Consider the following 110289-nt stretch of genomic DNA (forward strand, 5'->3'; position numbering starts at 1 on the left):
CGGCATCTCGCTGGCGATGGTCGCGCGCCAGCGCGGATATCAACTGATCTGCGTCATGCCCGAGAACACCTCGATCGAGCGGCGCCAGCTGCTGACGATGTTCGGTGCCGAGATCATCAGCTCGCCGGCCGCGGGCGGCTCCAACGAGGCCGTCCGGGTCGCCAAGGGCCTGGCGGCCGAGCACTCCGACTGGGTGATGCTCTACCAGTACGGGAACCCGGCCAACGCCGACGCGCACTACAACGGCACCGCACCCGAGCTGCTCGAGGACCTGCCCACCATCACGCATTTCGTCGGCGGGCTCGGCACCACCGGCACGCTGATGGGCGTCGGCCGGTTCTTCCGCGACCACAAGCCCGACGTGCGCATCGTCGCGGCCGAGCCCCGCTACGGCGAGCTCGTCTACGGGCTGCGCAACCTCGACGAGGGCTTCGTGCCCGAGCTGTACGACGCCTCGCTGATCGACGGACGGTTCTCGGTGGGCCCGCGCGACGCGGTACGTCGCGTGCGCCAGCTCATCGACGAGGAGGGCATCTTCGCGGGCATCTCGTCCGGCGCGATCCTGCACGCCGCGCTGGCCCAGGCCGCGAAGGCGGTCAAGGCGGGCGAGCGCGCCGACATCGCCTTCGTGATCGCCGACGCCGGGTGGAAGTACCTGTCCACCGGGGCGTACGAGGGCACGATCGACGAGGCGGAGGACCGCCTCGAAGGACAGCTGTGGGCCTGACCTGTTCACCGCGCCCCACCACCCGTTAGCCTTCGAGCCGTGAGCGACATCGTCGTGTTCTCGGGCAGTGCGCACCAGAAGCTTGCGGAGGAGATCTGCAGCAACCTGGGTGTCGCGCTGAGCCCTTCGGACAGTCAGCGGTTCAGCAACGACTGCCTCCAGGTCCAGCTGCTGGACAACTGCCGCCAGCGCGACGTCTACATCGTGCAGCCGCTCGTGCCGCCGACGCAGGACCACCTGATGGAGCTGCTGCTGATGGTCGATGCGGCGCGCGGCGCCTCGGCGGCCTCGGTCACCGCGGTGATCCCGCACTACGCCTACGCCCGGTCGGACAAGAAGGACGCCTCGCGCATCTCGATCGGCGGCAAGCTCGTCGCCGACATGCTCGCCACGGCGGGCGTCAACCGGGTGGTCACGATGACCCTGCACGCACCGCAGGTGCACGGGTTCTTCTCGATGCCCGTCGACCACCTCACCGCGCTGGGCGAGCTCGCCGAGCACTACCGCGCCCAGGACCTCAGCAACGCCATCGTCGTGTCGCCCGACTTCGGCAACGCCAAGACCGCCTCGCAGTTCGCGCGGCTGCTGGGCCTGCCGGTCGCCGCCGGCAGCAAGCAGCGCAAGGCCGACGACAAGGTCGTCATCGACACGATCGTCGGCGACGTCGCGGGCAAGCGCGCGATCGTGCTCGACGACGAGATCGCCACCGGCGGCTCGATCATCGAGCTGATGGACAAGTTGGCCGAGACCGGCGTCACCGAGGCCTCCGTCGCCTGCACGCACGGGCTCTTCGCGGGCAAGGCCGTCGAGCGGCTGCGGTCGCACCCGGCGATCACCGAGGTCGTCACCACCGACACCGTGCCGGCGCCCGCCGACTGGCCCGAGCTCAAGGTCCGCTCCGTGGCGCCGCTGTTCGCCGAGGCGATCGCGCGCATCCACGCGGGCGAGTCCGTCTCCAGCCTCTTCGACGGCGTCGACCCGGCGCACGCGCCGCCGCAGCCCAAGCTGCCGCTCTGACCCTCAGTCCTCGAGCTCGCCGATGAGCCGGTCGAGCAGGCCGCGCAGCGCGCGGGCGTCGGACCCGCTCATCCCCATGCCCTCCACGAGCCGTGCGGGCACATCGGCCACGCGGTCGCGCAGCGTCCACCCCCGGTCGGTCACCGAGACGAGGACGCGGCGCTCGTCCTCGTGGTCGCGGGCGCGTGTCACCAGGCCCGCGGTCTCCATGCGCTTGAGCAGGGGAGTGAGGGTGCCGGAGTCCAGGTGCAGGCGCGTGCCGAGCTCGCTCACGCCGAGTGGCCCGTCGGCCTCCCACAGCGCCAGCAGGCACAGGTACTGCGGATAGGTCAGGCCGGCATCGGCCAGCAGGTCGGTGTAGCGCCGCGTCACGGCGCGCGAGGCCGCGTACAGCGGCAGGCAGAGCTGCTGGTCGAGCGCGAGCTGGGGGTAGTCCTCCACGGGACAAGACTACGCCTTGCGGCATTCAATTGTGCGCAATAGAGTTGTGCACATGAACCCCATCTACACTGCCTCCGCCGTCGCAACGGGTGACGGCCGCAACGGCCACGTCGAGTCCACCGACGGCATCCTCGCCGCCGACGTCCGCAGCCCGAAGGAGATGGGCGGCCCGGGCGGCGCCACGAACCCCGAGCAGCTCTTCGCCGCCGGCTACGCCGCCTGCTTCCACTCCGCGCTGCGCCTGGTCGGCAAGAAGGCCGGCGCCGACGTGTCCGACTCCGAGGTCGTCGCCGACGTCTCGATCGGCGACAACGGCAACGGCGGCTTCGGCCTGGCCGTCGCCCTCGAGGTGACGCTGCCGAACGTCAGCGCCGAGGACGCCCAGAAGCTCGTCGAGCAGGCGCACCAGGTGTGCCCGTACTCCAACGCCACGCGCGGCAACGTCGAGGTCGACCTCAGCGTCGCCTGACCGCGCGCCGGCTGCCACCCCGGCCCACTTTTGGAACAGGATGCACGTAGTTCGAGCGTTCCGACGTGCGTCTCGTTCCAAAAGTCGGCTGGGGTCGGGCGGCAGGGCGGAGCGCGAGACGGTCAGCGCACGCCGCGGATCCGTACGACGGCCAGCGCGCCGGCCAGTCCGATCACGCCCGCGGTGACGTAGAGCGTCGTGTAGCCGCCGAGCACCGTCACGATCGGCGCGGCGATCACCGGCGCGAGCACCTGCGGCAGGGCGTTGGCGATGTTGATGACGCCGAGGTCCTTCGCGAAGCCCGCCTCGTCGGGCAGCACCTCGGTGACGATTGCGAGGTCCACGGCGATGAACGCCCCGAACCCGACGCCCAGCACGACCGCGGCCACCAGGACGCCCGGCCAGGTCTGCCAGAACGCCAGCAGCAGCGCCGCGACGGCCATGACGACTCCGGCCCAGATGACGAACACCTTCCGCCGCTTCACGCGGTCGGACCAGCGTCCGGCCACGACCGCCGAGATCGCCACCACGACCGAGTTCACCGCGATGACGATGAACACACCGCCGTCGGGGTCGGCCAGCCCGACCGCGTCGGTGAGGAAGTACAGCAGGTAGAGCGTCGCGATCGCGTTGCCGAGGTTGACCAGGAACCGCGTGAGCCAGGCCCACGCGAAGTCGGGATGCTCCGACGGCGAGACCCAGAACGAGTGGACGAAGCCCCGGGCCGACCAAGGCACGCGCTCGGTGACCGGCTCGTCCTGGCTGCGGGCGAGGTACGGCAGCGCGCTGAGCAGCAGGAACACCGCGCACGCGAGGTAGCCCGCGCGGGTGCCGCCGAACGCGATCGCGAGTCCCGCACCCACGAGGATGCCGAGGGTCTGCCCGAGCCCGACGAGCCCGCTGGCCCACGCCCGCTGGGCGACGGGCACCCGGTCGGGCAGGGTGGCGGTGATCGACGCGAGCGACGCGTTGACTGAGGCCTGCACGAGGCACCAGCCGACGACGACCTGCCAGAACTCGCTCGCATCGGCCAGGATGGTGAGGCCGAGCGCGCCCACCACCGAGCCGCCGGTGATCCACGGCACGCGGCGGCCGAACCGCGAGCGGGTGCGGTCGGACAGTGCGCCGAACAGGGGATTGGCGACCATCGAGATCGCCGCGCCGATGCCCGTGACGACCGCCAGCGCCGTCTCCTTGCCGTCGCCGACGATCGCCTCGGTCTGCTGCGGCAGGAGCACCGCGAGCGGGCCGAAGAACGCGACGTAGGTGCCCAGGTTGACGACCGCGACCGACAGCAGCCACGGCAGCCGGACCGGGGCCAGTCGCTCGACCGGCGTGGTCACCCGGCCCGCTGGGCGTCGATCACCGAGCGGTACCAGGCGAACGAGTCCTTGGGGATGCGCTGCTGCGTCGCGTAGTCCACCCACGTCAGGCCGAACCGCTGCGAGTAGCCCTCGGCCCACTCGAAGTTGTCCATGAACGACCAGTGGAAGTAGCCCCGCACGTCCACGCCGGCGTCCATCGCCTCGCGCAGAGCCGCGAGGTGCGCGGCCGTGTAGTCGATGCGGCGCTGGTCGCGGATCCTGCCGTCCTGCCCGGGCGCCTCGTTGAACGCGCCCCCGTTCTCGGTGATGAGGATCGGCGGCAGCACGTCGCCGTAGGTCTCCTTCAGCCCGGTCAGCATCTGCGTGAACCCGTCGGGGATGATCGGCCAGCCGAAGTCGTTGTACTCCAGTCCCTCGGGCGTGACCATCTCGAACGGGACGGCGGCACCCGGCTCGGCCGCGCCGATGTACTGCGGGTTGTACGAGTTGATCCCGAGGAAGTCGATGGGCTGGGCGATGACGTCGAGGTCGCCGTCCTGCGCCACCGGGTCGACGATCCCGGCCAGCGGCCAGGTCTTCAGCAGGATCGGGTCCAGGAACGCGCGGTTGTAGATGAGGTCGAACAGCCCGGCCGCGTCGCGCGCGGCGTCCGAGTCGTCGATCGGGCGCACCTGGGTGTGGTTGTTGGCCGGGCCGACCTGCTTCGCCCCGGCCGCGCGCAGCGCCTCGACCGACCGGCCGTGCGCGAGCAGCTGGTGCCACGCCACCTGCAGGGCCCCGAAGCCCAGCTCCTTGCCGGGGGCGTGGATGCCGGTGCCGTGGCCGAGCAGCGTGAAGATGACCGTCTCGTTGAGTGTGAACCAGCGGGTCACGCGGTCGGAGAGGCGCTCGCCCACGATCCGCGCGTACTCGGCGAACCGCTCGGCGATGTCGCGGTTCTCCCAGCCGCCGTCGGCCTCGAGGGCCAGGGGGGAGTCCCAGTGGAACAGCGTGGCGCTCGGCTCGATGCCGTGCTCGAGGAGGCTGTCGACGAGCCGGTCGTAGAAGTCCAGGCCGCGCGGCTCGACGCGCACGCCGTCGGGCTGGATGCGCGGCCACGAGATCGAGAACCGGTAGGCGTCCACCCCGAGCTCGGCCATGAGGGCCGCGTCCTCGCGGTAGCGGTGGTAGTGGTCGCACGCGACGTCGCCCGTGTCGCCGTCCTTGACGCGACCGGGCGTGTGGGCGAAGTCGTCCCAGATCGAGCGGCCGCGGCCGTCCTCGTCGACCGCCCCCTCGATCTGGTAGGAGGCGGTCGAGACGCCCCATGTGAACTCGGGACCGAAGTGAGGCAGATCACTCATGGCCCCATCCTGCACCGAACGAGGGTCCGGAAGCGGCGTGATGACGGACCTCACGCCCCTTCGATTGCCCGCCGGGGCCGGGAGGTGTCTACCCTCTGGGGTGTGAGTGACGCACCCATCGGCATCTTCGACTCGGGCTTCGGTGGTCTCACCGTGGCGCGGGCCGTGCTCGACCAGCTGCCGCACGAGCCGATCGTCTACCTCGGCGACACGGCCCGGCAGCCGTACGGACCGAAGCCGATCTCCGCCGTGCGCGAGTACGCGCTCGAGTGCCTCGACCACCTCGTCGAGCAGGGCGTGAAGACCCTCGTGATCGCGTGCAACTCCGCCAGTGCCGCCGTCCTGCGCGATGCCCGCGAGCGCTACGACGTCCCTGTCGTCGAGGTGATCCTCCCCGCGACGCGCCGCGCCGTGAACGCCACGCGCAACGGCCGGGTGGGCGTCATCTGCACGGCGGCGACCGCCACCTCCGGCGCCTACGACGACGCGTTCGCCGCCAATCCGGGGATCGAGCTGCACACCAGCACGTGCCCCCGCTTCGTCGAGTTCGTCGAGGCCGGGATCACCGGCGGGCCCGAGCTGATCGCCGTGGCGCAGGAGTACCTCGCGCCGTTGCAGGACGCCGGGGTCGACACGCTCGTGCTCGGCTGCACGCACTACCCGCTGCTGACGGGCGTCCTCGCGTACGTCATGGGCGATAGCGTGACCCTCGTGTCGAGCGCGGAGGAGACGGCCAAGGACGTGTACCGCCTGCTGGCGTCGCGCGACCTCGAGCGCGACCCGGCCCTGCCCGCCCCGACGCACCGCTTCCTCACGACCGGTCATCCCGCCGAGTTCGCCGACCTCGGGCGCCGCTTCCTCGGTCCCGAGGTGGAGTCGGTCGACCAGTTCGCGTGGGTGACGACGTGAGGCTCACGATCGTCGGCTGCTCCGGCTCGTTCCCGGGCCCCGAGTCCGCCGCCAGCTGCTACCTCCTCGAAGCGCCCTTCGAGGGCCGCACCTTCCGCCTGGTGCTCGACCTCGGATCGGGAGCGCTGGGTCCGCTGCAGGAGTACATCGACCTGCGCGACATCGACGCGATCAGCCTGTCGCACCTGCACGCCGACCACTGCTTCGACATGAGCGGGCTCTACGTCGTGCGCAAGTACCACCCCGCGGGCGCGCCGCCGAAGATCCCCGTCTACGCGCCGCCGGGCAGCGACTGGCAGCTCTCGAACGCCTACGGGACCACCGCGCCCAACGGGATGACGCTGCCGTTCGAGTTCCACGACCTCGTCGACGGCCTCGAGACCACCGTCGGACCGTTCACCGTGACGGCGCGTCGCACCCCGCACCCCGTGGAGGCGTACGCCGTCCGCATCGAGCACGAGGGGCGCGTCCTGGTGTACTCCGGCGACACCGGACCCGACGACGGGCTGGCCGAGTTCGCCGCGGGAGCCGACGTCTTCCTGTGCGAGGCGTCGTTCGTCGAGTCCGCCGAGAACCCGCCCGACCTGCACCTCACGGGGGCCGACGCGGGCCGCATCGCCGGGAAGGCCCGGGTGGGCCGGTTGCTGCTCACGCACATCCCGCCGTGGACCGATCGCGACGAGGTCGAGGCTGACCTCGCGACCACCTGGTCGGGGGAGCGGGCGCTCGTCCGACCCGGCGACGTAGTCGAGTTGTAACCCTTCACCGCGTTGCCGGGTGGGTCCGGAGGTAGTTAAGTGACTCTCGGTGCCCAAAGCACCGTGCCACCAGGGTGCGGCGTGTGTGTCCGGGGGGACGGGTGCCAAGAGAGGTAGATCGTGACGATCTCATGGAAGCCACTCGCCCTGGCCGCCGCACTCGCGGCCTCGGCACTGACGGGGCCGGCGATCGCCGGCAGCACGGCCTCGGCCGCACCCGCCACCGCGAAGGCCGCCGAGCCGCAGCCGTTCCACCCCGACCAGGACCTGAAGGACATCACCTTCCAGGGCAAGAAGGTCGACACATCGCTGGAGTACCAGGGCAAGCAGAGCTCCGCCCGTAGTCGCAGTGCCGCGCCGACCGCCGAGACGCCGCCCGTGGGCACGGTCCGCCCGTGGCTCGCGCTCGACGACGTCGAGGGCGGCATCTACCGCAAGGACTACACGCTGCGCGGCGCCGGCGACCACATCGAGGTGTGGGTGGCCAACGACATCGCGTTCCCCGAGGGCGACTGCCGTGGCGACGACGCCACCGTCGTCACCGACGCGCAGGTGGACAGCCTCGTGAACGAGTTCGACACGAACATCTACCCGAAGGAGTCCGAGGCGTTCAGCACGCCGCCGGCCCGCGACGGGTCGAACGCCCTCATCGAGGGAGACTTCAGCGGCGGCGGCGACAAGATCGTGACGCTCGTCGACAACGTCCGCGACGACAACTACTACGACTTCCCCGCGGCCCCGACGTACATCGCCGGCTTCTTCTGGTCGACGTTCAACGAGTACATGGACCGCAACGTCATGACGATCGACGCGTTCGACTGGGAGCACCGCACCGGCGCCGACCCGGTCGACGAGCCGACCGACGACCTCTGCACGAGCCGTCCGTCCCGTCCGCACCTCTACGAGGGCACGTTCGCCCACGAGTACCAGCACCTGCTGCAGTACTACACCGACGCGGGCGAGACGATCGCGGTCAACGAGGGCCTGTCCGACTTCGCGCAGACCCTCGTGGGCTACGTCGACGGCACCAAGACCGTCGAGGACAAGGGCGGCGACAGCCACCTCTACTGCTTCCAGGGCTTCGGCACGGTCCAGACGCCGTACAACACCAACCCCCGCGACTGCGGTGGCCCGGAGAACTCGTTCAACCTGTGGGACGAGGGCAACACCTCGTCCGGCGTGCTGGCCGACTACGGCCACGCGTACCAGCTGATGCTCTACCTGTACGACCGGTTCGGCCAGGACGTCATCTCCGCGCTGCACCGCGACGGTGAGGAGCAGGGCATCGCGGCCATCGAGAAGCAGCTCGAGGCCGAGGGCACCACGTTCCGCAAGGTCTTCCACGACTTCCAGTCGATGACCCTGCTGGACCAGATCGTGGGCGATGCGAGGAAGTCGCTGCTCGTGGGCGCCTCGAAGTCCAAGGTCACGACGCCGAGCCTGCGCTCGACGGTCAACCTCGACAACCCGGCCTCGTACGCCACGCCGGGTGTGGCCCCGAACGGTGCGGACTACGTGCCGGTCAAGGTCAAGGGCAAGGCGCTCACGGGCGCCCAGCTGCGCAACGCCACGTTCGAGGGTGCCAAGACGCTTCCCGCGCAGCCGCTGCGCTGGACGTCGGTCACGGACGACCCGGATCGCCTCGGCGACGCGGTGCTCTTCTCGGGCAACGCCAACAGCCTCGACGTCGCGGCGGTCACCTCGGTGAACGTCCCGGCGGGCTCGCCCACGCTCACCCTCGACGCCAAGTACGGCGCCGAGGAGGGCTACGACTACGGCTACGTCCAGGTCTCCACCGACGGCGGCGCCACATACACGTCGATCTCCGGCGACCAGACGGTCGAGGGCCCGCAGGGTCCGGCGCTCGCCGGCACCACCGACGGCTTCGAGCAGCACACGTTCGACCTGTCGGCCTACGCCGGCCAGGAGATCCTGCTGTCGTTCCGGTACATCTCGGACGGTGGCGTCAACGAGGGCGGCCTGAAGATCGACAACGTGGTGGTCGGCGGCACGACCATCAGCGACGGCTCCAACATCGGTGACTTCTCGTCGCCGACGCAGGTCCGCCCGACGCCGGTCGAGAACTGGCACGTCAAGCTCGTCGGCATCCGTCCGGGCAAGGTGCCCTACGTGGCCCAGGTGGCCTCGGACGGCAAGAGCACCGTCAAGCTCGACAAGCTGTCGCTGCTCAAGCTCAAGCCGGCCAAGCAGATCGTGGCCATCGTCAGCTACGACGACTCCACCGAGATGGTCCAGCAGTACGCGCCGTACAAGCTGACCGTCAACGGGGAGCTGCAGCCCGGCGGCAGCTGATGGTCTGACGGTTTTCCCGGTGGCGTGGGACACGAAACCCACGTCACCGGGGAAACCTCCGTCCGGCTACCGTGGGCGGGGTGACCCGAGAAGACGGCAGGACCCCCGACGAGCTGCGCCCGATCACCATCACCCGAGGCTGGCTCGACCACGCCGCGGGCTCGTGCCTGGTGGAGTTCGGCAAGACCCGCGTGCTGTGCGCCGTGGCCGCCACCGAGGGAGTGCCGCGCTGGCGCAAGGGCTCGGGCATGGGCTGGCTCACCGCCGAGTACGCGATGCTGCCCCAGGCCACGCACGACCGCTCGGCCCGTGAGTCGGTCAAGGGTAAGGTCGGTGGCCGCACCCACGAGATCAGCCGCCTCGTCGGCCGCTCGCTGCGTGCCGCGGTCGACCTGTCCCAGCTCGGCGAGAACACGATCGCGATCGACTGCGACGTGCTGCAGGCCGACGGCGGCACCCGAACGGCCGCGATCACCGGCGCCTACGTCGCGCTGGTCGACGCCGTGAACCACCTCAAGCAGCAGGGCGCCGTCAAGGGTGACCCGCTCGTCGACTCGATCGCCGCGGTCAGCGTCGGCATCATCGACGGCACCCCGATGCTGGACCTGCCCTACGTCGAGGACGTGCGCGCCGAGACCGACATGAACGTCGTGATGACCGGCTCCGGGAAGTTCATCGAGGTCCAGGGCACCGCCGAGAACGCGCCGTTCGACCGCTCCGAGCTCGATGCGCTGCTCGCGCTGGCCGAGAAGGGCTGCGCCGACCTCACCCGCCTGCAGCGCGAGGCCCTGGACGCGTGACCCGGGTCGTCCTGGCGTCGGGCAACGCGAAGAAGCTCGACGAGCTCCGGCGCATCCTCGAGCCGCTCGTGCCGGGCGTCGAGGTGCTCGGCCTGGCCGACGTGGCCTCCTACGACGAGCCCGCCGAGACCGAGCCCACGTTCGAGGGCAACGCGCTGATCAAGGCGCGGGTCGCCGCGGCCGAGACCGGCCTGCCGGCGCTGGCCGACGACTCCGGTCTGTGCGTCGACGCGCTCAACGGCATGCCCGGCGTGCTGTCCGCGCGCTGGTCGGGCGTCCCGAAGGACCAGGGAGGCGACGCGGCCAACAACCGGCTGCTGCTGGCCCAGCTGACCGACGTCCCCGACGAGCGCCGTGGCGCCGTGTTCCGCTGCGCGATGGCCCTCGTCCTCCCCGACGGCACGGAGATCGTCGAGGTGGGGGAGATGCCGGGCCGCGTCCTGCGCGGTGAGCAGGGCGAGGGTGGCTTCGGCTACGACCCGCTGTTCGCCGCCGACGGTTACGACGTCTCCACCGCGGAGCTCTCGCGGGACGAGAAGGACGCCATCAGCCACCGCGGACGCGCCTTGCGTGCGATCGCCCCGCGCGTCGCCGACGCGCTCCGCGCCTGATCCTCCCGGGGTGACGCCGGGGCGCTCCGCCCCTACCGTGGGCCCATGGCACTCGTGGAGTTCAAGGACCTGGTGATCGACGTCGAGGACCCGGCCGCGGCGGCCGAGCGCTGGGGCCGCTGGCTGCACCTCGACGGCGAGACCGACGAGGTCGGCGCCGTCCTGCGTGGCGGGCACCCGGGGCAGACGATCTGGATCAACCCGGCACCGCCGAAGACGGTCAAGGACCGGGTCCACCTCGACCTCGTGGCGCGCGACCTGACGCCCTTCGAAGGCCTCGAGCGCGTCACCGAGCCCGGGGAGTTCAGCTGGACGACGTTCCGCGATCCGGAGGGCCACGAGTTCTGCGTCTTCGAGGGCGACAAGCGGCCGGAGGGGCTCAAGGACGTCGTCGTGGACGCGGTCGACCACGCCGCGATCGGCACCTGGTGGGCCGACGTCTTCGGGGCCACCCTGGACACCGACGGCGACTACACGTGGGTGGACGACATCCCGGGCGCCCCGACGGAGTCCTTCGACTTCGTCACGGTCCCCGAGCCCAAGACCGTCAAGAACCGGATCCACTGGGACGTGACGCTCGTCGGCGACGCCACGGTGGACGATCTCGTCGCGCGGGGAGCCACCGTGCTGCGGCCGCCGGGCGACGACCGGGGCTGGACCGTCATGGCCGATCCCGAGGGCAACGAGTTCTGCGTCTTCGAGGCGGCCTGACCGCGGGTCAGAACCGGATCGCGTCGACGATCCGCACCCGCACCGCCACGATCGCGGGCAGCACCCCGGCCAGGGCCCCGACCAGCAACGACACCCCCATGCCGAGCACGGCGGCCGACAGCGGGAACGGCGGCACGTCGTCGATGCCCTCGAGGAGGTACTTCGCGGTCCACGGGCCGTTGACCAGCGCGATGGCGATCATCACGCCGACGAGGCCCGCGACGAAGGTGGCGACGATGCTCTCCATCACGACCGAGAAGAACACCCGGCCCGAGGTCGCACCGAAGCTGCGCCGGATGCCGATCTCGCGCACGCGCTGCTGGATCGTGATGACCGAGACGTTCAGCAGGCTCAGGGCGCCGAGCAGCAGGATGACCGAGCTGATGCCCACGACGACCCACTTCACGACGTCGAGGTCGTCGGCACCGCCCCAGGCGAGGTAGTCGCTGCGGTCGGCGGTGACCTCCAGTCCGGGCAGCTCGGCGTCCATGGACCGGGTGACGGCCTCGGCCAGCTCCTCGGCGCCCTCGGTGGGCACCCACAGCTTCCAGGACGCGTCGGTGACCGGCAGGCTCGCACCGAACCAGTGGTCGTAGGCACTGGCGAGCACGTAGGCCCGCGGGTGCTCGGCGAAGCGGGTGGACGAGGACGTGACGCCGACGATCGTGGCACTCACCGAGGTCTGGCCTCCCTGCAGGTCGACCGTGACCGGCAGGCGGGTGCCGACGAGTCCCAGCTCCTTCAGGAACCGCGGGTCGACCACCAAGGAGGGGGAGAGGTTCCGCGCGTCCGAGTCCACCAGCCACCGTCCCTGCGCGGTGACGACCCGGTGCATCGGGGCGTACGCGGGATCGACGACGATCGCCTCCACCGGGCTGGACCTCGCGCTGCGGGTCGCCGTCAGCTGGGCACCCCCCACCATCGACGCGTGGCTGATCCGGTACTGCTCCACCACCTTGTCGAACGCCGGCCGGATCGCGGAGGCCCTCGGGCCCATGCCGTCGCCCTGCTCCTGGTAGGCGTAGACGCTGAGCATCGCCGGACGGCCCTCCTTCTCGTACTGCTCGACGAGCGCCTGCTGCCCGATGTCGGCCACCGCCACGGTGCCGCTGAGCGCCGCCACGGCCACGCCGACGCCCACCAGCGACAGCAGGACCCGCAGCTTGTGGATGCGCAGCTCGTGCCACGCCTCGATGACCGCGGCGGCGAACCCGGTCAGCGCACGGCCGATCACGCGACCGCGTCCAGGGGGTGCAGGGCACCGTGCTCGAGGCGGTAGCGACGGCGCGCGATCGCCGCCACGCCCGGGTCGTGCGTGATGGTGATCAGCGCGGCTCCCGAGTCGCGGGAGACGTCGTCGAGCAGGGTCATCCCCTGGCCGCCGGCCTCGACGTCGAGGGCCCCGGTGGGCTCGTCGGCCAGCACCACGCGCGGTGAGCGCACCAGGGCGCGGGCGATCGCGACGCGCTGCTGCTCGCCGCCGGACAAATGCTGGGGCCGGCTGTCGAGCCGGTCGGCCAGGCCGACGCGCTCGAGCATCTCGGCCGCGATCCGCCGCCGCGACCAGAACTCCCGGCCCGTGGCGTACATCAGCGGCGCGACGACGTTCTCCAGCGCCGACAGCCCCGGCAGGAGGTTGAACTGCTGGAACACGAACCCGATGTCGCGGCCCCGGATCCGGGCGGCGGCACCACCGGAGAGGGTGCGGACGTCGTGGCCCCGCCACTCCAGCGTGCCGTGCGTCGGCCGGTCGAGGAGCCCGAGCATGTTCAGCAGCGTCGACTTGCCGGTGCCCGAGCGCCCGACGATGCCGATGTGGTCACCGCCGTGCACCACGAGGTCGACGCCCGACAGGATCGTCAGGTCCTCGTCGTCGGGCAGGACCACGGTGCGGCCCACGCCCGTGAGGCGGACGAGCTCGACCGCCCCCGAGGCGCTCATCAGTAGCCCTCGTCGAACTCGGCGCCCTCGCCGGAGGAGGGCGCGCCCGGGACGTACTGCAGGATCTCCGTGCCCTCCTTCAGGCCCTTGAGGACCTCGACGCTCTTGCCGTCGTTGACGCCGAGCCGAATCGTGCGCTCGGTCGGCTCGCCACCGTCCTCGACGACCCAGACCGTGCCGCGCTCCAGCAGGCCCCGCACCGCCGTGACCGGGACGACGAGAGCGTCCTTCGTCGATCCCGCGTCGATGCGCATCGTCATGGACAGGCCGTCGAACACCGTGACGTCCTCGGGCACCACGCAGGTGACCTTCGTCCCCGCGGCCGACTCGCCACCCTCTTCCTCCGAGGGCTCCTGCGCCGCGTCCTCACTGACCTGGTCGGCGATCCGCAGGTCGGCGCAGGTGAACGGCTCGGGCCCGCCGTCGATCGTCACCGTGGCCTCGTCGGGTGCGTCGAGCAGGCGGTACCGGTCGACCACGGCGACGGAGCCCTGGGCGGTGAACGTGGACCGCCTGATTCGTGCCACCGGCGCGTCCTCGCCGACCTCGTCGCCGACCTTCGCGGTGAAGGAGGCCACCCGGCCCTCCGCGGGCGCCGTGACCGTCACGTACCTGACCGCGGGAGGAGCGGGCTCGTCCTCGTCGTCGCTGCCGGACTCGGTCGGCTCGACGGTCGTGCGCACCTCGAACAGCGGGTCGCCCTTGCTGACCTTCGCCCCGTTCGGGACGTGGGCGTGGGTCAGGACGCCCGCGGCCGAGGACTTCACCGGCACGGCCGGGTCGATGACGATCGTGCCGTCGAGGTCGAGCGAGTTCTCGATCTCGCCGCGCTCGACGGTCAGGCTCGGCGAGAGGGACACGGCCGTGGGCGAGTCGCCGCCCTCGGACCCGGACGCGTCACCGCCGAACGCCAGGACGGCGAGGCTGACGGCGATGGTCGCGCCGACGAGCAGCCAGGCGGTCGGGAGGACGAACCGGCGGAAGGTGCGGGTGAAGGTCACCGCCGGAAGGTACCACGCAATGCGCAGTAGTGGGAGTCGATCCCGTTAGGGTTCCCGTCATGGAGACTCTCGACCTGACCGCCGACATCGTGACGCTGACCCGATCCGTCGTGGACGTGCCGTCCGAGAGCCTGGACGAGGCCGCACTGGCCGACGCGGTGGAGTCGGCGCTGCGGGCCCAGGCGCACCTCGAGGTGGTCCGCGACGGGCACACGATCATCGCCCGCACCGATCTCGGGCGCACCGAGCGCGTCGTGATCGCCGGTCACATCGACACGGTGCCGGTGAACGGCAACATGCCGTCGCGCCTCGAGGGCGACACCCTCTGGGGCCTCGGCACGTGCGACATGAAGGGTGGCGTCGCCATCGCGCTGAGCCTGGCCGCCGCGGTCGCCGAGCCGGTCCGCGACGTCACGTGGGTGTTCTACGAGGCGGAGGAGATCGCCGCGGTCCACAACGGACTGGGACGCGTCGCCCGGGAGCACCCCGACTGGCTCGCCGGTGACTTCGCGATCCTGATGGAGCCGTCGAAGGCCGGCGTCGAGGCGGGCTGCCAGGGCACGATGCGCGTCGAGATCCGCACGACCGGCGAGCGTGCCCACTCGGCGCGCTCCTGGATGGGCCACAACGCGATCCACGATCTCGGGGCGGTGCTGGCCACCCTGGCCGAGTACACCCCGCGCACGGTCGAGATCGACGGGCTGACGTACCGCGAGGGACTGAACGCCGTGGGCATCTCCGGCGGCGTGAGCGGCAACGTCATCCCCGACGCCGCCGTGCTCACCATGAACTACCGCTTCGCGCCCGACCGCGACGAGGACGCCGCGCTGGCCCACCTGCGCGAGGTGTTCACCGGCTACGACCTCACGGTCACCGACTCGGCTCCCGGCGCCCTCCCGGGTCTCGAGCGGCCCGCGGCGGCGGCCTTCGTGGAGGCCGTCGGTGGTGAGGTCGGGCCGAAGTTCGGCTGGACCGACGTCGCCAAGTTCACCCAGCTCGGCGTCCCGGCGGTGAACTACGGTCCCGGTGACCCGATCTACGCGCACAAGGCCGACGAGCAGGTCCCGGTCGAGCACCTGCACCGGGTGCACGCGCGCCTGCGCCGCTGGCTCACGGGCGACGCGGACTGACTCAGCGGTCGAGCGCCTCCTGGGCGATCCGCGCGATCTCGGTGTGCCCTGCGCTCGTCGGGTGCGGGTCGCCGAGCGTGCAGTAGTAGGTCCAGCGGCAGACGTCCTCGGCGCGACCCGGGATCGTCCCGAACGCGGCGGTCTCCACCGTGCGGTCGGCCGACTCGTAGGCGCCGAACGCCCGCGTCACGTCCACGAAGGTGGCGTCGTGCTTCGCGTAGACCGCGCGCAGTGCGGGGTTGAAGGTCGTCCGGAACATCTCCACCGTGGCGTCGGCGATCGCCGGCGCCGACTCCGCCTCGGGGTGCAGCACCGGCTCGCCGGTCCAGAAGTCGGGGTACGTCAGCCCCAGGATCGGCACGTCCGCTCCGACGCGGTCGCGGATCAGCGTGAGCAGCTCGTCGATGGCCTCGGTGGCGGCCGGCATGGTCTTGCGGGCGCAGGCCTGAAGGTTCGAGTCCAGGGAGCAGCCCCGCAGGTCGTTGAGGCCCAGCACGACGGTGACGAGCTCGATCTCGTCGCCGTACCGGTCGAGGTGGCGGGTCATCTCGTCGGCCTCGGAGCCGCCGGTGACCGGCGGCGCGGCGGACCCGCGCCGCTCCTCGTCGCACGCCTCGCCCTCGAGGAAGGCCACTGCCGTGATGCCCGCGCAGCTGACGTTCGCCAGCTCGAGCCCGCGGTCCTCGGCGATCTTCCAGGCGAAGCCCGACGTGGTGTTCTGGGCGGGCTCGCCGTTCAGTGCCGGCCGGTACCCGGCGGCGTAGGAGTCGCCGATCGCGAGGTACTGGGGGCCCGTGTCCGAGGCGGGCGGGACCGGGGCCGTGGAGCAGGCGGCGAGCGCCGTCGTCGCCAGAACGAGGGCGGCGGCGAGGCGGCCGAGGGGGACGAAGTGCACCCGCACCACCGTAGTGACGATCGCCCGGGCGGCCACTCGGGGCGAACACTCAGGTGTGACCTGAAACTTACTGGCGGCCGCGTCGGCGTGCCGTCGGCGGTAGGCCGGGCGTCGCGCCTAATCTGGGCCGCATGTCCAGCCGCACACTTCCCCGCTCGCTGCGCGTGACATCCGCAGCGATCGTGCTTGCTCTGGCCGCCGTCGTCGTCATCGCCGCTGTGGCGATGCAGACGATTCCGGCCCTCATCATGGCCTCTTGCGTGGCCCTCTCGGCCGGTATCACATCGACCGTTCTCATGTCCGAGGAGATTCGCGAGGTCCGCCAGAAGTTCGCGAAGGACCGCGTGCGCGATGCTCGTGTCATCGCCCAGCGCGAGCGTGAGCACCTCGACGTCGACGCGACGTTCCGTCGCGCCGTCAGCGAGCGCCTGCGCGCGAGCGAGGCCGAGATCTCCCGACTGCGCGCCGACCTGGCCGCCGGCAGCGCGCAGATCGACGAGCTCGAGGAGCGCCTCGCCACCGAGCAGGAGCTCGTCGCGATGCTCGGCGTGCGCCCCGAGATCGATCCGCGGATCGTCACGCCGGAGACCGAGGCCGGCGCCGCCGACCGGGCCGACGGCTCGGGCGAACTTCGCTCCGCCTGACGGCTTCTCGACCCTTGGCGTGATTCCGTCGTCGCGATGGGCGATAATGGATCTCGGCCCGAAATATCGGGCGACCAACGAGAGGGGTACAGATGGCCGCCATGAAGCCTCGGACCGGCGACGGACCGATGGAGGTCACCAAGGAGGGACGCTGCATCGTCATGCGCGTGCCGCTCGAAGGTGGCGGACGTCTGGTGGTCGAGCTCAACAACGATGAGGCCGCCACCCTCGGTGACGCCCTCAAGGCCGTCTGAGCTCGCTGGATGTACGGACTCTCCGTGCGTTGGTCCCTGACCGACGCGCCTGACGGCGTGCTCGAGCGTCTGCACGAGTACGTCGAGTCCGAGTCCCACGCGAAGTTCGCGGGCCTGCCCGGCCTGCGCTTCAAGACGTGGCGGGCTCGCGAGGGCGAGTGGTTCGAGGGCACCTACGTCTTCGTCAGCGACGAGGCGCGTGCGGCGTTCCAGGCCGACTTCGAGAAGCGTGCGGCCGACGCCCCCGGCACGGCCCTGGTGGGCGTCACGCCCACGATCGAGCCCTTCCAGGTCGTCGCCGTCGTGCGCGGCCCGGCGGGCTTCCGCTCCGCCGCCCGCTTCGAGGACTGACCGGCGCCGAGTGCGCGCCCCGCGGTCAGTGGGGCTTCTGCAGCACCAGCAGGCCGTCGCCCAGCGGCAGCAGGAGGGCCGAGAGGTCCTCGTCGGCCCGCACGCGCTCCACCAGCTCGCGGATCGCCACGGTCTCGGGATCGCGCTGCGACGGGTCGGCCACGCGGTCGTGCCACAGGGCGTTGTCGAACACCACGAAGCCGCCCGCGCGCGTCAGGCGCAGCGCCTCGTCGAGGTACTCGCCGTACTCCACCTTGTCGCCGTCGCAGAAGACCAGGTCGTAGCCGCCGTCGTTGAGGCGCGGCAGCACGTCGAGGGCCGAGCCCGTGATGAGGCGGAAGCGCGTGGGGGAGATGCCGGCGCCCAGGAACACCTGGCGGGCCAGCCGCTGGTTCTCGGCCTCGAGGTCCACCGAGGTGAGCACGCCGTCGGGCAGCATGCCGCGCAGCAGGGCCAGACCCGAGACTCCCGTCCCCGTGCCGATCTCGGCCACGCTTTTTGCCCCGGCGGCGCCGGCCAGGAACGACAGGGCCGCGCGGGCTCCGGGCAGGACCGGGACCACGCCGACGGTCTCGGCGTGCTGGCGCGCGGTGCGCAGGTGGTCGTCCTCGGACTGGAACTGCTCGACGTAGGCCAGGCTGGCTTCGGTGGTCATCGTCCCCTCGCAATCGTTCGGCGGGTCGCCCCAGCCTATCGACGTGAGGTGCTGCGGACGCGTGGGACTCGCGGGGTCACGGCCACGGGACTTCGCCAACGCCCAGCCGGTTCTTCGGCTGCTCTCAGGTTGGCGGTCGAAGATCGAGGCATGCCCGACCGGAAGCCGTCCCTGCAGGACCAGGCCGAGATCTACGCCCAGCACGGGACGCAGGTCCGTCGCCTCGCCACGCGGCTCACCGGGAACCGTCAGGACGCCGAGGACCTCACGCAGGACGTGTTCGAGCGCGTCTTCACCTCGCTCGACCGCTACGAGGCCCGCAACCTGGCCGGCTGGATCCACCGGATCACCACGAACCTCTTCCTCGACCGCGCCCGTCGCGCGGGCCGCCAGCCCACCGCGGCGCTGACGGCGGCGCACGAGGCCCGCCTCGTCGACGACGGCTCGCTGCCGCACGACCTCGTGCACGACGCCGGGTTCGACCCCGACATCGAGGCCGCCCTGGCGACCCTGCCCAGCCACCTGCGGGTCGCGGTGGTGCTCTCCGACGTGGAGCAGCTCGAGCACGCCGAGATCGCCCTGCTGCTCGGCATCAAGGTCGGGACCGTCCGCACCCGGGTTCACCGGGGCCGCGCCGCGCTGCGTCGCGAGCTCGCGCACCGCGAGCCCCGCGCCGGCCGCACCCGCGTGCTCGGCGCGCTCGGCATCTGAGCGCCTCGCCAGGAGCGAACGTCAGGTGGCTTCCGCGTCGAACGGAGGCACCTCGCCGGGCCGCAAGATGCGGACGCTCGGCACGGGCGGGGGAGTGGTGGTGTCCGACAGGATCACGTCACGGACCGCCGCGCGCGGGTCGAGGTCGCGCAGGTTGAGGTCCTTGAAGTCGTCGCCGAGCTCCTTGCCCAGCTCGGTCTTGGCGTTCTCGGCCATCTGACGCAGGGTGCGGACGAACTGCGCCGCCTGCCGCGCCAGCCCGGGGAGTCGGTCGGGGCCGAACACGATGATCGCCACGACGAGGATCGCACCGATCTCCATCCAGCCCAGGCCCACGGGCGCGATCCTACAGTCGGCCGGCGGGGGCCAGACCCAGCTGCATGCCGGCCAGGCCGCGCGAGCGGCCACTGAGCTGGTCGGCGACCTGCTGCAGGACCTTGGCGCTCTCGGCGTCAGGCTCCGAGGCCACGATCGGGGCGCCGGAGTCGCCGGTCTCGCGCATGCGCTCCTCGAGCGGGACCTGGCCCAGCACCGAGATCTCGTAGCCGAGGCGCGCGCTCAGGGTGGAGGACACCTGGGCGGCGCCACCGGACCCGAAGACCTCCATCTTCTCGCCCGACGGCAGCAGCAGCCACGACATGTTCTCGACGACGCCCACGACACGCTGGTGCATCATCGAGGCCATCGTGCCGGCGCGCTCGGCCACCTGCGCCGCGGCCTGCTGCGGCGTGGTGACGACGATGAACTCCGCGCCGGGCAGGTGCTGGCCCATGCTGATGGCCATGTCGCCCGTGCCCGGGGGCAGGTCGAGGAAGAGGGCGTCGAGGTCGCCCCAGTAGACGTCGGCCAGCATCTGCACGAGCGCACGGTCGAGCATCGGGCCGCGCCATGCGACGACCTGGTCCCGGCGCGGCTTCAGCATGCCGATGCTGATGACCTTGATCTCGATGTCGCCGATCCGCGCGGGGACAGGCATGATCATGTCCTCGACCTGGGTGGGGCGCTGGTCGCCCACGCCGAGCATGTCGGGGATTGAGTGGCCGTAGATGTCGGCGTCGAGGACGCCCACCTTCAGGCCACGCTTGGCCATCGCGACGGCGAGGTTGACGGTGACGGACGACTTGCCGACGCCGCCCTTGCCGGAGGCGACCGCGTAGACCTTGGTCAGCGAGCCGGGCTGCGCGAAGGGGATCTCGCGCTCGGCGCGGCCGCCACGGAGCTGCTCCTGCATGGCCTTGCGCTGCTCGTCGGTCATGACGCCCATGTCGACGCGCACGGTGTGCGCGGGGGCGACCTTGACCACGGCGGCGGTGACGTCGCGGGTCAGGGTGTCCTTGAGCGGGCAGCCGGCCACGGTCAGCAGCAGTCGCACGACGATCTCGGTCTCGCCGATCGTGACGGTGTCGACCATCCCCAGCTCGGTGATCGGGCGCTTGATCTCGGGGTCGTTGACGGTCGAGAGTGCCTCGGTGATCAGTTCCTGGGTGACGTCAGCCATGCCCTGAAGTCTACGGGTCCCTATCGAATGTCCCGGGGCCGCGTCAAGGTCTGGACGGCACACCGCGACGCGGCGGCTCAGTCCTGGTCGGTGGAGGCGTCCTCGCGGTCCAGCTCGGCGAGGAACCCCCGCAGCTCGCTGCGCAGGAAGTCGCGGGTCGCGACCTCGCCCAGGCCGATGCGCAGGCTCGCGACCTCGCGGGCCAGGAACTCCATGTCGGCGTGCGAGCGGCTGGCCGCCTCGCGGTCCTGCTCGGCGGCGATCCGGTCGCGCGCCTCCTGGCGGTTCTGGGCCAGCAGGATCAGCGGCGCGGCGTAGGAGGCCTGCAGCGACAGGATCAGCGTGAGGAAGATGAAGGGGTACTCGTCCCACCGCGGACGGTCGGGACCGTACGGCACGTTCCAGACGATCCACACGAAGATGAACAGTGTCATCCACGCGATGAAGGTGGCCGTGCCGAGGAAGCGCGCGGCGGACTCGGCGAACCGGCCGAACCGCTCGGGATCGGGGTCCTTGCGTGCGCCGAGGTTGCGTCCCAGTCCGCGGCGCAGGTCGCGCGGCTGGTCGAGGCGTTCGCGGTCAGCCATGCTCGCGCCATCCCTTCGGCAGCAGGTGGTCGAGCACGTCGTCGATCGTCACGACGCCCAGCAGGTGCTGGTTCTCGTCGACGACCGGGACGGCCACGAGGTTGTACGCCGCCAGCAGGCCGGCGACCTCGGCCAGCGAGGCCTCGGGGCGCGGCCAGTCGATGTCGTTGACGATGATCTGGCTGACGAGCGTGGAGGGCGGCTCGCGCAGGAGCGCCTGGAAGTGGGCGGCGCCCAGGAAGCGGCCCGTGGGCGTTTCCAGCGGCGGTCGGCACACGTAGACCATCGAGGCCAGCGCGACGCTCAGCTCGGGCTCGCGCACGAGGGCGAGGGCGTCGGCGATGGTGGCGCTCGGGTCGAGCACGACCGGCTCGGTCGTCATCATGCCGCCGGCGGTGCGCTCCTCGTAGGACAGCAGGCGCCGCACGTCCTCGGCGTCGTCGGGCTCCATGAGCCCCAGCAGCTCCTCGGCCGTCTGCGCGGGCAGCTCGCCGAGCAGGTCGGCCGCGTCGTCGGGGTCCATCTCGCCCAGGACGTCGGCACCGCGGCTCGGGTCGAGGATCCCGAGGACCTCCACCTGCAGGGCCTCGGGCATCTCCTCGAGGACGTCGGCCAGCTGCTCGTCGCCGAACTCGCGGACGATCTCCATGCGGCGCTTGGGCGGCAGGTCGCGCAGGGCGTTGGCGATGTCGGCCGGGCGCATCTCGTCCATCATCGCCAGCAGCGTGGTGGCACCCTGGGCGGCGGTCTCGCTGGCCAGCCCGTGGACCTCGTCCCACTCCAGGACGTGGCTCGTGCCGCGGCGGCCGAACCGCTTGTGGTGCTCGGCCACGGCGACCGTCGAGACGTACCAGTCGCGGCGGGGGTCCTGCTCGATCGCGATGTCGTAGAGCGTGGCGGCCGTGCCGTCGGCGAGCGTGACCTGGCGGTCGAAGAGCTCGTGGGCGGCCAGCGTCTCGGTGGAGCGCTGCTGGAACCGGCGCAGGTTCAGCACGCCCGTGGTGATGACCTGACCCGAGTCCATCGAGGTCACCCGGGTGATCGGCAGGAACACGCGACGCCGGCCGAGGACCTCCACCACCAGGCCGAGGACTCGAGGGCGCTGGGTGGCGCTGCGGACCGCCACCACGATGTCGCGCAGCTTGCCCACCTGGTCGCCGACGGGATCGAAGACGGACTGCCCGACGAGACGGGACACGAAGATCCGGGTCGGCTGGCTGCTCACGGTCCGAGGCTACCGGCCGGCGGGCGCCGAGGCGGGTGTGGCGGGTGGGAGACTGGCGCGGTGAATCTCGTGCTGGCGATCGTCGCCGTGGTCGGGGTGTCGATGTCGGGCCCGCTGATGGCGGCCACGGCCGCGCCCGCGCTCGCGATCGCCTTCTGGCGCAACGCCATGGCCACCGGCCTGCTGGCGCCGATCGCGCTGACCCGGCACCGCAGGGCGATCACCGGTCAGGACCGCCACGGCTGGCTGCTCGCGTTCGTCGCCGGAGCGGCGCTGGCAGCGCACTTCGCGTGCTGGGTGGCCTCCCTCAAGCTGACCTCGGTGGCCGCGGCCACGGCGCTGGTCTCGATGCAGGTGCTCTTCGTCATCGGGATCGACGCCCTCCGGGGCCGCCGGGCCGCCTCCGGCGTGGTGGTCGGCGCGCTGCTGGCCGTCCTGGGCGTGGCAGCGATCTCCGGAGTCGACCTGTCGCTGTCGGCCGAGGCGCTCTGGGGCGACGGGCTGGCCCTCGCCGGAGGCCTGTTCGCCGCGATCTACGTCATCGTCGGGGCCCGCGTGCGCGAGACGCTGTCGACCACGGCCTACACCTTCACCTGCTACGGCATCTGCTCGGCGATCCTGCTCGTCGCGTGCCTCGTCGCGGGCGTCCCGCTCGGTGGCTGGTCGGCACAGGCCTGGCTGATGATCGTCGCCGTCATGGTCTGCGCCCAGCTGCTCGGGCACTCCGTCATCAACCACCTGCTGGCCGTGATGTCGCCCGTCGTCGTCTCGCTGATGCTGTTGCTGGAGGTGCCCGGAGCGGCGCTGCTGGCCGCGGCGTTCCTGGGGGAGTCGCTGCCGTGGCTGACCTACGGCGGGATCGTGCTGATCCTCGCCGGGCTCGCCGTGGTCACCGCGTCGAGCGGCCGGGCACGCCGCGCCGAGACGCTCGTCGCGGACTGAATCGTCCCGTCCCCGCCCGGTGCCCGGCGGCACGCCACTGTAGGCTCACCCCGATTCCCACCGAGATTCGAGGAGCACCGTCATGGGGCGTCTTGTCAGTACTGAGGGCCTGACCGAAGAGCAGGTCGAGATCCTCAAGGTCGTCCGTCAGTTCGTCGAGAAGGAGATCATTCCGGTCGCGACGGACCTGGAGCACAAGGACGAGTACCCGACCGAGATCGTGGAGGGCCTGAAGGAGCTGGGCATCTTCGGTCTGATGATCCCCGAGGAGTACGGCGGACTCGGCGAGTCGCTGCTGACCTACGCGCTCGTGGTCGAGGAGATCGCCCGCGGCTGGATGAGCGTCTCCGGTGTGATCAACACGCACTTCATCGTGGCCTACATGCTGATCCAGCACGGCACCGAGGAGCAGAAGCAGAAGTACCTGCCGAAGATGGCCACCGGCGAGGTCCGTGGCGCCTTCTCGATGTCGGAGCCGTCGCTGGGCTCGGACGTGTCGGCGATCAGCACGAAGGCGACGAAGCTGGACGACGGCTCGTACGAGATCTCCGGCCAGAAGATGTGGCTGACCAACGGCGGCAGCTCGACGCTGGTGGCGGTCCTGGTCAAGACCGACGAGGGCGCCGACAGCGTCTACAAGAACATGACCACCTTCCTGGTCGAGAAGGAGCCGGGCTTCGGCGAGACGGCCCAGGGCGTCACCGTCCCGGGCAAGATCGAGAAGATGGGCTACAAGGGCATCGACACGACCGAGATGATCCTGGAGAAGCACAAGATCGGTGCCGACCAGATCCTCGGCGGCACGCCCGGCCAGGGCTTCTACCAGATGATGGACGGCGTCGAGGTCGGCCGCGTCAACGTCGGCGCCCGCGCCGTGGGCATCGCGAACCGCGCGTTCGAGCTCGGCATCGCCTACGCGCAGCAGCGCGAGACGTTCGGCAAGCCGATCGCCCAGCACCAGGCGATCCTGTTCCGCCTGGCCGAGATGGCCACCAAGGTCGAGGCCGCCCACACCATGGTCGTGCGCGCCGCGCGGCTGAAGGACTCGGGCAAGCGGATGGACGTCGAGGCCGGCATGGCCAAGATGCTCGCCAGCGAGTACTGCAACGAGGTCGTCGAGGCCTCGTTCCGGATCCACGGCGGCTACGGCTACTCCAAGGAGTACGAGATCGAGCGTCTCTACCGCGAGTCCGCCTTCATGCTCATCGGCGAAGGCACGTCCGACATCCAGAAGATGATCATCGGCCGCAACCTGCTCAAGGACTACAAGCTCTGACCCAGGTCACCGCTGCGACGACGGCCCCGCATCCACTCCGTGGACGCGGGGCCGTCGTCCGTCCGCGCGGCTACGCTGGCCGCATGGCCCAGATCTTCTCGTTGGAGTACCCGCAGTCCCTCGGCGTCTTCGATGACTACGACGCCGCCCAGAAGGCCGTCGACCACCTGTCCGATCACGACTTCCCGGTGGAGAACGTGCTGATCGTCGGCACCGACCTCAAGCAGCTCGAGCGGGTCACCGGCCGGCTCACGTGGGGGCGCGTGATCCTCAGCGGCGTGCTCGGCGGTGCCTGGTTCGGCCTGCTGATCGGCCTGCTCCTGGGCATCTTCGCCGCCGAGGGCGACTGGCTCGCCGCGGTGCTCACCGGCATCCTGCTCGGCGTGGTGTGGGGCGCGATCATCGCCGCGGTGGGCTACGCCGGCTCGCGCGGCCGACGCGACTTCTCCAGCGTCAAGACGATCCTCCCGAGCAAGTACGAGCTGCTCGTCGAGCACAAGCACCTCGCGCGTGGCCAGGAGCTGCTGGCGGGGCTGCCGGGCTCCACCACCGTCTGAGCTCGCGCGCCTGCGTCGGATGTGACGCAATTTTGTTGGAGTGGCAGAAGAGAACGTAGAATCGGAGACTGTGCGGCCGCCCGCGTCGCCCCGCTTCTGGAGGTTCCCCGTGCGTTCCCGCCTTGCTGCCGCGTCCCTCGCGCTCGCCGTCGCAACCGGTCTGCTCACCGTCCCGCTGACCGCCGCTCCCGCCTCGGCCGCCCCGGCGCGGTGCGCGGCGTACGGCGACGTGGTCCGCGAGACCTCTCCGGGTGGGGTGCTGGCCGGCCGGACGCCGCTGCTCATCGGCTCCTACAACGTCGCCGGCTACAACGCGTCCCGCGGCACGATGAAGCCGTGGGAGTCCCGCGCGGACCGCGTCGTCGCCAAGATCATGCACTGCGCCCCTGACGTGATCGGGCTGCAGGAGGCCTCGGAGGCGTGGATGCAGCGTCGCCCCGCGGGTGCGCGCAACCACGCGCAGTACGAGCACGTGGTCGACCTGATGAACGCGCGCACGTCGGGAGCGCCGTACCGGGTCACGAACACCCACCGGAAGCAGTGCCCCACCACGGGCCCGAACCCCGCGGTGTGGAACGGCACCTGGAAGGGCCAGCGTGCGCCGTGGCGCGCGTGCACGACGTCGCCCAGCAGGAGCTCCTCGGACAACCGCACGATCTACGACTCCCGCGTGCTGGCCGTGGTGCGCCAGGGCGTGCGCCGGCTGTCGAGCGCGACCTCGACCCCGCGCACCCTCGACTGGACCGTCTTCCGCGTCCTCGCGACGGGCCGTGAGTTCGTCTTCGCCAACACCCACCTCGACGCCCGCTACCGCGGCAAGGCGACCACGACCTCGACGTCGAACACGTTCCGCCGCAAGCAGGCCGGCCAGGTGCTCTCGACCATGAAGCAGGTGCGCGCGCTGCGGGGCGGTGTCCTGCCCGCCGTGCTGGTCGGCGACCTCAACAGCGGGGGCCGCACGCGCAGCACCACGGCGGCCGACGACTTCACGCGGGCCGGCCTGGTCGACCTGCTGGGCACCGACCGCCGCAAGTACAGGTCGAAGTCGGCGCGCTGGCGCGGCTCGTGCAAGTCGGTGGGCGTCACCTCCTCGCTCGTGAACACGCGCAACTGGCGCGTCCCGCTGCACGTCAAGCGGCGGATCAACGTCGCCTACAACTCCTCCAACGCCGTCTCGGGCAAGGGACCGGGCAGCGCGAAGAACACGTGCATGTACAACGACAAGAAGCTGAAGCGGCCCCGCGGTGCCACCCCCGCCGCGTACTACCGGTACCAGGGCACGCGGATCGACTACGTCCTCGCGGCGGGCCTCCGCGGCCGCGGCTGGGAGACCGTGGTGGACGCGAACCTGCGCAAGGCGCGCTACCGCGTGACCCCGCCCTCGGACCACAACATGGTCGCGGCGACGCTGGCGTTCTGACGATCCGCCATGATGGTCCCGCACCATCGGCGACAGTGAGGACGACATGAGCAAGACGAACCCGGGCAACTTCTTCGAGGACTTCACGCTCGGACAGGTGATCGAGCACGCGACGCCCCGCACGATCACCGAGGGCGACCGGGCGGTCTACGGCTCGATCTACCCCACGCGCTTCGCGGTGCCCTCGTCCGCGGTGTTCGCCGCCTCGGTCGGCCTCACGGGATCGAACGGCGAGGGGCACCCGGTCGAGGACCTCATCGGCTTCCACGTCGCGTTCGGCAAGACCGTCCCTGACGTCTCGCTCAACGCGGTGGCCAACCTCGGGTACGCCGAGTGCCGCTTCCACGCGCCGATCGTCCCGGGCGACACGATCTCGACGTCGTCCGAGGTCATCGGGCTGAAGCAGAACTCGAACGGCAAGACGGGGGTGGTCTACGTCCGCTCCACCGCCGTGAACCAGCGCGACGAGGTCGTCCTGGACTGGGCGCGCTGGGTCATGGTGCACAAGCGGAACACCGAGGCGCCCGCGCCGGAGACGGTGGTTCCGGAGCTCGCTCCGTTCGTCGCCGCCGAGGATCTCGTGATCCCCGCCGGCCTGGACTTCACCGACTACGACTTCGTCGCCGCCGGCGAGCCGCACCGCTTCGACGACTACGAGGTCGGCGAGAAGATCGACCACGTCGACGGCGTCACGCTCACCGAGTCCGAGCACCAGCAGGCCACCCGCCTGTGGCAGAACACCGCGAAGGTGCACTTCAACGTCGAGGCCCGCCCCGACGGCAACCGCCTCGTGTACGGCGGCCACGTCATCTCGCTGGCCCGCGCGCTGGCGTTCAACGGCCTGGCCAACGCCCAGCTGATCGCCGCGATCAACGCCGGGGCACACACGTCGCCCGCGTTCGCCGGCGACACGATCTACGCGTGGAGCGAGGTGCTCGACAAGGCCGAGACGTCCGCGCCGGGCGTCGGGGCGCTGCGGCTGCGGCTCGTGGCCACCAAGGGCCGCGACGAGTCGATGACGCTCAAGGGCGACGACGGGAAGTACGCGCCCGGCGTGCTGCTCGACCTCGACCACTGGGTCCTCGTGCCACGCTGAGTTCATGAACGCCTACGAGTCCGACACCGAGCTCTGGCTCGTCCGCCACGGCGAGACCGAGTGGAGCCGGGCCTGGAAGCACACCTCGGTGACCGACCTGGAGCTGACCGACCTCGGCCGCGACCAGGCCAAGGCGCTGCGTCCCCTGCTCTCCGGTGTGGCGTTCGACCGCATCTGGAGCAGTCCGCGGCGCCGTGCCCTCGCCACCGCCGAGCTGGCCGGCTGCGAGCTCGGCGAGGTCGAGGTGGTCGAGGACGTCGTCGAGTGGGACTACGGGCAGTACGAGGGCGTCACCACCGAGGAGATCCGCCAGAGCGTGCCGGACTGGACGGTGTGGTCCCACCCGTCGCCCGGCGGCGAGACGGCCGAGCAGGTCGGCGCCCGCCTCGACCGCGTGGTGGACCGCGCGCGATCGCTCGGCGGACGCACCCTGGTCTTCGCGCACGGGCACTCGCTGCGGGTCCTCGCGGCGCGCTGGCTGGGCCTGGACGTGGCCGACGGCCGCGTGTTCGCGCTGGACACCGCGACGTACTCGGTACTCGGCGACGACCGCGGGCAGCCCGTGGTCCTGCAGTGGAACGTCCCGGACAGCACGCGCGCGCACAGGCTCTAGTCTTCGTAACGTGCGCATCGACCTCCACACCCACTCGACGCGATCCGACGGCACCGATACGCCGGGCGACCTCGTGCGCAAGGCGAAGGCCGAGGGACTCGACGCGATCGCCCTCACCGACCACGACGCGACCGAGGGGTGGGCCGAGGCCCAGGAGGCGGCCGACGAGGTGGGCCTGCGGCTGATCCGCGGCATCGAGATCTCGACGCAGTACGAGGGCCTCAGCGTGCACCTGCTGGGCTACGAGTTCGACCCCGGGTACGCCCCGCTCGTCGAGGAGTTGGAGCGCGTCCTGGGTGGGCGGAACCAGCGCCTGCCGCGGATCCTGGAGAAGCTCGCCGCGCTGGGCATGCCGCTCACCGAGGCCGAGGTGTTCGCCGTCGCCGGCGACGCCGCGGCTTGGGGTCGCCCGCACGTCGCCGACGCGATGATCGCGAAGGGCTACATCAAGGACCGCGACGAGGCCTTCCGCGACTGGCTCGTGCCCGGCAAGCCCGGCTACGTCGGGCGCTACTCCGCGGGCCTGTTCGACGCGGTGCGGCTGGTCCGCGAGGCGGGCGGCCGTCCGGTGGTGGCACACGCCTGGGCCCGCGACAGCCGCGGCAAGATGACCGCCGAGCTGCTGGCCGAGCTCACGGAGGCAGGTCTGGCCGGTCTCGAGGTCGACCACCCCGACCACGACGAGCGGGCGCGTGCCGAGCTCCGGGCGATCGCCGACGACCTCGGTCTCGCGCGTACCGGGTCGAGCGACCACCACGGAGCGGGCAAGGGGCCGGCGTTCCACCTCGGCGCCAACCTCACCGATCCCGAGCAGCTCGAGCGTCTCCTGGGCTGAGCGTCGGTTTCCGCCATGGCTTGCCACGGTGGAAAGTCACGAGTTAGACTTTCCATGTTGGCAAGCCGCAGCGGAAAGACGCGGTGGCACGTCGAGACGTGGAGGAACCATGACCGAACGGGACGAGGCGCGCGAAGCGCTCGAGCAGATCGCCGCCACGCGTCGGGAGACGGCGCACCGGGCCGCGAGCCCGAAGGGCTACTACGCCGTCGCCGGCGTGGGGATGGGCCTGGTGATCCTCGGGCTCGGTCTCGACGGGCCGGTGCGCTGGGTCCTCTACGTCGTCGGCCTCGCCACCGCCCTCGGCGCGATGAGCTGGTACACGAAGCACACGGGCATCGTCACGTTCGCCACGCTGCGCGAGCCCGGCGCCTGGCGGGCATGGCTGATGATCGGGGTGTCGCTGGTCGCTCTCGCGGTCGCCTGGACCGGGCCGGTGGTGGCCGCGGTGGGCGCCGTGGTCACGGCACTGACCTGGGCCGTGCTGGGCCCGGCGTGGGACGTGGCATGGGTGCGCAGCATCGAGGAGCAGCCGTGAGTGTCGGCCTCTTCGATCCGCTGATCCACGCGCCGCACCGTCTGCAGATCTGCGCCATCCTCGACACGGTCGACAAGACGGAGTTCGCCCTCCTGCGCGAACGGCTCGACGTGAGCGAGTCGGTCCTCAGCAAGCAGGTCAAGGCGCTGGAGGACGCCGGGTGCGTCAAGGTCACCAAGGCGACCCGCGCCGGCCGCGTGCGCTCGTGGGCCGCGTTCACGAAGGCCGGCCGCGCCGCCTACCGCGACCACGTCGCCGCCCTCCGCGCCATCGTCGGCTGACCGCGCCGCCGTCACCCGCCCGAACGGCGAGTGGCGCAAAATCGCCCGCCACTCGCCGAGTGGCGGGCTTTTCTGCGCCACTCGCGATCCGGGGCGCTCAGGTCTGCTAATCTCGTTCTTGAGCGGTTGCTCAAAAATGGGAGGCGGTAGCCATGAGGCCGATGGTCGTGTTCGGGGTGGGAGTCCTCGCCTCCGCTGTCGCGGGGGCCGTCTGTTCGCTCGGCTTCCTGCTCGTGGGTGCGTTCGGTGCAGGAACGACCTCGGAGCGCCTCGGGCTTCCCTCGCTGCTCCTGATCTGGGTCGGGATGGCGCTCTGGTACGGACTCGGGGCCGGGATCGCCCTGGGGATCGTGCCGGCGGGCATCGCCGCGGGTGCGTGGCCGCAGCTCGTGCAATCGGTGGGTGAGGACCGCGCCGTCCGTCGCCTGACCGTCCTGGTCACGGCGATCGTGCTCATCGAGCTGGTCGTCGCGGCGATCAGCCTCTGGGGAGTCAACCTGATCGCCGCTGTCCCGTGGGTGCTCGCAGCGACCGCGGTGTGCGCGGTGATCGCGTGGCTCCACCTGCGGGCCGCGCAGCGCTTCGCCCAGCAGCACTCGCAACGCCTCGCCGAGGGAGGACGCTCATGACGCGGCTCCAGTTCGCTGAGCGGGCGGCCGTCGCCGCACCGCTCTCCGGAGCGCTGTGCTCCCTCGGCTTCATGCTGATCTACTTCGCGGTCGAGGTGTGGAACCGAGGACCAGGCGCTGGTCCCTGGGGGTTCTTGGGATCGATCTTCTACTGGATGTTCCCCGGTGCGCCGATCGGCATGGCGGCCGGCATCGCCCTGGGAGCGGTGCCTGGCATCGTCAGCATCGTGGCGTGGCCCGCGCTCGAACGCCAGCTTGGCGCCCGCCGCGCCATCGAGGTGAGCGTCCTCGTCGTCGGGCTGATCGGCTTCCTCGAGACCCTGTCCGTGGCGTGGGCCTTCAGAGCCGCGTCGCTCGAAGCGGTCGGGTGGGCGCTCGGCGTCGCCGTCGTGAGCGCGCTGACCCTGCGCTGGCTGCTGCGTCATGGCCTGCGAGCCGCCGAGCGCCGCGCCGCACGGGCCGTCGCGCCATACTGAACCCCGTGCCGCCGAAGTCCGCCGAGGAGTCCAAGCGCCGCCTGGTCGAGGCCGCGATCGAGGTGATGACCTCCGACGGCATCGCCGCCGTCTCCGCCCGCGCGGTGTCGCAGCGGGCCGGCGTCGCCCAGGGCCTGGTCTTCTACCACTACGGATCCGTCACCGACCTCGTCGCGCAGGCCTGCGTCACCGCGACGCGTGACCGGGTCGAGCTGCATCGCGCGCGGTTCGACGCGGCCTCCAGCTTCGGCGACCTCGTCCAGCTCGCCCGCGACGTGCAGGAGGCCGAGCGCGGCGCCGGGCACGTGTCGGTGCTGGGGCAGTCGCTCGTCCTGGCGCAGTCCGATCCCGGGATCGGCGCGGCCGCCCGCGACGCGCTCGCCCTGTGGCGCGCGCCGCTGCGCAGCGTCGCGGACCGGCTGCTCACGCCGGGCTCCCCGTTCGCGGGCGTGGTCGACGCCGAGGCGTTCACCGATCTGCTGATGGCGGCGTTCATCGGCTTCGAGCTCACCGACCCGGTGCGTACCGAGGCCGACTCCGATCGCTCGTTCGACGCGGTCACGGCGATGGCTGCCGCCCTCGACGGCCTCGGACCCGTGGCGCGCCGTGCCGTCGCCGCCACGCTGCGCCGCCGCCGCTGACTCACGCCGAGTGGCGCCAACCGGGGTCGCGAGTGGCGCAGAAACGCCCGCCACTCGCGGTCAGGGGGCGCGGAAGGCCGCTGGGCGCGGGCTCAGTGCGAGAGCAGGAAGTCGCGCCAGTCGTCGACGAACTCGTCGGGCGCCTCGACCGCGGGGGAGTGGGCCGCGGAGGGCAGGATCACGATCTGGGTGCCGAGCCGCTCGGCCATCTCGGCCTGGGCGTCGTGGGGCCACGCGTCGTCGGCCTCCCCGCGGGCGACCCAGACCGGCACGCCGGTGGCCGCGACCTCGTCGACCCGGTCGGGGGCGTCGAGCAGGTGCTGCGTCATCGCCTTGAGCGAGGCCGGCGCATTGGCCGAGAAGCGCTTCCCGAGGAAGGCGGTGATCTGGGCGGGCCGCTTGATGCCCTGCTCGCGCAGCTGGTGGATGTCCAGCAGCGGCACCTTGCCGATGGCCGCCGCGATGCGCTTCAGCGGCCGCGTCGGGGAGTCGCCGAGGGCGCCCGGCCCCGAGCAGAGCAGGGTCAGGGTGCGTACCCGCTGGGGGTGGGCGATGGTCAGGTTCTGCGCCACGAGGCCACCGAACGAGTGCCCGAGCAGGTGGAAGCGCTCGTCCTCCAGCAGTTCGTCGGCCACCGCGAGCGCATCGGCCGCGAGGGCCTCCAGCGAGTAGTCGTCCAGCGGATCGCCGGGGGACTCGTACTGTCCGCGCTGGTCGAACGTCACGACGTCGAACCCGAGTCCGGCGAGCAGCGGCAGGACGGGGGTGAAGTCCTCCTTGCTGCCCGTCCAGCCGGGCACGAGCAGGATCGAGCCCCGGCGCTCGCCGGCGGCGCGCGCCCGGTGGACGGCGTGCTCGCTGCGGCTCGTCTCGGCGCGGAGGACCTCGACGCCCTCGGGGATCTCGAGGGTCTTGGGGACGCTCACCGGATCATCGACCCCGCTGGGCGATCTTCGCGACGACGGTGGCGGGGGCGTACCGCGCCACCGCCATGAGCACCTTGTAGCGCAGCGAGGGGACGGAGATCGCCTTGCCGCGCTCGAGGTCGCGCAGCGAGTCCTTCACCACGGCGTCGGCCTTGAGCCACATCCACCTCGGCACGTTGCTGATCTCCGCGCCCATCCGCTGGTGGAACTCGGTGCGCGTGAAGCCGGGGCACAGGGCCTGCACGGTGATGCCGACGTCGGCGTAGTGCCAGTTGGCCCACTGCGAGATGTTCACCAGCCACGCCTTGTGGGCGGAGTACGCGCCCCGCGGGGTGAACGCTGCGACGCTGGCGACGTTGATGATCCCGCCGCGGCCGCGGCCCGACATGGACTTGATGGCGGCGTCCATCAGGTGCATCGGCGCTCGCACCAGCAGGTCGAGCTGGCGGTCCTCGTCGGCGATGGCGGTGGAGCCGAACCAGCCGGCGAGGGAGGCACCCGCGTTGTTGACCAGCAGGTCGATCGGGCGCCCCGACTCCGACAGGCGGTCCGCGACCCGGTCCATCCCCTGAAGGGTGGCCAGGTCGGCGGTGATGACCTCGACCTCGACCTGGTGCGCGTCGGTCAGCTCGGCGGCGACCTGCTCCAGCCGGACGGTGTCGCGGGCGACGAGGACGAGGTGGGTTCCACGCCGCGCCAGCTGCCGCGCGAACGCGTTTCCGATGCCGGCGGTGGCGCCGGTGATCAGGGCCGTTCGGGTCATGGATCCAGCATGCCAGTGAACCGATGTCCCGCCTGCGGGAGGCCCACCCCCGTCGATGGCACAATGTCGGCGTGACCACCACCTTGGCCCTCGCCAACCAGAAGGGCGGCGTCGCCAAGACCACCAGCGTCGCGTCGCTCGGCGCGGCCCTGCTGGAGGAGCGTCAGCGCGTGCTGCTGGTCGACCTCGACCCGCAGGGCAGCCTGACGTTCTCCCTCGGCATCGATCCCGAGGAGCTCGAGGTCACCGTCGCCGAGGTCCTGCTCGGCAAGGTCCCGGCCCGCGACGCGCTCGTCACCACCGAGGAGGGCCTCGACCTGCTGCCGGCCAACGTCGCGCTCGCCGAGGCCGAGGAGAACCTCGTCACGCGCACCGGCCGCGAGCAGCGGCTGCGGGTGGCGCTGGCGAAGATCGCCGACGACTACGACTGGATCATCCTCGACTGCCCGCCGGCCCTGGGCGTGCTGACGATCGGCGCGCTCTCCGCCGCCGACCAGGTGCTGATCCCGCTCCAGGCCGAGACGCTCTCGCACCGCGGCGTCGGCCAGCTGCTCGACACCATCCACGACGTCCGCCAGTTCATCAATCCCGACCTCGTCATCCGCGGCGTGCTCGCGACGATGTACGACGGGCGCACGGCGCACGCGCGCAACGTGCTGGCGGCCATCACCGAGACGTACGACCTCGAGGTGCTCGAGCCGCCGATCCCCAAGACCATCCGCTTCGCCGAGGCGCCCGCGATCGGCCGCTCGATCCTCAGCACCGCGCGCACCCACAAGGGCGCCGACGCCTACCGGGCCGTGGCGCGGCTGCTGGTCAAGGGCCGATGAGTCCAGCCACGCCCGGCGAGGGTGGTTCCGCCACGCGCACCCCACGCGAAGTCGGCCATCGGCGCAAGGTGGCGCCTACCGTGGGAGACATGGCTTCCCCGCCCCGTGTCCACCTCGGTCGCATCGCGATGCTCGTCGGCGCCGTCGCGCTGACCGCGACGGTGTCGGCCGTCTCCCTCGTCCAGGCCGATCCAGCCGCGTCCGCAGGCTCGTCGCGCTCCGGCGCCGCCGTCTCCGAGACGGTGACACCGGTCGTGACGGCCGCCACCGCGCGTGCCGACGCGGCCACCGCGAAGCAGGCGACCGCGAAGCAGGCCGCGCCCCGGGCAGCGGCCACCGCGAAGGGCCAGAGCGCCGCGAAGGAGCAGCCGGCGTCGAAGGACCAGCCGGTCGCGAAGCAGGCGGCCGCGGGACCCCCGCCGCCCCAGGGCTCGGGGGAGGGCCGGCGCATCGTCTTCGACCAGTCCGACCAGCGCGTGTGGCTCATCGAGGCCGACGAGAAGGTCGACCGCACCTACCTGGTGTCCGGCAGCCGCTTCGACAACCTCCAGCCGGGCTCGTACTCGGTCACCTCCCGGCAGCGCCACGCCACGAGCTTCGACTACACCGGCTCGATGGAGTACTTCGTGCGCTTCGCCACGGGCTGGAGCGCGCCGATCGGCTTCCACTCCATCCCGGTCTACAACAACGGCAAGCCCGAGCAGACCGAGGAGCAGTTGGGCGAGCCGCTGTCCGCCGGCTGCGTGCGCCAGAAGAAGTCCGACGCGAAGTACCTCTGGGACTGGGCGCCCGACGGCACCCCGGTCATCGTCACGGCCTGAGACGACGAATCCCCCGCCCACCGGCAAGCAGCCGGTCGGCGGGGGATCTCGTCAGGACGTGGTGCGTCAGGAGGCGGAGGCGGGCGCCGGACCCGACGCCTGACCACCCGAGGGACGGCGACGACGACGGCGACGACGCGCCTGGCCCTCGCCCGCAGGCTGCTCCTCGCCGGACGCCGCGGGGGCGGTCTCGGCGGGACGGGCCTCGCCCTCGACGGGCTTGCCGCCACGGGTGCGCTGACGGCTGCGGTCGCCGCCGTCGCGCGACTGGCCGTCGCGACGCTGGCCATCGCGACGCTGACCGTCACGGCGGCCGTCGCGGCCACCCTCGGAGCGGGGCTCCTTGGGCGCCGGGGGCTTCAGCCGGCCCTTGACGTTGCGATCGATGCCGAGGTCCTGGAACAGGTGGTCCGACGTGGAGTACGTCTCCAGCGGCTCGTCGTAGGGCAGGTCGAGCGCCTTGTTGATGAGCTTCCAGCGCTGCAGGTCGGCCCAGTCCACGAACGTCACCGCGATGCCCGAGGCGCCGGCGCGACCCGTGCGACCGATGCGGTGGACGTAGGTCTTGTCGTCCTCCGGGCACGTGTAGTTGATGACGTGGCTGATGTTGGCCACGTCGATGCCGCGGGCGGCGACGTCGGTGGCCACCAGGATGCTGACCTTGCCCTCGCGGAAGCCGTCGAGCGCCTTCTCACGTGCCTTCTGGGCCATGTCGCCGTGCAGCGGCGAGGCCGGGAAGCCGCGGTCGGCCAGGTCGTCGGCGACGCGCTGCGCCTGTCGCTTCGTGCGGGTGAACACCACGACGCGCTCGACGTCGTCGGCCTGCAGGATGCGGGCGACGACCTCGGGCTTGTCCATGTCGTGGGCCTGCCAGACGAACTGGCTCGTGGCGGGCACCATCTGCCCGGACTCGGCCGACTCGGCACGGATGTTCATCGGGTGGTGCATGTGCTTGCGCGCCAGCGTGACGATCGACGACGGCATCGTCGCGCTGAACAGCATCGTCTGGCGCGTCTCGGGGGTGCGGGCCAGGATCGACTCGACGTCGGGCAGGAAGCCCAGGTCGAGCATCTCGTCGGCCTCGTCGAGGACGAGCGACTTCACGTGGCTGATGTCCAGGGCCCGACGGTTCACCAGGTCCAGGATGCGGCCGGGGGTGCCGACGACGATGTCGACGCCGGTCTCGAGGGCCTCGAGCTGCGGCTCGTACGGCACGCCGCCGTAGATCGTCAGCATGCGGGTGCCGCGGTTCTTCGACGCCGTCTTGACGTCGTTCGCGACCTGGATCGCCAGCTCACGCGTGGGAGCGACGATGAGCGCCTGCGGCTTGCCGGGCGCGGCCAGCTGGTCGTAGTCGGGGTCGTGCGGGGCCACGGTGCGCTGGATGACGGGGATGGAGAACGCCAGCGTCTTGCCGGTGCCCGTGCGGGCCTGGCCGATGAGGTCGGTTCCCATGAGGGCGACCGAGAGGGTCATCTCCTGGATGGGGAAGGCCTCGATGATGCCCTTGTCGGCGAGGGCGTCGGCGATCTCGGGCATGACGCCCAGTTCGGTGAAGGTAGTCAGGGGTCTGCTCTGTTTTCTGTGTGCGATCTACTGTCAGCGGATCTCGAATGGCTTGGATCCTGAGGGGACAGGATCGGCGAATACCCCTTCAGTCTAACGTTCCGCGCCGCGATGCGGGCCGGCGCCGCGCTACAGTCCCGATCATGACCTCCGATCAGGTGCCCGGCGGACCCTTCGACGATCCCGACTACCGGGCCGGCGTGGTCGAGCTGCTGGCGCTGCTCAGCTATGGCGAGCTCAGTGCGGTGGAGCAGCTGAACCAGGACTCCCAGGACGCGCCCGACCTGCGCACGAAGGTCGCGATCCAGACGATGGCCGCCTCGGAGTGGAGTCACTTCGTGCAGCTGCGCGACCGGCTCGTCGAGCTCGGTGAGGACCCGTACGCGGCGATGGAGTCGTTCCGGACGACGTTCGCCCGCTTCCACGGCAAGACCGAGCCGTCCGACTGGCTCGAGGGGCTGCTGAAGGCGTTCGTCGGCGACGGGCTCGCGGCCGACTTCTACCGTGAGATCGCGGCGTTCCTCGACGCCGACACGCGCCAGCTGGTGCTGGAGACGATGAGTCAGACCGGCAACAGCGAGTTCGTGGTCGATCAGGTGCGCGAGGCGATCGCCGCCGACCCGCGGGTGGCGGGCCGGCTCGCCCTGTGGGGACGTCGTCTGATGGGCGAGGCGCTGAGCCAGGCGCAGATGGTGGTGGCCGAGCGCGACGTGCTGACCGCGGTGGTGGTCGGCGCCGCCGACCGGCCCGGAGGCTTCGACCTGGCCTCGATCGGCCGCATGTTCACCCGGATCACCGAGGCCCACGCCCAGCGCATGGCCCGCCTGGGGCTCGACGCCTGAGCGGGGCCCGCTCCGTCAGGAGCTGGTGAGACCGAAGCCGACCTTGCGACCGGTGTCGGCGTTGAAGTACAGGTAGGCGACCTTGTCGGCCGGGACCGCCACGGTGTGACCCTTGCTGTCGGTGAGCGTGAACAGCGAGTCGTCCTTGAGCGCGCCGTTCAGCGTGGCCAGCACGGTGTCGGGCTCGACATCGGTGTCGACGGACAGTTCACGGGCGGCGTTCTGGACGCCGATCTTGACCTCCACGGTCACTCATCTCCTTGATTGGTGGGCTTGGGGAACCCGCCGATCCCGCGCCAGGCGAGAGTCGAGGCGAGCGTGACGGCGTCGTCGCGCGAGAGGCCCGACGCGCCGGAGAGCCAGGCGCGAGCGCCGACGTGACCCATCCCGACGAGGCCGGCCGCGAGCAGCTCGGCGGCTCCGCGCGACAGGCCGGTGTCCTCGACGATCACCTCGGCGATCGCGGCGGCGGACTCGGACGTGACCCGGTCGACCAGCTCGCGCACCTCGGGGTCGCTGGTCAGGTCGGACTCGAAGACGAGGCGGAAGGCCTTCTCGCGGTCGGCGACGCTGTCGTACCAGAGCTGCATGCTGGCCTGGACGCGCTCGCGGTTGTCCTGCGTGGACGCGAGCGACTCGCGCACGCCCTCGATCACGGTGTCGACCGCCGTGGAGACCAGAGCGGTGTAGAGGTCGAGCTTGCCGGGGAAGTGCTGGTAGAGCACCGGCTTGGACACGCCCGCGCGCTCGGCGATCTCGTCCATCGAGGCCGAGTGGTAGCCCTGCTCCACGAAGACGTCGAGGGCGACGTCCAGCAGCTGGGCACGCCGTGCGGTGCGGGGCAGCCGCCCTGCGCGGGGGCGAGCCTCTGGGGTCTGGGTCACGTCCCCAACCCTAGCGGTCGGTTACCCGCCGGTCGTTTCCGACGCGGTGTCCACGGACCGGACCTCGCGCCACATGCTGGGACGGGCGAGGAACAATGGACGTCGGCGCCGGGTTGAGCCCGGTGAGCCCAGCAACCGAAGGAGAAGCCCGTGGTCGCGCCCCTGGTCGAACCCGCCGACGAACTGACCATCGACGAAGTGCGTCGGTACAGCCGCCACCTGATCATCCCCGACGTGGGCATGACGGGACAGAAGCGGCTGAAGAACGCGAAGGTGCTGGTCATCGGCGCCGGTGGACTCGGCAGCCCCGCCCTGCTCTACCTCGCGGCGGCCGGCGTCGGCACCCTCGGCATCATCGACGACGACGTCGTCGACGAGTCGAACCTGCAGCGCCAGGTGATCCACGGCCAGTCCGACATCGACAAGCCCAAGGTGCAGAGCGCCGCGGAGTCGGTGGCCGAGACGAACCCGTACGTCAACGTCATCACGCACAACGTGCGCCTGGACAACGACAACGTGCTGGACATCTTCAGCCAGTACGACCTGATCCTCGACGGCACCGACAACTTCGCCACGCGCTACCTGGTGAACGACGCGGCCGTCATCCTGAACAAGCCGTACGTGTGGGGCTCGATCTACCGCTTCGAGGGCCAGGTCTCGGTCTTCTGGGCGCAGGAGGGACCGCAGTACCGCGACCTCTACCCCGAGCCGCCGCCGCCGGGCATGGTCCCGTCGTGCGCCGAGGGCGGCGTGCTGGGCGTCCTGTGCGCCTCGATCGGGTCGATCATGGTCACCGAGGCGATCAAGCTGCTCACCGGCATCGGTGACCCGCTCATCGGCCGCCTCATGGTCTACGACGCGCTCGAGATGCGGTACACGACGCTGAAGGTCCGCCGTGACCCCAATGGCGTGCTGCCCACCGAGCTGATGGGCGACTACGAGGCGTTCTGCGGTGCGATCAGCGACGAGGCCGCCGACGCGGCCGCCGACTCCACGATCTCGGTCGCGACGCTCGACGGCTGGCTCAAGGAGCGCAATGACGGGGGCCGCGACTTCGTCCTGGTCGACGTGCGCGAGCCCAACGAGTACGAGATCAACCAGATCCCCGGGTCGGTGCTGATCCCCAAGGGCGAGATCCTCGCCGGCAAGGCGTTCGACCGGCTGCCGCAGGACAAGCAGGTCGTCCTGCACTGCAAGTCGGGCGTCCGCTCGGCCGAGGCGCTCGCGGTGCTCAAGGGCGCCGGCTACTCCGACGCCGTGCACGTCGGCGGCGGCGTCGTGGCGTGGGTCAACCAGATCGACCCGAGCCAGCCCAACTACTGAGGCTCGTCCAGCCCCGGTCCTGCTGACAGGATCGGGGCCATGGACGAGGACTTCACCGAGGCCGTGCTCGAGGTCGTCGAGCAGATCCCGCCGGGATGCGTCGCGACGTACGGCCTCATCGCGGAGCGGCTGGGCCGCGGCGGCGCGCGCCAGGTCGGGCGGGTCATGTCGCTCGAGGGTCACGGCGTGCCGTGGTGGCGCGTCGTCCGCGCCGACGGCTCCCTGCCGGCGCACCTGGTCGTCGACGCCCAGCAGCACTGGCGCGACGAAGGCACCCCGGTCCGCAGCGGCCGCGTGGTCGTGAAGGACGCGCTGGCTCCCGACTTCTGAGGACTGTCGGGGCCGTCTGGTTGCATGGTCCTGTGCCCGAACTCGTCCTCCGGCGGCCCGATGCCGTGCGTGCCGCAGCGCCCTCGCTCGACGAGGCCCAGCGCTCGGTCGTGGACCACCGTGGCGGGCCGCTGCTCGTCCTGGCCGGACCCGGAACGGGCAAGACCACCACGCTCGTCGAGGTCGTCGTCGACCGCATCGAGTCCGGCGAGCTCACCCCCGACCAGATCCTCGTCCTGACCTTCAGCCGCAAGGCCGCGGGCGAGCTGCGCGACCGGATCGGGCGGCGCCTGTCGGGCACCGCCGCCACCGTGCCGGCGATGACCTTCCACGCGTTCTGCTACGCCCTCGTGCGCGAGTTCAGCGATCCCGAGGCGTTCGCCGCCCCGCCCGAGCTGATGACCGCCCCGGCCCGCGACGCCGTGGTCGCCGACCTGCTCGGCGGGCACGACCCCGCCACCTGGCCCGAGTCCCTGCGCGAGGCGCTCGGCACCCGCGGCCTGGCGGCCGAGCTCCAGTCGTTCATGGCCGCGGCGGTCACGCGCGGCCTCGGCCCCGACGACCTGCGCGCGCTGGCGATCACCCGCGAGCGGCCCGAGTGGGCCCGCGTCGCCGACGCGATCGAGGAGTACCACCAGGTCATCGACTTCCAGAACCGCACGGACTACACCGACCTCGTCACGCGCGCCGCGGCGATCGCCGGCGACCGCGACCACCGCCGGGCGCTGCGCGACCGCTACCGACTCGTCGTGGTCGACGAGTACCAGGACACCGACCCGCTGCAGGTCCGGCTGCTGCACGACCTGGCCGGCGACGGTCGCGACCTCGTCGTGGTGGGCGACCACGACCAGGCGATCTACGGCTTCCGCGGCGCCGATCCGGCGGCGATCACGCGCTTCCCCCAGCAGTTCGCGTCGGCCGGCCGGCCGGCGCCCACCGTTGCCCTCACCACCACCCGTCGCTTCGGGCCGCGGATCCTGACCGCCGCGCGCGTGGCGCTGGGGAACCCGCCGGTTCCGCCGGGACTCGACGCCCGCGCCGCCGACCAGCACCGCAATCTGAAGTCGGCCGCCTCTGAGGAGGGACGGGTGGAGGTCGCCACGTACGCGTCCGCCACCGCCGAGGCCGAGCACATCGCCGGCCTCCTGCGCCGGGCCCATCTCGACGACGGCCTCTCCTGGTCCGACATGGCGGTCCTGGTGCGCACCGGCGCCGACCTCACCCGGCTCCAGCGCGTGCTCGGCCCCGCCGGTGTGCCGGTGGAGGTGGCGGGCGACGAGGTGCCGCCCGTGGCCCAGCCCGCGGTCCGGACGCTGCTGCTGGCCCTCGAGGCCGCCGACCGGATCGCGCGCGAGGAGGCGCTCGACACCGAGACGGCCGAGGCCCTGCTCACCGGTCCGCTCGCCGGGCTCGACGGGCCGGCGATGCGCCGGCTCGGCCGTGCCCTCCGTCAGCGCGATCCGGAGACCCCGTCGGGCGACCTCGTGGCCGCGGCGCTCCTGGATCCCGCGGCGCTGGGCCTCACCACCACCGATCGCTCCACCGCCGACGCCGTCGGCGCGGCCCGCGACCTCGCCGCACTCCTCGGTCGGGCGGCGACCGTGCTGCGACGCGGCGAGCCGCCCGAGCAGGCGCTCTGGCTGCTGTGGGACGGCACCGGCTGGCCGGCCCGTCTGCGCGAGCAGTGGGCCGGCGTCGAGGGCCGCGTGCACGCCGACCGCGACCTCGACGCGGTGTGCGCGCTCTTCCGCCACGCGGCCAGGGCGGAGGAGGGCGGCCGCCGCCGCGACGCCGTGAACTTCGTGGCCGAGCTGCGCGCCCAGCAGATCCCCGCCGACCAGCTCGAGACCAGCGCCACGCGCCCCGATGCCGTCCGGCTGATGACGGCCCACCGGTCGAAGGGGCTGGAGTGGCCGCTCGTGGTGGTCGCCGGCGTGCAGGCCCAACGGTGGCCCGACCTGCGCACGCGCGGCAGCCTGCTGCGCTCGGAGCACCTCGACGGCCCGGCCGAGCCCGGTGCGCGCGGCGAGCAGCTGCGCGAGGAGCGCCGATTGTTCTACGTCGCCTGCACCCGTGCCACCAGCCGCCTGGTGGTCACCGCGGTCCAGACGCCCACCGACGACGGGGATCAGCCGTCGCGCTTCGTCGCCGAGCTGCTCGGCGCCGGGTTCGGCACCGACGCCGACCTCCCGCTGGGCCGGCCGGCGCGTCCCGTGTCGCTGCGTGGCGTGGTCGCCGAGCTGCGACGCGTCGGCGAGCAGGCCGAGGACCCGGCGGTGCGCGACGAGGCCGCCGCGATGCTGGCCGAGATCGTCCGTGCCGACCTGCCGCCCACCCGGGCGGCCGACCCCGACCGCTGGTGGGGGCTGTCCGGTCCCACCCTGTCCGACGCTCCGTGGCGACCACAGGACCACCCGCTGGCCCTGTCCGGGTCGGCGGTCGAGGGGATCACCGCGTGCTCGCTGCGCTGGTTCCTCGGCCGCGAGGCGCACGGCGAGTCCGCCTCCACGTCGGCGCAGGGCTTCGGCTCGATCGTGCACGCCCTCGCAGCCGACGTGGTCCAGCGCGGGGTCGAGCCCGACGAGGTGGCCATGGCCGCCCGGCTCGACGAGGTCTGGCACCGGCTCGACCACCAGGCGGCCTGGCTGGGTGAGCGCGAGCGGCAGGCCGCCCACGAGACGCTCGTCCGGTTCGCGCGGTGGCACCGGGCCAACCCGCGCACGCCGCTGGCGGCCGAGCACGCATTCACCACCACGCTCGTGGTCGGCGGTGAGGAGGTCCTGCTTCGCGGCTCCATGGACCGCGTCGAGATCGACGCCGAGGGGCGGGTCCACGTCGTCGCCTTCAAGACCAGCCGCAACGCGCCCGGCCCGCGCAAGATCGCCGAGCACGCCCAGCTCGGCATCTACCAGGTCGCCGTCGAGCACGGGGCCGTCGCGTCGCTCGGGGTCGACCAGGCCCGCTCCGGTGGTGCCGAGCTCGTCCAGCTCCGCACGCCCGCCGGCGCCAAGGACCCGGACTCCCCGAAGGTCCAGCCGCAGGCCGCACCCGCGCCCGAGGAGGCGTTCTTCGCCCTCGAGCTGCTGGCCGAGTCGGCCCGCGTCGTGCGCGACGAGAGCCTCGTGGCGCGCCCCAACGAGCACTGCGGCTTCTGCGACTTCCAGACCCTGTGCCCCGTGATCACCGGCCCCACGGTCGGGGGTCTCGAATGATCGGAGCACCGCAGTGACCCCCCTCGTCCGCGACACCGACCACCTGCGCGAGGTGCTGGGCATCCCCTTCAGCGATCCGCAGCTGGCCGCGATCACCGCCGACCCGGCGCAGCCCCAGGCGATCATCGCCGGCGCCGGTGCGGGCAAGACCGCGGTCATGGCGGCGCGCGTCGTGTGGCTCGTGGGCCACCTCGGCTACGCACCCGACCGCCTGCTCGGGCTCACGTTCACGTCGAAGGCCGCCGCCGAGCTGGCCGGCCGGGTGCGCGAGTCGCTCGACCTCGTCGGCGACTTCTCCGAGTTCGGCGAGCCCACGGTCTCGACCTACCACGCCTTCGCCGGCACGCTGATCGCGGAGCACGGGCTGCGGATGGGGATCGAGCCCGACCTGCGCGTGCTGGCCGACGCGACCCGGTTCCAGATCGCGGCGCGCACCGCCCGAGGCCACGACGGTCCGCTGCGGCACGTCTCGGCCTGGCTGCCCACCGTGATCGGCGACGTGCTCGAGCTCGACGGCCAGCTGTCCGAGCACCTCGTCACCACCGACGAGCTCCGCGCGTTCGACCGAACCACGATCGAGGCGGCCGAGCGGGCCGAGAAGCCGCTCAAGTGGCACGAGGAGATCGTCGCCGCGTGCCTCAAGCGCGACGAGCTGGCCGACCTCGTCGACGAGTACCGCGCGGCCAAGGCCGACGCCGGCGTCATGGACTTCTCCGACCAGATGGCCTGGGGTGCCCAGCTCGCCACCGTGCCCGAGGTCCAGCAGGTGCTGCGGGAGCGCTACGACGTGGTGCTGCTCGACGAGTACCAGGACACGTCGGTGGCCCAGCGCGACCTGTTGCAGGCCCTGTTCGCCGGCCGTCCGATCAGTGCGGTCGGCGACCCGGCCCAGGGCATCTACGGCTGGCGCGGCGCCGCCTCGGGCAACCTCACCGCGTTCCTCGACGACTTCCCGGGCGCGGGCGGCGAGAAGGGACGGCTGTTCAGCCTCGACGTCACGCGTCGGTGCGCGCCGGAGATCATCGACCTCGCCGGCTACGTCGCCCGCGACTACTACGGCTCGCCCGGGATCGCCGAGATCGTGACGCCGCTGCGGGCGGCCCCCGAGAACCCGTCGGGCGAGGTCTCGGTCGCCCTGCACGAGGGGGTGGCCCAGGAGATCGAGGCGCTGGTCGACCTCGTCGTGCAGTCGGTCGAGAGCGGCGTGTCGCGACGCGACATCGCGATCCTGGTGCGCACCACCAACGAGAACCCGGAGATCGTCCGTGCCCTGCGCTCGCGGGGGCTCCCCGTCGAGATCGTCGGCCTCACCGGCCTGCTCCAGCAGCCCGAGGTCGTCGACGTCCTCTCCGTGCTGGCCGTGCTGGACGACGTCACCGCCAACCCGGCGATGCTCCGCCTGCTCACCGGGGTGCGCTGGCGGATCGGCGAGCGCGACCTCGCGCTGCTCGGCCAGCGAGCGGCCGAGCTCGGGCGCCAGTGGCGCAGTGGGGGAGAGCCGGACGGCTCCGATCCCGACGCGGTCCTGCAGGCGGCCCTCGACGAGGCCACGGCCGGCGTCGATCCCACCGAGATCGTCTCGCTCGCCGAGGCCGTGGAGGATCCGGGCCCGGGGCAGTACTCCGAGGCCGCGCGCACCCGCTTTGCCGACCTGGCCGCGATGTTGCGGCGGCTGCGACGCCACGCCCACGAGCCGCTGCTCGACCTGGCCCGCCGCGTCGTCACCGAGCTCGACCTCGACGTGGAGCTTCCGGTCGCCGGCGTCCCCACCGACAACCTCGCGCTGCTGATCGACGCGATCGGCGACTACGCCCAGCACGACCGCTACGCCTCGCTGCCGGGTCTGCTGGCGCACCTCGACGCCGAGCGCGAGTACAACGAGGGCATGGAGCTGAGCGCTCCGTCCGACGCCGACTCGATCAAGCTGCTGACGATCCACCGGGCCAAGGGGCTGGAGTTCGAGGAGGTCTTCGTGCCGTTCGTGTCCGGCACGGTCTTCCCTTCCGGGCGCGGCCGTTCGCGCTGGCCCACGGTCGCCAAGGCCCTCCCAGCGCCGCTGCGCGGCGACGTCGACTTCGTGCCGCAGGTCGCCGAGTTCACCGGCCCGGCGAAGAAGGCGTTCGAGGAGGACACCCGTCGCGACGCGCTGATGGAGGAGATCCGGCTCGCCTACGTGGCGTTCACGCGAGCCAAGCGACGCCTGCACGTCAGTGGCCACCGGTGGGGTCGCACCCAGCTGCGTCCGCGCGCCGAGTCGGCGTTCCTGGTCGACGTGCGCGACTGGCTGGCCCAGCGTGGCATCGAGCCGGTCGTGTGGGCCGAGCCGCCCGCCGACGACGACCAGAACCCCCATCTCGTCGATCAGACCGTGCCCTGGCCGGTCGCGCTCACCTCGTTCGACCGCCGCCGCGAGCTCGCCGACGCCGTCCGTGGGCACCTGCACGAGCCGCAGGCTCCTCCCGTGGAGGGCGACGAGCGCCTCGCCGAGCTGCGCACCGACCTCGACCTGCTCCTGGAGGAGGCGCGGGCGCGTGCCGAGCGGCGCATCGAGGTCACCCTGCCCGCGTCCCTGTCGGCCACCGACGTGCTCGCGCTCGACGCCGACGAGGAGGCCTTCGTCCGGTCGCTGGCGCGCCCGATGCCCCGCCGCCCGTCGGCGGCCGCGCGGTTCGGCACGAAGTTCCACGCCTGGATCGAGTCCCGGTACGGCCAGCAGACGCTGCTGGACCCCGACGAGCTGCCCGGGCGCGGCGATGCCGAGGTCGCCGACGAGTCCGATCTCGAGGCGCTCAAGGAGGCCTTCGAGTCCGGGCCGTTCGCGGGTCGCGAGCCCCTGGTCGTCGAGGCGCCGTTCTCCCTGCGGCTCGGCGGCCAGCAGGTGATCGGCCGCATCGACGCCGTGTTCGCCACCGAGCTGGCCGACGGTCAGGCGGGGTTCGAGGTCGTCGACTGGAAGACCAACCGCACGCCCGACGCCGATCCGCTGCAGCTCGCGCTCTACCGGATCGCCTGGGCCGAGATGCAGGGCATCGAGCCCGAGCGAGTGGTGGGCACCTTCCACTACGTGCGGCTCGGCTCGTCGCGCACGTTCGACGACCTGCCCGACCGGGCGGCACTCGAGGCCCGGCTCGGGTTACGGTGAGGCGTGGATTTCGCGTTCGAACGGGCCAGGCACGACCGAGCGGGGAACCTGAGGCCGCGCGATGACCTGTGGAAGACGCCCGACACCCGGGTGCTCGTCCTCGGCGGCGAGCACGTCGCGACGATCGACGGCCCTGCTCTGCGGTGGACGACGGTCGACGAGGCGCCCGACGGCGAGTGGATCCTGCTCGGCGACCAGAACGGCAGGCGTCACGCGGCCGTGGCGCTGCAGCGGGTCCCGCGCGAGCTGAGTCCCGTCAGCATCCGGGTGCTGGCCCCCCTGCTCGACCCCGACGAGCTGTCGCTGGCGATCCACGCGGTGGGCCTGGCGCGGTGGCTGCAGTCGCACACCTACTGCTCCCGCTGCGGCGAGTACCTCTACAGCGCCCAAGCGGGTCACCTGCGGGTCTGCCCGTCGTGCGGCACCGAGCACTACCCCCGCACCGACCCGGCCGTGATCATGCTCGTCACCGACGAGGACGACCGCTGCCTCCTGGCGCGCAACCCGAACTGGCCCGAGGGCCGCTTCTCCACGCTGGCCGGATTCGTCGAGCCGGGGGAGACCCTCGAGGACGCGGTGCGCCGCGAGGTGGCCGAGGAGGTCGGGATCACCGTCGGCGATGCCACCTACCTGGGCAGCCAGCCGTGGCCGTTCCCGCAGAGCCTCATGCTCGGCTTCCGCGCGGTGGCCGAGTCCACGGACTTCACGCTCGACGACAAGGAGATCGCCGAGGCGCGCTGGTTCACCCGCGAGGAGCTCGTGCAGGCGATCGAGGACGAGACCGTCGCCCTGCCGCCAGCGAAGGTCTCGATCTCGCGGTGGCTCGTGGAGCAGTGGTACGGCGGCGACCTGCCCGGCACCTGGTCCTGACAGGGGTCGGGTCAGCCCCGGTTCAGAGCCGGAGGGAGGTCCGTCGCGGCGAAGTCGTCTCCGACGAACAGGAGCGGCTCGCCGGTTTCGGTAGCCAGGGCGTAGGCGAAGCAGTCACCGAAGTTGAGGCGGGCTCGATGGCCCGACCCGCGGCCGAAGTCGCGGTAGGCCTCGCGCGCGGTCTTGGCGTGCCCTGCCGTGACGGGCTCGATGGCGACACCCCAGTCGCGCAACAGGGCGTCGAGCTGGCGCGAGAGCGCCGGGTCGCCAGCCTGGTCGACGACGATGCCGAGCTCGAGATAGGTGCCGGCGGACATGCGCGGACCCGACGCCGAGGCGAGGGACCGGTCGATCGCCTCCCAGCCGGGCTCACGCTTGATGACGGCGACGACGGCCGAGGTGTCGACGATCACCGGGGCAAGCCGGCCTCGTCGTACAGGTCGCCGGAGTCCAGCGGCTTGTCGGCGGCGAGTTGCTGCATCACGTGGATGCGGTCGAGTCGGGCGGCGTCGGAGGACTCTCGCTCGAGCTCGGCCAGCAGCCTCTCGAGCGCGAGCTCGATGGCACTCGTCTGAGTGCGTCCCGTGCGGAGCGCGACCTCGCGCGCCAGCTCGTGGACGTGCTCGTTCTTGATGTTGAGGGCCATGGTGGAATTCTACCTCACGTGGGTGTCATTACACCATGGGCGTGGGTCAGAGCCCGAGCTGGGCCTTGACCTGCGCGACGGACGGGTTGGTCAGCGCGGTGCCGTCGGAGAACACGAGCGTCGGGACGGTCTGGTTGCCGCCGTTGGCCTGCTCGACGATGTCGGCGGACGCGGGATCCTGCTCGATGTCGACCTCGGTGAACTCGATGCCCTCGCGCTGCAGCTGCGACTTGAGTCGGTGGCAGTAGCCACACCACGGCGTGGAGTACAGGACGAAGGATGCGTCGGACATCGGGACCCTCTCGGTTCGGAACAGAAGCCTCTTCAAGGGTCAACGTGCCGCGGACCACGCCCATTCCCGGGGACCCTGTGTGCGGCGCCGGATCGTGTCGCCGGGCGGGGCTACGCTGGTCGCTGCCCACCCCCGACGCGATCTGGAGACCATGTCTGACGCCGACGACCTGCTGAACGGACTCGACCCCGAGCAGCGCGAGGTCGCCACCACCCTGCGGGGTCCGGTGTGCGTCATCGCCGGCGCCGGAACCGGCAAGACCCGCGCGATCACGCACCGCATCGCCTACGGCACCGCGACGGGCGTCTACAAGCCCACCGAGGTGCTGGCGGTCACGTTCACGGTCAAGGCGGCGGGCGAGATGCGCGAGCGCCTGCGCACGCTCGGCGCGGGCGGCGTCCAGGCCCGCACGTTCCACTCGGCGGCGCTGCGGCAGGCCCGCTACTTCTGGCCCCGGGTGTACGGCACGGAGTTCCCCCAGATCCTCGAGTCGAAGTTCGCCTTCGTCGCCGAGGCCGCGCGGCAGGTGGGCGTGCGGGCCGACCAGGCCCTGCTGCGCGACCTGTCGGCCGAGGTCGAGTGGGCCAAGGTCTCCAACGTCCGGCCCGACGACTACGGCGCCGAGGCCGTGCGCCGCCAGCGCACCGTCGGCGACATCGACCCGGGCGAGGTGGGCGCCGTGCTCCGCGCCTACGAGCAGGTCAAGCGCGATCGCGGGCGCATCGACATGGAGGACATCCTGCTGATCACCGCCGCGATCCTGGCCGACGAGCCGGCGATCGCGGCCGAGGTGCGCCGCCAGTACCGGTGGTTCGTCGTCGACGAGTTCCAGGACGTCAACCCGCTGCAGTCCACGCTGCTCGACCTGTGGCTGGGCGGCCGCGACGAGGTCTGCGTCGTCGGCGACCCCCGCCAGACGATCTACACGTTCGCCGGCGCCTCGGCCACGATCCTGGGCGACTTCACCACGCGCCGGTTCCCCGACGCGCCGCGCATCGAGCTCGTGCGCAACTACCGCTCCACGCCTCAGATCGTCGCCGCGGCAAACGAGGTCTTCGCCGGTCGCGGCCCCTCGGTCACCCTGGGCGTGCGGCTGCAGTCGCAGAACTCGCCGGGCCCGGCCGTGGACTACCGCCCGTTCCCCGACGAGCCCGCCGAGGCCGACGCGATCGCCGACCGGATCGTCGCGCTGCACCGCCAGGGTGTGCCCTACCGCGAGATGGCAGTGCTCTACCGGATCAACGCGCAGTCCGAGGTCTACGAGGAGGCCCTGGGCCGTCTCCAGATCCCGTACTCCATGCGCGGCGGCACCGGCTTCTTCCAGCGGCCCGAGGTGCGTCAGGCCGTCACCCTGCTGCGCGGCTCGGCCCACGCGGGCGAGGGCTCCGGCTCGCTGGCCGACGACGTCCGTGCCGTGCTCGCGGCGATGGACTACTCCGAGACCCCGCCCGAGGGCCGAGGCGCCGTCCGCGACCGCTGGGAGTCCCTCCAGGCGATCCACACGATGGCCGTCGACCTCGCTCAGGAGCAGCCGCAGGCCGACCTCGCCGCCCTCGTGGCCGACCTCGACCGCCGCGCCGACCAGGCGCACGCGCCCTCCACCGACGGCGTCACGCTGTCCACGTTCCACGCGGCCAAGGGCCTGGAGTGGGACGCGGTCTTCGTCGCCGGCGCGCAGGAGGGCACGCTGCCCTACGTCGCCACGATGGACGAGCCCGCCGCGATCGAGGAGGAGCGCCGGCTCTTCTACGTCGGCATCACCCGCGCCCGGCGCCACCTGATGGTGTCGTGGTCGGCGGCGCGCAAGGCCGGCGGCCAGGCCCGCCGCAAGCCCAGCCGCTTCCTCGACCGCCTGCTGCCCGAGGACGTGCAGGTCTCGCGGGCGCCGAAGCGCAAGGTGCGGCTGCCCCAGCCCGACCTCGACTACGACGAGGCGCTGTTCGAGCGCCTGCGTGCGTGGCGCAAGGAGGTCTCGCAGGAGGAGAGCAAGCCGGCGTTCACGGTGTTCAACGACGCCACCCTCAAGGCCATCGCCGCGATCCGTCCCAGCAGCGGTGACCAACTGCTCCAGGTCTCGGGCGTGGGCCAGTCCAAGCTGGAGAAGTACGGCGACGGAGTCCTGGCGATCGTCGCCGACTCCTGACCGCCCTCGGGATCAGGCGGGCTCGAAGCCGGGCAGCGACTCGGCCACGATGGCGCGGAAGCGGGCGGTCGCGCCCAGCTGGCACAGCACGCCCACGCCGCCGGCCCACACCCGGTGGATCAGCAGGTAGCTCGGCGGCACGGTGAGCTTCAGGGCCGTCCCCATGCCCTCGGCGCCGGGGGAGGCGAGCCGCTGGCCCTGGCGGCGCAGCCAGTCGCGGTCGAAGGCGAAGGCCTCCACGGCGACGGGCTCGACGATCGGGGCCAGGTACCGCTCCAGGACGGCGGGGTCGACCCGGCTGCCCTGGCGGACGAATCCCTCCTGGCGCAGGCCCTCGGCCACGGTCTCGTAGTCGCCGTCGGCCGCCGCGCGCAGCAGCGGGCCCATGGGTGCGGGCAGGCCGTCGGGCAGTCGCGCCACGGCTCCGTAGTCCACGACTCCGAGCCGCCCGTCCGGCAGCACGCGGAAGTTGCCGGGGTGGGGATCGGCGTGCAGCAGGCCGGCCCGGGCCGGGCCCTGGAACAGGAACCGCACGTAGGTCTCGCCGAGGCGGTCCCGCTCCTCCTGCGTGCCGTCGGCGATCACGTCGGCGAGGGAGCGGTCGCCCGGGAGCCACGTCGTGACCAGGGCGCGCTCGGTGTGCGCCAGCGGCGCGGGGACCAGGACGTCGGGGTCGCCGGCGAAGGCCTCGGCGAAGCGCGCCTGGGCGTCGGCCTCGAGCGAGTAGTCGAGCTCCTCGGCCACGCGCTCCTGCAGCTCGCGGACGAGGGCCTTGACGTCGACGCCCGGCATCATCGTGCCCAGCATGCGGGCGAGCCGGCCGATCTGGCGCAGGTCGGAGTTGAGCGCCTCCGCGGCGCCGGGGTACTGCAGCTTCACCGCGACCTCGACGGGCTCGTCACCGGGCTCGGCGATGAACCAGCTGTGGTGGACCTGACCGATCGAGGCGGCAGCGGCTGGGGTCATCTCGAAGTCGGGGAACCGCTCGGGCCAGTCCTCGCCGAACTCGCGGACCATCACCCGCCGGACGGTAGGCGTGCCCATCGGCGGCGCGGCGTCCTGGAGCTTCGTCAGGGCCTCGCGGTAGGGCGCGATGACCTCCTCGGGCAGGGCCGCCTCGAAGATGCTCAGCGCCTGGCCGAACTTCATGGCACCGCCCTTGAGCTGGCCGAGCACGCTGAAGACCTGGTCGGCGGTGCGGCGCTGCACGTCCGTCATCACGGCCGCGGCGGGAGCGCCGACGAGGCGCCGGCCGATGCCCCACGTGGTGCGGGCGGCGAATCCGGCCGGCAGGCTCGCCAGGCGCGCGCCGCGGCGCAGGGCGCTCCCCGTCAGCGGAGTGTCGGTCGTGTCGTCCGGGTCGGTGTCGGCCACGTGGTCAGGATAGTGGCGTGGGCCGCATCGGACCGGTCATGCGGCGAGCAGCCGGCACGGGCAGCCGGGCGCGAAGGGCACGTCGTCGACGTCGTTCAGTCCGTGTGCCGGGCCCACCGACACGACGCGACCGAGGCTCGGCGGACGTCGTCCCGCGCCGAGGTAGTCGAGGTGGTGCAGCACCTCGGCGGCCGCGCGGTGGAGCACGCCGGCCGGCAGTGCCGGGTCGAGGAGGCGCGCCTGCTCGAACTGCGGCACCAGCGCGGACCAGGTGGGATCCGCCGCGGCCACGTGGGCGTCGAGACAGCCCAGGCACGGCGAGATCCCGGGCGCGACGAGCGGGCCGATCCGCACTCGTCGCTCGTCGAGCACGACCGGCAGATGGACCACGCCCCCGCTGACAAGGTGCTCGAAGGTCGACCGTGCGGGCTCGCCGGCGCTGACCAGGACCTCGATCTCGGGCTCGATCGCCGGCGGACCCACCGAGTCGGTGAGCAGGGCGGCGAAGGAGGAGGTGGAGCGGTCGTGCCGCACGGCCACGCGAAGACCCTCGGAGTGGGGCTCGGCACGCAGCACGGCACCGGCCGCCACCAGTCGGTGCAGGGTGCCGGCGAGATCGTCGGTGAATTCGGGGACGTCGCGCGCCACGAGCTCGGTCAGCAGGGGGAGCGGCAGGGAGCCGTCGAGGAGGCGCAGGACGCGGGCGAGGCCGGGCCGGTCACGCAGAACGATGCCGGGGCTGGTGCCCAGCTGGAGGGTCCGGGCGTCGCGGCGCAGCAGCAGCGCACCGGGCAGGAGTCGCGGTCCGCGGGCAGGAGAGGGGTGCGCCATCGGGCCATCGTGGCCGAGTCGAGCTGCCGGACGGGGCGTCGGTCCACAGGCGCCGCGCCGGCGTGGAGGCGGCGGGGACGACCGAGTCGCCCCCGCCGCGCCGCTCAGGCCTTGCCGAGGATGCGGTTGAGCTTGGTGCCGCACTCGGGGCAGATGCCCTTGGCCATGCGGGTGCCCTTCTCGCTGACCTGGACTTCACCGCTGGTCTCGCGCTTGTCCTTGCACTTCACGCAGTAGAACTCGCCGGTCCATGTCTCCGCCATAGCGGCCTCCTTGCCGATGTGTGCCGCCGAATGTGGCACAGGTCACGCTCAGCCTAAGCGCAAAAACGTGGCAGGCAAGGCCGAAGCCCCGACCGGCGCGCCTTCCCCTTGCGCGTCGGAGCGGGGCTTCGACTGCGCTCAAGGTAGGCCCTCCCGCCGTGCACGGTCAATGGGTCGTCCGAGGCTCTGTCCACCGCCTGTGGACAATGTTGTGCACATCGTGTGGGGATCGCCGGGGACCGGTGTGGGAATCGGTGTGGACAGGGTGGTGCTCGCGTCCCAGCGGGAGGCTCCGAGCAGCCTCTGACCTGCGCAGACGTCCCGTCGGCCTGTGGACGAACACGGGTCTCGATTCCTGCGCCGCGCGCTGCCTCCTCCGCTCGGTCGAGGCCGCGCTCTACCGTTGAGGCATGGCCGAGATCGAGGTGCGCCGCAGCGCGCGCCGCACCCGCACCGTGAGTGCGCGCCGCGAGGGCGACCGCACGATCGTGATGATCCCGGCGTCGATGTCGCTGCGGGAGGAGCGCCGCGCCGTGGCCGACATGGTCGCCAAGCTCGACGCCCGGGAGAAGAAGCGCGCCGCGCCGCGCTCCGACGCCGGCCTCGCACGCCGTGCTTCCGAGCTCGCTCGGCTCTACGTTCCGGAGGCTCCCGAGCCCGCCTCGGTCCGCTGGGTCACCAACCAGAACTCGCGCTGGGGCTCGTGCACGCCGATCGACCGGACGATCCGGCTCTCGCACCGATTGCAGGCGATGCCCGACCACGTCGTCGACGCGGTGCTGGTGCACGAGCTGACCCACCTGGTCGTCTCGGGGCACGGGCCGCGGTTCGACGCGATCGTCAGGCGCTACCCACGGACGGACGAGGCGATGGGGTTCCTCGAAGGCGTGACCTGGCAGCAGCGACGAGAGCCCTGACCGACTCGTCGGTGGGCCGGGGCAGGTCGTCCAGCGGGAACCAGCGCACGTCGTCGGACTCGTCCGAGCACTGCGGCTCGGCGCCCGGCGGGGCCACCGCCACGAACTGCACGTCGAGGTGATGGCCGTCCTCGTGGCAGTACACCGGGTGGCGCGACAGCAGCACGGGCTCGGGATCGATCGCCAGTCCGGCGATGCCCGTCTCCTCCTGCGCCTCGCGCGCGGCCGCCTCGGCAAGCGACGGGTCGGCGGCCTCGCAGTGGCCTCCCGTCTGCAGCCAGCGACCGAACTTCGGGTGCAGCACGAGCGCCACCTGGTCGTGGTCGGCCGAGACGACGAGGGCGCTGGCCGTGACGTGGTCGGGCGAGCAGGCGCGGGCCCCTGGCTCGTCGTGAGCCCCGGCATGGTCGGCGAAGAGCGCGCGCAGGCGCTCCTGCTCGTCGTCCGGCGGCGACCACCGCGCCAGCACGGCGCGGATGTCGGCGGTCTGGCTCACGCGCGGTCGTCGGGGGAGTCGCCGGTCTCGCCCGGCTCGTCAGAGGACAGCAGCTCCTGCAGGGCGGCGTCGAAGTCGGCGTCGCTCAGCTCCGCGGTCTGGTTCTCGCAGAAGCCCAGCGGGTCGTCGAGGTCGGCCGACGTCGGCAGCAGGTCGGGGTGGCTCCACACGGCGTCGCGCGCCTCGGGGCCGCGGCGGTCGCGCAGCGCCGACCAGAGGTTGGCGGCGTCGCGAAGGCGGCGCGGGCGCAGCTCGAGGCCCACCAGCGAGGCGAACGTGTCCTCGGCCGGGCCGCCGGTGGCCCGGCGGCGACGCATCGCCTCGGCCAGCGCGGGGGCGGCCGGCATCACGCCGGCGGTGGCGCGGGCGACGACCTCGTCGACCCAGCCCTCGATCAGCGCGAGGAGCAGCTCGAGGCGCTCCTTGGCGCGCTCCTGCTCGGGCGTCGGAGCGGGATCGAACAGTCCGCCCGAGAGGGCCTCCTGCATGGCCTCGGGGTTCGACGGGTCGATCGAGCGCATCTGCTCCTCGATGGCGCCGGTGTCGATGCGGATGCCGCGGGCGAAGTCCTCGATCGCGCCCAGGACGGCGCCGCGCAGCCACGTGGCGTGCGCGTAGAGACGGTGGTGGGCGGCCTCGCGCAGCATCACGTAGAGCAGCACGTCGGCCTGGCTGGCCTCGAGGTCGGTGGCGAAGGCGCTGACGTTGTGCGGCAGCACGGCGGCCACGTGCTCGGGCCCCATCGGCAGGCCCACCTCGGTGGAGGAGAGGACCTCGGTGGCCAGCGCGCCGATGGCCGCGCCGATCTGCTGGCCGAACATGGCGCCGCCGGCCTGGTTGAGCATGCCGAGGAGAGGGCCGGCCATGGCCTTGGCCTCCGGCGGCATGGCGTCACCCATCGAGGCCACGACGTGCTCGGCCACCGGCTCGACCATGACCTGCCAGCTGGGCATCGTCTGCTCGACCCAGTCGGCGCGGCTCCAGGCCAGCGCGGAGGTGGCCGTCGCGGGCACGTCGGTGGCCTTGTCCAGCCACATCTCGGCCAGTCGCGCGGCGTCGGCGACGGCTCCGGCCTGACCGCTGTGGGGACTCGGATCCTCACCCGCGGCGGCCACGGCGTGACGGGCGACGTCGGCGGCGAGGGTGTAGTTGACGGTGCCCTCGTGCGGCTCGAACATCCGCTGCATCTGGGACATCATCTGGCCGAGGTCGAACTGACCTGCGCCCATCTGTCCGAACAGCCCCTCCAGGGGCGTGCCCTTGAAGGGATTCTGCGGGTCCTCGCGGGGTTCCTCGGCCATGAGGCCAGCCTAGGCGCTCCGGCCCAACGCGGGATTTCCGCCGTGCCTCTAGGGTGTTCGATGTGTCATCGCCGCAGCGCCTGAGTCGCCGCACCCTCACCCTGTCCGTCGGCCTGGCCGTCGTGACGGTGCTGACGTGCCTCGTGGCCTTCCTGCCCGTCCCGTTCGTGACGATGCGGCCGGGCCCGGTGTTCAACACCCTCGGCGAGCTCGACGGCACCCCGATGCTGACCTTCGGCAAGGACGTGCGCACCTATCCCACGGACGGCCGCCTGGACTTCACCACGGTCTCGGTCACCCGCGCCGAGTCGCGGATGTCGCTCGCCGGTGCGATCGAGGGCTGGCTCGATCCCGACGTCGCGGTCGTGCCCCACGACTTCCTGTACCCCGACCGCCAGACGGACGAGCAGTCCAAGGCCGCGGGCGCCGCCGAGCTCGCCAGCTCCCAGGACGCGTCGCGGGCCGCGGCGCTGCGGGCGGCCGGCCGCGAGGTCGCCGAGGTCCCGAAGGTGGCCGGTGTCGTCGAGGACGGACCCGCGCAGGGAAAGCTCGAGGTCGACGACGTCCTGCTGACCGTCGACGGTCGCAAGGTCGCCACGCAGGAGGCCGTGGGCCAGGCGATCGGGGCGCGCAAGCCCGGCGACGACGTCACCATCGGGTACCGCCGGGACGGCCGGGACGGGACCGTCACGATCACGACCACCGCGATGGACGACGACCCCGACAAGGCGCGCATCGGCATCGCCGTCGGCTCGACCTTCCAGTTCCCGATCGACATCCAGAACCACATCGGCGACCGCGTCGGCGGGCCGAGCGCGGGCACGATGTTCGCCCTGGCGATCTACGATGCGCTGACGCCGGGCGCGCTCACCGGCGGGCAGAACGTGGCCGGAACGGGCACGATCGATCCTGAGGGCACGGTCGGCTCCATCGGTGGCGTGCGCCAGAAGATGGCCGGTGCGGCGGAGTCGGGGGCCGACATCTTCCTCGTGCCCGCGGACAACTGCGACGAGGCGATCCAGGGAGATGACTTCGGCATGACGCTGGTGAAGGTGGAGAAGCTGCAGGACGCGATCGATGCGCTGGGCACGCTCGCGAAGGACCCAAAGGCGGAGGTGGCGACCTGTGAGTGATCCGGAGCTGACCGTGAGCGGCGGCGGCCTGGGGGCCGACTCGCCCGTGCGACGAGCCGCCCTCGAGGTGGAGGGCCACGTGAACGACGGCGGCTGGGACCAGGCGCCCCGGCTGTTCGCCCTCGTCCTGACCGCCGACCTGCTGGCCGCCCAGCCCGAGCTGGCCGACGAGCTCGGTGACCCCGACTCCTACACGCCGATCGAGCAGGAGCTGCCGCACGACCGCGAGGTCGAGGACCTGCTGCCCGAGATCGGCTGGCCGGGCGAGGTCGCCGGGTGCGCCGTGGTGATGGAGCGGATCACGCTGCCGGCCGAGGCCGAGGACGACCTCCCGAGCGACCCCGCGGCGGTGGCGGACTTCGCCGCCCAGCACCCCGATCGCCAGGAGATGCGGATCGTCGCCGCGGTGCTGCGCGACGGTCCCGCGCACGTGGCGGTGCGCCCGCGCGCCCCCGAGGACGCGCCGCTGATCGAGGGGCCCGATCTCGTGCCCGGACTCGTCGACCTGCTGACGCAGACCCTCGCCGAGGACTCCTGACCCTGCGGTTCTTCCGCACCCCGTAGGCTGACGGGACCAGACCCACACCGTTGTGAGCCAGGAGCACCGTGAGCGACATCTTCGGATCGACACCCCCTCGACGCGAGCCTGAACCGCGTTCCGACCGAGGGCGGAGAGTGCTGATCCCGACGATCGTCACGCTGGCCGCCCTGCTGGTCCTCGGATCGCTGTTCGTCAGCCTCTGGACCGAGCGCCTCTGGTACGCCTCGGTCGACTTCCAGGGCGTGTTCACCAAGGTCCTGCTGACGCGGGGTGTGCTCTTCGTTGGCTTCGCCCTCTTCGGCGCCCTCGTGATCGGCGCGAACATCTGGCTGGCGCACCGCAACCGCCCGAACCCGCTCGGACTGCGTCGCGACGACCCCGCCGCCCGGTACCGCCTCGCGATCACCCCGATCGCCAAGTGGGCCCTGCTGGCCGTCGCCGGCTTCGTGGGCTTCTTCTCCGGCATCATCGGGAGCAGCCGGTGGGAGACGTTCCAGCTGTGGCGCAACGGCGAGGCGTTCGGCACCAAGGACGCCCACTTCGGCAAGGACGTGGGCTTCTACGTCTTCGACATGCCGTGGCTGCAGTTCATCGTGTCGTTCGTGTTCGCCCTGCTGCTCATCACCGCCATCGCGGTCGTGTTCGTCCACTACGTGTTCGGCGGGGTCCGCCTCGGCACGAAGGGCCCCAACTTCAGTCGCGCCGCGCAGGTCCAGGTGGCCGTGCTCATCGGCCTGGCGATGCTCGTGCGGGCCGCGAAGTACTGGCTCGACCGCTACGCGATGGCCTACGACAGCTCCGGCCTGTTCGACGGCATCAAGCACACCGGCGCGAACGCCGAAATCCCGGCCAAGAACATCCTCATGATCGTGGCCATCCTGTGCGCGCTGATGTTCTTCTCCACGATCTTCCTGCGCTCCTGGACGCTGCCGGCGCTGGGCCTGGGCCTGTGGTTCCTGACGTCGTTGCTGATCGGTGCCGCGTGGCCCGCGATCATGCAGCAGTTCCAGGTCAAACCGTCCGAGCCCGACCGCGAGGGTCCGTACCTGGAGAAGAACATCGAGGGCACCCGCGAGGGGTTCAACGTCGCCGACGTCCAGACGCAGGACTACTCGGCCAAGACCGAGCTGACCCCGCAGGAGCTGAACGCCTCGGCCGAGGCGCGCGTCAGCACCCGTCTGCTCGACCCGACCCTCATCTCCCCGGCGTTCCAGCAGCTGCAGCAGGTGCGCGGCTACTACACGGTGCAGAGCACGCTCGACGTCGACCGCTACGCGATCGGCGACGACCCGCAGCCGCAGGACGTCATCATCGCGGCGCGCGAGGTCGACCTCGACGGCCTGCAGGCCTCGCAGCGCACCTGGTCGAACGACCACACCGTCTACACGCACGGCTACGGCGTCATCGCGGCCTACGGCAACAAGCGCGGCTCGCAGGGCGAGCCGGTGTGGGTCGCGAAGGACATCCCGCCCACCGGCGAGCTGGAGTTCGAGGACGCGCCGCGCATCTACTTCGGCGAGAAGTCGCCGTCGTACTCGATCGTGGGCCGTCCCGACGACGCGAACCCCATCGAGGTCGACACGCCCCGTGGCGGCGGTACAGCCGAGGAGGAGGCCGGCGACGGCGACTCCACGGCCAACACGTACGACGGCAAGGGCGGCGTCGAGATGGGCTCCCTGTTCAACCAGGTGCTCTACGCCTTCAAGTTCGCCGAGCCGAACATCGTGCTGTCGGACCGCGTCAACAGCAACTCCAAGATCATCTACGACCGTCACCCGCGCGACCGCGTCCGCAAGGTGGCGCCGTGGCTGACGCTCGACGGCGACACGTACCCCGCGGTCGTCGACGGCAAGGTCGTCTGGATCGTCGACGGCTACACGACGAGCAACTCCTACCCGTACTCGGAGTCGCGCTCGCTGGCCGAGGCCACGAGCGACACGCTGACCGACGGCGCCAGCCAGATCGCGCTGCCGACCGACCAGGTCAACTACATGCGCAACTCGGTCAAGGCCGTGGTCGACGCCTACGACGGCACGGTGAAGCTCTACGAGTGGGACACCGAGGACCCGATCCTGAAGACGTGGTCAAAGGTCTTCCCCGGCGTGGTCGAGCCGAAGTCCGAGATCAGCGAGTCGCTGCTGCAGCACCTGCGCTACCCGGTGGACCTGTTCAAAGTGCAGCGCGACGTGCTCAGCCGCTACCACGTGACCAACGCCCAGACGTTCTACGAGGACGGCGAGCGCTGGAAGATCCCCGAGGATCCCTCGGCCGCCGGCAGCACGAAGCAGCCGCCGTACTACCTCTCGATGAGCCGTCCCGGTGAGGAGAACTCGCGGTTCAGCCTCACGAGCGTCTACCTGCCGAACAACCGCCAGAACCTGGCGTCGTTCATGAGCGTGAACTCCGAGGCGTCCGACAGCGAGAACTACGGCAAGTTGCAGATCTTGGAGCTGCCCAGCGACACGCGGGTCGGTGGTCCGAACCAGATCGCGGCCCAGTTCGAGTCCGATGCCGGCGTGCGTGCTGCGCTGCTGCAGTACGAGCAGTCGCAGAACACGCGGATCCTGCGCGGCAACCTGCTGACCCTGCCGGTCGGGGGCGCGATGCTCTACGTACAGCCGATCTACATCCAGCGCGTGGGCGAGGGCTCCTACCCGGTGCTGCAGCTGATCACCGCCACCTTCGGTGAAGGTGTCGGCGTCGGCCAGACCCTCGACGAGGCGCTGCGTGCGGCGCTAGGCCTGGAGCAGAACGGCACACCCGAGCCGGAGGAGCCGGCACCCGAGGGTGAGCCCGGCGGCGAAGCGGGCGAGGCCAAGACGGCCGAGGAGTACCTGGCCGACGCGTCGCGCTACTACGACCAGGCGCAGGCCGCGCTGGAGGACGGCGACCTCGCCACCTACCAGGCTCGGATCGACTCGATGGCCAACGCGCTCGAGGCCGCGCAGCGACTCCTCGGCTAGTGGTCGCCGGCGCCCCCGCCGTCAGTCGGTGGGGGAGTCGGTGACATCGGCCACGGTGGCGTCCAGCGCGGCGATCACGTCGGCGGACTCCACCGTGACGGCCACGCCGTGGGCGCCCGCGCCCAGCGAGATCGTGCCCTCCACCGCGGCATCGGCGATGACCGGCCAGGCGTGGCTCGAGCCGAACGGCGTGATCGTGCCACGCTCGTAGCCGGTGGCCGCGAACGCGTCCTCGGCCGGCGGCATCGACAGTCGCGAGACCCCCAGCACCGCCCGCAGCTTGGGCCAGCTGATCTGACGGTCACCGGGCACGAGGACGAACAAATACTCGTCACCGGACCGGCGCACCACCAGGGTCTTGACAATGCGATCGGGATCGACGCCGCGTGCGGCGGCGGCCTCGGCCAGCGAGCCCACCTGCCCGTGACGGGTGACCGTGTGGCGGACGCCCGCGGCGTCCAAGGCGGCGATGGCGCGTTCCTCGCTCATGTGCCGAGCCTAGGTCCGCTCGGCGGGGTCCGCTCAGAGCACCTGACGCAGGTTCGCGCGGGCGAGGTCGATGATCTCGTCGCCGCGGCCCGACATCACGGTGCGCAGGGCGTAGAGGGAGAAGCCCTTCAGCTGGGTGGCGGTGACGGACGGCGGCACGGTCACCTCCTGGCGCTCGGTGATGACGTTGACCAGCGCCGGGCCGTCGTGCGCGAACGCCTCGGCGAGGGCGGGCTCGAGGTCGGCCGACCGGTCCACGCGGATGCCGCGCAGGCCGATCGACTCGGCCACCTGCGCGAAGTCGGGGTTGCGCAGGCCCGTGCCCCAGTTCACGAAGCCGGCGGCCTTCATCTCCAGCTCGACGAAGTTCAGCGAGCTGTTCTCGAAGACCACCACCTTCACCGGCAGTTCCTGCTGGACGAGCGTGATCAGCTCGCCGAGCATCATGGTGAGCCCGCCGTCGCCGGCGAGGGCGACGACCTGCCGTCCCGGATGCGCCGACTGCACGCCGATCGCCTGCGACACGGCGTTGGCCATCGAGCCGTGGCTGAACGACCCGACCAGTCGGCGGCGGCCGTTCATGTGCAGGTAGCGGGCCGCCCACATGACGGGCGAGCCGACGTCAGGGAGGAAGACCGCGTCGTCGGCCGCGAGACGGTCGATCGCCCGCGCCACGAACTGCGGGTGCTGGGCGCGCCCCTCCTTGACCGGCTCGGCGAGGTCGTCGAGCTTCTCGCGCGTCTTCCTGTAGTGGGACACGGAGTCGTCGAGGTGCTTGCGACGCTCCTTGCGCTCGAGCAGTGGCAGCAGGGCCCTCGTGGTGTCGCGCACCGTGCCGACGAGTCCGAGGTCGAGGGGGACGCGGCGGCCCAGCTGCTCACCGCGGACGTCGACCTGGATGATCGTCGCGTCCGGGTAGAAGTCGGGGTAGGGGAAGTCGGTGCCCAGCATCAGCAGGGCGTCGCACGCCTCGATCGCCCGGTAGCCCGAGGCGAAGCCCAGCAGGCCCGTCATGCCCACGTCGAACGGGTTCTCCCACTCGACGTGCTCCTTGCCGCGCAGCGCGTGCACGACCGGCGCGCCGAGGTGGTCGGCCAGCGTGATCAGCTCGTCGTGCGCGCCCGCACAGCCCGCGCCGGCGAGGATCGTCACCTTGCCGGCGCCGTTCAGCAGGTCGGCGGCGCGCTGGAGCTCGGCGGCGGAGGGCGTGACGCGGGGCTCGGACTCCCGCACCACCGTGACGGTCTCGTCCCTCGCCTCCATCAGGGCGACGTCGCCGGGGACCACCAGCACCGCGACGCCCTGCTTCTCGATGGCCGTCTGCATCGCGATCCGCATCATCCGTGGCATCTGGGACGGGCTCGAGACGTGCTCCACGAAGACGCTGCACTCGCGGAACAGCTCCTGCGGGTGGGTCTCCTGGAAGTAGCCGGTGCCGATCTCGGACGTCGGGATGTGCGCGGCGATCGCGAGGACCGGCACGCGCGACCGGTTCGCGTCGTAGAGGCCGTTGATCAGGTGCAGGTTGCCCGGGCCGCAGCTGCCGGCGCAGACCGCCAGTCGTCCCGTCGTCGCCGCCTCGCCCGCCGCGGCGAAGGCCGCGGCCTCCTCGTGGCGGACCTGGACCCACTCCACCTGCGAGTTCCGCAGCGCGTCGGTGAACCCGTTGAGGGAGTCGCCGGGGATGCCGTAGACGCGCTCGACCCCGTTGGCCTCGAGCGTGTCGACGATGTTCTTCGCGATGGTGGCCATGACCTCGACGCTAGGCTCCGCCGCGTCCTGCCGCCACCGCGCGCGACAGCGCCTGCCGCGTGGCGGCGACGCCGGGGGAGGGGGCCGAGGCGCGTCGCGCGGAGGTGAAGATCGTGCGGTGCGGGCGGCCGTCCAGCCGGTGCAGCGCCACGGGAGGCTCGCGGTTCAGCCACAGCAGGTCGGGGAGCAGCGCCACGGCGTGACCCGACTCGATGAGGCTGATCTGCGCCTGGAGGTCGGCGGTCTCGTAGCGGACGTCGGGCTCGAAGCCGGCCACCCGGCAGGCCTGCTCGGCGAAGTGCCGCGAGGCGACGCCCGGTGGCTCCATGACCCACGGTGCGTCGGCGGCCTCGGCGATCGAGGTGATGTCGCCGAACCGGCGGCCGGCGGGCGGCACGGCGAGCCGCACCTCGTCGGTGGTCAGGTCGACCGCGTCGAGCTCGGGATGCCACGGGGTGTTGTGGCCGGGGTACTTCTCGGCGATGACGAGGTCGAACTCGCGCGCCCAGGTCTCGTACAGGGCCGACTCGGGCTCGCGTTGGGTCATCGTCACGCGCAGGCGGGGGTGCTCGGTCTCCAGGATCGACAGCGTCGCGGGCATCAGCGCCAGCGCGACGGACTGGAACACCGCGAGACGGAAGGTGCCCGTGGCCTCGTCGAGGGAGGCGGCCAGGTCGGACTCGGCCTGCTCCAGTCGCTCGAGGACCGCCGAGGTGTGCTCGACGAGGATCTCGGCCTGCGGCGTGAGCTGGACGCGGCGCCCGACCTTGCGCAGCAGCTCGACCCCGACCTCCTGCTCGAGCAGCGAGAGCTGCTGCGAGACGGACGAGGGGGACTGGTGCAGGGCGGCCGCGACGCTGGCCAGGGTGCCCCGGATCTGCAGCTCGCGCAGGAGTCGGAGGCGGCGGACGTCGAGCATGGCAATCCTTCATCGAATCTGATCGATATCGGTCACAAAAGATCGCTTTACCTTAACTCGTGGTCCGGCTCACACTGGGATGACGCCGTGATCTCTCCTTGGAAGGCCTCCCCGTGATCGACCAGGTGACCCCGTCCCGCCCCGCCGACCGCCGACCCGCTGGCCGAGGAGTCGGTCGCGCTCGTCCGTCGCTGGCTCGCCGAGTCGGCGCAGGTGCCCGCCGACAAGGCCGGTGCCCAGCTGGCCGGACTGCTCAAGGACCCGAAGGGCCTGGACTTCACGGTGGGGTTCATCGACGGCGTGATCCGCCCGGAGGACCCGAGGATCGCGGCGCGGAACTTCGCCGCCCTGGCCTCCGACGTGCCGGCGTTCCTGCCATGGCACCTCCGCAACGCCGTGCGCCTCGGCGCGTTGGCCGGCCGTGTCGTGCCACGCCTCGTGATCCCGATCGTGCGCCGTGCACTGCGGTCGCTCGTGGGACACCTCATCGTCGACGCGACCGACGCGAGGCTGGGCCGCAGTATCGCCAAGATCCGCCGCGACGGCGTGCGGCTGAACATCAACCTGCTGGGCGAGGCCGTGCTGGGCGAGCGGGAGGCGGCCCGCCGCCTGCAGGGCACGCACGAGCTACTGGCCCAGCCGGACGTGGACTACGTGTCGATCAAGGTGTCCTCGACCGTGCCACCGCACTCGCCGTGGGCCTTCGACGAGGCGGTCGATCACGTCGCCGAGAACCTGCTCCCGCTGTACCGCGAGGCCGCCGCGGCCTCGTCGCCGAAGTTCATCAACCTCGACATGGAGGAGTACCACGACCTCGACCTGACGATCGCGGTCTTCACCCGGATCCTGGACACCCCCGGCCTGGAGGACCTCGAGGCCGGCATCGTGCTGCAGGCCTACCTGCCCGACTCGGTGCGCGCGATGATCCACCTGCAGGAGTGGTCGGCCGCACGCCGGGCACGCGGCGGCGCCGGCATCAAGGTGCGCGTCGTGAAGGGGGCCAACCTGCCCATGGAGCGCGTGGATGCGGCGATCCACGGCTGGCCGCTCGCGACGTGGTCGACGAAGCAGGAGTCGGACACCAACTACAAGCGCGTCCTCGACTACGCGATGCACCCCGAGCGGATCGCCAACGTGCGCATCGGCGTGGCCGGCCACAACCTGTTCGACCTCGCCCACGCCTGGCTGCTGGCGGGGGAGCGGGGCGTGCGTGACGGCGTCGAGATCGAGATGCTGCTGGGCATGGCGCAGAGCCAGGCCGAGGTCGTGCGCCGGGACGTGGGCGGGCTGCTGCTCTACACGCCGGTCGTGCACCCGAAGGACTTCGACGTCGCGATCGCCTACCTGATCCGCCGCCTCGAGGAGGGCGCGAGCCACGACAACTTCATGTCGGCCGTGTTCGAGCTCAACGACGACAGTGAGTTGTTCGAGCGCGAGAAGAACCGCTTCCTGGCCTCGCTGGTCGCGCTGGACGACTCGGTCCCCGAGCCGAACCGCACGCAGGACCGCTCGGCTCCCGTGGCCGAGGTGGAGCCGGGCGCGCCGTTCGGGAACACGCCCGACACCGATCCGTCTCTGCCGGCCAACCGGCTGTGGGGCCGGGAGATCCTCACGAGGGTGCCGGGCTCGAGGCTCGGGGAGGACCTCGTCGCGGAGCACACGCTGACCGATGTCGACGCGCTCGAGTCGGTCATCGCGTCGGCCGTCGCCGAGGGGGAGGCGTGGGGCCACCGTCCCGCGGCCGAGCGCGCCGAGATCCTCGAGCGCGCCGCACTGCGCCTCGAGCAGCGCCGTGCCGACCTGCTGGAGGTCATGGCGTCCGAGGCGGGCAAGACGCTCGACCAGGGCGATCCCGAGGTGTCCGAGGCGATCGACTTCGCGCGCTACTACGCGCACCTGGCCCGGGGCCTGGACTCGGTCGACGGCGCCACGTTCGTGCCGTCGCGGCTGACCGTGGTGACGCCGCCGTGGAACTTCCCGGTGGCGATCCCGGCGGGCTCCACGCTGGCGGCGCTGGCCGCCGGCTCAGCCGTGGTCATCAAGCCGGCGCCGCAGGCCGCGCGCTGCGGCTCGGTCATGGTCGAGGCCCTGTGGGAGGCCGGCGTGCCGCGTGAGGTGCTGCGGCTCGTGCACGTGGAGGAGTCCGACCTGGGCCAGCGGCTCGTGTCGGACCCGCGTGTCGACCGGCTCATCCTGACCGGCGCCTACGAGACGGCCGAGCTGTTCCGCAGCTTCCGTCCCGATCTGCCGCTGTTGGCCGAGACGAGCGGCAAGAACGCCATCGTCGTCACGCCGTCGGCCGACTTCGACCTCGCCGCCAAGGACATCGCGGCCTCGGGCTTCGGCCACGCGGGGCAGAAGTGCTCGGCGTCGTCGCTGGTGATCCTCGTCGGCTCGGTCGCGACGTCGAAGCGGTTCCGTGAGCAGCTGGTCGACGCGGTGACGTCGCTGACCGTGGGCTGGCCGTCCGACCCGGAGACGCAGATGGGTCCGCTGATCGAGCCGGCGAGCGGCAAACTGCTGCGCGGGCTGACCACTCTCGACGCGGGGGAGTCGTGGCTGGTGGAGCCGCGTCAGCTCGACGAGGTCGGGCAGCTCTGGTCGCCCGGCATCCGCACCGGCGTGAAGCGCGGCTCGACGACGCACCTCACCGAGTACTTCGGGCCGGTCATGGGGATCATGACCGCCGAGACGCTGGAGGAGGCGCTCTCGATCCAGAACCAGGTCGACTACGGCCTCACCGCCGGTCTCCATGCGCTCGACCCCGAGGAGATCGCGGTCTGGCTCGACGGCGTGCAGGCGGGCAACCTCTACGTGAATCGCGGCACCACCGGCGCGATCGTGCGGCGCCAGCCGTTCGGTGGCTGGAAGAAGTCGGCGATCGGCGCGGGCACGAAGGCGGGCGGACCTCACTACCTCTTCGGGCTGGGGGAGTGGACGCCTGCGCGGTCGTCGGCCGACGCCGCCCCCGAGCCTCGGGCCGAGCGACTGCTGCGGGCGGCGCGCGAGGCGCACCTCCCGGCGGACGACCTGGCCTTCCTGGAGCGAGGCTTCGGCAGCGACGCGGTGGCGTGGCGCGAGGAGTTCGGCGTCGCCCGCGACATCTCGGACCTCTCCGTCGAGCGGAACGTCCTGCGGTACGTCCCGACGCGGGTGCATATCCGCTTGGCCGCCGACGCGCGGCTGGCCGACGCGCTGCGCGTGATCGGTGCCGGCCTGACATCCGGGGCACCGCTGCAGGTGTCGTCGGCGATCGACGTGCCCGAGGCAGTTTGGACCGCGCTGCGTGCGTTCGGGGTCTCGGTGATGGTCGAGGACGACGCCGCCTGGATCGCCATGGCGTCCCGCCTGACCAACGGCCGGGTCCGCCTGGTCGGCTCCAGCCGCTCCGCCGTGGCCGAGGCGACCGGCGGCAAGCCGGACCTGGCGATCTACGCGAGCCGCCCCACCGAGGCCGGCCACGTGGAGCTGCTCCCGTTCGTGCACGAGCAGGCCGTGAGCATCACCGCGCACCGGTTCGGCACGCCGAACTACCTGACCGACGGCCTGATCTGACGGGCGTGGTCGTGAACACAGCCACCCCGATTTGGGCTCGCAGTAACCCTCCGGTAATGTTGTCTGAGCAACGCGGGGTGGAGCAGTTCGGTAGCTCGCTGGGCTCATAACCCAGAGGTCGCAGGTTCAAATCCTGCCCCCGCTACCATGTGATCTCGCAAGAGATAGGAAAGTTCCGGACCTGCGGAAGCAGGTCCGGAACTTTTCATTTTTGGGGTTGGTAGTCGCGGTCGGGGTCGATGATCAGGTCGCGGAGGAGTTCTCCGGTGGTGGCGTTGATGATCCTGATGTGGAGGTCGTCGATGAGCAGGATGACGTGGGTTCGGGTGTGGGTTCGGCCGATGCCGATGTGGTGGAGTTTCCCGGCGATGCGCAGGGTGACCGCGCCGCTTTGATCGACGCGGTCGTGGCGGATCCGGTGGTGGGTTTCGTGGTCGCGGGTGCCGTTCGGGAGGGCTTTGGGCATCGTGGTGAAGACGGTGGCGGGGGTTGCTTGGTGCGGGAGCGAGCGGTGCGGCCGCCGGTGGTTGTAGTGGTCGACGAAGGTGTTCAGGAGTGTCTGTAGGTCGCCGATCGTGACTGGTTGGTCTGGTTGGGCGCGGAGCCACTTCTTCATCGTTTGCTGGAATCTCTCGACTTTGCCTTGGGTGGTGGGCCGGTTGGGGCGGCCGTTCTTCTGGGTGATGTGCAGGCGGCGTAGTTCGTTCTCGAAGGCGTTGCGGCCCCCTTGGCGGCCGATGCCGGCAAGGCGGACGGTGAAGACCATGCCGTTGTCGGTGAGGGTTGAGGCTGGGATTCCGGCGGTTTCGTAGGCGTGGCGGAACTCGGCCAGGACGATCGGAGTGGTGACCCGGGCGTGGGCGGTGACGCGGACGGCGTAGCGGGTGCAGTCGTCGAGCCAGGTCAGGATCTCGACGTCTTGGCCGTCGATCAGCCGGTAGTGGGTGAAGTCTGATTGCCAGGTCTCGTTCGGCATGGACGACTGGAAGCGGACGTAGGAGGATCGTGGCCGTTTCTTGGGCTCTGGCGTGACGAGGCCGGCCTTGGCCAGGCGGCGGCTGATGGTGGCCGGCGAGACGGTGATCTGGTGGTGTTGGGTCAGGTGCCAAGCGATGGTGTCGGGGCCGGCGTCGAGTCCGCGGCCGGACAGTTCTTTGCGCAGGCGCAGGATCAGGTCGACGGTGTGGGCGCCGATCGCGGTCGGTGAGGTCTTGGGTCGACGAGACCTGGGTTCGAACGCAGCCTCGCCTTCGGCCCGGTAGCGGGCGACGAGCTTGGACACCCAGGACTGCGAGACGCCGTAGGAGCGTGCGACCTCGGCTTGCTTCCTGCCCTCGAGAACCACGGCGGTGATGACCAGGCGAGCCTTCGACATCCCCGATCATCGCGGGGTCCGGACTTTCCTATGTCCTGAGAGATCCCTTTCCTATGTCCTGAACCAGCACACTGCCCCCGCTACCACGAGATCAGGCCCGGAATCCTCGGATTCCGGGCCTGATGCGTTTCCTCTGCCGCGTCAGACGTTGCGGCGGTACTGGCCCCCGACCTCGAAGAACGCCTCGGTGACCTGCTGGAGCGAGCAGACGCGGGCGGCGTCCATGAGGACGGCGAACACGTTCTCATGGGTCGCCGCGGCCTCCTTGAGGCGGGCGAGCGCTGCCTCGGACTCGTCGCGGTGGGCCTGCTGGAAGTCGCGGAGGCGACGCAGCTGGGACTGCTTCTCGTCCTCGGTCGCGCGGGCGAGCTCGAGCTTCTGCGGGACCTCGTCGCCGTGCGGGTTCTTGAAGGTGTTGACGCCGACGATCGGCAGCGTGCCGTCGTGCTTGCGGTGCTCGTAGAGCATCGACTCGTCCTGGATTCGGCCGCGCTGGTAGCCGGTCTCCATCGCGCCGAGGACGCCGCCGCGCTCGCTGATCGCCTCGAACTCGCGCAGCACGGCCTCCTCCACGAGGTCGGTCAGCTCGTCGATGACGAACGAGCCCTGGAGCGGGTTCTCGTTCATGGCCAGGCCCCACTCGCGGTTGATGATCAGCTGGATCGCGAGCGCGCGGCGCACCGACTCCTCCGACGGGGTGGTCACGGCCTCGTCGAACGCGTTGGTGTGCAGGCTGTTGGCGTTGTCGTAGATCGCGATGAGGGCCTGCAGCGTGGTGCGGATGTCGTTGAAGTTCATCTCCTGCGCGTGCAGGGAGCGGCCCGACGTCTGGACGTGGTACTTCAGCTTCTGGCCGCGGTCGTTCGCGCCGTACTTCTCCTTCATCGCGATCGCCCAGATCCGGCGCGCGACGCGGCCCATGACCGAGTACTCGGGGTCCATGCCGTTGCTGAAGAAGAACGACAGGTTCGGCGCGAAGTCGTCGATGTCCATGCCGCGAGCGAGGTAGGACTCGACGTAGGTGAAGCCGTTGCTCAGGGTGAACGCCAGCTGGCTGATGGGGTTCGCCCCGGCCTCGGCGATGTGATAGCCCGAGATCGAGACGGAGTAGAAGTTCCGCACGCCCTGGTCGATGAACCACTGCTGGATGTCGCCCATCATCCGCAGGCTGAACTCGGTGGAGAACAGGCACGTGTTCTGGCCCTGGTCCTCCTTGAGGATGTCGGCCTGCACGGTGCCGCGGACGTTCTGCAGCGCGAACGTGCGCAGCTCGGCCGCCTCGGCCTCCGACGGGTCGCGACCCTCCCGCTCGCGGAAGACGTCGACCTGCTGGTCGATCGCGGTGTTGAGGAAGAAGGCCAGCACGGTCGGCGCCGGTCCGTTGATCGTCATCGAGACGCTGGTGGACGGCGACACGAGGTCGAACCCGTCGTACAGGGTCTTCATGTCGTCGAGCGTGGCCACCGAGACGCCGGACGTGCCGACCTTGCCGTAGATGTCGGGGCGCTCGCCGGGGTCGCGGCCGTACAGCGTCACCGAATCGAATGCCGTGGACAGCCGGGTCGCCGGCTGTCCCTCGCTGAGCAGCTTGAAGCGCTTGTTCGTCCGCAGGGGATCGCCCTCGCCGGCGAACATGCGCGCCGGGTCCTCGTTGTCGCGCTTGAACGTGAACACGCCCGCCGTGTAGGGGAAGAAGCCGGGCAGGTTCTCGCGTCGCCAGAAGCGCACGAGATCGCCGTGCGAGCGGTAGCGCGGCAGGCTGACGCGGCGCACCTGGTTGCCCGAGAGGGTCTCGCGCGCCAGCGCGAAGCGGAGCTCGCGGTCGCGCACCTTCACGACCTGCTCGTCGCCGGAGTACGACTCGACGACCCCGGGCCAGGCGTCGAAGGTGTCCCTCACGTGCGCAGGCAGCTCGTCGACGGCCCGGCGGGCGGCCTGCTGGACCGCCTCGTCGTCGGGCAGCATCGCCGCCGCCGTGGCGAGGTGCTGGGCGCGATCGGCCAGGTCGGCGAGCTGCTCGGTCTCCGCGTGGAAGCCGCGCACCGTCTCGGCGATCTCGGCGAGGTAGCGGATGCGCTGCGGCGGCACGAGGTGGTGCTCGTCGGTCGAGTGCCGCACGTCCACGGCAGGCAGGACGCCCGGCTCGAGTCCCAGTACGTCCCGCAGCTCCTGGTAGAGCGCGGTCACGCCGTCGTCGTTGAAGTGGGCCGCCGAGGTGCCGAACACCGGCATGTCCGCGGGCTGCTTGCCGAATGCCTCCCGGTTGCGCACCAGCTGGCGACCCACGTCCCGCAGGGCGTCCTTGGCGCCGCGACGCTCGAACTTGTTGATCGCGACGACGTCGGCGAAGTCGAGCATGTCGATCTTCTCCAGCTGGCTGGCCGCACCGAACTCCGGCGTCATCACGTAGAGCGACCGGTCGACGAACGGCAGGATCCCCGCATCGCCCTGGCCGATGCCCGGCGTCTCGACGATCACGAGGTCGTTCCCGGCCGCCTTGAGCACGGCGATGACGTCGCCGAGGTGCTCGGGGACCTCGTGGCTGCCCCGGGTCGCCAGGGACCGGAACGACACCGGGCCGCCGAGGGCGTTCATCCGGATGCGGTCGCCCAGCAGCGCGCCCCCGCCCTTGCGCCGGGTCGGATCGATGGCGACCACCGCGACGCGCAGCTTGTCGGCGTGGTCGAGGCGCAAGCGGCGGACCAGCTCGTCGGTCAGCGAGCTCTTGCCGGACCCGCCGGTACCCGTGATGCCCAGGACGGGCGTCGTCGACCGGGCGGCCGCCTCCGCGATCGCCTGCGCCAGGGGAGCCGGCAGCCGGCCCGTCTCGGCCGCGGTCACGGCCCGCGACACCGCGGCGCTGTCCCCGGCCAGCACGGCATCGGAGTCCGGGACACCCAGCTCGGTCAGGTCGACGTCGCACTCCTCGATGAGCTGGTTGATCATGCCCACCAGTCCGAGGCGCTGACCGTCCTGGGGACTGAAGATCCGCACCCCGGCCTCGCGCAGCCGCGCGACCTCCTCGGGCACGATCACCCCGCCGCCGCCCCCGTAGACCTTGATGTGGCCCGCGCCGCGCTCGGCGAGCAGCTGGACGAGGTACTCGAAGTACTCCACGTGCCCGCCCTGGTACGAGCTGACCGCCACGCCCTGCACGTCCTCCTCGACCGCCGCGTCGACGATCTCGGCCACGGAGCGGTTGTGGCCGAGGTGGATCACCTCCGCGCCCTGGCTCTGCAGGATGCGCCGCATGATGTTGATGCTCGCGTCGTGGCCGTCGAAGAGGCTCGACGCGGTGACGAAGCGCACCGGATTCACGGGAGCGTGCATGGTGACCTCACTGATTACTAGGATGTCCTATCAATATAGTAGGACGTCCTAGTAATTATCCAGCGCCCGCCGGGAGAACCGCGATGAGCCCGCGAGGATTGTCGTGGACTCATCCGAGGAGTAGAACCAGAGGATGGGCCCGCGGCACGTGACCGACGGAGGCCTGGAGACGGACCTCATCTACCTGCGCGGCTTCGACCTCCCGGAGTTCGCGTCCTTCCCCCTGCTCGACAGCGACGAAGGCCGGGCCGTTCTGGCGGACTACTTCCGGGCGTACGTGGACATCGCGGTCCGCGCCGAGGCTCCGGTGCTGCTGGAGACGCCGACGTGGCGGGCCAACCCCGACCATGCCGCCCGGCTCGGGTATGACGCGGCGGCGCTCGACCGCATCAACCGTGAGAGCGTCGCGTTCCTGTACGAGGTGGCCGCCGCGCGCGCCGACGAGCTCGTCGGCGCGGAGGTCGGCGGGATGGTCGGCCCCCGCGGTGACGGATACGCGTCCGCGGGACCGGTCGACCCGGAATCCGCGGCGGAGTACCACCGCCCGCAGCTCGCCTCCTTCGCCGCGGCGGGCGCAGGTCGGGCGACGGTCCTGACCCTCACCGAGGTCGGCGAGGGGATCGGCGTGAGTCGCGCCGCCGCCGACGTGGGCCTCGACGTGGGCATCGGCTTCACGGTCGAGACCGACGGCCGTCTTCCGGACGGCACGACCCTCGCCGAGGCGATCGAGGCGGTGGACGCCGTCGCCCGGCCGAATTACTTCCTGGTCAACTGCGCCCACCCGAGCCATGTCCTGCGAGGTATGCGCGACGGCGCCTGGAAGGACCGCATCGGCGGCCTGCGGGTCAACGCCTCGACGATGAGTCACGCCGAGCTCGACGCGGCGGAGACGCTCGACGGCGGTGACCCTGCGCAGCTGGCCGCCGACCAGCGTCCGCTCGTGGAGGCCTTCGCCAACCTCGAGGTCCTGGGCGGCTGTTGTGGCACGGATGCGCGCCACGTGGCCGCGATGTGGGGGGTCTGACTCGACTTCTTCGTCCCGTGCCGACCCTTCAGGGGGCAGGCGGCGCCGGACTGCGAGGCAGGCCTCCCAGGTTCGCGTTGCGCGTGAGGTCGAGCGCGATGTGACGGAGCTTGCGGTTCTGGGCCTGCGAGACGCGCGCGAGCGTCGCGAACGCCTGGTCGGGCGTCAGCTGGTACCGCTCCATGAGAATGCCCTGGGCCTGGCCGATCACCGTGCGGTGGGCGAGGGCCGACTCGTAGTTCTCGTGCTCCTGCGCGGCGAGCATCGCGACGGCGACGTGCGCCGCGAGCGCCAGGGCCGTCTCCCTGCTGTCGGCGGTGAACGCGCCCACGGTGCCGGAGTAGAGGTTCAGGGCGCCGAGGCTGTCCTCGCTGACGAAAAGCTGCACCGAGAGCATCGACCGGACGCCGAGCTCGTCAGCCGCCCGGCGCGACCAGGTGGGCCACCGGTCCTCCGTGGTGAGGTCGTCGCTCTGCACCGTCTCCTGCTCGCGGATCGACTGGAGGCAGGGACCCTCGTTCAGCTCGTACTGCAGCTGGTCGCCACGGCGGACGAGGTCGTCGGTGGCGGCCGCGGTCTCGACGACGCGGCGCCGCTCGACCACCGAGATGCCGGCATGGTCACAACCCTCCACCAGCTCGACGGCGCCGGCGACGGCGCGCTCCAAGGTCTGGTCGAGACCGGACTCTGCGCTCATCGCGCGGGCGACGTCGGCGAAGTGGTCCAGCGGGTCGTCGCTCATGCCTCACACTCCCACGGCCGCGGCTCAGGTGGGCAGGCGCGGGCAGCGCTAGCGGCTGGCGACGACCGCGGCGAGGGACAGGCAGGCCACCGCGGAGACGATCCCGAGCGTCAGGGCCAGGATGGCGATGTTGCGCATGCCCTTCGTGTGGTCCACCTCGCCGGAGCGATAGGCCAGCATCCTGATCACGCCCATCGGCAGCAGCCAGCCGGTGGCGATGAGGGTCGCGGCCAGGGCGGCGTAGAGAGTCGTGGTGCTCATGCCTGGGTGGTACCCGGTCGTGGCGCCTCGATGCGCCGAGGGGCTAGGTCGCCGGCGCCGGGTTGATCGCGGTGGCGGTGAACAGCCCGGTCAGGCAGTGCTCTCCCTCCAGGGACTCGAGGTGGACGTCGGCCGCGGCGACCATCGTGCGCCCGGGTGGCCCGACGAGACGACCGACGGCGATGAGCCGTTCGCCGTGGGCGGGTCGGAGGTGGTGGGCCTCGATCGCGGTGGTCGCGACGATCCGGCCGGTCTCGACCACCGCGGCGAAGGCGGCGCCGACCGCGGCGAAGTCGGCCAGCATCGCGACGACTCCGCCCTGGCAGTGGATGCCGTCGAAGGTGAGCTCGGGCCGGAGGGGCATGCTGACGACGGTCCGGTCCGGGCCGGTGGACTCGACCGACAGGCCGAGCAGCCGCGCGATCGGCATCGCCTCGATGGCTTCGGCGACACGGGGGAGTAGGCGGGTCATGGCGTTAACGTATCAACGATACAGAACCATAGGATAGCCCCATGGCCCTACCCCGTACCCGCACGGATGCCCTGGCGACCGAGATCCGCGATGCGGCGCTCGAGATCGTCAGGAGCGAGGGTCCGGGTGCCCTCACCACGCGGCACGTCGCCACGGTCGCCGGCACGAACATCGCGGCCCTCAACCAGCTCTTCGGCGGTCGTGAGGGGCTGGTCAACGCCGTGGCGCTCAAGGGCTTCGAACTGCTCGCGACCTCATTGCCCCAAGCCTCCGGCGACGTGTGCCGCGGACTGATGGAGTACGCCGAGGCCACCCGACGCTTCTCCCGTGCCGAGCCGGCGCTGACGGAGCTCATGTTCATGCGGCCTCTCGCGGGACCGATACCTCCCGGCCACGGTGCCTTGAAGTGCCGGCAGGTGGTCATCGACATGCTCGGCTCCGCAGACGAGACCGACGCCCTGGCGTTCGCCGCGCTGCTCGCGGGCCTCACCGTCCAGGAGCGCCACGGACTGCTCGGCCGGACGGAGGAGCAGCGGGACCGCGTGTGGCGGGCGGCCGTCGAGGTGTTCGCCTCAGGCGTGCTGCCCAGGGAATGAGCCCAGGCCCGGAGTCCGCGGACTCCGAGCCTGAGGCGTAAGCGGGGAAGGGTCAGACCAGTTCGGCCACGGCGGTGCGGGCCGCCTCGTCGATCGTGTCGGCGACGACGACCGGCTGCGTGAGGAAGAGGGCGTGGCTGGCCGAGACGTTGGTGATGCGGGCCCCGATGCGCGTCGCCATGTGCTGGAGCATGGCCTGGTCGAAGGCCTTGTCCTCGGTCGCGATGACGGCCCAGCTGGGGACGTCGTGCCACGCGGCCTTCGTCACGGGCTCGCCGAAGGACGCCATGTTGATCGGGACCTGCGAGTCGGCCAGGAAGGCCGCGTCGGCGTCGCTCGTGTCATGGGCGAAGCCGGCCTTGAATGCGGCGCGGTTGAGCCGGCCGAAGCCGTCGTCGGCGACGTCAATGACGAACTCGGGAGTCGCGGCGAAGCCCTCGTACTGCTGCGCACTGGTCTCGCCGGTGTCCGGGATGAGGGCCGAGACGTAGACGAGGCCGGCGACGTTCGGGTGCGTTCCCGCCTCGGTGATGACGGTGCCGCCCCACGAGTGGCCGACCAGGATCGCCGGTCCGTCCTGCTGGTCGAGGACCCGGGTGGTGGCCGCGACGTCGTCGGCGAACGACGTCAGCGGGTTCTGGACGATCGAGACGCGGTAGCCACGCTCGGTCAGGTTGTCGTACACGCCGCGCCACCCGGAGCCGTCGGCGAAGGCGCCGTGCACGAGGACCACGTTCTTGATCTGCGAGAGCTGAGCGTTCATGGGAGTGCCTCTTCTGTCGAGTCGTGATAACGTTTATCGCGATAAGTAAAGACTGCCGCGGGCGGATCGCGGAGTCAAGGGTTCGGCGAAGAAAAGTTTTCGCAGTTATGATTATCGCGATAGGAGGAGTTCACATGACTGCAGCGACCAGCACTCCGGCCACTCCGCTGGAGGACCAGCTCTGCTACTCGATCTACTCGGCGGGGATGGCGATCCAGCGGATGTACAAGCCGCTGCTCGACGCGCTGGGACTGACGTATCCGCAGTACCTCGTGTTGAGCGTCCTGTGGCGCGAGGACGAGCAGACCGTCAGCGCGCTCGCCTCCAGCCTCGCGCTGGAGTCCAGCACCCTCACCCCGTTGCTGAAGCGCCTCGAGACCGGGGGACTGATCACGCGCCGGCGCAACCCCAGCAACGAGCGGCAGGTCATCGTCGGTCTCACGCCCGAGGGCGACGCGCTTCGCGAGCGGGCCGGATGCCTCGGCTCGGCGCTGCTCGAGACCTCCGGCAGGACTCCGGAGGAGCTGGCGCGGATCAACGAGCAGATCCGGTCCCTGCGCGACACGATCTACGAGACCGCTGACGCCTGCAGCTGGGACGCACCGATCTGAGTGCTGGGCCCGCTCAGCTCCGCTCCTGCTCGGCCTGCTGGTCCAGGAGGGCGCGGGCGTGGTCCGCGCCGTCCTCCTGGTCCAGTGCCCGGTGGAAGCTGTCGAGCTTCTCCTCTCCGGCCGGGAACGGCGGCAGCAGGGGCACGTCGGGGTCGACGAGCGCCTCGATGACCACGGGCCGGTCCGCGGCGAGGGCCCGGTCCCACGCCGCACCGACGTCCTCGGGGCGCTCGACCCGGATCCCGGTGAGTCCCAGCAGGTCGGCGTAGCCCGCGTAGGGGAAGTCCGGCAGCGACTGGCTGACGTCGTACCGCGGGTCGCCCTCGGTCTCGCGCTGCTCCCACGTCACCTCGGCGAGGTCGCGGTTGTTCAGCACGAGCACGACGAAGCGGGGGTCCGCCCAGTCCTGCCAGCGGGACGCGACCGTGATCAGCTCGGCGATGCCGTTCATCTGCATCCCGCCGTCGCCGACGAGCGCGACCACCGGACGATCAGGACCGTCCAGCTTGGCGGCCAGGCCGTACGGCAGTCCCGAGCCCATCGAGGCGAGGGTGGAGGAGAGGTGCGCCTGGACTCCCGGCGGCAGGGTCAGGTGCCGGGCGTACCAGTAGACGACCGACCCGACGTCGACGCTGACCCGGGCGTCGGCCGGCAGCCGGGACGTGAGGGCACGGACGACGAACTCCGGGCTGAGGGGCTCGGCGTCGGTTCCCGCTCGCTCCTCGGCGATGCGGTGCCAGCGCTCGACCTGCGCGACCACGTCCGAGCGCCACGACTCGTCGGGCTTGTCCTCGAGCAGGGGCAGCAGCGCGGTCAGCGTCTCGGTCGCGTCGCCGACGAGGCCCACCTCGACGGGGTAGCGGTTGCCCAGGTGACGCCCGTCGAGGTCGATCTGGACGGCGCGGGCCTGTCCCGGCGCCGGGTAGAACTCGGTCCAGGGGTCGTTGGTCCCGATCATCAGCAGCGTGTCGCACTGGTCCATCAGCCACCCCGAGGCGGTCGTGCCCAGGTGGCCCATGACGCCGCAGCTGGTCGGCAGGGTCTCGTCCCACCACGGCTTGCCGAGCAGGCTCGTGGTGACGCCGGCACCCAGGCGCTCCGCCACGGCGCGCACGAGCTCGCTCGCCTCGCGGGCGCCCTGCCCGACGAGGAGGGCCACCCGCTCGCCGGCGTTCAGCACGCGGGCGGCCTCCGCAAGATCGTCGTCGAAGGGAATGACCCGGGGACGTCGCCACTCGGGCGCCGTGGGCACGACCCCGTGCTCGTGAGGCGGAACCTCGGGCGCCGGCTCGACCTGCACGTCGTGGGGCAGGATGACGACGCACGGCGAACGGGTCGCCAGGGCCGTCCTGAACGCCCGGTCCAGGACCATCCCCGCCTGCTCGGGCGCGAGCACGGTCTGGACGTACTGGGCGGCCACGTCCTTGAACAGGGCGCTGAGGTCGATCTCCTGCTGGTATTCCGCCCCAAGTGCGGTGGTGGGCTGCTGACCGACGATGGCGACGACGGGCTGGTGGTCGAGCTTCGCGTCGTAGAGGCCGTTGAGCAGGTGCACCGCGCCGGGGCCCTGGGTGCTGACCACGACGCCGACGCCCCCGGTGTACTTCGCGTGACCGGTGGCCATCAGTGCGGCGTTCTCCTCGTGCCGCGCCTGGACGAACGCCGGGTCACCCTCGGCCCGCCGCAACGCGCCCATGAGGCCGTTGATGCCGTCGCCGGAGTACCCGAAGACCCGGGGGACGCCCCAGGCACGGAGTCGCTCGACCACCAGGTCGGCGACGAGTCGCTGGTCCTGCGTGCCGTCGTCGGCCATGTCGCTCCGTTCGCTCAAGCGGTCTCGTTCGGGTCGGCGCCACCCGACACGTCACCCTGCGGGCTGGTGTTGTCGGTCCCGCCGAGCTCGCGGAGGAACTCGTGGCACCGGTGCGCTCGCTGGGAGTCCTGCTCCATGACCTCCCGGAAGAACTGGGCGATGTCGTCGCGCCCGGCGTTCTCCGCGTCGCGGACGTACTGGCCGTAGTCGTGTCCCGCCTTGAGCGAGTGGTACTGCACCGAGATCAGGTCGAAGCTGACGTCGTCGAATCCGGTCTCTCCCGTGGCCATGGTCTCTTCCTTTCTCGTGGGGTGGATTCCAGACGTGTACCCGGGGATCCCCACGACAAACGGCCCCGGAGGTGTCAGGCCGCGGCCAGCACCGACTCGGGGTCGACCGAAGGCAGGGCCACGGCCGCGCCGACCGCGGCGTTGGTCAGCTGCCCGTCGTGGGTGTTGAGGCCGCGCGCCAGCCCGGCATCGGCCCGCATCGCCTCGGTCCAGCCGTGCTCGGCCAGGGCGATCGCGTACGGCAGCGTCGCGTTGGTCAGGGCGTACGTCGACGTGTGGGGGACCGCCCCCGGCATGTTGGCCACGCAGTAGAAGGTCGAGTCGTGGACACCGAAGGTCGGGTCGTCGTGGGTGGTCGGCCGCGAGTCCTCGAAGCAGCCGCCCTGGTCGATTGCGATGTCGACGAGCACGGATCCGGGCTTCATCCGCGACACCAGCTCGTTGCTGACCAGCTTCGGAGCCGCGGCGCCCGGCAGCAGCACCGCTCCGATGACCAGGTCCGCGGCGAGCACCTGCTGCTCGATCGCCAGCCTCGACGAGGCGAGTCCGTGCACGCGGTTGTCGTACCGCCAGAAGCTCATCCGCAGCTTGTCGAGGTCGGTGTCCAGGAGGGTCACGTCGGCGCCCATGCCGAGGGCGATGTTCGCCGCGTTCTGGCCCGACACGCCCGCACCGATGATCACCACCTTCGCGTTGGCGACGCCACCGACCCCGCCGAGGAGGACCCCGCGACCGCCCTGCGCCCTCATCAGCGCGTGCGCGCCGACCTGCGGCGCGAGGCATCCCGCCACCTCGCTCATGGGGTACAGCAGGGGGAGCCCGCCGTTCGCGCCCGTCACCGTCTCGTAGGCCACGGCGGTGATCTTCCGCGCGAGCAGCTCCTCGGTCAGCGGCCGGTCGGCCGCCAGGTGCAGGTAGGTGAAGAGCAGCTGGCCCTCGCGCATGCGGTGGTACTCCTCGGCGACGGGCTCCTTGACCTTCAGCACGAGGTCCACGCCACCGTCGGTGCCCCAAGCCGATTCGGCGTCGTCGACGATGGTCGCACCGGCCGCGACGTAGTCGTCGTCGCCGATCGACGAGCCGACCCCGGCGTCGGTCTGGACGACCACCGCGTGACCGCGGCTGGTCAGCTCGCGCACGCCCAGCGGGGTGATCGCCACCCGGTACTCGTGGTTCTTGATCTCCTGGGGAACACCGATCTTCACGGCCTCAGCCTCTCGTCGTCGTGACACGGCTCACGCTACGCCGGATCGGCGGTGCGGATGCGACGACCGGAGGACGGTCCTACGGTCGGGGCATGGGGTACCGCGTTCGCGCGGTGGCCGTCGGTGCTGCCGCTCTACTTCTCACCGCCTGCGGCTCGTCCGAGCCGGACTCGCCCTGGCGTACCGCCGCCGAGGACTTCGTCACCGCCATCGCCGCGCAGGATGCGGACGCCGGCTGCGACCTGCTCAGCGACGCTGCGCAGACCGAGCTCGCGGACACGGCCGGGAGCTGCGAGGACGCGATTCTCTCCGAGGGACTCGACGACCCCGGCCGCATCGAGGACGTGCAGAGGTTCGGGACCGCCGCCCAGGTGAGGTTCGAGGACGACGTCTACTTCCTCGGACAGTTCTCGGACGGCTGGAGGATCACCGCGGCCGGCTGCGACGAGACGGCGGCCGAGCCCTACGACTGCGACGTCTCGGGAGGTTGAGATGAAGCTGATGTTCACCACGTACCTGGTCCTGATCGTCGCCGGTCTGGTCTACCTGCTCGCCGTGGGGCTGACCCATGGCTAGCCGGCTGCTGCGCCAGAACTCGCTCAGCATCGTGTTCCTGCTGCTGTTCCTCGCTGCGCTGGTGGGGCAGGCGTTCGCCGGCTGGCACCAGTTCAACGCCCAGCAGGTGTCCGAGCAGCTCGGCACGATCTCGTTCGGCGACTACCTCACGTCCGCGAGCTTCGCCGTCGACGTCGCGGAGAACTGGCAGAGCGAGTACCTGCAGTTCCTGCTCTACATCGTCGGCACGATCTGGCTGATCCAGATCGGCTCGCCGGAGTCGCCCAGCGCGCCTGGCCTGGGCACGGAGGAGGACCACAAGATCGGCGAGTACGCCGAGCCCGACTCGCCGAAGTGGGCGAAGGTCGGCGGCTTCCGCACGCTGCTCTTCTCGTGGTCGCTCTCGCTCACGATGCTCGCGATCTTCCTGGCCTCGTGGACGATCCAGTCCGTCGCCGGCTGGGCCGCCTTCAACGAGACCCAGCTGCAGTCGCGGATGGACACGATCTCCTGGGGCTCCTACCTCGTGAATGCGGACTTCTGGGCGCGCACGCTGCAGAACTGGCAGTCCGAGTTCCTCGCCGTCGGGTCGATGGCGATCCTCGCGGTCTACCTGCGCCAGCGCGGGTCGGCCGAGAGCAAGCCGGTGGGCGAGCCCCACGACTCGACCGGCGCCACCGATGGCGAATGACTCAGCGCGGCGGCACGGTGATGCGCCGGAGCGCCGCGGCGACGGTGACACCCAGCGCGCCGCCCGCGCATGCGTCGCTGGGCCAGTGCGCGCCCTGGTGGACGCGGACGAGGGAGGAGGCGACCGTCAGGGCCGCCAGCGGGAGCGCCCAGGACGGCGCCGCGCGCGCCAGCAGGTAGGCGGTGGCGGCCGCCAGCGCCGCGTGGCCCGAGGGGAACGACGGACCCTCGAGCGGCGCGTCGTCCCGCAGGGCGGTGGGCGTCTCGTACAGCGGCCGCGGGCGTTGCAGCACCTTCTTGACCGCCACCTCGATGCCCTTCGAGACCGGAAGGGAGAAAGCCGCCGCCGCCGCCTCGCGCGGCCGTCCGGACGCCCACAGGACGGCACCCGCCAGGGGAAGCGTCCACGGGGTGCCGAACTGCTGCGGGACCCGCAGGAGACGCGAGTCCGGCCACTCGTTGATGGTGGTGAACACGCGGGTCTCCCGCGTCCCCTGGTGCGAGGAGAAGACGGCCGTCGAGACGGCGAAGGTGGCAGTCCCGGCGAGCGCCGCGAGAGTGTCGATGTCTCGAGACGATCGCCGGCGGACCATGGACCCATCGTCGCCTCCGCCGGAGGCCGTCGCATCCGGGCGGCTCAGGCCAGCAGCGCGGCGAGCTTGTCCTTCGCCACGTGGCCCGGCTTCGTCCCCTCGACGACGCAGGCGATGGACGAGGAGTGCTCGGTGCGCAGTGGCAGGATCGACTGGTAGCCCGGCGACTCGTACCAGTCCCGTGCCGCCCGGGCACTCGGGAACTCGATGACGACGAGGTCGCCGTCCCACGTGCCCTCGGCCGCGGTCAGGGTGCCGCCGTGCACGATGAAGCGGCCCTCGTAGGGCGCGAGGGTGTCGTCGATCCGCTCGAGGTACTCGATGATCTCGGGACCGAAGTCCACCTCGCGCAGGTAGGCGATGGCGTAGGCCTGGGTGGTGCTCATGATGTGCTCCGTTCGTCGGTGATGGGTCGATCCCACCCGACGCGCCGCCGGACGTCGATGACCTCGCAGGTCATGGCCGCGATGCCCTCCTCTTGGCTAGGTTGACGCTCGTGAGCACCACCGCCGGCACCCTGATCCGTGAGTGGCGGCAGCGCCGCCGGCTCTCGCAGCTCGAGCTCGCGAACCGCGCCGAGGTGTCGGCCCGCCATCTCAGCTGGATCGAGACGGGCCGCAGTCGCCCGACGAGCACGATGGTGATGCGCCTGTGCGACCAGCTCGAGGTGCCGCTGCGCGAGCAGAACCAGGTGCTGCTGGCGGCGGGTCACGCGCCGGCCCATCCCGAGCGCGCGCTGGGCGACCCGTCGATGGCCGAGGCAAATCGTGCCCTCGAGGCGATCCTCGTGGCGCACCATCCCTATCCGGCGCTCGTGGTCGACCGCCGCTGGGACCTGGTCGCCGCGAACGACGCGGCGTACGCCTTGCTCGCGGGAGTCGACGCGGACCTGCTCGAGCCGCCGGTGAACGTCATCCGGCTGTCCATCCATCCCCGCGGGCTGGGCGGCCGCATCGCCAACCTCGACGAGTGGCGGGCGCACCTCGCCGAGCGGCTGCACCGCGAGCACGCGGCGACGGGCGACCCGTTCCTCGCGGAGCTGTACGGCGAGGTCGTCGCCGGCGGCATCGCGCCGGTCGACTCGCCCGCCCTCGTCGTCCCCCTGCAGCTGCGTACCGAGGGTGGCGAGGTGCTCTCGTTCATCTCGACGACCACGGTCTTCGGGACCCCGCGCGAGGTGACGCTCTCCGAGCTCGCGATCGAGGCGTTCTACCCGGCCGACGAGCGGACGCGGCGCCTGCTGGGGTGAGGTCGCCTCACTCGGGTGCGGCGAAGTGCTGGAAGTCGGGCTCGGGCCAGCGCCCGCCCCACGTCCAGCCGATCCGCTCGAACGCGTTCACGACGACGTCGCCGTCGTGGATGACCCCGGGCGCGGTCTCGGCGCCGGGGGAGCGGTCGACGCCGGCGAACGGCGCCCCGGCGTCCGGCAGGACCTGACCGGAGGTGACGTAGGGGTTCTGCACCGGGTTGAGGTCAACGGCGTCGCCGAAGGCGTGGCGCGACCAGTTCGGCTGTCCGAGCCCCCGCCGGCAGTTGAAGCCCGACGTGTTGTTGGCGGCCATCGACGCCTCGTCGTCACCGCCGTAGTCGCTGACCAGGCGCATCCGCTCGATGGGCCACCGCGCCTCGTAGAGCTCGCGGAAGACGGTGAGCAGGTCGTCCGCGTGATCGGCGTGCACGGCCAGCTCGCCCTCGCGGGCCCGGCCGTCGAAGCCCACGTGCGTCACCCGGAGGTAGCGCAGCGAGTCCATCGGCACCGGGCACATGGCCGGGTCGTGGCTGCTCGCCATCCGGCTGGCCAGCGCGGCCCCGATCGGCTCGACGGAGCCCTCGAACGGCGGCAGCTCGGTGCCGGCCTCGACGGTGCCGTCGACGTCCACGGGCACGAGGCTGGTGCACGCGCGTCGCGACTGCCAGCGCTCCTGCGCCGCGGCGGCCGCTGCCCCACGCAGTGCGCGGGCCGGGCCGCCCCGCTCCGGGACGAGGCCGGGCACCCACTCCTCGCCGACCAGCTCGTCGCCGCGGAACCGCAGCCGCAGGACCCCCGTGTCCGCGTTCCTGCCGTGGTACCAGTGGAGGTTGCCGAGTCCGTAGTTCACGTAGGTGTCGCCGAGCAGGCCGCTGCCGAGCAGCGTGTGCGAGTGGGAGCCCGCGACGACGGCGGCGCCGGCGTCGGCCAGGGACTTCGCGAGCGTCACCTGGTCCTCGGTCGCGCACGTCGCGCCCTCGGCGCCCCAGTGCAGCTGGACCACCACGAGGTCTGCGCGCTCAGCCGCCGTACGTACCTCGGCGAGCAGTCGGTCGGTGCGTGGGACGCGCGCCGCGGCGATGCCGCCCCAGGTCGGCCCGGCCGCCCAGACCGGGTCGCGGCTCTCGCGGGTGGACGCGTCCGCCGCGAGCACGGCGACGGCGACGCCCTTCACCTCGAACTCCTGCGCGCGGAAGGCCTCGCCGGCGTTCCGGCCGATGCCGACCACCCGGACGGGACCGCGCGCGCCGGCGCGCAGGGCGTCGCGCACTCCAACCCCGCCGTAGTCGCCGGCGTGGTTGTTCGCCAGTGAGACGACGTCCACACCGGACCGGGCCAGCACGTCCAGCGCCGCCGGAGGGCTCCGGAACCAGTAGCGCGCCGATGGCGTCTCCAGCTCCTTGCGGGCGCGGGAGCCGCGGGACGTCAGCGCGCTCTCGAGGTTCACGATCGCCAGGTCCGCCTCGGTGAGAGCGGTCGACAGCGGGCCGAGCGTGCTGTCGGGCCTGCTGACGGACCGGGCGAGGCGACCCTCGAAGTGGACGTCGCCGCCGAACGCCAGCGTCACCTCAGGTCGGGGCAGGGCCTCGGCCTCCTCTGCGAGGAGGGAGTCGCGCGCGGATGCGCCCTCGTCCGAGGTGGACGTCACCCACGCCGCCAGCGAGGCCGCGACGAGCAGGGCCAGCACGATGGCGGGCAGCGGCTCACGGCGCATGGGGGCACCTCCCTGGGAAAGACCTCCCCTGGGGAAAGCATGCCACCGCAGCCGAATCAGGAGTCCTCGATGATCTCCGCCAGGCCGCCGATCACGCGGGTGAGGCCCCACTCCCAGGCGCGGTGCGCGTCGTAGGGGCCCTGCATGCTCTCGCCCGCGGCGCGACCGACCCGCTGGGCCAGCGCGAGGTCCGTGCCGAGGTAGGTGGCGAGCGACGCGGCCGACCGCTCCCACTCCTCGGCCATGTCGACGGCAGCGGACGCCTGCGCCATGCGGAACGCCGTCGACCGGGCGAAGTCGAGTACGAAGGCGAGCGCCGCGTCGCGGTCGAGGTCGTCGAGGCCCGTGTCGTCGAACGCGTGCAGCTCGTGGTCGTACTTCGCGATCGTGCCGGGCCCGAGGGCCGTCCGCGGATCGTCGATCCCCAGCAGCCAGGGTCGCGCCCGCAGCAGCTCGAGATGGGCCTCGGCGACGCGTCGCACGCGAGTGCGCCACCGCGCGCGCCCGAACGCCGGCGGCTCCATCTCGGCGTGGGCGCGGTCGGCCATCAGCACGAGGAGGTCGTCGCGGCTGTTGACGTGCGTGTAGACCGACATCGTCGTCAGCCCGAGCCACTCCGCGACCGCCCGGATCGTCACCGCGGTCAGTCCGCCCTCGTCGGCCAGCGCCATCGCCTGCGCGACGACCTCGCCGGTGGTGTGCGTCGCACGGGGACCCCGACGGCGCGGCGGGGGGGCGAGCGGGCTGTCCCGCCACAGCAGGTCGATCAGGTCTCTCGGCATGGGGAATCGATTCAGGGTTCGGTGCGTTACCTTGTACGTCGTACAGAGTTTAACGCCGGGAGGCACCATGAACATCACCCAGACCGCCGTGTCGCTCAACGTCCCCGACGTCGAGGCGTCCGCGGACTTCGCCCGGACCCACTTCGGCTACACCGAGGCGATGTCCGCCGAGGGCTTCGTCTCGCTCCAGCACGCCGGAACAGGCTCCCACCTGATCTTCCTCGCCACGGGCCTGCCGACGTTCAAGCCTCGCGAGGCCGCGGGCTCCGCCGGTGACGGGCTGCTCCTGGTGTGCGTCGTCGACGGGATCGATGCCGAGTTCCAGCGCATCGAGGCCGCCGGCGCCCGCGTGGTGACGTCGCCCGAGACCGAGCCGTGGGGCGAGCGCTACTGCCAGTTCGCCGACCCGAACGGCATCATCTGGCAGCTCGTCGAGTGGGTCGCCTGACGGCGGCGCCCGCCCCCTGGCCGGTGTGCTGGTCCTAGGTCGTCTGTCGCCGGGTCGTCCCCGCGCGGGCGATGCGCAGCAGCGCGTCGACCGAGTCCGGCAGGCGCCGCTCCATCAGCCAGATCGCGGTGAGCGGCCGCCAGAGATCGAGGTCGGTGGGGACCTCCACGAGCCGTCCGGTCTCGAGCTCGGACGCGACGGCGCGCCGGGAGACGACGGCCGGGCCGACCCCCGCCCGCGCGGCACCGATCAGCGCCGTCGTGGAGTCGGCCTCCATCGCGAGCTGTGGCTCGAAGCGCAGCGCACGCTCGAACGTGCTGCGGGTGCCGCTGCCGGTCTCGCGCAGCACCCACGCCTCGTTCCGCAGCGCCTCGCGCGGGACGGGCGTGCTGCGCCGGGCCCACGGGTGGCGCGGCTCGACGACCACGGCCAGCTGGTCCGACCCGACCAGGCGGTGGGCCAGGTCGCGGGGGACCGCGGCGCTCTCGATGAATCCGACGTCCACCGTGCGCGAGCGGACGAGCTCGGCCACCTTCTCGCTGTTGACGACGTGGAGCCGGGGCCGGACGACCACGGATCGGCTGCGGAGCTCGCCGAGCCAGCGCGGCAGGATGAACTCGGCGATCGTCAGGCTCGCGGCCACCTCCAGCTCGGCGTGCCGCTCGTCGCTGAGGGCCGTGAGCGCGGCACGCATGAGGTCGACCTCGTGCAGCACGGTGCGGGCCCACGACACGATCGCGAGCCCGTCGGTCGTCAGGGCCGTTCCCCGTGGCGACCGGTCGGCGACGGTCACCCGCCAGCGGGCCTCGAACGCGCGGAGCCGGGCACTCGCGGCCGGCTGGCTGATGCCCCGGGCCTGGGCCGCCGCGCTGAGGCTGTTCAGCTCGGCGAGGTCCGCCAGCAGGCGCAGGGTCTCCATGTCGACGTCGGGAGTCATCACCTTTGTTTATATCCCACGTCGATCGCGGGGTCTACTGCCGCGGACCGCACTCGGCGATGGTCGAGGCATGGCCCTCACCCTCGACGCCCGGACCTCGGGATACCGGCTCGCGCCGGCGCTCGTCGCGGCCGCGATCGCGGCCGGGGTGAACCTGGTGTTTCCCCTCGCGAGTCCGCTCCTGGTCGCGCTGGTGCTCGGCGTCGTCGTCACGAACACGCCTCTCGCCCGGCACCGGATCCTCCACGACCAGGAGCGGCTCACGAAGCTGCTGCTGCGCTGGGGCGTCGTCATGCTCGGCATCAAGCTGCCGATCGACGCGGTGTTCGGGATCGGGCTGGGCGGCGTCGCCGTGGTCATCGGCACCGTTCTGATCACGTACTACGGCACGCTCGCGATCGGCGCCCGGCTGCGCCTCGAGCCGCGTTTCGTGACCCTCATGGCGGCCGGCTTCTCGATCTGCGGTGCTGCCGCGATCGCGGCGGTCGCCGACACGGTGCGGGCCCGCCAGCGCGACGTGGCCCTGGCCGTGGCCCTCGTGACCGTCTTCGGATCGATCATGATCGCCCTCGTCCCGTGGGCCTCGCACCTGGTCGGACTCGACGAGGCCCAGGCGGCCGTCTGGGCCGGCGCCAGCATCCACGAGGTGGCCCAGGTCGTCGCGGCAGGATCGGTCCTCGGCGGTGGAGCCGTGGCGCTGGCCACGACCGTGAAGCTCGGGCGGGTCGCGATGCTCGCGCCCATGTCGATCCTCGTGGCCCGCCGCTGCACCGACGAGGGCTCGAGGAAGGCGCCCCTGCTGCCGTGGTTCGTGGTGGGCTTCATCGCCGCCGTCGCCTTGCGCAGCACCGGGGTGCTGCCGGAGTCCGCGCTGACCGTGGCGGGCGTGGTGACCAACGTGCTCCTGGCGGCCGGGATGTTCGGCCTCGGTCTCGGGATCCGGATGCGGGAGCTGTGGCCCGTGCCCGCTCGCGCCCTTCTCCTGGCGACGCTCTCCACGGCCATCGCCGCAGGCTCCTCGCTGGCCCTGTTCACGCTCCTGATGTGAGGCTCGCCAGCAGGTCGCGGCACGCCTGCTCGCAGCGACGGCAGGCCTCGGCGCAGATGCGGCAGTGCTCGTGCATCTGCGCGTGCTGCTCGCACTCGTCGCCGCAGGCCCGGCAGACGCTGGCACACGCCTCGAGGAACGCGCGGCTGACGTCGGCGGTGTCGGCGGTGAGGCGGGTCAGGGCGTTGCCCGTGGCCACGCAGATCTCGGCACAGTCCTGATCGGTGCGGATGCATCGCGTCAGCTCCGCGACCATCTCCTCGGAGAGGCAGGCATCGGCGCAGGCCGTGCACGTCTGCGCGCACGCGAAGCAGGCCTCGATGCAGGCGGCCAGCCTCTCGCGGTCGACGTTGCCCCAGTCCTTCGGTGTGGCGTCCAGCATCGTCGTGGTCATGGGTCCTCCTCGGGCCGTCGCTGTGGGACGCGGAAGCGCCCCGCTCCACCCGGTGCGTACCCGTTCGGACGACGACGATGCGCCCCTCAGGACGGCGGCGGCCCCGTCGGGTGCTGCGTGCGGGCGACCTTGCGGTCGGTCATGAGGATCCAGACGGCCATCGCGATCCCGGAGCAGACGGCGAAGAGGAACAGGAGCATCGCCAGGCCGGGATAGCCCAGCAGCGACCACTCCGACGGGACGCGCATCGTCAGCGCGGCACCGAGGATCGTGGCGGCGATGATGATGCCGAGGGTCAGGCGGTTGGCGATCCGCTGCAGGACCATGTGCAGGCGCTGCTCGTCCATCGCGTCGACCTTGACCCGGAACTCGCCCTCGGCGAGGGCGTCCATGATCCGGTTGGCGCGCTTGGGCAGCTCGGCGACGAAGGTCTTCGACTCGATCGCGGCCGCGACGATCCCGCCCGGCGTCATGGTGAGCCCGGCGGTGAAGATGTCGCTGACGTTCTCGCGGATGGCCTCGGCGGGGGAGAAGCCCGGGTCGAGGTGCGACGTCGAGCGGTCGAGGTTGAGCAGCGCCTTGCCCACCATCGACATCTCGGCGGGCGGCCGCAGCCCGTGGGCACCCGACAGGCGGCTCAGATCGACCAGTACCGCGCCGACGGCGACGTCGGCGCCGCTCGCGATCGCCTCGGACACCAGGTGCGACACGTCGTCGCGGAAGGCGCCGGCGTCAAACCCGTCCAGCGGGTGTCCCATGCTCGCGAGGATCGAGGCGGTCTCCTCGCCGTCGCCGTCGCTGATGGCCAGCAGCAGCTTGATGATGTCGTGCTGGACGCGCGGCGGCACCGACGCGGTCATGCCGAGGTCGAGCAGGGCCAGGCGGCCGTCGTCGGTGAGCAGCAAGTTCCCCGGGTGGGGGTCGGCGTGCAGGATGCCGGCGTCGAGGATCATCCGCAGGTAGGCGCTGAACAGCTGCTCGACGATGGGCCGGGCATCGAGGTCGACCAGGCCCAGCTGGCCGATGTCGGTGACCTTGCGGCCCTTCACGAAGTCCATGGTCAGGACCTTCGAGGTGGTGTACGCCGGCACAGGCTGCGGGACGAGCAGCAGGTCGTACGCGGCGGTGAGCTCGCCGAACGTGACCAGGTTGCGCGCCTCGCGGCGGTAGTCGAGCTCGCCGGCCAGGGAGCGGCGGAACTGGTCGAGCAGGCGGCCGAAGCCGAACCGGTGGCCGACCTCGGTGCGCTTGTCGGCCAGTCGCGCGAGCCGGCCGAGCACCTTCATGTCCTCGCGCACGACGTCGCGCACTCCCGGTCGCTGCACCTTCACCACGACCTCGCGACCGTTCCGCAGTACCGCCCGGTGCACCTGTCCGAGGGAGGCCGCGGCCAGCGGCTCGGGGTCGAACTCGGTGAAGCGCTCCCTCAGCGTGGCGCCCAGCTCGGTCTCGACGACCTCGCGGACGGCCTCGAACTCGATCGGGTCCACCTCGTCCTGCAACCGCTCCAGCGCCGTCGTGTACGACGCGGGCAGGAGGTCGAAGCGCGTGGACAGCAGCTGGCCGAGCTTGATGAACGTGGGGCCCATCCGCTCGAGGTCGTCGGCGAAGGCCTCCGCGCGCTCGGCGTCGCCGAGGGGAGTCTCGTCGTCGATGTCGAACTCGTCGAGCTGGGCCCCGGCGAGGAGGTCGGACCTGCCGTGGCGTCGCACGAGCCGGGCCAGCGCGACGTACCGGTTGTCGTCCAGGATCGTCATGTCGCAAGCATGCCGGTAGTGGCTGGCGGGCGCGCCGGTTCCCCTACGGTGCGTCGAGGAGCTGCTGCACGATCGGCCCGTACACGGCCTCCGCCGCATCGAGATCGGCGAGGAGTGCCGGGGACTCGAAGAAGCGCAGGGTGGTCGCCAGCCCGAGGAGGGCCGAGACGGCCAGCTCGGCCCGCAGCTCCGGGCGCGGGCCCTCGAGGACCTCGGTCAGCGGCGCGACGTAGCCGCCGAGGAACTTGGCTCTCACGCACTCGGGATCCGGAGCGTTGACGCGCAGCATCATCGCGCGGCCCAGGTGCTCGAGGTCCCCGCGCCGCTGCCGGTCGACGAGCTCGGCGACGAGGGCCGGTCCCAGCTGCGAGACGGGCACGTCGGGCAGGGCCGGTGCGCTGATCGTCGCCGTGCGGTGGAACAGCTCCTCCTTGCTGCCGGCGACCTTCATCACCAGGGCGGGGGAGGTGCCGGCACGGGCTGCGATCGCGCGGATCGTCACCTCGGGGTAGCCGTTGCGCGCGAACAGCTCGGCGGCTGCGCCCCATACTGCGGCGTGCAGGTCCGGCGCCTCGGGAGCCGTCATGCGAGGGGTGTCCCCAGCGTGAGGTCCGCGGTGCGGTTGGCCTCCCACACGGTGACGGGACGGGCCCCCGTCGCGCCGTTGTCCGCGATGGCGCTGAGCACGTAGCGGCCGTTGGCGGGTCGCGGCACCGCGTAGCGACCGTCCTCGTCGGTGCGCGTCGAGTGCACCGCCTCGCCGGCGTGGTGGGTCAGGATCACGAGGGCGCCCGAGATCGGGGCGCCGTCGGTGTCGCTGATCGTGCCCTCGAGCGTCAGCCGGTGGCGCAGGACGAGGGGCGGGAACCGGGAGTCGTCGTCGAGGGTGACGATGCGCGACCGGGGCTGCCAGCCGTCGGCGGAGGTCACGACGAAGTAGTCGCCGCGTCCCGGCACGGCGACGCTGACCTGCCCCTCGGAGTCGGCCTGGCCCCAGTCGACGGCGGCGCCCTCGGTGGTCAGCACGGTGACGACGGCGTTCCGCACCGGCCGGGCGTGCTCGTCGACGACCCGGCCGCGCACCACACGCGTGGGCCGGCTCGTGGTCGCGGTCCCGGAGCGGTCCGCCTCGGGCGCGAAGTCCGGCATCCGCAGGGTCGGGAACGTGACTGCCGCGCTCAGGATCGCCGCCGCCGCCGCGATCCAGAACAGCAGCTTGAGGGCGCCCTCGCTGGTCGCCTCCTCACCGCCGATCGTCACGATCGAGGCCGAGGTGACGGCCGCAACGATGGCGCTGGCGGTCGTGGTGCCGATCGAGCGCAGCAGGACGTTGAGGCCGTTCGCGGAGGCCGTCTCCGTCACGGGGACGGCGCGCATGATCATCGTGGGCAGCGCCCCGTAGACCATGGCCGTGCCCGCACCGACCACGACCGAGCCGATCACGATCTGGGTGAGGTTGTCGCTGAAGAACACGCGCGCGACGTACGTGACGCTCATGATGAGGCAGCCGGACAGCGCCGTGACCTGCGGACCGAACCGCCGCGTGAGCCAGGCCGAGACCGGTGCCATGAGGCCGAAGGCCGCCGCGTTGGGCACCATCCACCATCCGGTCTCGAGGACGCCGAGCCCGAGTCCGTAGCCCGACTCCTCCGGGAGTTGGAGGAGCTGCGTGGTGAGCAGCATGTTGGCGAACATCGCGAATCCGATGAGCACGGACGCCGAGTTCACCAGGACGACCGCGCGCCGCGACGAGACGCGCAGGTCGACCAGCGGGCTCGGGGTGCGCAGCTCGACGGGGACCCAGATCGCGAGCAGGATGCCGCCGCCGGCGACGAGACCGAGCGTGGTCGGCGAGGTCCAGCCCCAGATCGAACCCTTGGAGATGGCGAGCATGAGCGCGGTCAGGGCGCCGGAGAGCAGCACGGCCCCGCGGATGTCGAACGTGCCGCGCGTGCGGACCGGGGACTCGGGGAGCACCACCATGGCGGCGACCAGCAGGACCAGGCCGACGGCCCCGGTCACCCAGAAGATCGCGTGCCAGTCGAGGTGCTCGGAGATCAGGCCCGCCACGGGGAGGCCGACCCCGGCGCCGATCGCCAGCGTCGCGCTCATCAGGGCGACGCCGAGGGGGATCCGCTCGCGCGGCAGCTCGTCGCGCATGATCGCGATGCCGACCGGCACGACCGCCGTGCCGACACCTTGGAGGGCGCGGGCGAGGATCAGCAGGGCGAGGTCGTCGCTGACCGCACCGACCATCGAGCCCAGGACCGAGATCCCGAGCGCCAGCACGATCATCCGGCGCTTGCCGTACATGTCGGCCAGTCGGGTGACGGTCGGGGTGGCGATGGCGCCGGTCAGCAGGGTCGCGGTCACCAGCCACGAGGTGTCGTCGGCCGAGGCGCCCACGAGGTCGGGCAGCATCGGCAGCAGGGGCAGCAGGAGCGTCTGCTGCAGCGACACGACGATGCCGCACAGCGACAGCGTCGTCACGATCAGCGCGGCACTGCGCGCCGGCGGCGCGGTCCGCTGCGTCGCGGCCGCGGAGGGTGGGGAGGAGGTCACTCAGGGTCCGTTCGGAAGGTCGTGAACGCTTGTTCACGGCTCAGTCAAGCAGGTTCTCGGGCTCGCCGCGAGGCCGTTGTCGTCCCGGAGTTCCAGGCGTACAGTCGAATGACAGGTCGATGTGACCCTGGCGAACGGAGAGCATCATGGCGACCGCGCACCTCCATCTACCGCACGTCCACGTCCCGCACGTCGGGCAGCCCCAGGACCAGTCCCACCTCGAGGGCACGAAGCCACCCCGCCTCGGCGGGATCATCCTCGGCGTCGGGTTCGTCGTCGCTCTGGTCGCGTGGGGAGCCGCGCTCGTGGCGCTCCTGAGCATGGGTCCGGCCCGCACGGGATACGTCTCGGGCCCGGTGGCCGCCTGGACCGCGCTCGCGATCGCGTCGGCGATCAGCCTGTTCATGATGGGGATCTGGAAGGCCCACCGCGCCTGATTCGGCTTGCAATCCCAGCCCTCGGACGTGTTCCCATCCGGATCGGTGACGTCTCCGAAGCCCCCTCAGGAGGTCGGAAGCTCCGGCCGCTGAAAAGGGGAACATCATGAAGAAGGCAATCCTCGCGTTGCTGACGGTCGTCCTGAGTCTGGGGATGGCGACCGCCATGGGAACACCCGCGCAAGCCGCATCGAAGAGCACCGCCAAGAAGGTCGGCTACACGCGCGTGGCCGTCGCTCCGGCCGTGTACGAGCTCATCGGCAGCGCGGGCATCACGCCTGCGCCGGTCCAGGGCGCGAAGGCCGGTGCCTACAAGGGCACGCTCGCCGCGAAGTTCCCGATCACCGGGTACAGCCTCAAGGGTCTGCGGATCAAGCACAGCGGCGGCCTGAACCTCAGCGCCGGCGCCTCGACGATCACGGTCTCGGACTTCAACATCGACCTTGCGCGGCTGCGCGTCAGCGGCAACGTCTCGGGCACGGTCGGCAACGTCGGTCGCGTCGACCTGTTCAAGATCCGCAAGTCGGACCGTCGCGACCTCGGCGCGGTGAAGCTGACGCTCACCGACACCGCCGCCGGCGCGCTGAACGCCACCTTCGGCGTCAACGCGTTCGCGGAGGACGCCACCTTCGGCTACGCCACGCCGAAGCCCTTCTCGCGGTTCTGAGGGAGCAGGAAGGCGGCCCCATCCCACCTGGGGCCGCCTTCTCTCTGCCCACGTCACGCCTCGCCTGCGCAGTTCCAGACGACTCGGATCCCCGGTAAGGTCGTCACTACTTTCCTGTACGCGTCCCCTCCATGGAAATGCCGCACCCATGACATCCATCGGAGGAACCATGAACGGACCGAAGAAGACCCTCGCCACCGCGCTCACCGCCGGCGTGCTGGCCCTCGGGCTCGGCGCGTGCGGACAGTCGCAGGAGGAGAAGGAGGCGGCCGCCTGTGATGCGCTGGACGACCTCGGCACCACGCTCACCGAGGTGGGCTCGACCCTGACGCCCGAGTCCACGGTGGAACAGTGGCGCGACGCGCGCTTCGAGGTCCGCAAGGCGATCGAGAAGGCCGAGGACAAGGTGGACGAGGCCGACGAGGCCGCGTGGGAAGAGGTCGACGACGCCTGGGAGCGGTTCGAGGACGGCGTGCAGACCGTGGACGGCGACGCGACGGTGCCGGAGGCGCGAGCCTCGCTCGGTGACGACTTCAATGCGGTCCAGTCCGCCCGCGAGCGGGCGGCATCCGGGCTGAGCTGCTGACCCGTTCGGAGGTTGATGCATCAACATCTACGCACTAGGATGTTGATGTGTCAACCACGCGGAACTATGGACACCCACTGAGGTTCGGCGTCGAGACGTCGGCTCCCGCTGAGACAGGCCACGACGTCGCTGTCCTGGCTGGGGAGGAGGCGCTGACGCTCGCGGCGTGGTCGGCCGCGCGCACCGAGGGTGTCGTGCTCGCGCCCCGGATCGCGGTGGACGACCGGGCCCCAGCGATGGTCGCGCGGGCCGCGGGCAGCCTCCAGTCGCTGTCGGGCGGCCGGGTGGAGCTCGTGCTCGAGTCCGAGGACGCGGACGCGGTGACCGCCGTGATCGAGGCCGTTCGTGCCCTGGAGGTCGACCGGCCGATCCCGATCTGGCTGAGCGGATCGGATCCGGAGATCGTGGCCCTCGCCGGCCGGATCGCCGACGGGCTGGTCGTCGGCGTGGACGAGTTCGGCGCCGACATCAACGCTGCCATCGACAGAGCAGCGACCGAGGCCGGCCGCGACGTACGGGAGGTCCGCCGCGCGGTCGTGCTGAGTGACGAGCGCTCCGCCGAGAACCTCATCACGCTGGTCGTCCATCACGGCGTCAGCTCCTTCGCGCTCCGGTCAGGCACCGTGGACGAGGGGCTGGTGCACGCCGTCCGCGCGGGCGCCGAGCGCGCCCTGCCGCCCGGCGCACTCTCCGCGCGTCCGATCCGCCGCGCCGACGTCCGCGCCCTCCGTCGCCCCGGCATCGGCTACGACCTCGTCCCCGAGGGCTTGGCCGAGACCGCCGTGGAACCCGGCGACCCGGCGTTCCCCTCCGTCCGCTCCACCTACCTGCGCGGCGGCGACCCGGGCCTCGTGCTGCGTCCGTCCACGGTCGACGAGGTCGTCAGTGCGATCGAGTTCGCGCGCACGCACCGGCACCTCCCGCTCGGCATCCGCAGCGGTGGCCACGGGATCAGCGGCCGCTCCACGAACGACGGCGGCCTGGTGATCGACCTCGGCCGGCTCGACGAGATCACCGTGCTCGACGAGTCCAGCCGTCTCGTCCGCATCGGTCCCGGCGCCCGCTGGCGCGACGTGGCGACCGCGCTGCAGCCGCACGGCTGGGCGCTGAGCTCGGGCGACTACGGGGGAGTGGGCGTCGGCGGGCTGGCGACCGCGGGCGGCATCGGGTTCCTCGGCCGCAAGCACGGCCTCACGATCGACCACCTCACGGCCGTCGAGATGGTGATGGCCGACGGCAGCGTCGTGCGCGCCACCGCGGACGAGAGTCCCGAGCTGTTCTGGGCGGCTCGCGGCGCCGGCGCCAACTTCGGCGTCGCCGTCGCGTTCGAGTTCGCGGTGGACGAGGTGGGCGACGTCGGCTGGGCGCAGCTGACGTTCCGCGCCCCCGACCCCGCGGCCTACCTCGAGTCCTTCGGCCGCGTGGTCGCCGACCTGCCGCGCGAGACCACGCCCTTCCTCATCCTCGGGCAGGGCATGGCGCAGATCATGGCGATGGTCGACTCCGCCGACCCCGAGCTGATCATCGGCCAGCTCCAGCCGTTCGCCGATGCCGCGCCACTGACCCAGCAGCAGGTCGTGATCGCCCCGTACGCCGCGGTCATGAACATGTTCCCCGAGTCCCCGCACCAGGGTCGTGGGGAGCCGGTCTCCCGCTCGGTCCTCGCGCGCGAGATCACGCCGGGCTTCGCGTCCGCGTCGGACGACCTCATCAACAGTGGCGCCTCGCACTTCTTCCAGATCCGCACGGTGGGCGGCGCGATCGCCGACGTGCCGGCGGACGCCACCGCCTACGCGCACCGCGACGCGGGCTTCTCGCTCACCGTGATGGGCTCCAACGCGCAGCGCCTCGACCGCTGGTTCGAGCCCGTGCGACGCCAGTCGAACGGCCTGTACCTCAGCTTCGAGAGCGGACGGGACCCCGAGCGGATCACCGACGCGTTCCCGCCCGCGACGCTCGAGCGGCTGCGCCGGCTCAAGGCCGAGCTCGACCCCGACAACCTGTTTCGCGACAACTTCAACATCGCCCCTGCCGAGACGAGGAGTGCCTCATGACCGACACCACCGACTACGGACACGACCTGCTGTTCGGCACCTTCGTGACCCCCGTGAACCGGCCCGTCCACCGGGCCGTCGAGCAGGCGATCGTCGCCGACCGCGCGGGCCTGGACCTGGTGACGTTCCAGGACCACCCCTATGTCGCGAAGTTCCACGACACGTCGACGCTGCTCGCGTACGCCGCCGCGAAGACCGAGCGGATCCGGCTGGCGGCGAACGTCACCAACCTCCCGCTGCGCCCGCCCGCCGTGCTCGCGCGCTCGATCGCGACGCTGGACCAGCTCAGCGGCGGCCGGATCGAGCTCGGCCTCGGCGCCGGCGCCTTCTGGGACGGCGTCGAGGCCATGGGTGGCCCCCGGCGCACGCCCGGCGAGTCGATCGAGGCACTCGAGGAGGCCATCGCGATCATCCGCGGGATCTGGGACACCGAGGACACGAGCGTCCTGTCGGTGCGGGGGAAGCACTACGACGTGCACGGCGCCAAGCGCGGGCCGGCTCCCGCGCACCCGGTCGAGATCTGGGTCGGCGCCTACAAGCCGCGCATCCTGCGCATGACCGGTCGCGTGGCCGACGGCTGGCTGCCGTCGCTGGCGTACCTCGAGAAGGGCCCGGCGGAGCTGGCCGACATGAACCGCCGGATCGACGACGCGGCGACGGGCGCGGGACGCGACCCGCGCGACATCCGCCGCTTCCTCAACCTGGCCGGGGACCTCTCGGCCGAGCAGCTCGCGGAGATCGCGCTGGCCTACGGCACGAGCGGCTTCATCCTCGCCTCGGACGACACGGCCACGACCGAGAGGTTCGCCGCGGAGATCGCTCCGGCCGTCCGCGAGCTCGTCACCGCCGAACGCGGGGCGCACCGTGACTGAGTGGCTCGACGCCGAGGAGCAGCGCACGTGGCGCAGCGTCCTGGCGATGCACGACGACCTGATGACGGCGCTTGCCCAGGGCCTCAAGGCCGAGTCCGACATCTCGGCGGCGGACTACGCCGTGCTGGCGAACCTCTCGGAGGCGCCCGACGGGGTCCTCCGTGCGCGGGACCTTCGTTGCCACCTGCGCTGGGAGAAGAGCCGACTGGCCCACCACGTGCGCCGGATGGAGCAACGGGGACTCGTGCGCCGCGACGCGTGCCTTGACGACGGGCGGGCTCCCTTGGTGAGCATCACCGAGAGCGGCCGGGCCGCCATCGATTCCGCCGCACCGGCACACGTGGCGCAGGTCCGGGAGCTGTTCTTCGACGTGCTCACGCCGACGCAGCTCGCCACACTGCGCGAGGCGGCGGAGGCCGTGGTCGCCCGCATCGCCCTCACCGAGGACGATGCGGACGCCGCCTGCTGATCACTTGCCGATGAGGGGCTTCTTCGGGGTCAGCCCGCTGATGAGCAGGCTGAGGCCGGCGCCGACCAGCCAGATGTCCTTCGCGATGGCCGTGCCGTCCTGGCTCGGCCGGAAGCTCGAGCCCTCGGCGGTCATGCCGGGCGTGCTCAGGTACATCTTGATCATGCCGCCGCCGAACGCGGTCAGGGCGGCGCCGGCGATCGCCGACGGAACGAAGGGCGCCAGCAGGGCGGCGCCGAGGGCGATCTCGCCCTTGCTCAGCGCCTTGCCGAACGACTCCGGATCCATGTCGCCCGCCTGCGGGACGGCGTTCGTCGCCATGCCCTGAAGCCCTGCTGCTGCCTCGGGCGGGAGGTTCCGCTTGTTCAGGCCGCTGTTGAGGATGAACGCTCCGGTGGCGAGTCGCAGCGGGACATGGCTCAGCTTCATGGGGATCTCCTTCGAGGTGGGTTCCCCTTCACGCTACGTCGGAAGTCGCCTCCCCGCGCCTCAGGACGGTGACCGCGAAATCGGAGTCCGCCTCGAACGGATCGAGGTGCCAGGTGGAGAAGCGGTGCTCGACGCGTGCGATCCCGCGGCTCGCCAGCGTGGCCAGGTCGGCGTCGTACTGCTCGAACGGGTAGGTCGCCTCCGGCCGGCAGCCGATCACGACGCGCCCACCCGGACGGGTCACCTCGCAGAGCCGCTCGAGCACACGCAGCTCGGTGCCGGGCGCCACGAAGACCAGCACGTTGCCGGCGCAGATCACGAGGTCCACCTGGTCGCCGCCGACGTCGTCCGTCGTCAGCTCACTGAGGTCCGCGACGGCGTACGACGGGCCGGGGTGGTCGGTCTCCGCGGCCGCGATGAGCTCGGGATCGACGTCCACGCCGAACGCGACGTGGCCGGCTGCCTGCAGCGCCGCGGCCATCCGGCCGGTGCCGCAGCCCGCGTCGAGGACCCGCGACCCGCGCTCGGCCAGCATGTCGGCGAACCGCGCCTCGCCGAGCAGGTCCTTGCCCTCGGCCTCCAGGGCGCGGAAGCGCTCGATGAACCACTGCGAGTGGCCGGGCTGGGTGTCGGTGAACCACCGTGGCTGAGGGGAGGAGGTCATGCGGCCATCCTCCTCCACGGGTGTCACGGAACGGCCGCGGCCGGTGTCTTCATGCTGAGCGACCTCGACCGAGGTCCGACGAAGGAGAAGCCATGACCAGCTCGTTCCGGATCCCCGCCGCACCGATGACCTCGCCGGTGGCCCGCGCCGTCTCGGCGGCCGCTCGCCGGATGTACGGGCGCGTCCCCGACCTGGTGCCGGTGATGTGGCACCACCCGAAGCTGCTGCGCTCGGTGTTGGCGTGGGAGCGGCGCGTCGGCGCGTGGGACGCCCTCGACCCGCACCTCAAGTCGTTCGCGGTGATGGCCTCGGCCGCGAGCATCGGGTGCAGCTGGTGCCTCGACTTCGGCTACTACCTGGCGCACGACGAGGGGCTCGACGAGCGCAAGGTGCGCGAGGTGCCCCGCTGGCGCGACTCCGACGTCTTCACGCCCCTGGAGCGCGACGTGATGGCCTACGCGGAGGCCATGACGGCGACCCCACCGACCGTCACGGACGAGCAGGTCGCGAGCCTGCGTGAGGCGTTGGGCGACGCGGCACTCGTGGAGTTGACCATGATGGTGGCCGTGGAGAACCAACGATCGCGCTTCAACTCGGCGGCGGGCCTGGCCAGCCAGGGCTTCAGCGACGTGTGCGAGCTGCCCCTGGTGGAGGGCCCGAAGGCGGAAGCTCAGTGACGGACGTCCTCGCCGAGTTCACGGCGCACCGCCCGCTGCTGTTCACCGTGGCCTACGAGATGCTCGGCTCCGCGGCGGACGCCGAGGACGTGGTGCAGGAGGTCTGGCTGCGCTGGAGCGCCGACGACCGCGAGGACGTGCAGGAGCCGCGCGCCTACCTCGTGCGGATCGCCACCCGCCTGGCGCTCAACCGCCTGCGCACGCTGGCCCGGCAGCGCGAGTCGTACGTCGGCCCGTGGCTGCCCGAGCCCCTCGAGACGGTGCCGGACGTCGCGGACGACGTCGCGCTCGCCGAGTCGGTCTCGACTGCGATGCTGCTCGTCCTGGAGACGCTCGGCAGCACCGAGCGCGCCGTCTTCGTGCTGCGCGAGGTCTTCGACCTGCCATACGACGAGATCGCCGCCGCGGTGGACCGCACGCCCGACAACGTCCGTCAGATCGCGCGACGGGCGCGGGCGCACGTGGCCGCCAGGCGGCCCAGGTCGGAGGTCACGGCGCAGGAGCGCACCGAGGTCCTCGTGCGGTTCCAGCGGGCGATCGCCGAGGGCGACCTGCAGCAGCTGCTGGACGTGATCTCACCCGACGTCGTCCTGATCAGCGACGGGGGAGGGAAGGCCAGCGCGGCGCGCCGGCCGATCCTGGGCCGCGACAAGGTGCTGCGCTTCCTGGCCGGCGTGATGCCGGCCGACATGCGGGTGGAGCCGGTGTGGATCAATGGCGAGAACGGCCTCGTGATCAGCGAGGCCGGAGCCGTGACCGCGATCGCGACCGCGGTGGTGGAGGGCGGAGTGGTGACGGCCCTGCACATCGTGCGGAACCCGGACAAGCTCTCGCTGCCCGGGCCCGTCCGTCTCACACGCTGACTCAGGAGAGCCTGCGGCGGTAGACGGTCATTGCGAGCACGTACGCGGCCACGAGGAGGGCGAGGCACCAGGCCACCGCCACCACGAAGTCGCTGCCGACGGGCTGCTGGTCGAGCAGGCCGCGGATCGCGTCGACGATCGAGGTGACCGGCTGGTGCTCCGCGAAGGCGCGCACCGGACCCGGCATCGTCTCGGTCGGCACGAACGCCGAGCTGAGGAACGGCAGGAAGATCAGCGGGTACGCGAACGCACTGGCCCCGTCGACGGTCTTCGCGGTGAGGCCGGGGATGACCGCCAGCCAGGTCAGCGCCAGGGTGAACAGCACCAGCAGGGTGAGCACGCCGAGCCACGCGACCGGTCCGGCGCCGGAGCGGAAGCCCATCAGCAGCGCCACGCCCACCACGACCGCGAGCGACACCAGGTTCGCCACGAGCGACGTCAGCACGTGCGCCCACAGCACCGACGACCGGGCCACCGGCATCGACTGGAAGCGCTCGAAGATGCCGCCCTGCAGGTCCATGAACAGCCGGAACGCCGTGTACGCGATTCCGGACGCCACGGTGATCAGCAGGATCCCGGGCAGCAGGTAGTCGACGTAGGCCTCGGTGCCGACCTCGATCGCGCCGCCGAACACGTAGACGAACAGCAGCATGAACATGATCGGCATGATCGTCGTGGTGATGATCGTGTCGGGGCTGCGCAGGATGTGCCGCAGCGAGCGGCCGGTCAGTGCGGCCGTGTCGCTGCCGCCAGTCCATCGAACACCGTGCGTGGTCATGCCGCCTCCTTCTCGAGGATCGCGAGGAACACGTCCTCGAGACTGGGTTGCTTCTCGACGTACTCGACCTTCGCCGGCGGCAGCAGCCGCTTGAGCTCAACCAGGGTGCCGTTGGCGATGATCCGGCCGTCGTGCAGGATCGCGATGCGGTCGGCCAGGTGCTCCGCCTCGTCGAGGTACTGCGTCGTCAGCAGCACCGTGGTGCCGCCGTCGGCGAGCGCCTTGACCGTCTGCCAGACCTCGAGCCGCGCCTGCGGGTCGAGGCCGGTGGTCGGCTCGTCGAGGAAGATCACCGGCGGGTTGCCGATGAGGCTCATCGCGATGTCGAGGCGACGACGCATGCCACCGGAGTAGGTGGACGCGCGGCGGCCGCCGGCCTCGGCGAGGTCGAACCGTTGCAGCAGCTCGTCCGCTACCGCGCCCGCATCGGGGAGGTGCCGCAGGCGAGCGACCAGCACGAGGTTCTCGCGCCCGGTCAGCATGTCGTCCACGGCGGCGAACTGGCCCGTGAGGCTGATCGCCCCGCGCACCTCGGCGGCCTGCGTGCCCACGTCGAACCCGGCCACCGAGGCCTCGCCGGCGTCGGGGCGGAGCAGGGTGGCGAGGATCCGCACGAGCGTGGTCTTGCCCGCCCCGTTCGAGCCGAGCAGGGCGAAGACGCTGCCCGGAGCGACCTCGAGGTCGACCCCGCGCAGCACCTCCACGTCACCGAACGACTTGCGGATCCCGCGGACGGCGATGGCGCTCATGACCCCACCTCCGTGATCGCCTCGTTGAGCCGCTGGCGCTCCTTCGTCAGCCAGCGACCGGACGGGTAGTTCGTGATGAAGTCCTCCACGAAGGCCACCGGGTCGTCGCCGACGATGTCGCGCACGGCGGTGCCGTCGGCGGCGCTCTGCTCGAACAGCTCGACCATGTCGTCGAACATCTGCAGCAGCCCGTCGGCGTCGCTCACGAACACCGCTCCCACCCTCAGGAGGTAGTGCTCGATCGCCTCCGCCGCCGCGCGGTGCGGCTGGGGGAGTGCGGCCAGGCGCGCCTTGTACTGCCGCCACTGCTTCTTCTCGCCGAACATGCGGGTGATCGGGTTCGTCATGTCACTTGCCTCCTTCGTGGAGCTGTTCGAGCCGTTCTGCCAGGAAGCTCCACGTCTCCCAGAACTCGTCGAGGTACTGCTGTCCCTGAGCGTTGAGCGAGTACACCTTGCGCGGTGGACCCTTCTCCGACGGGACCTTCTCGACGTCGACGAGCCCGCGCTTCTCGATGCGGATGAGCAGGGCGTACACCGTGCCCTCGGCGATGTCGGTGAATCCCTGTTCGCGCAGGCCCGAGGTGATCTCGTAGCCGTACGCCGGACGTGCTGCCAGGATCGCCAGGACGATCCCCTCGAGCGTGCCCTTGAGCATCTCGGTCATCTGCTTGCCGCCCACGGTCGCTCACCCCTGTCCACTCAGTACTCATTGTCAGTGAGTACCAGTAGATAGCAACACTGAGTACCTGTCAAGCGGTCACCCGGAGAAGCGGTGTCCGATGCCCGGCTCGGTGACGAAGAGGGCCGGCTGGGAGGGGTCCGGCTCGAGCTTGCGCCGGATCCCGGCGAGGTGGACGCGCAGGTAATTCGACTGGCGCTCATACCCCGGACCCCAGACCGCACGCAGCAGCTCGGTCTGGCGGACGAGGCGTCCACGCTTGCGCACGAGGGCACCGACGATCTTCCACTCGATCGGCGTCAGGTGGATCTCCGTGCCGTCACGGCTCGCGCGTGACTCCGTGACGTCGAGGACCAGGCCGCCGGTCTCGACGACCAGCGAGGGCTCGGTCGCCGTGGCGCGTCGCGTCATCACCCGCACGCGAGCGAGCAGCTCCTCGATCGAGAACGGCTTGGTGATGAAGTCGTCCGCACCGAGGTCGAGCGCCTCCACCTTGTCGTCGGGCTCGGTGCGCGCCGACACCACGATCACGGGCACCTGGGTGAACTCGCGCAGGCGCCTCAGCACGGTGATGCCGTCGAGGTCGGGCAGGCCGAGGTCCAGCAGGATCACGTCGGGCATGCGCTCGTCCACGATCTGCAGCGCCGAGCGACCGTCCCCCGCGGTCTCGACGTCGTAGTCGCGCGCCCGCAGGTTGATGCCCAGGGTGCGCAGGATCGCGGGGTCGTCGTCGACGGCCAGCACGAAGGTCATGCTCTCTCCTCGGTCGGTCGGGGCAGGTCGATGGAGAAGGTCAGGCCGCCGCCCGGGGTGGGCTCGGTGGTGATCGTGCCGCCCATCGCCTCGGTCAGCCCGCGCGCCACTGCCAGTCCGAGCCCCACGCCGTCCTTGCCGGGCACGTCGCCGAGGCGCTGGAACGGGGCGAAGATCCGCTCCAGGTCGCCGTCGCCGACGCCCGGGCCGGTGTCGGCGATCCGCAGCGTGACCCGCTCGCCGACGACGGCCGCGTCGACGCGGATGCCGGCCTCGGGCGCGGTGTACTTCAGCGCGTTCTCGCAGATGTTCGCCAGCACCCGCTCCAGCAGGCCCGGGTCGGCGAGCACGCTCACGTGGTCGGGGACCTCGATCGTGATCCGCCCGTCGTGCTCCAGCGGCACCACGGCCGCGTGGACCGCGCGGGCCAGTGCCACCTCCGACGGGTGCGCCGTGACCGCACCGGTGTGGATGCGGCTCATGTCGAGCAGGTTGGTCACCAGGGCGGTGAGCCGGTCGGTCGACTCCTCGATCGTCTCGAGCAGCGCGGCTCGGTCGTCCGGCGAGAACGTCACGGTGGTGCTGCGCAGGCTGGCCACGGACGCCTTCACGGCGGCCAGCGGGGATCGGAGGTCGTGCGAGACCGCCGCGAGCAGCGCCGTGCGCGTGCGGTCGGCCTCGGCCAGCCGGTGGCGCTCGATCTCGGCCACCCGCGCCCGGGAGCGGTCGGCCATCACCTGGGCGTAGGCCGCGTAGGCGTTGAGCAGGCCGCGCTCGGAGGCGCTCTGCGATCCGCCACGCAGCACGAGCACGGTGCGGTCGTCGATCGAGGTGGAGATCGCGCCGTCCTCCACGGTCGAGGGTGCGTCACCGACCGCCGCGACCGCCTCCCAGTCGCCGGGGCCGTTCCGGCGCAGGACCGCCGCGCCGCGGGCGCCGAACAGCTCGGAGGCGGAGGAGAGCAGACCCTCGAGGTCGTCGCCGGACGTCAGCAGGCTGTGCGCCAGCACCGTGAGGCTGTCGGCCTCGGCCCTCGCACGCCGCGCCTCGGTGGCCCGCCGGGCGGAGTGGTCCACGACGCTCGCGACCGCGATGCCGACGAGGACGAACAGCACGATGGCCGCGGCGTTCTCGGGCTCGGCCACCGTGAGGGTGTACCGCGGTGGTGTGAACAGCACGTTGAGCAGCACGCCGCTCAGCACGGCCGACACGACGGCGGGCAGGAGCCCGCCGATCAGCGCCGTCGCCACGACGACCGTCATCAGCAGCATCGCCTCGGAGGGCAGGGCGTGCAGCGAGTCGGTCCACCACATCAGCAGGCTCACCAGGGCGGGCGCCAGCACCGCGAACGCGAAGCCGAGGGCGCGGCGCCGGGGACCCAGGTGGTGCACGCCCTGCTCCTGGCGGAAGCCGCGCCGCCGGGCGTGGTCGTGGGTCACGATGTGCACGTCGATGTCACCCGACGCCGTGATGACGCGCTCGCCGATGCCGGGACGCAGCAGGGTGGGCAGCCGCCCGCGCCGACTCGCGCCGATGATCACCTGGTCGGCGTTCTCCGCGCGGGCGAAGGCCAGGATCGCGTCGGCCGTGTCGTCGCCGAGCACCGTGTGGAAGGTGCCGCCGAGCTCCTCGGTCTTGGCCCGCAGCCGGGACAGCCGGTCGGGGGAGATGGTGCTGAGGCCGTCGTGCCGCGTGACGTAGAGCGCGAGCCACTCGCCGCCCGCCCGCCGCGAGGCGATCCGTGCCGCGCGCCGCATGAGCGTGAGGGACTCCGGGCCCCCGGTGACCGCGGCCACGATCCGCTCGCGGGTGGCCCAGGTGCCCGTGATGTCGTGCTGCTCGCGGTAGCGACCCATGCCCTCGTCGACCCGGTCGGCCAGCCAGAGCAGCGCCAGCTCGCGCAGCGCCGTCAGGTTCCCCTCGCGGAAGTAGTGGTGCAGGGCCGCGTCCACCTTCTCCGCGGTGTAGACGTTGCCGTGCGCCATGCGCCGGCGCAGCGCCTGCGGGCTCATGTCGACCAGCTCGATCTGGTCGGCCGCGCGCACCACCTCGTCGGGCACGGTCTCGCGCTGGCGGACACCGGTGATCGACTCGGTGACGTCGTTGAGGGACTCCAGGTGCTGGACGTTGACGGTGGTGACGACGTCGATCCCGGCGTCGCGCAGCTCCTCCACGTCCTCCCACCGCTTCGCGTGCCGGCCGCCCGGCAGGTTGGTGTGCGCGAGCTCGTCGACGAGCACGGCCGCCGGCCGGCGGGCCAGGATCGCCTTGACGTCCATCTCCTCCTGCACCGTGTCGCGGTACTCGACGCGGGCGCGGGGCACGACCTCGAGGTCGCCCAGCGCATCGATGGTGTGCGGGCGGCCGTGGGTCTCGACGAACCCGACCACCACGTCGGTGCCGCGCGCCAGCCGGCGGTTGCCCTCGTCGAGCATCGCGTAGGTCTTCCCGACCCCGGGGGCGGCTCCCAGGTACACGCGCAGTGTGCCGCGCTCGTTCGCCGTTCCCACGTGCTCAGTCTCCACCCGGGCCCGTTCGCCTAGCGCGAGGCACGGTCGAGTGCGACGTTGAGCTCCAGCACGTTGACGACCGGCTCGCCGTGGATCCCGAGGAACCGGCCCTCGGTGTGCGCTTCGACGAGCTCCCGCACGCGTTCGGCGTCCAGGCCCCTGGCGCGGGCGACGCGGTCGACCTGCAGCCCGGCGTAGGCGGGGGAGATGTGCGGGTCCAGTCCCGAGCCGGAGGCGGTGACGGCGTCGGCCGGCACGTCGGCCTCGGGCACGGACTCCGTCGCGGCGACCGTGCTGCGGCGCTCATCGATCGTGGCGAGCAGGTCCTCGTTGAGCGGTCCGAGGTTGCTCGGTGCGGAGGCGAGGGTGTCGTGGTCGTTGGCCGACGGGCGGGAGTGGAACCACTCCTGACCCTCGAACGACTGGCCGATGAGGCGCGAGCCGACGACCTGCCCGTCGACCCGCACGGGCTGGCCGGCGGCCCGGTCGCCCAGCGGCTGGGCGACTCCCCAGACCACCACGGGGTAGGCGATGCCGAGGACGACGGTGAGGACGAGGAGCACGCGCAGCGCGGCCAGCGACTGGCGGGCGAGGTCGGACAGTGAGTTGAGCATGGTGATCAGCCGATTCCGGGGATGGTCGAGACGAGCAGGTCGATGAGCTTGATGCCGGCGAAGGGGACCAGGACGCCGCCCAGCCCGAAGACGAGGACGTTGCGCCGCAGGACCGACATCGCCGACGCGGCGCGGAACCTCACGCCGCGCAGGGCCAGCGGGATGAGCGCCACGATGATCAGCGCGTTGAAGATGACGGCGGAGAGGATGGCCGACTCCGGAGTCGCCAGCCCCATGACGTTGAGGGCGTCCAGTGACGGGTACGCCGCCACGAACATCGCGGGGATGATCGCGAAGTACTTGGCCACGTCGTTGGCAATGGAGAACGTGGTCAGGGCACCGCGGGTGATGAGCAGCTGCTTGCCGATCTCGACGATGTCGATGAGCTTGGTCGGGTCGGAGTCGAGGTCGACCATGTTGCCGGCCTCCTTCGCGGCGGCGGTGCCGCTGTTCATCGCGACACCGACGTCGGCGGCGGCAAGCGCCGGCGCGTCGTTCGTGCCGTCGCCCGTCATCGCGACGAGGTGGCCGCCCTCCTGCTCGCGGCGGATGAAGGCGAGCTTGTCCTCGGGTGTGGCCTCGGCGAGGAAGTCGTCGACGCCGGCCTCCTTCGCGATCGCCCGCGCCGTCAGCGCGTTGTCACCGGTGACCATGACGGTGCGGATCCCCATGGCACGCAGCTCGGCGAAGCGCTCGGTCATCCCGTCCTTGACCACGTCCTTGAGCTGGACGACGCCCAGCACGGTGCCCTTGCCGTCGGCGTCCTGCTCGGCGATCACGAGGGGCGTGCCGCCGCCACGGGCGATCGCGTTGATCGTGTCGGTGACGTCGTCGGAGGGGGCCCGCCCGGTCCACGCCTCGATCGCGGAGCCCGCGCCCTTGCGGATCCGGGTGCCGTCGGGCAGGTCGACGCCGGACATGCGGGTCTGCGCGGTGAACTCGATGAACTCGGCGCCGGTGGGCAGCTCGCCGCCGCCGGCGCCCTGGGCGACCGCCAGCTCCACGATCGAGCGACCCTCCGGCGTCAGGTCGGCCAGGCTCGAGAGGCGCGCGGCCTCACGCATCCGTGACTCGCCGATCTCGGGTGCGGCGATCAGCAGCGTGGCGCGCCGGTTGCCGTGGGTGATCGTGCCGGTCTTGTCCAGCAGCAGCGTGCTCACGTCGCCGGCGGCCTCGACCGCGCGGCCCGACATGGCCAGCACGTTCACCCGGACCAGCCGGTCCATGCCGGCGATGCCGATGGCGGACAGCAGCGCGCCGATCGTGGTGGGGATGAGGCAGACCACGAGCGCGACGAGGACGACGAGGTCCTGGGGTGCTCCCGCGTACTCGGCCATCGGGGCGAGGGTCGCGACCGCCACCAGGAACACGAACGTCAGGCTCGTCAGCAGCATCGACAGCGCGATCTCGTTCGGGGTCCTGCGCCGCGAGGTGCCCTCGACGAGCCCGATCATCCGGTCGAGGAAGGTCTCGCCGGCGGCTGCCGTGATGCGCACGACGATGCGGTCCGACAGCACGCGCGTGCCGCCGGTGACCGCACTGCGATCGCCGCCCGCCTCGCGGATGGCCGGGGCGGACTCGCCCGTGATGGCGGACTCGTCCACCGAGGCGATGCCCTCGACGACGTCGCCGTCGCCCGGGATGACCTCGCCGGCCTCCACCACGACCAGGTCACCGACGGCCAGCTCGGTGCCGGCCACCTGCGTCTCGGTGCCGTCGGGGCCGAGCCGCCGCGCCATCGTGTCGGTGCGAGCAGCCCGCAGCGACGCGGCCTGTGCCTTGCCGCGTCCCTCGGCGACGGCCTCGGCGAGGTTGCCGAAGATCACCGTGAGCCACAGCCACACCGCGATGAGGACGGTGAAGGTGCTCGGGTCGCCGACGGCGGCGATCGTCGCGGCGACCGATCCCAGCCACACGATGAACATGACGGGGGAGCGCCACAGGTGACGCGGGTCGAGCTTGCGCAGTGCCGCGGGCAGCTGCTGGAGGGCCTGGCGCCCGAGGGCGCTCCGGGTGGTGGTGCTCATGCGAGGGCCTCTGCGATCGGTCCGAGGGCGAGAGCCGGGAAGTACGTGAGCGCCGTCATGATGACGATGACGCCGACGAGCATCCCGACGAAGAGGGGACGGTGGGTGGGCAGGGTTCCGGCGGTGACCGGGACCTTCGCCTGCTGGGCCAGGGAGCCGGCCAGCATCAGGACGAGCACGATCGGCAGCACGCGGCCGATCAGCATCGCCAGGCCGAGCGTGATCTGGAAGAAGTCCGAGGTCACCGTGAGGCCGCCGAAGGCACTGCCGTTGTTGTTGGCGGCCGACGTGAAGGCGTAGAGCACCTCGCTGAAGCCGTGACCGCCCGGGTTGCCCATCGCGCCGACGGTGGACCCGCGGGCGATCGCCACGCCGGTTCCGAGGAGCACGAGGGTCGGTGTGGTGAGCACGTAGAGCGCGACGAACCGCATCTCCCTCGTGCTGATCTTCTTGCCCAGCAGCTCGGGGGTCCTGCCCACCATGAGGCCGCACACGAACACCGTCAGGATCGCCATGACGAGGATCCCGTAGATCCCGGCGCCGACCCCTCCCGGTGCGATTTCACCGAGCATCATGTTGACCAGCACGGTGCCGCCACCGGCGGGCGTCATCGAGTCGTGGGCGGAGTTGACGGCTCCGGTGGACGTGCCGGTCGTCGCCACGGCGAACAGCGACGAGGCCCAGGTGCCGAGGCGGGCCTCCTTGCCCTCCATCGAGGCGCCGCTCACCTCGGCCCATGTGGTGACCGTGAGCGAGATCGTCGCGAGGAAGGTCATCGCGCCCAGCACCGCGAGACCCTGGTGCCGGCTCCCGACCATCGTGCCCAGGGTGCGGGTCAGGCAGACGGGCAGGACGAGGATCAGGAAGACCTCGAGCAGGTTCGTGAATGCCGTGGGGTTCTCGAACGGGTGCGCCGAGTTGGCGTTGAAGAAGCCGCCGCCGTTGTTGCCCAGCAGCTTGATGGCCTCCTGGCTGGCGACGGGACCACCGGTCAGCACCTGCGAGTCGCCCATCAGGGTGGTCGCGGTGGTGTCGGTGAACGACTGCACGACGCCGCCCGCCATCAGGAGCACGGCGCCGACGAACGCGACCGGCAGCAGCACGCGCAGGGTGCCGCGCGTCAGGTCGACCCAGAAGTTGCCGAGCGATCCGCTGCGCGAGCGGGAGAACCCGCGGATCAGCGCCACCGCGACCGCGATGCCGACGGCGGCGGACAGGAAGTTCTGCACCGCCAGGCCGGCCATCTGGGCCGTGAAGCCGAGCGTGGACTCGCCCGCGTAGGACTGCCAGTTCGTGTTGGTGACGAAGGAGATCGCGGTGTTGAAGGACATCCAGAAGGGCATCCCGTCGAGGTCGCGACTCATCGGCAGGTGCGCCTGGCCCAGCAGGAGGCCCATCAGCGCGACGGCGCTGACCAGGGTGAACCCGACGACGCTCAGGACGTAGGCCTTCGGACTCTGCTCGGCGTCGGGACTGACGCCTGTAACGCGGTAGACGAGGCGCTCGATGCGCAGGTGACGGGAGCTGGTGAAGACGCGTGCCATGTGGTCACCGAGCGGCACGTACACGACGGCCAGCAGCGACACGAGCAGGGCGATCGACAGGAGCCCGGCGAGGGAGTCGGTCACTGGAAACGCTCCGGGAGGATGAGGGCCGCCAGCAGGTAGATCGCCAGCACGATCACTACTGCCGTCATGAGGCCGCTTTCGATGCTCATGCAGCCAGCAAAGTGCCGGCCGTGCGGCGCTTCCCGCGTCTTGACGCGATCTTGACGCCGCTTGACGTGGGCTTGTCGGACGTGCCTATCGGGCCACGGCATAGCGCTCGAGGTGCCGCACGGGCGCGTCGAGGAAGCGGTCGTCGAGGTGACCGTGGGACTTCATGTTGTGGTGCTTGCGGCACAGGCAGCGGAGATTCCTGACTGGTCCGCAACATGCCCTTCATGACGAAGCCCGTGGCAGTGGGGATCTATGCCCGCATCTAATCCGATCCCACTGGCCACGCCTTGGGTGTCCAGCGGCGTTGGAGGACTGTCGCCAGTCGGCGGAGGCGTGCGAATTCGTGGTGGCGAATACGTGGACCACGATTTGTCCGCGTACGGCGGGAACGCTCGTCCTGCGTATGAGCGGATGGTGCCGATATCCGCGATGGCTACCGCGATGGGGTGATCGTCTATCACTTGGACCGTTTGGCGCGGCGTCCGATGGAGCTGGAGCAGTTCATCGCCGTGTGCGAGTGCGCTGGCGTCCGTGACGTGATCACGGTGACCGCGGACGTTGACATGGGCAACGGCGAAGGCTTGTGCATGGCCCGGATTTCTGTGGCGGTGGCCGCGAAGGAGTCGGCGCGCAAGTCCGAGCGGGTCAAGCACAAGCTGCGGCAGAACGCGGAGATGGGACTGCCCGGTGGCGAGGCGAACCGACCGTTCGGGTTTGAGCCGGACAAGCTGACGATCCACGAGTGGGAGCGGTGATCGTTCGGGAGATGGTCGAGCGGTTTCTGGC

116 protein-coding genes and 1 tRNA gene (2 of these 117 running past the window's edge) are annotated in these 110289 nt (G+C 71.4%); 59 read left to right on the forward strand and 58 right to left on the reverse strand.

Translation table 11 applies throughout. The features are described from left to right. A protein-coding gene (locus H1W00_RS13455) for a PLP-dependent cysteine synthase family protein (RefSeq protein WP_181756354.1) crosses the window boundary here: on the forward strand, positions 1 to 727 show its 3' portion. Its footprint begins 221 nt before the window's first position; only the last 727 of its 948 coding nucleotides appear in the window; the start codon falls outside the window, past its left edge; its stop codon occupies positions 725 to 727. 39 nt (positions 728 to 766) lie between these two features. After that, positions 767 to 1744, forward strand: coding sequence for a ribose-phosphate diphosphokinase (locus H1W00_RS13460; protein ID WP_181756355.1), 978 nt, complete (start codon positions 767 to 769; stop codon positions 1742 to 1744). 3 nt (positions 1745 to 1747) lie between these two features. On the opposite strand, the gene H1W00_RS13465 is transcribed toward H1W00_RS13460, so the two are convergent. Next, positions 1748 to 2185, reverse strand: a complete 438-nt coding sequence (locus H1W00_RS13465; protein WP_181756356.1) for a transcriptional regulator, SarA/Rot family — start codon at positions 2183 to 2185, stop codon at positions 1748 to 1750. Positions 2186 to 2237: 52 nt separating this feature from the next. Here H1W00_RS13465 and H1W00_RS13470 point away from each other — a divergent pair, with 52 nt between their 5' ends. Continuing rightward, on the forward strand, positions 2238 to 2654 hold the full coding sequence (locus H1W00_RS13470) for an organic hydroperoxide resistance protein (RefSeq protein ID WP_181756357.1): 417 nt from the start codon (positions 2238 to 2240) through the stop codon (positions 2652 to 2654). Positions 2655 to 2776: 122 nt separating this feature from the next. On the opposite strand, the gene H1W00_RS16275 is transcribed toward H1W00_RS13470, so the two are convergent. Both H1W00_RS16275 and H1W00_RS16280 read right to left on the reverse strand, forming a co-directional pair. Beyond that, positions 2777 to 3997, reverse strand: a complete 1221-nt coding sequence (locus H1W00_RS16275) for an MFS transporter (protein WP_338072910.1) — start codon at positions 3995 to 3997, stop codon at positions 2777 to 2779. Then, entirely contained in the window at positions 3994 to 5322 is a 1329-nt protein-coding gene (locus H1W00_RS16280; protein ID WP_206680080.1) for a GH1 family beta-glucosidase, read from the reverse strand. The genes H1W00_RS16275 and H1W00_RS16280 overlap by 4 nt, the downstream gene beginning before the upstream one ends. A gap of 102 nt (positions 5323 to 5424) precedes the next feature. Here H1W00_RS16280 and murI point away from each other — a divergent pair, with 102 nt between their 5' ends. The 6 genes from murI to H1W00_RS13505 all read left to right on the forward strand — a co-directional run bounded on the left by murI (position 5425) and on the right by H1W00_RS13505 (position 11424). Then, positions 5425 to 6231: a glutamate racemase gene (murI, locus tag H1W00_RS13480; protein WP_181756358.1), complete on the forward strand. Its 807-nt coding sequence runs from the start codon at positions 5425 to 5427 to the stop codon at positions 6229 to 6231. Further along, positions 6228 to 6989: an MBL fold metallo-hydrolase gene (locus H1W00_RS13485; RefSeq protein ID WP_181756359.1), complete on the forward strand. Its 762-nt coding sequence runs from the start codon at positions 6228 to 6230 to the stop codon at positions 6987 to 6989. Before murI ends, H1W00_RS13485 begins: the two co-directional genes overlap by 4 nt. 120 nt (positions 6990 to 7109) lie before the next feature. Further along, on the forward strand, positions 7110 to 9302 hold the full coding sequence (locus tag H1W00_RS17115; RefSeq protein WP_206680081.1) for a choice-of-anchor J domain-containing protein: 2193 nt from the start codon (positions 7110 to 7112) through the stop codon (positions 9300 to 9302). An 80-nt stretch (positions 9303 to 9382) separates the two neighbouring features. Continuing rightward, a complete protein-coding gene (gene rph, locus H1W00_RS13495; protein WP_181756360.1) occupies positions 9383 to 10102 on the forward strand; it encodes a ribonuclease PH in 720 nt (239 codons plus the stop codon). After that, positions 10099 to 10713 carry an RdgB/HAM1 family non-canonical purine NTP pyrophosphatase gene (gene rdgB / locus H1W00_RS13500; protein ID WP_181756361.1) on the forward strand — a complete coding sequence of 205 codons (615 nt, stop codon included), beginning with the start codon at positions 10099 to 10101 and terminating at the stop codon, positions 10711 to 10713. The genes rph and rdgB overlap by 4 nt, the downstream gene beginning before the upstream one ends. A 45-nt stretch (positions 10714 to 10758) precedes the next feature. Beyond that, complete coding sequence (locus H1W00_RS13505) at positions 10759 to 11424, forward strand: VOC family protein (RefSeq protein WP_181756362.1); 666 nt, start codon at positions 10759 to 10761, stop codon at positions 11422 to 11424. Between the two features lie 7 nt (positions 11425 to 11431). Here H1W00_RS13505 and H1W00_RS13510 read toward each other — a convergent pair whose 3' ends face one another. The 3 genes from H1W00_RS13510 to H1W00_RS13520 are packed head-to-tail and all read right to left on the reverse strand — an operon-like array spanning position 11432 to position 14366. Then, positions 11432 to 12658 (reverse strand): ABC transporter permease, encoded by a 1227-nt coding sequence (locus H1W00_RS13510; RefSeq protein ID WP_181756363.1) that lies wholly within the window; start codon positions 12656 to 12658, stop codon positions 11432 to 11434. Next, positions 12655 to 13365, reverse strand: coding sequence for an ABC transporter ATP-binding protein (locus H1W00_RS13515; RefSeq protein ID WP_181756364.1), 711 nt, complete (start codon positions 13363 to 13365; stop codon positions 12655 to 12657). Before H1W00_RS13515 ends, H1W00_RS13510 begins: the two co-directional genes overlap by 4 nt. After that, complete coding sequence (locus tag H1W00_RS13520; RefSeq protein ID WP_181756365.1) at positions 13365 to 14366, reverse strand: efflux RND transporter periplasmic adaptor subunit; 1002 nt, start codon at positions 14364 to 14366, stop codon at positions 13365 to 13367. Before H1W00_RS13520 ends, H1W00_RS13515 begins: the two co-directional genes overlap by 1 nt. Before the next feature lie 59 nt (positions 14367 to 14425). Between H1W00_RS13520 and dapE the strand changes: the two genes are divergently transcribed. Further along, the gene (gene dapE / locus H1W00_RS13525; RefSeq protein ID WP_181756366.1) at positions 14426 to 15496 is read left to right on the forward strand and encodes a succinyl-diaminopimelate desuccinylase; all 1071 of its coding nucleotides are present in this window, start codon (positions 14426 to 14428) and stop codon (positions 15494 to 15496) included. A gap of 1 nt (position 15497) precedes the next feature. On the opposite strand, the gene H1W00_RS13530 is transcribed toward dapE, so the two are convergent. Beyond that, positions 15498 to 16391 carry a GDSL-type esterase/lipase family protein gene (locus tag H1W00_RS13530; RefSeq protein ID WP_181756367.1) on the reverse strand — a complete coding sequence of 298 codons (894 nt, stop codon included), beginning with the start codon at positions 16389 to 16391 and terminating at the stop codon, positions 15498 to 15500. 131 nt (positions 16392 to 16522) lie between these two features. Here H1W00_RS13530 and H1W00_RS13535 point away from each other — a divergent pair, with 131 nt between their 5' ends. From H1W00_RS13535 to H1W00_RS13545, 3 genes are all read left to right on the forward strand, one after another. After that, the gene (locus H1W00_RS13535) at positions 16523 to 17035 is read left to right on the forward strand and encodes a hypothetical protein (protein WP_181756368.1); all 513 of its coding nucleotides are present in this window, start codon (positions 16523 to 16525) and stop codon (positions 17033 to 17035) included. Positions 17036 to 17127: 92 nt separating this feature from the next. Then, positions 17128 to 17289, forward strand: coding sequence for a DUF3117 domain-containing protein (locus H1W00_RS13540; RefSeq protein ID WP_078700305.1), 162 nt, complete (start codon positions 17128 to 17130; stop codon positions 17287 to 17289). Positions 17290 to 17313: 24 nt separating this feature from the next. Further along, a complete protein-coding gene (locus H1W00_RS13545) occupies positions 17314 to 17640 on the forward strand; it encodes a hypothetical protein (RefSeq protein WP_286929840.1) in 327 nt (108 codons plus the stop codon). A gap of 25 nt (positions 17641 to 17665) precedes the next feature. Here H1W00_RS13545 and H1W00_RS13550 read toward each other — a convergent pair whose 3' ends face one another. After that, on the reverse strand, positions 17666 to 18295 hold the full coding sequence (locus H1W00_RS13550; RefSeq protein WP_181756370.1) for an O-methyltransferase: 630 nt from the start codon (positions 18293 to 18295) through the stop codon (positions 17666 to 17668). 150 nt (positions 18296 to 18445) lie between these two features. Here H1W00_RS13550 and H1W00_RS13555 point away from each other — a divergent pair, with 150 nt between their 5' ends. After that, positions 18446 to 19006, forward strand: a complete 561-nt coding sequence (locus tag H1W00_RS13555) for a sigma-70 family RNA polymerase sigma factor (protein ID WP_181756371.1) — start codon at positions 18446 to 18448, stop codon at positions 19004 to 19006. 21 nt (positions 19007 to 19027) lie between these two features. Here the strand turns inward: H1W00_RS13555 and H1W00_RS13560 are convergent, their stop codons facing one another. The 4 genes from H1W00_RS13560 to H1W00_RS13575 all read right to left on the reverse strand — a co-directional run bounded on the left by H1W00_RS13560 (position 19028) and on the right by H1W00_RS13575 (position 22316). After that, positions 19028 to 19342, reverse strand: coding sequence for a sec-independent translocase (locus H1W00_RS13560; protein ID WP_286929841.1), 315 nt, complete (start codon positions 19340 to 19342; stop codon positions 19028 to 19030). A gap of 10 nt (positions 19343 to 19352) precedes the next feature. Beyond that, positions 19353 to 20504: an Mrp/NBP35 family ATP-binding protein gene (locus H1W00_RS13565; RefSeq protein WP_181756372.1), complete on the reverse strand. Its 1152-nt coding sequence runs from the start codon at positions 20502 to 20504 to the stop codon at positions 19353 to 19355. Positions 20505 to 20581: 77 nt separating this feature from the next. Continuing rightward, entirely contained in the window at positions 20582 to 21091 is a 510-nt protein-coding gene (locus tag H1W00_RS13570) for a DUF1003 domain-containing protein (RefSeq protein WP_181756373.1), read from the reverse strand. Next, positions 21084 to 22316: a magnesium transporter MgtE N-terminal domain-containing protein gene (locus H1W00_RS13575; protein ID WP_181756374.1), complete on the reverse strand. Its 1233-nt coding sequence runs from the start codon at positions 22314 to 22316 to the stop codon at positions 21084 to 21086. The genes H1W00_RS13570 and H1W00_RS13575 overlap by 8 nt, the downstream gene beginning before the upstream one ends. A gap of 60 nt (positions 22317 to 22376) precedes the next feature. Here H1W00_RS13575 and H1W00_RS13580 point away from each other — a divergent pair, with 60 nt between their 5' ends. From H1W00_RS13580 to H1W00_RS13635, 12 genes are all read left to right on the forward strand, one after another. Beyond that, entirely contained in the window at positions 22377 to 23258 is an 882-nt protein-coding gene (locus tag H1W00_RS13580) for an EamA family transporter (RefSeq protein WP_206680082.1), read from the forward strand. Between the two features lie 82 nt (positions 23259 to 23340). Then, complete coding sequence (locus tag H1W00_RS13585) at positions 23341 to 24534, forward strand: acyl-CoA dehydrogenase family protein (RefSeq protein ID WP_181756375.1); 1194 nt, start codon at positions 23341 to 23343, stop codon at positions 24532 to 24534. A gap of 83 nt (positions 24535 to 24617) precedes the next feature. After that, complete coding sequence (locus H1W00_RS13590; RefSeq protein ID WP_181756376.1) at positions 24618 to 25091, forward strand: YflT domain-containing protein; 474 nt, start codon at positions 24618 to 24620, stop codon at positions 25089 to 25091. A gap of 109 nt (positions 25092 to 25200) precedes the next feature. After that, entirely contained in the window at positions 25201 to 26511 is a 1311-nt protein-coding gene (locus H1W00_RS13595) for an endonuclease/exonuclease/phosphatase family protein (RefSeq protein WP_181756377.1), read from the forward strand. Positions 26512 to 26557: 46 nt separating this feature from the next. Then, positions 26558 to 27607, forward strand: a complete 1050-nt coding sequence (locus H1W00_RS13600) for a MaoC family dehydratase (RefSeq protein WP_181756378.1) — start codon at positions 26558 to 26560, stop codon at positions 27605 to 27607. 4 nt (positions 27608 to 27611) lie between these two features. Next, positions 27612 to 28220: a histidine phosphatase family protein gene (locus tag H1W00_RS13605; protein WP_181756379.1), complete on the forward strand. Its 609-nt coding sequence runs from the start codon at positions 27612 to 27614 to the stop codon at positions 28218 to 28220. A gap of 10 nt (positions 28221 to 28230) precedes the next feature. After that, on the forward strand, positions 28231 to 29055 hold the full coding sequence (locus tag H1W00_RS13610; RefSeq protein WP_181756380.1) for a PHP domain-containing protein: 825 nt from the start codon (positions 28231 to 28233) through the stop codon (positions 29053 to 29055). 109 nt (positions 29056 to 29164) lie between these two features. Continuing rightward, positions 29165 to 29593 carry a hypothetical protein gene (locus H1W00_RS13615; RefSeq protein WP_181756381.1) on the forward strand — a complete coding sequence of 143 codons (429 nt, stop codon included), beginning with the start codon at positions 29165 to 29167 and terminating at the stop codon, positions 29591 to 29593. After that, a complete protein-coding gene (locus H1W00_RS13620) occupies positions 29590 to 29874 on the forward strand; it encodes a transcriptional regulator (protein ID WP_338072911.1) in 285 nt (94 codons plus the stop codon). Before H1W00_RS13615 ends, H1W00_RS13620 begins: the two co-directional genes overlap by 4 nt. A 152-nt stretch (positions 29875 to 30026) precedes the next feature. Continuing rightward, complete coding sequence (locus tag H1W00_RS13625; protein ID WP_181756383.1) at positions 30027 to 30503, forward strand: hypothetical protein; 477 nt, start codon at positions 30027 to 30029, stop codon at positions 30501 to 30503. Beyond that, positions 30500 to 30979 (forward strand): hypothetical protein, encoded by a 480-nt coding sequence (locus H1W00_RS13630; protein ID WP_181756384.1) that lies wholly within the window; start codon positions 30500 to 30502, stop codon positions 30977 to 30979. The genes H1W00_RS13625 and H1W00_RS13630 overlap by 4 nt, the downstream gene beginning before the upstream one ends. A 5-nt stretch (positions 30980 to 30984) precedes the next feature. Then, a complete protein-coding gene (locus H1W00_RS13635) occupies positions 30985 to 31620 on the forward strand; it encodes a TetR/AcrR family transcriptional regulator (RefSeq protein WP_181756385.1) in 636 nt (211 codons plus the stop codon). 92 nt (positions 31621 to 31712) lie between these two features. On the opposite strand, the gene H1W00_RS13640 is transcribed toward H1W00_RS13635, so the two are convergent. Next, on the reverse strand, positions 31713 to 32546 hold the full coding sequence (locus H1W00_RS13640; protein ID WP_181756386.1) for an alpha/beta fold hydrolase: 834 nt from the start codon (positions 32544 to 32546) through the stop codon (positions 31713 to 31715). 4 nt (positions 32547 to 32550) lie between these two features. Beyond that, positions 32551 to 33309 carry an SDR family NAD(P)-dependent oxidoreductase gene (locus H1W00_RS13645; protein ID WP_181756387.1) on the reverse strand — a complete coding sequence of 253 codons (759 nt, stop codon included), beginning with the start codon at positions 33307 to 33309 and terminating at the stop codon, positions 32551 to 32553. A gap of 71 nt (positions 33310 to 33380) precedes the next feature. On the opposite strand from H1W00_RS13645, the gene H1W00_RS13650 reads away from it, so the two are divergent. After that, positions 33381 to 34139 carry a ParA family protein gene (locus H1W00_RS13650; RefSeq protein WP_338072912.1) on the forward strand — a complete coding sequence of 253 codons (759 nt, stop codon included), beginning with the start codon at positions 33381 to 33383 and terminating at the stop codon, positions 34137 to 34139. Between the two features lie 89 nt (positions 34140 to 34228). After that, positions 34229 to 34960, forward strand: a complete 732-nt coding sequence (locus H1W00_RS13655; RefSeq protein ID WP_181756389.1) for a L,D-transpeptidase — start codon at positions 34229 to 34231, stop codon at positions 34958 to 34960. Positions 34961 to 35026: 66 nt separating this feature from the next. Here the strand turns inward: H1W00_RS13655 and H1W00_RS13660 are convergent, their stop codons facing one another. Continuing rightward, a complete protein-coding gene (locus H1W00_RS13660; RefSeq protein ID WP_181756390.1) occupies positions 35027 to 36499 on the reverse strand; it encodes a DEAD/DEAH box helicase in 1473 nt (490 codons plus the stop codon). Positions 36500 to 36669: 170 nt separating this feature from the next. Between H1W00_RS13660 and H1W00_RS13665 the strand changes: the two genes are divergently transcribed. Next, complete coding sequence (locus H1W00_RS13665; RefSeq protein WP_181756391.1) at positions 36670 to 37368, forward strand: ferritin-like fold-containing protein; 699 nt, start codon at positions 36670 to 36672, stop codon at positions 37366 to 37368. 15 nt (positions 37369 to 37383) lie between these two features. On the opposite strand, the gene H1W00_RS13670 is transcribed toward H1W00_RS13665, so the two are convergent. Then, positions 37384 to 37620 (reverse strand): DUF3107 domain-containing protein, encoded by a 237-nt coding sequence (locus H1W00_RS13670; protein WP_286929875.1) that lies wholly within the window; start codon positions 37618 to 37620, stop codon positions 37384 to 37386. Then, entirely contained in the window at positions 37617 to 38252 is a 636-nt protein-coding gene (locus H1W00_RS13675; RefSeq protein ID WP_181756392.1) for a TetR/AcrR family transcriptional regulator, read from the reverse strand. The genes H1W00_RS13670 and H1W00_RS13675 overlap by 4 nt, the downstream gene beginning before the upstream one ends. A gap of 150 nt (positions 38253 to 38402) precedes the next feature. On the opposite strand from H1W00_RS13675, the gene moeZ reads away from it, so the two are divergent. From moeZ to nudC, 5 genes are read left to right on the forward strand one after another with little or no spacing between them, the layout of a single operon-like run. Further along, the gene (gene moeZ / locus H1W00_RS13680) at positions 38403 to 39575 is read left to right on the forward strand and encodes an adenylyltransferase/sulfurtransferase MoeZ (RefSeq protein ID WP_181756393.1); all 1173 of its coding nucleotides are present in this window, start codon (positions 38403 to 38405) and stop codon (positions 39573 to 39575) included. Between the two features lie 39 nt (positions 39576 to 39614). Then, positions 39615 to 39905 (forward strand): MGMT family protein, encoded by a 291-nt coding sequence (locus tag H1W00_RS13685; RefSeq protein ID WP_181756394.1) that lies wholly within the window; start codon positions 39615 to 39617, stop codon positions 39903 to 39905. Between the two features lie 32 nt (positions 39906 to 39937). Then, positions 39938 to 43117, forward strand: coding sequence for a UvrD-helicase domain-containing protein (locus H1W00_RS13690; RefSeq protein WP_181756395.1), 3180 nt, complete (start codon positions 39938 to 39940; stop codon positions 43115 to 43117). Between the two features lie 13 nt (positions 43118 to 43130). Then, on the forward strand, positions 43131 to 46259 hold the full coding sequence (locus H1W00_RS13695) for a UvrD-helicase domain-containing protein (protein WP_181756396.1): 3129 nt from the start codon (positions 43131 to 43133) through the stop codon (positions 46257 to 46259). Between the two features lie 3 nt (positions 46260 to 46262). Continuing rightward, positions 46263 to 47129, forward strand: coding sequence for an NAD(+) diphosphatase (gene nudC, locus H1W00_RS13700; RefSeq protein ID WP_181756397.1), 867 nt, complete (start codon positions 46263 to 46265; stop codon positions 47127 to 47129). An 11-nt stretch (positions 47130 to 47140) separates the two neighbouring features. On the opposite strand, the gene H1W00_RS13705 is transcribed toward nudC, so the two are convergent. The 3 genes from H1W00_RS13705 to H1W00_RS13715 are packed head-to-tail and all read right to left on the reverse strand — an operon-like array spanning position 47141 to position 48067. Then, positions 47141 to 47542 (reverse strand): PIN domain-containing protein, encoded by a 402-nt coding sequence (locus tag H1W00_RS13705; RefSeq protein WP_181756398.1) that lies wholly within the window; start codon positions 47540 to 47542, stop codon positions 47141 to 47143. Further along, positions 47539 to 47775 (reverse strand): type II toxin-antitoxin system VapB family antitoxin, encoded by a 237-nt coding sequence (locus H1W00_RS13710; RefSeq protein ID WP_181756399.1) that lies wholly within the window; start codon positions 47773 to 47775, stop codon positions 47539 to 47541. Before H1W00_RS13710 ends, H1W00_RS13705 begins: the two co-directional genes overlap by 4 nt. 46 nt (positions 47776 to 47821) lie before the next feature. Further along, positions 47822 to 48067 carry a mycoredoxin gene (locus H1W00_RS13715; protein WP_181756400.1) on the reverse strand — a complete coding sequence of 82 codons (246 nt, stop codon included), beginning with the start codon at positions 48065 to 48067 and terminating at the stop codon, positions 47822 to 47824. Between the two features lie 151 nt (positions 48068 to 48218). Between H1W00_RS13715 and H1W00_RS13720 the strand changes: the two genes are divergently transcribed. Then, the gene (locus H1W00_RS13720) at positions 48219 to 50210 is read left to right on the forward strand and encodes an ATP-dependent helicase (protein WP_181756401.1); all 1992 of its coding nucleotides are present in this window, start codon (positions 48219 to 48221) and stop codon (positions 50208 to 50210) included. 12 nt (positions 50211 to 50222) lie between these two features. On the opposite strand, the gene H1W00_RS13725 is transcribed toward H1W00_RS13720, so the two are convergent. The 3 genes from H1W00_RS13725 to H1W00_RS13735 all read right to left on the reverse strand — a co-directional run bounded on the left by H1W00_RS13725 (position 50223) and on the right by H1W00_RS13735 (position 52678). Next, positions 50223 to 51584, reverse strand: a complete 1362-nt coding sequence (locus H1W00_RS13725) for an ABC1 kinase family protein (RefSeq protein ID WP_338072913.1) — start codon at positions 51582 to 51584, stop codon at positions 50223 to 50225. 36 nt (positions 51585 to 51620) lie between these two features. Further along, positions 51621 to 52415 (reverse strand): hypothetical protein, encoded by a 795-nt coding sequence (locus H1W00_RS13730; RefSeq protein WP_181756402.1) that lies wholly within the window; start codon positions 52413 to 52415, stop codon positions 51621 to 51623. 104 nt (positions 52416 to 52519) lie between these two features. Next, the gene (locus tag H1W00_RS13735) at positions 52520 to 52678 is read right to left on the reverse strand and encodes a DUF5679 domain-containing protein (RefSeq protein ID WP_172806346.1); all 159 of its coding nucleotides are present in this window, start codon (positions 52676 to 52678) and stop codon (positions 52520 to 52522) included. Between the two features lie 410 nt (positions 52679 to 53088). On the opposite strand from H1W00_RS13735, the gene H1W00_RS13740 reads away from it, so the two are divergent. Then, entirely contained in the window at positions 53089 to 53595 is a 507-nt protein-coding gene (locus H1W00_RS13740; RefSeq protein WP_181756403.1) for a M48 metallopeptidase family protein, read from the forward strand. Here the strand turns inward: H1W00_RS13740 and H1W00_RS13745 are convergent. Then, positions 53519 to 54091, reverse strand: coding sequence for an NUDIX domain-containing protein (locus H1W00_RS13745; protein WP_181756404.1), 573 nt, complete (start codon positions 54089 to 54091; stop codon positions 53519 to 53521). The genes H1W00_RS13740 and H1W00_RS13745 overlap by 77 nt on opposite strands. After that, positions 54088 to 55392, reverse strand: coding sequence for a zinc-dependent metalloprotease (locus H1W00_RS13750; protein ID WP_181756405.1), 1305 nt, complete (start codon positions 55390 to 55392; stop codon positions 54088 to 54090). Before H1W00_RS13750 ends, H1W00_RS13745 begins: the two co-directional genes overlap by 4 nt. A gap of 62 nt (positions 55393 to 55454) precedes the next feature. Between H1W00_RS13750 and H1W00_RS13755 the strand changes: the two genes are divergently transcribed. The 3 genes from H1W00_RS13755 to H1W00_RS13765 all read left to right on the forward strand — a co-directional run bounded on the left by H1W00_RS13755 (position 55455) and on the right by H1W00_RS13765 (position 60029). After that, positions 55455 to 56525 carry a PDZ domain-containing protein gene (locus H1W00_RS13755; RefSeq protein ID WP_181756406.1) on the forward strand — a complete coding sequence of 357 codons (1071 nt, stop codon included), beginning with the start codon at positions 55455 to 55457 and terminating at the stop codon, positions 56523 to 56525. Continuing rightward, positions 56518 to 57063 carry a PPA1309 family protein gene (locus tag H1W00_RS13760; RefSeq protein WP_338072914.1) on the forward strand — a complete coding sequence of 182 codons (546 nt, stop codon included), beginning with the start codon at positions 56518 to 56520 and terminating at the stop codon, positions 57061 to 57063. Before H1W00_RS13755 ends, H1W00_RS13760 begins: the two co-directional genes overlap by 8 nt. 137 nt (positions 57064 to 57200) lie before the next feature. Further along, positions 57201 to 60029, forward strand: a complete 2829-nt coding sequence (locus H1W00_RS13765) for a UPF0182 family membrane protein (RefSeq protein WP_338072915.1) — start codon at positions 57201 to 57203, stop codon at positions 60027 to 60029. 21 nt (positions 60030 to 60050) lie between these two features. Here H1W00_RS13765 and H1W00_RS13770 read toward each other — a convergent pair whose 3' ends face one another. The 3 genes from H1W00_RS13770 to H1W00_RS13780 are packed head-to-tail and all read right to left on the reverse strand — an operon-like array spanning position 60051 to position 63189. After that, the gene (locus H1W00_RS13770) at positions 60051 to 60518 is read right to left on the reverse strand and encodes an aminoacyl-tRNA deacylase (RefSeq protein WP_181756408.1); all 468 of its coding nucleotides are present in this window, start codon (positions 60516 to 60518) and stop codon (positions 60051 to 60053) included. Positions 60519 to 60551: 33 nt separating this feature from the next. Next, positions 60552 to 62270: a ubiquinone-dependent pyruvate dehydrogenase gene (gene poxB / locus H1W00_RS13775; protein ID WP_181756409.1), complete on the reverse strand. Its 1719-nt coding sequence runs from the start codon at positions 62268 to 62270 to the stop codon at positions 60552 to 60554. Positions 62271 to 62280: 10 nt separating this feature from the next. Beyond that, positions 62281 to 63189: a LysR substrate-binding domain-containing protein gene (locus tag H1W00_RS13780; RefSeq protein WP_181756410.1), complete on the reverse strand. Its 909-nt coding sequence runs from the start codon at positions 63187 to 63189 to the stop codon at positions 62281 to 62283. Between the two features lie 159 nt (positions 63190 to 63348). Between H1W00_RS13780 and H1W00_RS13785 the strand changes: the two genes are divergently transcribed. Together H1W00_RS13785 and H1W00_RS13790 are read left to right on the forward strand one after the other, a co-directional pair. Next, entirely contained in the window at positions 63349 to 66744 is a 3396-nt protein-coding gene (locus H1W00_RS13785) for a bifunctional proline dehydrogenase/L-glutamate gamma-semialdehyde dehydrogenase (protein ID WP_181756831.1), read from the forward strand. Positions 66745 to 66815: 71 nt separating this feature from the next. Continuing rightward, positions 66816 to 66892: transfer RNA gene (locus H1W00_RS13790), tRNA-Met, on the forward strand. 57 nt (positions 66893 to 66949) lie between these two features. Here the strand turns inward: H1W00_RS13790 and H1W00_RS13795 are convergent. Both H1W00_RS13795 and icmF read right to left on the reverse strand, forming a co-directional pair. After that, on the reverse strand, positions 66950 to 68119 hold the full coding sequence (locus tag H1W00_RS13795) for an IS481 family transposase (protein WP_181756411.1): 1170 nt from the start codon (positions 68117 to 68119) through the stop codon (positions 66950 to 66952). A 141-nt stretch (positions 68120 to 68260) separates the two neighbouring features. Continuing rightward, positions 68261 to 71449, reverse strand: coding sequence for a fused isobutyryl-CoA mutase/GTPase IcmF (gene icmF / locus H1W00_RS13800; protein ID WP_181756412.1), 3189 nt, complete (start codon positions 71447 to 71449; stop codon positions 68261 to 68263). Between the two features lie 148 nt (positions 71450 to 71597). On the opposite strand from icmF, the gene H1W00_RS13805 reads away from it, so the two are divergent. Continuing rightward, on the forward strand, positions 71598 to 72473 hold the full coding sequence (locus H1W00_RS13805; protein ID WP_206680083.1) for a homocysteine S-methyltransferase family protein: 876 nt from the start codon (positions 71598 to 71600) through the stop codon (positions 72471 to 72473). Between the two features lie 28 nt (positions 72474 to 72501). On the opposite strand, the gene H1W00_RS13810 is transcribed toward H1W00_RS13805, so the two are convergent. Genes H1W00_RS13810 through H1W00_RS13820 form a run of 3 tightly spaced genes read right to left on the reverse strand, consistent with a single transcriptional unit; the run spans position 72502 to position 73948 of the window. Then, positions 72502 to 73215, reverse strand: coding sequence for a GAF and ANTAR domain-containing protein (locus H1W00_RS13810; RefSeq protein ID WP_181756414.1), 714 nt, complete (start codon positions 73213 to 73215; stop codon positions 72502 to 72504). 48 nt (positions 73216 to 73263) lie between these two features. Continuing rightward, a complete protein-coding gene (locus H1W00_RS13815; RefSeq protein ID WP_181756415.1) occupies positions 73264 to 73476 on the reverse strand; it encodes a hypothetical protein in 213 nt (70 codons plus the stop codon). 43 nt (positions 73477 to 73519) lie between these two features. Next, positions 73520 to 73948: a PaaI family thioesterase gene (locus tag H1W00_RS13820; RefSeq protein WP_181756416.1), complete on the reverse strand. Its 429-nt coding sequence runs from the start codon at positions 73946 to 73948 to the stop codon at positions 73520 to 73522. Positions 73949 to 73989: 41 nt separating this feature from the next. Between H1W00_RS13820 and H1W00_RS13825 the strand changes: the two genes are divergently transcribed. Beyond that, a complete protein-coding gene (locus H1W00_RS13825) occupies positions 73990 to 74544 on the forward strand; it encodes a TetR/AcrR family transcriptional regulator (protein WP_181756417.1) in 555 nt (184 codons plus the stop codon). A 52-nt stretch (positions 74545 to 74596) separates the two neighbouring features. On the opposite strand, the gene H1W00_RS13830 is transcribed toward H1W00_RS13825, so the two are convergent. Then, on the reverse strand, positions 74597 to 75307 hold the full coding sequence (locus H1W00_RS13830) for an alpha/beta fold hydrolase (protein WP_181756418.1): 711 nt from the start codon (positions 75305 to 75307) through the stop codon (positions 74597 to 74599). 134 nt (positions 75308 to 75441) lie between these two features. Between H1W00_RS13830 and H1W00_RS13835 the strand changes: the two genes are divergently transcribed. Beyond that, positions 75442 to 75918: a MarR family winged helix-turn-helix transcriptional regulator gene (locus H1W00_RS13835; protein ID WP_181756419.1), complete on the forward strand. Its 477-nt coding sequence runs from the start codon at positions 75442 to 75444 to the stop codon at positions 75916 to 75918. Positions 75919 to 75931: 13 nt separating this feature from the next. On the opposite strand, the gene H1W00_RS13840 is transcribed toward H1W00_RS13835, so the two are convergent. From H1W00_RS13840 to ald, 3 genes are all read right to left on the reverse strand, one after another. After that, positions 75932 to 77749 (reverse strand): thiamine pyrophosphate-requiring protein, encoded by a 1818-nt coding sequence (locus H1W00_RS13840; protein ID WP_241733207.1) that lies wholly within the window; start codon positions 77747 to 77749, stop codon positions 75932 to 75934. Then, a complete protein-coding gene (locus H1W00_RS13845; protein WP_181756420.1) occupies positions 77746 to 78021 on the reverse strand; it encodes a ferritin family protein in 276 nt (91 codons plus the stop codon). Before H1W00_RS13845 ends, H1W00_RS13840 begins: the two co-directional genes overlap by 4 nt. Before the next feature lie 74 nt (positions 78022 to 78095). Continuing rightward, positions 78096 to 79226, reverse strand: a complete 1131-nt coding sequence (ald, locus tag H1W00_RS13850) for an alanine dehydrogenase (protein WP_181756421.1) — start codon at positions 79224 to 79226, stop codon at positions 78096 to 78098. 92 nt (positions 79227 to 79318) lie between these two features. On the opposite strand from ald, the gene H1W00_RS13855 reads away from it, so the two are divergent. Then, entirely contained in the window at positions 79319 to 79717 is a 399-nt protein-coding gene (locus H1W00_RS13855; RefSeq protein ID WP_181756422.1) for a hypothetical protein, read from the forward strand. 77 nt (positions 79718 to 79794) lie between these two features. Next, positions 79795 to 80472 (forward strand): DUF6766 family protein, encoded by a 678-nt coding sequence (locus H1W00_RS13860; protein WP_181756423.1) that lies wholly within the window; start codon positions 79795 to 79797, stop codon positions 80470 to 80472. 1 nt (position 80473) lies between these two features. Here H1W00_RS13860 and H1W00_RS13865 read toward each other — a convergent pair whose 3' ends face one another. Further along, on the reverse strand, positions 80474 to 81064 hold the full coding sequence (locus tag H1W00_RS13865) for a phosphatase PAP2 family protein (RefSeq protein WP_181756424.1): 591 nt from the start codon (positions 81062 to 81064) through the stop codon (positions 80474 to 80476). A 44-nt stretch (positions 81065 to 81108) separates the two neighbouring features. Beyond that, positions 81109 to 81450 carry a DUF1330 domain-containing protein gene (locus tag H1W00_RS13870; RefSeq protein WP_181756425.1) on the reverse strand — a complete coding sequence of 114 codons (342 nt, stop codon included), beginning with the start codon at positions 81448 to 81450 and terminating at the stop codon, positions 81109 to 81111. Positions 81451 to 81560: 110 nt separating this feature from the next. Here H1W00_RS13870 and H1W00_RS13875 point away from each other — a divergent pair, with 110 nt between their 5' ends. Continuing rightward, positions 81561 to 82313, forward strand: a complete 753-nt coding sequence (locus H1W00_RS13875; protein ID WP_338072916.1) for a helix-turn-helix domain-containing protein — start codon at positions 81561 to 81563, stop codon at positions 82311 to 82313. 7 nt (positions 82314 to 82320) lie between these two features. On the opposite strand, the gene H1W00_RS13880 is transcribed toward H1W00_RS13875, so the two are convergent. After that, positions 82321 to 84027, reverse strand: coding sequence for a CapA family protein (locus tag H1W00_RS13880; RefSeq protein WP_181756427.1), 1707 nt, complete (start codon positions 84025 to 84027; stop codon positions 82321 to 82323). Between the two features lie 56 nt (positions 84028 to 84083). After that, positions 84084 to 84809 carry a TetR/AcrR family transcriptional regulator gene (locus tag H1W00_RS13885; RefSeq protein ID WP_181756428.1) on the reverse strand — a complete coding sequence of 242 codons (726 nt, stop codon included), beginning with the start codon at positions 84807 to 84809 and terminating at the stop codon, positions 84084 to 84086. A 67-nt stretch (positions 84810 to 84876) separates the two neighbouring features. Between H1W00_RS13885 and H1W00_RS13890 the strand changes: the two genes are divergently transcribed. Next, positions 84877 to 85257, forward strand: coding sequence for a VOC family protein (locus H1W00_RS13890; protein WP_181756429.1), 381 nt, complete (start codon positions 84877 to 84879; stop codon positions 85255 to 85257). 34 nt (positions 85258 to 85291) lie between these two features. Here the strand turns inward: H1W00_RS13890 and H1W00_RS13895 are convergent, their stop codons facing one another. After that, positions 85292 to 86194: a LysR substrate-binding domain-containing protein gene (locus H1W00_RS13895; protein ID WP_181756430.1), complete on the reverse strand. Its 903-nt coding sequence runs from the start codon at positions 86192 to 86194 to the stop codon at positions 85292 to 85294. Positions 86195 to 86264: 70 nt separating this feature from the next. On the opposite strand from H1W00_RS13895, the gene H1W00_RS13900 reads away from it, so the two are divergent. Then, on the forward strand, positions 86265 to 87242 hold the full coding sequence (locus tag H1W00_RS13900) for a YeiH family protein (RefSeq protein WP_181756431.1): 978 nt from the start codon (positions 86265 to 86267) through the stop codon (positions 87240 to 87242). On the opposite strand, the gene H1W00_RS13905 is transcribed toward H1W00_RS13900, so the two are convergent. The 4 genes from H1W00_RS13905 to H1W00_RS13920 all read right to left on the reverse strand — a co-directional run bounded on the left by H1W00_RS13905 (position 87226) and on the right by H1W00_RS13920 (position 91955). After that, the gene (locus H1W00_RS13905) at positions 87226 to 87636 is read right to left on the reverse strand and encodes a four-helix bundle copper-binding protein (protein WP_181756432.1); all 411 of its coding nucleotides are present in this window, start codon (positions 87634 to 87636) and stop codon (positions 87226 to 87228) included. The genes H1W00_RS13900 and H1W00_RS13905 overlap by 17 nt on opposite strands. A gap of 86 nt (positions 87637 to 87722) precedes the next feature. Next, a complete protein-coding gene (locus tag H1W00_RS13910) occupies positions 87723 to 89393 on the reverse strand; it encodes an ABC1 kinase family protein (RefSeq protein WP_181756433.1) in 1671 nt (556 codons plus the stop codon). Between the two features lie 43 nt (positions 89394 to 89436). Then, complete coding sequence (locus H1W00_RS13915) at positions 89437 to 89979, reverse strand: TetR/AcrR family transcriptional regulator (RefSeq protein WP_181756434.1); 543 nt, start codon at positions 89977 to 89979, stop codon at positions 89437 to 89439. Next, positions 89976 to 91955, reverse strand: coding sequence for an MFS transporter (locus tag H1W00_RS13920; RefSeq protein WP_181756435.1), 1980 nt, complete (start codon positions 91953 to 91955; stop codon positions 89976 to 89978). The genes H1W00_RS13915 and H1W00_RS13920 overlap by 4 nt, the downstream gene beginning before the upstream one ends. 146 nt (positions 91956 to 92101) lie before the next feature. Here H1W00_RS13920 and H1W00_RS13925 point away from each other — a divergent pair, with 146 nt between their 5' ends. From H1W00_RS13925 to H1W00_RS13950, 6 genes are all read left to right on the forward strand, one after another. Further along, the gene (locus H1W00_RS13925; RefSeq protein ID WP_181756436.1) at positions 92102 to 92392 is read left to right on the forward strand and encodes a hypothetical protein; all 291 of its coding nucleotides are present in this window, start codon (positions 92102 to 92104) and stop codon (positions 92390 to 92392) included. Positions 92393 to 92498: 106 nt separating this feature from the next. Then, a complete protein-coding gene (locus H1W00_RS13930; RefSeq protein WP_181756437.1) occupies positions 92499 to 93059 on the forward strand; it encodes a hypothetical protein in 561 nt (186 codons plus the stop codon). A gap of 169 nt (positions 93060 to 93228) precedes the next feature. Next, on the forward strand, positions 93229 to 93645 hold the full coding sequence (locus H1W00_RS13935; protein WP_181756438.1) for a hypothetical protein: 417 nt from the start codon (positions 93229 to 93231) through the stop codon (positions 93643 to 93645). Between the two features lie 47 nt (positions 93646 to 93692). Beyond that, positions 93693 to 95699: an LLM class flavin-dependent oxidoreductase gene (locus H1W00_RS13940; protein ID WP_181756439.1), complete on the forward strand. Its 2007-nt coding sequence runs from the start codon at positions 93693 to 93695 to the stop codon at positions 95697 to 95699. Beyond that, positions 95696 to 96571, forward strand: a complete 876-nt coding sequence (locus H1W00_RS13945) for an LLM class flavin-dependent oxidoreductase (RefSeq protein WP_181756440.1) — start codon at positions 95696 to 95698, stop codon at positions 96569 to 96571. Before H1W00_RS13940 ends, H1W00_RS13945 begins: the two co-directional genes overlap by 4 nt. After that, on the forward strand, positions 96564 to 97040 hold the full coding sequence (locus H1W00_RS13950; RefSeq protein WP_181756441.1) for a MarR family transcriptional regulator: 477 nt from the start codon (positions 96564 to 96566) through the stop codon (positions 97038 to 97040). The genes H1W00_RS13945 and H1W00_RS13950 overlap by 8 nt, the downstream gene beginning before the upstream one ends. Here the strand turns inward: H1W00_RS13950 and H1W00_RS13955 are convergent, their stop codons facing one another. Together H1W00_RS13955 and H1W00_RS13960 are read right to left on the reverse strand one after the other, a co-directional pair. After that, positions 97041 to 97469, reverse strand: coding sequence for a hypothetical protein (locus H1W00_RS13955; RefSeq protein ID WP_181756442.1), 429 nt, complete (start codon positions 97467 to 97469; stop codon positions 97041 to 97043). It abuts the gene before it with no gap. 28 nt (positions 97470 to 97497) lie between these two features. Further along, positions 97498 to 98133: a class I SAM-dependent methyltransferase gene (locus tag H1W00_RS13960; RefSeq protein ID WP_181756443.1), complete on the reverse strand. Its 636-nt coding sequence runs from the start codon at positions 98131 to 98133 to the stop codon at positions 97498 to 97500. Positions 98134 to 98225: 92 nt separating this feature from the next. Here H1W00_RS13960 and H1W00_RS13965 point away from each other — a divergent pair, with 92 nt between their 5' ends. Both H1W00_RS13965 and H1W00_RS13970 read left to right on the forward strand, forming a co-directional pair. After that, a complete protein-coding gene (locus H1W00_RS13965) occupies positions 98226 to 98810 on the forward strand; it encodes a carboxymuconolactone decarboxylase family protein (protein WP_181756444.1) in 585 nt (194 codons plus the stop codon). Beyond that, positions 98807 to 99673, forward strand: a complete 867-nt coding sequence (locus H1W00_RS13970; RefSeq protein WP_338072917.1) for an RNA polymerase sigma-70 factor — start codon at positions 98807 to 98809, stop codon at positions 99671 to 99673. The genes H1W00_RS13965 and H1W00_RS13970 overlap by 4 nt, the downstream gene beginning before the upstream one ends. 1 nt (position 99674) lies before the next feature. Here the strand turns inward: H1W00_RS13970 and H1W00_RS13975 are convergent, their stop codons facing one another. From H1W00_RS13975 to H1W00_RS16645, 10 genes are all read right to left on the reverse strand, one after another. Then, positions 99675 to 100451 (reverse strand): ABC transporter permease, encoded by a 777-nt coding sequence (locus H1W00_RS13975; protein WP_181756446.1) that lies wholly within the window; start codon positions 100449 to 100451, stop codon positions 99675 to 99677. Then, the gene (locus H1W00_RS13980; protein WP_181756447.1) at positions 100448 to 101200 is read right to left on the reverse strand and encodes an ABC transporter ATP-binding protein; all 753 of its coding nucleotides are present in this window, start codon (positions 101198 to 101200) and stop codon (positions 100448 to 100450) included. Before H1W00_RS13980 ends, H1W00_RS13975 begins: the two co-directional genes overlap by 4 nt. Further along, the gene (locus H1W00_RS13985) at positions 101197 to 101547 is read right to left on the reverse strand and encodes a DUF1048 domain-containing protein (RefSeq protein WP_181756448.1); all 351 of its coding nucleotides are present in this window, start codon (positions 101545 to 101547) and stop codon (positions 101197 to 101199) included. Before H1W00_RS13985 ends, H1W00_RS13980 begins: the two co-directional genes overlap by 4 nt. A gap of 1 nt (position 101548) precedes the next feature. Next, entirely contained in the window at positions 101549 to 101866 is a 318-nt protein-coding gene (locus tag H1W00_RS13990; RefSeq protein WP_181756833.1) for a PadR family transcriptional regulator, read from the reverse strand. Between the two features lie 93 nt (positions 101867 to 101959). Further along, positions 101960 to 102634, reverse strand: a complete 675-nt coding sequence (locus H1W00_RS13995; RefSeq protein ID WP_181756449.1) for a response regulator — start codon at positions 102632 to 102634, stop codon at positions 101960 to 101962. Further along, the gene (locus tag H1W00_RS14000; RefSeq protein ID WP_338072918.1) at positions 102631 to 105144 is read right to left on the reverse strand and encodes an ATP-binding protein; all 2514 of its coding nucleotides are present in this window, start codon (positions 105142 to 105144) and stop codon (positions 102631 to 102633) included. Before H1W00_RS14000 ends, H1W00_RS13995 begins: the two co-directional genes overlap by 4 nt. Before the next feature lie 29 nt (positions 105145 to 105173). Beyond that, positions 105174 to 105758 carry a potassium-transporting ATPase subunit KdpC gene (gene kdpC, locus H1W00_RS14005; protein WP_181756450.1) on the reverse strand — a complete coding sequence of 195 codons (585 nt, stop codon included), beginning with the start codon at positions 105756 to 105758 and terminating at the stop codon, positions 105174 to 105176. 5 nt (positions 105759 to 105763) lie between these two features. Beyond that, a complete protein-coding gene (kdpB, locus tag H1W00_RS14010) occupies positions 105764 to 107683 on the reverse strand; it encodes a potassium-transporting ATPase subunit KdpB (RefSeq protein WP_276568846.1) in 1920 nt (639 codons plus the stop codon). A gap of 98 nt (positions 107684 to 107781) precedes the next feature. After that, positions 107782 to 109413 (reverse strand): potassium-transporting ATPase subunit KdpA, encoded by a 1632-nt coding sequence (gene kdpA / locus H1W00_RS14015; RefSeq protein WP_181756452.1) that lies wholly within the window; start codon positions 109411 to 109413, stop codon positions 107782 to 107784. Next, on the reverse strand, positions 109410 to 109502 hold the full coding sequence (locus H1W00_RS16645; RefSeq protein ID WP_172806354.1) for a potassium-transporting ATPase subunit F: 93 nt from the start codon (positions 109500 to 109502) through the stop codon (positions 109410 to 109412). The genes kdpA and H1W00_RS16645 overlap by 4 nt, the downstream gene beginning before the upstream one ends. Before the next feature lie 423 nt (positions 109503 to 109925). Here H1W00_RS16645 and H1W00_RS16190 point away from each other — a divergent pair, with 423 nt between their 5' ends. Both H1W00_RS16190 and H1W00_RS17190 read left to right on the forward strand, forming a co-directional pair. Further along, on the forward strand, positions 109926 to 110258 hold the full coding sequence (locus H1W00_RS16190; RefSeq protein WP_338072929.1) for a recombinase family protein: 333 nt from the start codon (positions 109926 to 109928) through the stop codon (positions 110256 to 110258). A gap of 11 nt (positions 110259 to 110269) precedes the next feature. Beyond that, positions 110270 to 110289, forward strand: partial view of a recombinase family protein gene (locus tag H1W00_RS17190; protein WP_420826885.1) — the 5' end (the start) only. Its footprint extends 175 nt past the window's final position; only the first 20 of its 195 coding nucleotides appear in the window; its start codon is at positions 110270 to 110272; its stop codon lies off the right edge, out of view.

This window comes from Aeromicrobium phoceense (assembly GCF_013868155.1).
GTDB lineage: Bacteria > Actinomycetota > Actinomycetes > Propionibacteriales > Nocardioidaceae > Aeromicrobium > Aeromicrobium phoceense.

What these genes read in the sequence shown, in the direction of transcription:
- H1W00_RS13730 (WP_181756402.1), bottom strand. Translation starts at nt 52,415, where the DNA reads ATGGCGCACCCCTCTCCTGCCCGCGGACCGCGACTCCTGCCCGGTGCG.
- H1W00_RS13900 (WP_181756431.1), top strand. Translation starts at nt 86,265, where the DNA reads ATGGCCCTCACCCTCGACGCCCGGACCTCGGGATACCGGCTCGCGCCG.
- H1W00_RS13835 (WP_181756419.1), top strand. Translation starts at nt 75,442, where the DNA reads ATGACTGCAGCGACCAGCACTCCGGCCACTCCGCTGGAGGACCAGCTC.
- H1W00_RS13820 (WP_181756416.1), bottom strand. Translation starts at nt 73,948, where the DNA reads ATGACCCGCCTACTCCCCCGTGTCGCCGAAGCCATCGAGGCGATGCCG.
- H1W00_RS13795 (WP_181756411.1), bottom strand. Translation starts at nt 68,119, where the DNA reads ATGTCGAAGGCTCGCCTGGTCATCACCGCCGTGGTTCTCGAGGGCAGG.
- H1W00_RS13925 (WP_181756436.1), top strand. Translation starts at nt 92,102, where the DNA reads ATGGCGACCGCGCACCTCCATCTACCGCACGTCCACGTCCCGCACGTC.
- H1W00_RS16280 (WP_206680080.1), bottom strand. Translation starts at nt 5,322, where the DNA reads ATGAGTGATCTGCCTCACTTCGGTCCCGAGTTCACATGGGGCGTCTCG.
- H1W00_RS13815 (WP_181756415.1), bottom strand. Translation starts at nt 73,476, where the DNA reads ATGAGCACCACGACTCTCTACGCCGCCCTGGCCGCGACCCTCATCGCC.
- H1W00_RS13945 (WP_181756440.1), top strand. Translation starts at nt 95,696, where the DNA reads ATGACCGACACCACCGACTACGGACACGACCTGCTGTTCGGCACCTTC.
- H1W00_RS13855 (WP_181756422.1), top strand. Translation starts at nt 79,319, where the DNA reads ATGGGGTACCGCGTTCGCGCGGTGGCCGTCGGTGCTGCCGCTCTACTT.
- H1W00_RS13895 (WP_181756430.1), bottom strand. Translation starts at nt 86,194, where the DNA reads ATGACTCCCGACGTCGACATGGAGACCCTGCGCCTGCTGGCGGACCTC.
- H1W00_RS13890 (WP_181756429.1), top strand. Translation starts at nt 84,877, where the DNA reads ATGAACATCACCCAGACCGCCGTGTCGCTCAACGTCCCCGACGTCGAG.
- H1W00_RS13995 (WP_181756449.1), bottom strand. Translation starts at nt 102,634, where the DNA reads ATGACCTTCGTGCTGGCCGTCGACGACGACCCCGCGATCCTGCGCACC.
- H1W00_RS16645 (WP_172806354.1), bottom strand. Translation starts at nt 109,502, where the DNA reads ATGAGCATCGAAAGCGGCCTCATGACGGCAGTAGTGATCGTGCTGGCG.
- H1W00_RS13750 (WP_181756405.1), bottom strand. Translation starts at nt 55,392, where the DNA reads ATGGCCGAGGAACCCCGCGAGGACCCGCAGAATCCCTTCAAGGGCACG.
- H1W00_RS13535 (WP_181756368.1), top strand. Translation starts at nt 16,523, where the DNA reads ATGTCCAGCCGCACACTTCCCCGCTCGCTGCGCGTGACATCCGCAGCG.
- H1W00_RS13630 (WP_181756384.1), top strand. Translation starts at nt 30,500, where the DNA reads ATGACGCGGCTCCAGTTCGCTGAGCGGGCGGCCGTCGCCGCACCGCTC.
- H1W00_RS13930 (WP_181756437.1), top strand. Translation starts at nt 92,499, where the DNA reads ATGAAGAAGGCAATCCTCGCGTTGCTGACGGTCGTCCTGAGTCTGGGG.
- H1W00_RS13960 (WP_181756443.1), bottom strand. Translation starts at nt 98,133, where the DNA reads ATGACCTCCTCCCCTCAGCCACGGTGGTTCACCGACACCCAGCCCGGC.
- H1W00_RS13955 (WP_181756442.1), bottom strand. Translation starts at nt 97,469, where the DNA reads ATGAAGCTGAGCCATGTCCCGCTGCGACTCGCCACCGGAGCGTTCATC.
- H1W00_RS13715 (WP_181756400.1), bottom strand. Translation starts at nt 48,067, where the DNA reads ATGTCCGACGCATCCTTCGTCCTGTACTCCACGCCGTGGTGTGGCTAC.
- H1W00_RS13830 (WP_181756418.1), bottom strand. Translation starts at nt 75,307, where the DNA reads ATGAACGCTCAGCTCTCGCAGATCAAGAACGTGGTCCTCGTGCACGGC.
- H1W00_RS13565 (WP_181756372.1), bottom strand. Translation starts at nt 20,504, where the DNA reads ATGGCTGACGTCACCCAGGAACTGATCACCGAGGCACTCTCGACCGTC.
- H1W00_RS13905 (WP_181756432.1), bottom strand. Translation starts at nt 87,636, where the DNA reads ATGACCACGACGATGCTGGACGCCACACCGAAGGACTGGGGCAACGTC.
- H1W00_RS13470 (WP_181756357.1), top strand. Translation starts at nt 2,238, where the DNA reads ATGAACCCCATCTACACTGCCTCCGCCGTCGCAACGGGTGACGGCCGC.
- H1W00_RS13885 (WP_181756428.1), bottom strand. Translation starts at nt 84,809, where the DNA reads ATGCCGAGAGACCTGATCGACCTGCTGTGGCGGGACAGCCCGCTCGCC.
- H1W00_RS13625 (WP_181756383.1), top strand. Translation starts at nt 30,027, where the DNA reads ATGAGGCCGATGGTCGTGTTCGGGGTGGGAGTCCTCGCCTCCGCTGTC.
- H1W00_RS13865 (WP_181756424.1), bottom strand. Translation starts at nt 81,064, where the DNA reads ATGGTCCGCCGGCGATCGTCTCGAGACATCGACACTCTCGCGGCGCTC.
- H1W00_RS13605 (WP_181756379.1), top strand. Translation starts at nt 27,612, where the DNA reads ATGAACGCCTACGAGTCCGACACCGAGCTCTGGCTCGTCCGCCACGGC.
- kdpC (WP_181756450.1), bottom strand. Translation starts at nt 105,758, where the DNA reads ATGCTCAACTCACTGTCCGACCTCGCCCGCCAGTCGCTGGCCGCGCTG.
- H1W00_RS13600 (WP_181756378.1), top strand. Translation starts at nt 26,558, where the DNA reads ATGAGCAAGACGAACCCGGGCAACTTCTTCGAGGACTTCACGCTCGGA.
- H1W00_RS13505 (WP_181756362.1), top strand. Translation starts at nt 10,759, where the DNA reads ATGGCACTCGTGGAGTTCAAGGACCTGGTGATCGACGTCGAGGACCCG.
- H1W00_RS13780 (WP_181756410.1), bottom strand. Translation starts at nt 63,189, where the DNA reads ATGCTCGACGTCCGCCGCCTCCGACTCCTGCGCGAGCTGCAGATCCGG.
- H1W00_RS13615 (WP_181756381.1), top strand. Translation starts at nt 29,165, where the DNA reads ATGACCGAACGGGACGAGGCGCGCGAAGCGCTCGAGCAGATCGCCGCC.
- H1W00_RS13880 (WP_181756427.1), bottom strand. Translation starts at nt 84,027, where the DNA reads ATGCGCCGTGAGCCGCTGCCCGCCATCGTGCTGGCCCTGCTCGTCGCG.
- H1W00_RS13770 (WP_181756408.1), bottom strand. Translation starts at nt 60,518, where the DNA reads ATGAGCGAGGAACGCGCCATCGCCGCCTTGGACGCCGCGGGCGTCCGC.
- H1W00_RS13685 (WP_181756394.1), top strand. Translation starts at nt 39,615, where the DNA reads ATGGACGAGGACTTCACCGAGGCCGTGCTCGAGGTCGTCGAGCAGATC.
- H1W00_RS13515 (WP_181756364.1), bottom strand. Translation starts at nt 13,365, where the DNA reads ATGAGCGCCTCGGGGGCGGTCGAGCTCGTCCGCCTCACGGGCGTGGGC.
- H1W00_RS13845 (WP_181756420.1), bottom strand. Translation starts at nt 78,021, where the DNA reads ATGGCCACGGGAGAGACCGGATTCGACGACGTCAGCTTCGACCTGATC.
- H1W00_RS13915 (WP_181756434.1), bottom strand. Translation starts at nt 89,979, where the DNA reads ATGACGGCTCCCGAGGCGCCGGACCTGCACGCCGCAGTATGGGGCGCA.
- poxB (WP_181756409.1), bottom strand. Translation starts at nt 62,270, where the DNA reads ATGGCCACCATCGCGAAGAACATCGTCGACACGCTCGAGGCCAACGGG.
- H1W00_RS13740 (WP_181756403.1), top strand. Translation starts at nt 53,089, where the DNA reads ATGGCCGAGATCGAGGTGCGCCGCAGCGCGCGCCGCACCCGCACCGTG.
- H1W00_RS13825 (WP_181756417.1), top strand. Translation starts at nt 73,990, where the DNA reads ATGGCCCTACCCCGTACCCGCACGGATGCCCTGGCGACCGAGATCCGC.
- H1W00_RS13660 (WP_181756390.1), bottom strand. Translation starts at nt 36,499, where the DNA reads ATGCCCGAGATCGCCGACGCCCTCGCCGACAAGGGCATCATCGAGGCC.
- dapE (WP_181756366.1), top strand. Translation starts at nt 14,426, where the DNA reads ATGGAGACTCTCGACCTGACCGCCGACATCGTGACGCTGACCCGATCC.
- H1W00_RS13540 (WP_078700305.1), top strand. Translation starts at nt 17,128, where the DNA reads ATGGCCGCCATGAAGCCTCGGACCGGCGACGGACCGATGGAGGTCACC.
- H1W00_RS13590 (WP_181756376.1), top strand. Translation starts at nt 24,618, where the DNA reads ATGGCCCAGATCTTCTCGTTGGAGTACCCGCAGTCCCTCGGCGTCTTC.
- H1W00_RS13975 (WP_181756446.1), bottom strand. Translation starts at nt 100,451, where the DNA reads ATGACCACGCACGGTGTTCGATGGACTGGCGGCAGCGACACGGCCGCA.
- kdpB (WP_276568846.1), bottom strand. Translation starts at nt 107,683, where the DNA reads ATGTTCATCGTGTGGCTGGGATCGGTCGCCGCGACGATCGCCGCCGTC.
- H1W00_RS13665 (WP_181756391.1), top strand. Translation starts at nt 36,670, where the DNA reads ATGACCTCCGATCAGGTGCCCGGCGGACCCTTCGACGATCCCGACTAC.
- H1W00_RS13710 (WP_181756399.1), bottom strand. Translation starts at nt 47,775, where the DNA reads ATGGCCCTCAACATCAAGAACGAGCACGTCCACGAGCTGGCGCGCGAG.
- H1W00_RS13585 (WP_181756375.1), top strand. Translation starts at nt 23,341, where the DNA reads ATGGGGCGTCTTGTCAGTACTGAGGGCCTGACCGAAGAGCAGGTCGAG.
- H1W00_RS13870 (WP_181756425.1), bottom strand. Translation starts at nt 81,450, where the DNA reads ATGAGCACCACCCAGGCCTACGCCATCGCCTACCTGCGCGAGGTGGAC.
- H1W00_RS13860 (WP_181756423.1), top strand. Translation starts at nt 79,795, where the DNA reads ATGGCTAGCCGGCTGCTGCGCCAGAACTCGCTCAGCATCGTGTTCCTG.
- H1W00_RS13965 (WP_181756444.1), top strand. Translation starts at nt 98,226, where the DNA reads ATGACCAGCTCGTTCCGGATCCCCGCCGCACCGATGACCTCGCCGGTG.
- H1W00_RS13985 (WP_181756448.1), bottom strand. Translation starts at nt 101,547, where the DNA reads ATGACGAACCCGATCACCCGCATGTTCGGCGAGAAGAAGCAGTGGCGG.
- H1W00_RS13910 (WP_181756433.1), bottom strand. Translation starts at nt 89,393, where the DNA reads ATGACGATCCTGGACGACAACCGGTACGTCGCGCTGGCCCGGCTCGTG.
- H1W00_RS13655 (WP_181756389.1), top strand. Translation starts at nt 34,229, where the DNA reads ATGGCTTCCCCGCCCCGTGTCCACCTCGGTCGCATCGCGATGCTCGTC.
- H1W00_RS13810 (WP_181756414.1), bottom strand. Translation starts at nt 73,215, where the DNA reads ATGAGCGACGACCCGCTGGACCACTTCGCCGACGTCGCCCGCGCGATG.
- H1W00_RS13990 (WP_181756833.1), bottom strand. Translation starts at nt 101,866, where the DNA reads ATGACCGAGATGCTCAAGGGCACGCTCGAGGGGATCGTCCTGGCGATC.
- H1W00_RS13980 (WP_181756447.1), bottom strand. Translation starts at nt 101,200, where the DNA reads ATGAGCGCCATCGCCGTCCGCGGGATCCGCAAGTCGTTCGGTGACGTG.
- H1W00_RS13570 (WP_181756373.1), bottom strand. Translation starts at nt 21,091, where the DNA reads ATGGCTGACCGCGAACGCCTCGACCAGCCGCGCGACCTGCGCCGCGGA.
- H1W00_RS13550 (WP_181756370.1), bottom strand. Translation starts at nt 18,295, where the DNA reads ATGACCACCGAAGCCAGCCTGGCCTACGTCGAGCAGTTCCAGTCCGAG.
- H1W00_RS13720 (WP_181756401.1), top strand. Translation starts at nt 48,219, where the DNA reads ATGTCTGACGCCGACGACCTGCTGAACGGACTCGACCCCGAGCAGCGC.
- H1W00_RS13735 (WP_172806346.1), bottom strand. Translation starts at nt 52,678, where the DNA reads ATGGCGGAGACATGGACCGGCGAGTTCTACTGCGTGAAGTGCAAGGAC.
- H1W00_RS13645 (WP_181756387.1), bottom strand. Translation starts at nt 33,309, where the DNA reads ATGACCCGAACGGCCCTGATCACCGGCGCCACCGCCGGCATCGGAAAC.
- H1W00_RS13935 (WP_181756438.1), top strand. Translation starts at nt 93,229, where the DNA reads ATGAACGGACCGAAGAAGACCCTCGCCACCGCGCTCACCGCCGGCGTG.
- icmF (WP_181756412.1), bottom strand. Translation starts at nt 71,449, where the DNA reads ATGCACGCTCCCGTGAATCCGGTGCGCTTCGTCACCGCGTCGAGCCTC.
- H1W00_RS13555 (WP_181756371.1), top strand. Translation starts at nt 18,446, where the DNA reads ATGCCCGACCGGAAGCCGTCCCTGCAGGACCAGGCCGAGATCTACGCC.